The organism is Caballeronia sp. LP006 (assembly GCF_031450995.1).
In the GTDB taxonomy this organism is placed as follows: domain Bacteria; phylum Pseudomonadota; class Gammaproteobacteria; order Burkholderiales; family Burkholderiaceae; genus Caballeronia.
Genome location: NZ_JARTVW010000003.1, coordinates 806820 through 922162, shown reverse-complemented (window position 1 = coordinate 922162; position 115343 = coordinate 806820). Strand labels below are relative to the sequence as shown.

Here is a 115343-nt window from a genome sequence, read left to right as displayed (position 1 = left end):
TCGAGGAAAGCGCCTCGGTCCTCACGTCGGGTTCGGACGTGAAACCGGGCGACTTCATGGGTTTTCAGTGGACGCTGTTCGCGGAAGTGCCGGAAAAGTCGGCCGCTTATGCGCGTCACTTCTTCCAGATCGTTCGTGAGACGGAAGCCGACATCTTCAAGGAAGCGCGCAGCCAGTACGAGCAATACGGTTCCGGTATGAAGGGCGCGTTCGAATCGGCCATGCAGCAAGGCTCGTCGCAAGTGCAAAAGTCGATTGCTTCGATATCGGATGTGGCCTCGTCCGCGCATGCGGCAAGCGCTGCGCCCAAGCTCATTCTCGATGCAAGCGAGAGCACGGTGGATAGCGTGACTGGTGCGACCAACGCCAGCATCGAGCTATTGAACACCAGCCCCAAACATTCAGCGTGAAGTTTCCGGGAATGTGACATCCGTCGCCAACGCCCGCTTAAGCGGGCTTTTTATTGCGGCCACGCCTGGAGCACTCCGGTGATTTTGCTGGCTTAGAGAGGTCCCGCCATGACAGACAAGATTGCGACCGCCGACGAAGCGATCGGACTGATCCGCGACGGCGACGCCGTCTGCTGCTCGGGATTCGTCGGCATCGGTACACCCGATGAATTGCTGATCGCGCTGGAACGACGTTTCCGAAGCGCCGCCACGCCACGCGATCTGACGGTCGTTTTCGCCGCCGCACCGGGCGACGGCGGCGAGCGCGGACTCAACCGCATTGCGCTGCCGGGGCTCATCAGGCGCGCTATCGGCGGACACTGGTCGCTCGTGCCGAAGCTTGCACGCATGGCGACCGACGACCTGATCGAAGCCTACAACCTTCCGCTCGGCACGATGTCGCATCTGTTTCGCGATATCGCGGCGCATCGCGCCGGCACGATCACACAAGTCGGAATCGGTACGTTCGTCGACCCGCGGCTTGGCGGCGGAAAGATCAACGCGAGCACGACGGAAGAGCTCGTCAGCGTCATCGAGATCGATGACAAACCGTGGCTGCTCTACAAAGCCTTTCCGCTCGACGTGGCGCTGATTCGCGGCACCACGGCCGACACCGACGGCAACATCACCATGGAGCGCGAAGCGCTCGTGCTCGACGCGCAAGCTATCGCCATGGCCGCGCATAACGGCAAAGGTCTGGTGATTGCGCAAGTGGAGCGGATCGTTCCAAGCGGCACGCTCGATCCGCGCGCGGTGGTGGTGCCGGGCATTCTCGTCGATCGCATCGTGCTCGCGTCCGCCGGCGCGCAGCCGCAGACATACGGCACGGCCTATGACCCAGCGTTCTCCGCCGAAACGAAAGCCGTGGTCGGCGAGATGAAAAGCCCCGTGCTCGACGAGCGCAAGGTGATCGCACGCCGTTGCGCGTTCGAGTTGCCGCCGGGCGGCGTCGTGAATCTCGGGATCGGCGTGCCTGAAGTGGTGGCGGCTGTCGCGGGCGAGGAGCACTTGCTGAGTCATCTGACCTTGACCGCCGAGCCAGGCGTGATCGGCGGCATGCCGCTCGGCGGCCTCGATTTCGGCGCCGCCATCAATGTTGATGCGCTCCTGCATCAGAATCAGCAATTCGATTTCTACGATGGCGGTGGTCTCGATCTCGCCTGCCTGGGCATGGCCGAAGTGGACCGCGGCGGCAACGTCAATGTGAGCCGCTTCGGCGCGCGGCTCATCGGCGCGGGCGGCTTCATCAACATCAGTCAGAACGCGCGCTCCGTGGTGTTCGCGGGCACCTTCACGGCGGGCGGACTCACGGTGCAGATCGAAGGCGGGCGGCTCGCGATCATCGTGGAAGGCGCGAAGAAAAAGTTCGTGGAGCGCGTCGAACAGATCACTTTCAATGGCGAATTCGCGGCCGCGCGCGGTCAGCCCGTGCTGTATGTGACCGAACGCTGCGTGTTTCGTCGCGTGCCCGAGGGACTCGAACTCACGGAGATCGCACCGGGTATCGATCTCGAACGCGATATCCTCGCGCATATGGACTTTGCGCCCATCGTGCGTCAGGTCCGGCTAATGGACCCGCGCATCTTCCTTCCGCAGATCATGGACCTGTCGACCATTCTCACCGAGCGCGGCGCAATGACCCGCGAACTCGCGTTGCAAGGAGACTGCCAATGAAAGCATCCGACCTGTTTGTCAGGGCGCTCGAAAACGAAGGCGTCGATCGTATCTTCGCCGTGCCAGGCGAGGAAAACCTCGATGTCGTGGAATCGCTGCGCAAATCGAGCATTCAGCTCATCGTGACGCGCCATGAGCAGTCGGCGGCCTTCATGGCGGCCACGCACGGTCGTCTGACCGGTCAGCCGGGCGTGTGCATGGCGACGCTCGGTCCCGGCGCGCTGAACCTCGTCACCGGGGCGGCTTACGCGCAACTCGGCGCCATGCCGATGATCCTCATCACCGGCCAGAAGGCCATCATGACCTCGCGGCAGGCGCGCTTCCAGATCGTCGATATCGTGGCGACGATGAAGCCACTCACCAAGGCATCGCGGCAGATCGTGAGCGGCGCGAGTATTCCGACGGTCATACGCGATGCGTTCCGGCTCGCCGCCGAAGAGCGTCCCGGCCCCGTGCATCTCGAACTCCCGGAAGACGTGGCGGCCACCGAAGTGAGCGACGACGTGGGCATCGTTCCCAGGCATCCGGTCGAACTGCCCGTCGCGCACGACGCCGCGATCGAACGCGCCGCGAACTTGCTGATGCACGCCGAACGGCCGCTCGTCATGTTCGGCGCGGCGAGCAACCGGCCGCGGCTCGCGGGCCAGTTGACCGACTTCATTCGCCGCACCGGCATTCCGTTCTTCAATACGCAGATGGGCAAGGGCACGGTCGCGGCTATCGGCAACGACGAAGCCACCGAGCTGTGGATGGGCACGGCCGCGCTCAGCGAGCGCGACTATCTGCACGAAGCGATCGACCGCGCCGACCTGATCCTCGCAATCGGTCACGACACGGTCGAAAAGCCGCCGTTCTTCATGGGACCGAAGGGGCCGCAGGTGATCCATGTGGGCTACACGCCCGCCAATGTCGAGCAGGTGTTCTTTCCGCATGCGGAAGTCGTCGGCGATCTGGGCCTGAGCCTGTCGCGCCTCGCCGCGCGCGTCGAAGGCAGGTTGCCGTGCGCGGGTGCGCTGGCGCCGCTGCGCGAAGGCATTCTGAAGCGCACGCTCGACCGCGCCGACGAATCGCGCTTTCCGCTGACGCCGCAGCGGATCGTCCACGACGTGCGCGAAGTCATGCCCGCCGATGGCATCGTCGCGCTCGACAACGGCATGTACAAGATCTGGTTCGCGCGCTGTTACCGCACACGCAGCGCCAACACGCTGCTCCTCGACAACGCCCTGGCGACGATGGGCGCAGGCCTTCCATCCGCGATGATGGCGGCGCTTCTCTACCCCGAGCGGCGCGTGATGGCGGTGTGCGGCGACGGCGGATTCATGATGAATTCGCAGGAGCTGGAAACCGCGGTGCGGCTGAAGCTGAACCTCGTGGTGCTCATCATTCAGGACGACGCGTACGGCATGATTCGCTGGAAGCAGGCCGTCGACAAGTTCATCGACTGGGGCCTCACGTTCGGCAATCCGGACTTCCTCAAGTATGCCGATGCCTACGGCGCGAAAGGGCGGCGCGTAGAATCGGCCGAAGGGCTGGTTCCGGCGCTGGAGGGCGCGTTCGAGGACGGCGGCGTGCAGCTCGTGATCGTGCCGGTAGACTATTCGGAAAACATTCGCGTGCTTGTCGAGGAACTCGGCAACCGCGGCATCGAGGGGACGAAATGAAGATCAAGGCAGCAGTTCTGAACGCGATGGGTACGGCCACGCCTTACGCCGAATCGAAGCCGCTTCGCATCGAAGAGGTCGAGCTTGCGCCGCCCGGCCCGGGCGAAGTGCTGATCAAGGTCGCGGCGGCGGGGTTGTGTCATTCGGATCTGTCGGTCATCAATGGCGACCGGCCTCGTCCCATGCCGATGGCGCTTGGGCATGAAGCGTCCGGCATCGTCGAGGAACTCGGCGCGGGCGTGACCGATTTGAAAGTGGGCGATCACGTGGTCGTCGTGTTTGTGCCGAGTTGCGGACACTGCGCCCCGTGCGCCGAAGGGCGGCCGGCGTTGTGCGAGCCGGGCGCGGCCGCGAACGGCGCCGGCACGCTGCTGTCCGGCGAGCGGCGGCTTTCGCATGGGGGCGAGCCGCTCAACCATCATCTCGGCTGCTCCGTGTTCGCCGAGTACGCGACCGTGTCGCGCCGCTCGGTCGTGAAGATCGATCCCGCCGTGCCGCTCGGCGATGCCGCGCTCTTCGGCTGCGCGGTGCTCACGGGCGTGGGCGCTGTCGTCAATACGGCGCAGGTGCGAGTCGGTGCGTCGGTGGCGGTGATCGGGCTGGGCGGTGTCGGTCTCGCCGCGCTCATCGGTGCACACGCGGCGGGCGCGCGGCAGATCATCGCCATCGATCTGGCCGACGACAAGCTCGAACAGGCACGCGCGCTCGGGGCCACGCATACGGTCAACGCGGGTCAGGACAATGCGCTCGAACAGATTCGCTCGCTGAGTTCGGGCGGCGTCGAATTCGCATTCGAATTCGCAGGCTCGATTCGCGCGCTGGATCTCGCGTATCGCATCACGCGTCGTGGCGGAATGACGGTGACCGCCGGGCTGCCGCCATCTACCGCCAACTGGCCGCTGCCAGCGGTGAGTCTCGTTGCGGAGGAACGCACGTTGAAGGGCAGTTATATCGGCACGTGCGTGCCGCCACGCGATATTCCCCATTACGTCGATCTCTATTCGCAAGGCCGCTTGCCCGTGAACAAGCTGCTCACGGGACGCCTGAAGCTCGACGAGATCAACCATGGCTTCGACCTGCTGCATGAGGGAAAAGCGATTCGGCAGGTGGTCGTGTTCGATTGATTCGGCTTGACCACGTGTAGCCGCATGAAGTCGTTCGCGAAGGAAGGCAATCGCGCCTTGCCTTCGCGAACGATGTCTTTCGGTTCGCGAAGCTGCCTTGTGACCGCCGCAGTCCATCGAGAAACGCGCTTCGACGACCGCTTGACGAGAGCATCGCGCTTGTCTTCGCTGCGGCTCGTGCCGTGGAACGTGCGCCTTCAACGCCCTTTCCACGGCACGAGCCGCCGTTCCAGCGCGCGCATGCCGAAGTCGAAGATCCACGCAATCGCACCGATGAGCACGATGCCCATCACCACCACGTCGGTGCGCAGAAAGCTCGACGCGTTCAGCACCATCTGTCCGAGACCGGCGGTGGCCGCGACCATTTCCGCCGCGACGAGCGTGGTCCAGCCAAAGCCGACCGCTATGCGCAAGCCCGTCAGAATCTCGGGCAACGCGGCGGGCAGCACGACATGCCGCACCACTTGCCGAAAGCTCGCGCCGAGCGACCACGCCGCGTTCACTTGCTCGGTGGTCGCGCTGCGCACGCCCGCGCGCGCGGCCATGGCGATCGGCGCGAAACACGCGAGCCAGATGACGACGATCTTCGCGGTTTCATCGATACCGAACCAGATCACGACGAGCGGCAGATAAGCGAGCGGCGGCAGCGGCCGGTAAAACTCCAGAGGCGGATCGAGCACGCCGCGCGCAATCCGGCTCACGCCCATCAAAATGCCGACCGGCACCGCCGTCACGACCGCGAGCGCGAACGCGCCGAACACGCGAATCGCGCTCCACAGCAGATGCTCCGATAGCGGCAGACCGCCCTGAATGCGCCCGTGCACGGCATCGATGAAAGCACGCCACACGGCCTCGGGCGACGGCAGAAAAAGCGGTGGCAACCAGTGAAAATGCGTGATCGCCCACCACAGCACGGCGATCGCCACGACGCATAACGTGCTCGGCATCGCGGTAGGTCCTGCGCCCGGCATGCCGCGATAGCGCTTGCCACGCTTCGCGCGCCGGGCGCGAGGCACTGCCGCGCTTTCCGAGGGTGGAGCGAAGCGGGCCTCCTGAACGGGCTGCGTCACACGGCCTCCGTGACAGGACGATGCAATCGCCGCGTCAGACGCTCGCGCCACTCGATGAACGCGGGCGATGCCTTCACCGCGCGGGCATCGCGATTCGCGACGTACTCGCGCGAGAACGGCAGTTCGTGCACTTCCTCGATACGGCCCGGACCCGGCGTCATCAAGACGAGACGCGTGGCGAGAAAGAGAGCTTCCTCCACGCTATGCGTGATGAAAAACACCGTCTTTTGCGTGCGCGCCCAGACATCGAGCACGAGTTCCTGCACGGTTTCGCGCGTGAGCGCATCGAGTGCGCCCATCGGTTCGTCCATCAGCAGCACTTCGGGATCGCTGGCGAGCGCCCGCGCGATGCCCACGCGCTGCTGCATGCCGCCCGACAGCGCATAGACCTTCGCGTGCTCGTATTGCGCGAGGCCGACGAGGGCAAGCGTGCGGCGCGCGATCTCGCGACGCTTGTCGCGCTTGACGCCGCGAAAGCGTAAGCCGAGCGCGACGTTGTCGAGCACGTCGAGCCAGGGCATGAGCGCGTACTTCTGGAACACGACGCCGCGTTCCGCGCCCGGCCCGAGAATCGGCTCGCCGTTGAGCGACGCTTCGCCTTCGGTTGGATCGAGAAAGCCTGCAAGGCAATTGAGCAGCGTGGTCTTGCCGCATCCGGAAGCGCCGAGCGCGACGACGAACTCGCCGCTGCCGATTTGCAGATCGACGCCCTTGAGCGCGGGCGCGCTCGCGCCTTCATACGTGACGCCGAGATTGCGGATGGACAGCGAAGTCATTTCGCGGCCTGCTGCGCGAAGCGCGGATCGACGCCCGTCGAATAGTCAGCGAGGACGTTCTGGATCGTGCCCTGTTGCTTGAGGAACTGCGCGGTGGCCGTGAGCGACTTTGCAGCGCCGGATTGCTGACCGCCGCCGAGCCAGGTGGGCGACGCCTGTTCGCTCGCGCTTGGAAAGGCGTAGAGCGAGAGACTCGCGGGCACGTCGGCGGCGGTTGCACCGGACTCTCGCGCCACGGCCTCGACCTGTTTCGAACCGGCGGTCCAGTCGGCTTTGTGATCGCGGTATTGCGCGTCGGTATCGGCGAGCACCTTGGTGAGACCCGCCATGAACGCGGCGTTGTCCTGCGCGAACTTGCGCGAGGCGACGAAACCATCGAAGGTCGCCTTGCCGCTTTCCTTCGCAACTTCGCCCGATGTCACGAGCACCTTGCCGTTCTGCTTGACCTTGGCGAGCACCGGGTCCCAGATGTAGGTCGCGTCGATATTGCCGCGTTCCCACGCCGCCGCCACTTCAGGCGGCCGCAGGTTGACGATCTTCACCGATGAAGGATCGACGCCCGCCTGCTGCAACGCCACGAGCGCATGAAAATGCGAGGTCGATACGAACGGCAGGCCCAGCGTCTTGCCCTTCAGATCAGCGAGCTTCGTCACGCCGGAGCCGTTGCGCACGACGAGCGCTTCAGCGTCGTTGATGTTGTCGAGAATCCAGAAGAGCGAGAGATCGACGCCTTGCGACAGTCCGGCCGCGATCGGGCTCGACCCTGCTTCGCCCACTTGTATCGAGCCGGATGCCAGCGCGCGGATCACGTCCGCGCCGCTACCCAGCTTGCGGTACGTGACCTTGTAGCCGGTCGCCTTTTCGACCGCGCCGCTTGCCTGCGCATAGCGCCACGGCACGACCATGTCCTGATAGCCGATGACGACCTCGCGTGTCTCCGCGCGCGCGTGCATCGGTGCGAGAACGACGGTTCCAAGTGCAAAAGAGGCGAGGCTGGCGAGGAGTTGACGACGGGTCGTGTGTTTCATGGAGCAGGCGCTAAGGTCGTTGTAAAGCCTTCGACTATAGGCACTTCACGTGCCGCGGCTACCAATGTTTTATGCGTAGCAAATCACATCGCGACTGCTTTGGTCTTCATCGAAACCGCACCCTGATGCGCGGCGTAAAAAACGGCGCGACACTTGGCGCCGACGTTCGAAGATGCGCTCCGCATGCACGAGCCGATCGCACAGTTCGACAAGTCGGACCGTTTAGGCAAGCGCATCGGGTCGACATTCCGTAAGCTTGTCTGAACGCGTGGCGCGCGTGCATTGCTCGATCTCGCGAGCACTGTTTCATCGAAGGGTTCGAGTCCGGGTCGCCGCTTCTTCGAAACGCACTATAGTGGAGGATGTTTTCAACGAAGAGAGAGGGCTCGCATGATCTCACGCACTCGTTCCACCCTGGCCGCTACGATGTTCGCCGCGACGCTCGCGTATGTCCCCGCCGCGCATGCGCAGCTCGGCAATCTGCTCAATCAGGGGGGCAATAGCGGAGCCGGTGGCGGACTGAGCAGCCTCGGCAGTCTGGGCAGCGGGATGTCGTTGCAATCGCTGACATCGAACAGCACGGGCAACGTAGCCGGCGTGCTCCAGTATTGCATCAAGAACAACTACCTCGGCGGTGGCGCTTCATCGGTCAAGGACGGCTTGATGAGCAAGCTGCCGGGCGGTGCATCGACGAGCGATAGCGGATACACCGACGGCTCCAAGGGCATTCTCAATAGCGGCAGCGGCAAGGTCGATCTGAGTGGCGGCGGGCTCAAGGAGCAGATTACCAAGCAGGTCTGCGACAAGATACTGTCGCAAGGCAAGTCGTTGCTGGGTGGTTGACGGTTTGACGTCGGCAATGGAACGCTTCCGCGAGAGCGTCCTCGACGTTTGCGTCGAAGACGCTCCACGGCTTCTTAAGCGATCCAAAAGCGATGCGCAGCGCTCTCATGCCGAGGCGCCGCGCCGCGCGTTCAAGCGTTAAACATACCGCGCCTCGTCCAGATCGGCGATCAACGTCGGCCCGGTCGGATGCCAGTCGAGCCGCGCCTGCGTCAACGCGCTCGATGCGGGCATATCCAGACCGACGAACATGGCCATCCATCCGAAATGCGCGGCGGCTTCCTCCGGCGCGATGGAAACGGCCGGCAGCTTCAGGCCTCGTCCCAGCGACTCGGCGATCTCCCGGCTGCTGACGCCTTCTTCACCCACTGCGTGATATCGCGCGCCCCGTTCGCCCTTTTCCACGACCAGCCGATAAAGCCGCGCGACATCCGACAGATGACCCGCCGGCCAGCGGTTTTGGCCATCGCCGACATAAGCGGATACGCCTTTCTTCCGCGCGACCTCGACGAGCGGCGTAATGAGTCCCTGCTTGAACGGATTGTGGACTTGGGGCAGCCGCACGACCGAGACGTTGATGCCCGCGTCCAGCAACGCATGACCCGCGAGTTCCGACGCGATGCGCGGGTTCGGATGACTCGCGTTGAACACATCCTCGCTCGCCGCCTCGCCATGCGCGCCACCGCCCATCCCGGTTCCCGACGTGATGACGAGCGGCCGGTCCGAGCCTTCGAGCGCCGAGCCGAGCGCGGCAATGACGCGCTTGTCCTTCTCGCAGTTCTCGACGAACCTCGAGAAGTCGTGATCGAAAGCCGTGTGGATGACGGCGTCTGCTTGCGCCGCGCCAGCGACGAGACTGTCCGGCTCTTCCAGCGTGCCGCGATAAACCTCGGCGCCCGCTTTCTCGAGCGTTTGCACACCCGCATCGGAGCGCGTCAGGCCGAGCACCTGATGCCCGGCGCGAATGAGTTCGGTAACGAGGGCCGAGCCGATAAAACCGGTCGCGCCTGTCAGAAAAATACGCATGGTCAAAGCTCCCTGGTCGTGACCCGCTTACTATCCGATCGTTTCTTATCCCGTTAAAGTAGTGACTTCATCATGGTAAAGCGACTAACAGGGTCTTCATGTCAGTCAACACGGCACGATCGCTGGGCGATTTCCTGAGGAGCCGTCGCTCGCGGCTCGACCCGGCGAGCTTCGGGTATTCCGGGCGCAGACGAACGCCCGGCCTGCGCCGGGAAGAGGTCGCGCAGCGCGCGCATATCAGCCCGACCTGGTACACGTGGCTCGAACAAGGGCGGGGCGGCGCGCCATCGGCGGAAGTGCTCGACCGCATCTCCGGCGCATTGATGCTGACGGATACCGAACGCGAGCATCTCTTCATGCTGGGCCTCGGGCGGCCGCCCGAAGTGCGCTACAAATCGGTCGAAGGCGTTCACCCCCGCTTGCAACGCCTGCTCGATTCGCTCGAAGCGAGTCCGGCAATCATCAAGACCGCCATCTGGGATGTGGTCGCGTGGAACCGCGCCGCCGCTGTCGTGCTGACCGACTACGGCACGCTGCCGCCCGGCGAGCGCAATATCCTGCAGTTCCTGTTTCGCAATCCCACGGTCAGGGCCAAGCAGCACGATTGGGAAAGCGTCGCGCGCTTCGTCGTGGGCGCGTTCAGAGCGGATGTTGCGCGTGCCGGACTCGCTTCCGAGGTAAGCGAACTCGTGGACGAACTCTGCGGCGCGAGCCCGGAATTCGAGGCGTTATGGCGCGACAACGATGTGCTGAACCACGGCGACAGCAATGGCATCAAGCGCCTGCTTCATCCCGTGCTCGGTCAGATCGAGCTGGAGTATTCCGCATTCTCCGTCGATGGCCGGCCCGATCTCGGCATGATCGTCTACACGCCAATGGACCCGGAGATAGCCGCGCGCGTCAAGGTCCTCGCTGCCGCGAAGGCGTAACGATCCTATCCAAGTGAGCGCGTTGTTAATTTGCTAAGACCAAAGGCTTCGTTGGTGCGGCATGGCGCGCGTACTAGGATAAAAACGTCGCGGACGCTACGGTCCGCACGCGCATAAACGGAGACCTCCATGCGATACAAGGGATACGACGTGGCACCGTCTGCCCATGCCATGCCGAGCGGCCTGTTCGCGGCAAACCTGACTATCGAGAACAAGGTGTCGCCGCACGGCTCGTCGTTCACGTTCGATGCACTCGATTACTTCTTCGAGGCGGATCACGCGGTCGCGTATGCGTTGCGCTGGGCGCGGATGTGGATCGACCAGCGCAACAAGCGGTTTGCGGCGCTCAGGCGCTAGCAGCAATCTTCACCGCGGCGCCGCGCCGCGCCATCCGCACCATCTTCTATGCAAATGAATTTTGCTTGGTTCCACTTTCCCGTCATGTCTCTCATAGTCGGGATTGATGGCTATAGACGGTTGCCTTTTTGTCGGGCGACTGTCAGGTGACCAAGACGTCGAGCTTCAAACATAGAGGACTGCAACCGTGGCCGTATTCGATATCGATGACATCGTCCAGTCGCTTCAGACGGTGCGCCAGCAATGGCGGGAAGTGCAGCGGCGATCGCTCGAACCGGGCGGGCGCGAACTTCCGGCGCGCGAGGCGCTGACCGATATCGTCGGCGCGATGAAGGGCGCGCTCTTTCCAATGCGGCTCGGACCGCCCGATCTGCGTCAGGAAAGCGAGAACTTTTACGTGGGCCATGCGCTCGATTTCGCGCTGCAAGGGCTTCTCGTGCAAGCAAAGCTGGAACTGCAATACAAGGCGCGTCACGCACCGCGCGACGATGCGGCCATCGACGCACGCGCGAGCACCGCGGTAAAGGCCTTCGCGAAGACGTTGCCGCGCATTCGGAGCCTTCTGGACAGCGATATTCTCGCGGCCTATCAGGGTGATCCGGCGGCGGGCAGCGTCGATGAAGTGCTGCTCTGCTATCCCGGCATTCTCGTGATGATTCATCACCGGATCGCGCATGAGTTGTACCGGCTGGAGTTGCCTTTGCTCGCGCGCATCGTCGCGGAACTCGCGCATAGCGAGACGGGCATCGATATTCATCCGGGCGCGAAGATCGGCGCGGGATTCTTCATCGATCATGGCACGGGCGTGGTGATCGGCGAGACGACGGTGATCGGCGACCGCGTGCGCATCTATCAGGCGGTGACGCTCGGCGCCAAACGCTTTCCACGCGATGCCGCAGGCAATTTGGAGAAAGGACTCGCACGGCATCCCGTGGTGGAAGACGATGTCGTCATCTATGCGGGCGCGACCATTCTGGGCCGCGTCACGCTCGGTCAAGGCGCGGTGATCGGCGGCAACGTATGGCTCACGCACGATGTCGCGCCGGGAAGCTACGTGACGCAGGCGCTTTCGCAGAGCGCGGCGGTGTCGCATGCGCAGACGCCGACCCAAACGGTCGTGCAAACGCCCAAGCGCGCGCCGCAAGCCGAACAGGTCACGCCATGAGCACGGTGGTGCGTCACTTCGGCGCGACCGTGCGCGAGTTGCGCGAGTCGTTCGGCTGGACGCAGGAACAACTCGCCGAACATGCGGGGCTCAATCGCTCCTATGTCGGCGAGATAGAACGTGGGACGTGCATCGCTTCCATCGTGACGCTCGACAAGATCGCGCAAGCGTTCAATGTGCCGGCGGGGCGTCTTTTCGGCGCGTCGCGTGGAGATCTGGCGTCGCTGATATCGGAGTCCACGCCATCGGCGAAGTGACGCGGGCGCGTCGGGTTCATCGGCCGTATTGCGTGCGATGCATGCACAGACGCTTCTTTTGAAGTGTCTCGTAAGCCTGCGGCAGCATCGCGCTTGGCGGTCCCGGCGGGCCGCTCCTCACGACGATCTCAATTCGAAACAAAGGCCGCGCGTCGATGAATCCACCGATGCCGTCGCAGCATGCGTGGCCATCGGGGTAGGGTGGCCGGCTCGCCAACCCACCCGAATCGGGTGGGTGGTCGTAAGAGGCCTTCGGAATGCATCGACCGGGTTCTACAATCGGGACGAATCACGGCCCCGCTTGCAGAGTCCAGCATGTCCGATCTTGGCGAAACCGCAGTCGAATCCCCCGTGTCTGTCGTGCGTGTGGCGCACAAGTTCGTACCGCCACGCGGCGCACGTCAGTTGATGCCACGAAGCGCCTTGCTGGCCCGCCTGCTCGACGCACGGCGCCAGCGCTGCATCGTCATTCACGGGCCGGCCGGAAGCGCAAAGACCAGCACGCTCATGGCGTGGCGGCACTCCCTTCTGACGCTCGACTTCGACGTGGCATGGCTGTCGCTCGCGCCTGCGGACGACGAGGTGCGCATATTCTTCGCCGGTCTGCTCGCGAGTCTCGCCTTGGTGGACCGGTCGATCGTCGACATGGCGGAACGCCTCACCGCACGCGATGGCGACGAACTTGCCGTGGAACATTGGGTCATCGCTCTCGTGCGGGGTGTCGCCCGCCACAAACGCGAACTCGTGCTGATGCTCGACGACGTCCACCATCTCAGGGACGCGCGCATATTCGAGGCGTTGCGATGGCTGATCGACTACGCGCCGCCGCAACTGCATGTGGTACTGACTTCGCGGCGGCCGTTGCCGCTGTCGCTCGCGCGATTGCGCGCGCAAGGTCTGACCACGGAGTTCGATCAACAGGACTTGCGTTTCTCCGCCGAGGAATCGGAGCGTTTTCTTCGCGAGCAGTCCGGCCGGATCGGCAAGCGCGACGCACAGGTCGTGCACGAACTCACTGACGGCTGGGCGACCGGCCTCCATTTATTCGCGAACGACCTCAAAGCCAGACGCGGGGCTCCGCTTGCGCCAGCGAGCGTGTGCGAAGGCGCGGCGTTCGTGGGCTACTTCGAACGCGAGGTGCTGGCCCGCTTGCCCCGCGACGATGTGCTCCTGCTCACCCACGCGGCCCTCTGCGGCCGCTTCTGCGCGCCGCTCTGCGCTGATCTGCTGGACCAAGCCGGCGTTGTTGGTGTCGCCATCGACGATATCGCCGCGCAACTCATTCGCCTGGAGGCCGACAATCTGTTCGTCACGTCTGTCGCCCCCGAACAGGAGCGCGATGCGTGGTACCGCCTGCATCCGTTGTTGCGCAGCGTCCTGCTGAACCGCGTGGCAAGTCTGCCAGACGAAGCGCAACGTGGGCTTCATGCAGCGGCATGGCACTGGTTCGATGCGCACGGTCACATGGACGAGGCAGTTCAACATGCCGTGCTTGCTGGAAACAGCGAGGCAGCCGCCAATATGGTCGAGGGATTCGCTCACACGCTGCTCGCGCGCGGCGAATTGCGGCAGCTCGCGAGCCTCATGCGCCGCCTTCCGCCGGGACAAGTGGCGGCGCGCTTCGATCTCCTCGTGATGCAGGCGTATCTGCAGATGTATGCCGGCGAAACCGATGCGCTGCAGCAGGGCATTCGGCAGATTGCACGGCGCAGCGAGCGGTCCGGCCCGCGCGAGCGGTATGCGCTTGCCGTGTTGCGGGGTGGACTGGCGCTGCAGCGCGACGATACCGACTCCGTGGCCGCCTTGCTACCGGAATTGCAGCGCGTGCCGTCCGACGCCGACGCCTTCACCCGTGCCGGGCGCAGCAACATTCTCTCGTGGATGTTCATCCATCGCGGCGAGTACGCGGAGGCGCGCAAGGTGCTGGAAGAAGGTGCGTCGCGTGAAGGCGCGCCGCGCGGCATCCTGCTCGGCCGATGCATGGGCGGCATGACGCACGCCGCCGAAGGACAGGTGCTGCTCGCGGAGCGCGTTCTGCGCGAGGTGCTGAGCGAGGCAGACAAGCAAGGCGCGGCGTATATCGGTATTGCGTGCATGTCGGCGGCGCTGCTGGGCGAGGCGCTTTACGAACTGAACGATGTCGAGGCCGCGCTCGCGCTGCTGGAGAACCGCATCGACCTGCTCGAACGAGTGTCCATTCCCGACACAGTACTGCGCGCGCTGACCGTGCTGGCCGGCGCTCACTGGCTGGCGGGCAGACGCGGCGAAGCGCTCGATTATCTGACGCGTCTCGAAGATTACGCGGCGCGCCGCCAGGTCGACCGGCTGCTCGCCTGCGCGCTCCACTGGCGTTCGCGCTGGCTGCTGGACGACGGCCAGGTCGACGAAGCGGATGCCGCGCTGTCACGGCTGGAGGCGCTCGCCGTGCGTTACTCGGGCGCGGTGCGCAGCACGGCGTGGGAAATCAGCGTATGCGCCGGTCTTGCGCGTATCGCCATGTGTCTGCATCAGAACGATTTCGACGGCGCCGTCGCGCGTCTGAAGCCGCTCGCCGCGTTGTCCGAGGCGGGCGGGCGGTGGAGCCGCGTGGCGAGCGTGCGCCTGCAGCTGGCCATCGCGGAGCAAGGCCGTTGCAACGACAAACGCGCCCGCGAGCATCTGACCGAGGCGTTGCGCGTGGGCCATCGCCTCGGACTCATGCGCAGCGTGCTCGATGGCGCGGGCGACTCGCAGGCAATGCTCGACGTCGTCGTGTCGGACCCGCACTTCGATCCCGTGCTGGCGTTCTACGCGGAGCGTCTCGTGAATGCGGGGAAAGCACGCGCACGCGTCCCTGCCGGGGCGAGCGGTTCGCAGGCCTCGGGCGATCTGTTGAGCGAACGCGAGAGCGAGGTGCTGAGTCTGCTCGCGCTCGCGCTGCCGAACAAGAAAATAGCGCGCGTCATGGATGTGTCGCTCGACACCGTGAAATGGCATCTGAAAAATATCTATCGAAAGCTCGACGTAACCGGCCGCGATGGCGCTGTCGCCAGAATGCGCGATCTGAACGCCGGCTGACCATGCGCTCGCTGCCCGCTTTCCCGTGCTTTCCACCCTACGCGGGTGGGCTCGTTCCACCCGTTCCCGACGCAGAATGACCTTGTCGAAGCGGCACGCTCCCGCATGCGTGGGCCGCGACAATCCGTCATGAGGAGTGTTCGGTGGAAGTCAAGCGTAATGTCTATCGCGAGGACCATGAAATGCTGCGCGAAACCGCGCGGCGTTTTTTCGAGCGGGAATGCCTGCCCCGTCAGGCCAAATGGGACGAGGCCGGTTGCGTGGATCGTGAGACCTGGCTGAAAGCGGGCCGCGAAGGACTGCTGTGCGTGACCGTGCCGGAAGAATACGGCGGTGGCGGCGGCGACTTCGGGCACTCGTCCATCGTGGCGGAAGAACTGCATCGCGCTGGCGTGTCGGGCTTCAGCTATTCCGTGCATTCGGACATCACCGCGCCGTACATCGTGCGTCTCGGCACCGAGGCGCAGAAACGCAACTGGTTGCCGCCCATTTGTCGCGGCGAGAAGATTCTCGCCATTGCCATGACCGAGCCTGGCACGGGCTCCGACCTGAAGTCCATCCGCACCACGGCGGTCCGCGACGGCGACGAGTACATCATCAACGGCAGCAAGACCTTCATTTCCAACGGCCTGAATTGCGACATGGTGGTGGCGGTCTGCAAGACCGACCCGTCCGCGGGCGCAAAAGGCGTAAGCCTCATCATGGTCGAGACCGACCGCGCGGGCTTTCGGCGCGGTCGCAAGCTGGAGAAAGTCGGTCAGGCCGCCGCCGACACGGCCGAACTCTTTTTCGACGACGTTCGCGTGCCCGTCACCAATCTGATCGGTCAGGAAAACGGTGGATTCATCCACCTGATGGAAGAACTGCCGCAGGAGCGCCTGATCATCGCGATCTACAGTGCGGCGAAACTCGAACGCCAACTGGAGCTCACGCTGCAATACGTCAAGGATCGCCGCGCGTTCAATCAGACGGTGTGGGACTTCCAGAACACGAAATTCAAGCTGGCCGATGTCAAGGCGCAAGCAGTGGCCGTACGCACGCTGGTGGACTATTACCTCCGCGAGCATATGGAGCGCAGGCTCACCTTGCAGGAAGCCGCCATCGCCAAGCTGTTCGCGACCGAAACCATGTGGAAGTGCATCGACGAGATGGTGCAGTTGCACGGCGGCTACGGCTACATGCTCGAGTATCCGATCGCGCGCGCGTTCGCCGACATGCGGGTGACGCGCATCTTCGGCGGCACCAGCGAAGTGCTGCGCGACCTGATCTCCAGAAAACTGTAAGCATCCCTACTATTGACGGGAAACATCATGAGCGAAAAAGTGCTGGTGGCAGGCGTCGGAATGATTCAGTTCGCCAAGCCGGGCGCGAGCCAGAGTTACATCGAAATGGGAGCGGAGGCGACGCGCCGCGCACTCGCCGACGCCGGCATTCCCTACGACCTCGTGCAACAGGCCTTTACCGGTTACGTCTATGGCGATTCCACCTGCGGCCAGACCGCACTGTACGAAGTCGGCATGACGGGCATCCCGATCGTCAACGTCAACAACAACTGTTCGACGGGTTCGACGGCGCTTTATCTCGCGCGTCAGGCCATTGCCACGGGCGACGCCGAGTGCGTGCTGGCGCTCGGCTTCGAACAGATGCAGGCGGGCGCGCTGAAGTCGCACTGGGACGACCGCCCGGTCACGCGCGCACGGTTCGTGCCGATCATGCATGGCCTGACGGCGGATCTCGCGCATCTTCCACAGGCGTTGCGAACCTTCGGCGGCGCGGGACGTGAACACATGAAGCGTCACGGCACGACGATGGAAACGTTCGCCGCCGTGCGCGCCAAGGCGAGCCGTCACGCCGCCAATAATCCGCTTGCGCTGTTTCGCAAACAAGTCAGCACCGAAGACGTCATGAACGATACGGTGCTGATCCCCGGTGTGATGACGCGCCTGATGGCATGCCCGCCAACGTGCGGCGGCGCTGCCGCCATCCTCGTGTCGGAGCGTTTCGCGAAGAAGCACGGGCTGCGCAACGACGTGCGGATCGTCGCGCAGGCACTTACCACCGATCCGCCCGCTTCGTTCGATCCGCCGTCGATGCTCAATTACGTCGGCACGCATATGACGCGTTCGGCGGCCAACAAAGTGTACGAACACGCGGGTGTCGGACCGGAAGATATCGACGTATGCGAACTGCACGACTGTTTCGCGCACAACGAAGTCATCTGCTACGAGGCGCTTGGCTTCTGTCCGGAAGGTGGCGCGGAAAAATTCGTCAAGGACGGCGACAACACCTATGGCGGCAAGGTCGTGGTCAATCCGTCGGGCGGGCTGCTTTCGAAGGGACATCCGTTGGGCGCAACGGGGCTTGCGCAGTGTTACGAGCTCACGCATCAGTTGCGCGGCAGCGCGGACCGGCGTCAGGTCGAGGGCGCGCGGCATGCGTTGCAGCACAACCTCGGGTTGGGCGGTGCGTGCGTGGTCACGCTTTACGGCACGAACTGACGCGGCTTCGAGCGTGACCATGCATTCGACTTCGCACTTCGAACACGGGCGCCGTTCATCGGACGTCTGTCATGCAAACACGGGGAGCGAGACGTGAGTAATCTGCTGGATGCCCTTCATCTAACGGCGTTGCCCGCTGAGGCCGAAGCCTTCCGCGCGGAAGTGAAGGAGTTCATCGCGGAACATCTGCCGCCCGCCGCGGCCGACGTCCGCGCCCGTTCATGGATGGGCTTCGATGCCGCATTCAGCCGTCGGCTCGCCGCGCGCGGCTGGGTCGGGCTCACGCTGCCCACGCGTTACGGTGGCGCGGGAATGGATGCGTTTCGACGGTTCGTGCTGGTGGAAGAATTACTTGCCGTTGGCGCACCGGTGGCCGCGCACTGGATCGCGGACCGGCAAAGCGGTCCATTGATCCTGCGCTACGGAACGCAGGCGCAGAAGGACTTCTACCTGCCGCGCATTTGCACCGCGTCGGCGTTTTTCTGCATCGGGATGAGCGAACCCAACGCGGGCTCGGATCTCGCCAGCGTGCGAACCCGCGCGGTACGCAGTGAAGGCGGCTGGCGGCTGAACGGCCGCAAGATCTGGACGACCAATGCACAGCACTGTCAGTACATGATCGCGCTCGTGCGTTCGTCGGGAGCGCCGGAGGATCGCCAGAAGGGTTTGTCGCAGTTCATCGTGGATCTCGCGTTGCCGGGCGTGAATGTGCGGCCTATCGTGGACCTCACGGGCGACGCGCACTTCTCCGAAGTGACCTTCGACGATGTCTTCCTCAACGACGAAGCGCTGATCGGCGATGAAGGCGCAGGCTGGGAACAGGTGACCGCGGAACTCGCGTTCGAACGTAGCGGCCCGGAGCGGCTTTATTCGAGCGTCGTGCTGCTCGATAGCTGGGTCGCCCATTTGCGAAGAGAGAGCGCGAAACCCGCTGACCTTGCTTTGCTTGGCAGCCTCGTCGCGCAACTGGCGACATTGCGTTGCATGTCCATCGCGGTGACGGCGCGGCTCGTGCGCGGCGAGAGCCCCGTGGTCGAGGCCGCCCTGGTGAAGGACATCGGCACCGAGTTCGAGCAGACCATACCCGCGCTGCTGGAAGCCGCGATCACGGCCGATCCGGCACGGTCCATCGCACCCGAGCTGTATCGGACGCTGGCCTATCTCAGTCAAGTTTGCCCTGCATTCTCGTTGCGCGGCGGCACGCGCGAAGTGCTGCGCGGCATGATCGCGCGCGGCCTGGGCTTGCGCTAATTCTCATGCATCAGGAAAGACTCCGATGTTCACGGAAGCAATCGAGGCCATTCTGCGCGATTACGCAACTCCCGACGCCATCAGGGCCATCGAAAACGGTGGCTCGCCCTCGGCCATCTGGGCTGCACTGGAAGAAGCCGGCTTTCTGGAACTGCTGACGCCGGAAAGCGCGGGCGGTGCCGGGCTTGCGCTGTCCGCGCTCGCGCCTGTCTTCGTCACGCTGGGGCGGTTCGCCACGCCCGCGCCGGTGGCGCAGAGCATCGCGGCGCGGGCGTTGTTGCGCGAGAGCGGCATTGCGGCTCCAGCCGGCATGATCACGCTGGCGGGCCGCTGCCGACGCTTTGACGATGAGCACCAATCGTTGGAGGCGCCCGCCACGCCGTTCGGGACCATCTGTGAATATGTGCTCGCGAATCTCGATGGCGCTCTGCTTCTGCTCGACGCGAACCATGCCGCACGCGAGCCGGGCGGCGTGCGGGGCAGCCTGTGCGCAACCTTGACATGGCGCGGCGACCGCGTTTCCGCGCCGCTCGGTCGAAGCGGCGGGGAAGTGCCTCTGTTCAGCGCGGCCATTCACGCGGCAGCCATCTCCGGTGCGATGGATCGTGTATTCGGCATGACGCTTCGGTACTGCAACGACCGGTCTCAATTCGGCAAGTCCATCGGCAAGTTTCAGGCGGTGCAACATCAGTTGAGTGTGATGGCCCAGCACACGAGCGCGGCGGCAATTGCAGCCGAATTGGCGTTTTCCGGCGCCGGCCCTGTGCCGGCGCGGCTCGCGACGGCGATCGCCAAGGCGCGCACCAGCATGGCGGTGCCGCTGGTGGCATCCATCGCTCACGCGCTGCACGGGGCTATCGGCGTGACCGCGGAGTACGACCTGCAGCTCTATACGCGCAGACTGCACGAATGGCGCATGGCCGACGGTTCCGAGGCGTACTGGAATTGCGTGGTCGGCGAGGCGGCGCTCGCGCGGATGACCCCCACCATCGCCGACTTCGCACGAACCGCGCCGCTCGAAACAGCCTGAGTGACGGGCCTGAAACAAAACGGCCTGAAACAAAACGGCCGGAGACGACGGCTTCTAATAACGACCGGACATTCCATGAACGACTTTCTGAAGTACGAGCAGGACGGTCATATCGTCACGCTGACGATGAACGAGCCTGAGCGCCGCAATCCGCTGACCGGCAACACGGCGGTGGACGAATTCCTCGACGCGATCAGGCGGATCGAGACGGACCGCTCGGTGCGGGCCGTGATCCTGACCGGTGCCGGAACGGCCTTCTCTTCGGGCGGCAACGTCCATGACATGGAGCGGCATGCATCGGGGTCCATGTCAGGCATGGAGATCCGTCAGGAGTACCGGCGAGGCATTCAACAGTTGCCACTCGCGCTCTTCAATTTGGAAGTGCCTGTCATCGCGGCGGTGAATGGCGCGGCAATCGGCGCCGGACTGGATCTCACTTGCATGTGTGATATACGCATTGCGTCGGAACACGCAAAGTTCGCCGAAAGTTTTGTCCGGCTCGGCATCATTCCCGGCGATGGTGGCGCGTGGCTCCTGCCACGCATCATCGGGCTGTCGCGGGCGGCGGAACTGATCTTCACCGGCCGGGTGATCGGCGCCCAGCAGGCGCTCGAATGGAATCTCGTATCGCGCGTCGTTGCGCATGACACGCTGCTTGCGACCGCGCGCGCCCTCGCCGAGGACATCGCGGCCAATCCGCCGCATGCGGTGCGCCTTGCCAAACGGCTGCTGCGCGAAGGCATGCATTGCCGGCTCGACACGCTGCTGGAAATGTCGGCGGCTTATCAGGCGTTGGCTCATCAAACGGACGATCACCGCGAAGCTGTGTCCGCTTTCATCGACAAACGGCAGCCGTCGTTCAACGGATAACGCGCCGGCGGAGGGAAGACAGCATGCAGTTGACTCAGGGCCTTCATCGCTCGCTTCGGCAGAACCCGGACCGGACGGCGGTATCGTTCAAAGGGCGCAGGCGGACCTTTCGTGAGTTCGGCGATCGCGTCGCGCGGCTTGCGTCGGCTCTGGTCGAACTCGGCCTGACGGAGGGCGAGCGGGTCGGCATGCTGGCGCTGAATTCCGATCGCTACCTCGAGTATGCGATGGGCGTTTGGTGGGGCGGCGGCGTGCTCAATCCCGTCAATATTCGCTGGAGCGCCGCGGAGATCGCCTATTCGTTGAACGATTGCGACACGCGCATCCTGATCGTGGATGACCGGCACCTCGAGACCGCGCGCGACGTATGCCGCCTCGTGCGAACCGTTCCAATACTGATTCACGCAGGCGATGGCGCGGCGCCGGACGGCATGCTGTCGTTCGACGCGCTGATCGCGGCAGCCGCGCCGATGGAGGACATCGGTCGCAGCGGCGCCGACCTCGCTTGCATCATGTACACCGGCGGCACCACCGGTGTTCCGAAAGGGGTGATGCAGACGCATCTGAACATGTGGTCGTCGTGCATCATGCGAATTGCGGAATCGGCGCCGCTCGCCGGGACCGCGGTGCTGCACGCCGCGCCGTTTTTTCATGTCGCGGCTCTAGGGCGTGCGCTCGTGCAGTTCGTTGCAGGCGAGGCGCATGTGATCATTCCCGCCTTCGACGCGCGCGAAGTCTTGAAGGCAATCGATCAAGAGCACGTCAGCGAAACCCTGCTCGTGCCGACGATGATCCAGGCCGTCTTGAATCACCCAGATTTTGCCCAGGCCGATTTGTCGCGCTTGCGGCGTCTCACCTATGGCGCGTCGCCTATTCCCGAGCCGTTGCTGAATCGCGTGATCGAATGCCTGCCGGGTGTCGAACTGGCGCATTCGTACGGCATGACCGAGGCCTGTCCCAGCATCTCCGTCAATCCGCCCGCCAATCACGATGACGCGGCGAGAAGGAGCGGCCTTTATCGCTCCATCGGCCGTGGGCTGCCCGGACTGCTGGTGAAAGTGGTCGATGTGCAGGGCCAGGAAGTGCCGCGCGGCACGGTAGGGGAGCTCGTCGTGCGCGGACCGAACGTAATGGCGGGCTACTGGAACAAGCCGGAGGAAACCGCGCAGGCCCTACGTCGCGGCTGGCTGCATACTGGCGACGGCGCGTATATGGACGACCGAGGCTATCTGTACATCGTCGACCGGCTCAAGGACATGATCGTCAGCGGCGGCGAAAACGTCTATTCCGCCGAGGTCGAAAACGTGATCGCACTTCACGGCGCGGTCGCCGCGTGTGCGGTGATAGGCGTGCCGCATGACATGTGGGGCGAAGCGGTCCACGCCGTGATCGTGTGCAAGCCCGGCGAAACGACCAGCGAAGAAGAGATACGCAGGCATTGCCGCGCGTTCATCGCCGGCTATAAATGTCCCAGAACGATCGAGTTTCGGGAGCGGCTGCCCTTGTCGGGCGCGGGCAAGATCCTCAAGCGCGAACTCCGCGCGGCATACTGGGCGGGCAGGGCGCGCGCCGTCAACTAACGAAGTCAGGCAGCGAAGCCTTCCACCCGGCCAGGGGGGTGCAGCTTCTCCTGCATTCTGGCTTACTTCCACTGAATCGAGGCCGTCATCCGGAAGACGGAAAGCCGATCTACCGCGGTGCGCTGAACGCACCGTCATGCAAAATCGAAAAGGGAGGAACGATGGGTGTTTTGAGCGGTGTACGCGTGCTGGAATTCGAGGCAATCGGTCCGGGGCCGTTCAGCGCCATGTTGCTGGCCGACATGGGCGCGGATGTCTTGCGAGTCGACCGGCCCCGTCCGCACGCCGATCTGGGTCCGAAGACCAACGGCAACCGTGCGGATGTCACGGGGCGCGGTCGTCGTTCGGTCACGCTGGATCTGAAGCAACCCGAAGCGGCCGAAGCCGCGCTGGATCTTATTTCCCGCGCCGATGTGCTGATCGAAGGCTTTCGGCCCGGCACCATGGAACGCCTTGGGCTCGGCCCGCAAGCCGCACTGTCGCGCAACTCGCGACTCGTGTATGGACGCATGACCGGTTGGGGGCAAACGGGTCCGCTCGCCGCGCGCGCGGGGCACGATCTGAACTACATCGCGCTGTCCGGCGTGCTTTCCGGCATCGGCCGCGCCGACGGAGCGCCGGTGCCGCCGCTGAATCTTGTCGGCGACTACGGCGGTGGCGGCATGCTTCTCGCGCTGGGCGTGGTGGCGGCGCTCTTCGACGTTCAGCGTGGCGGCGAAGGTCAGGTAGTCGATGCCGCGATGATCGAAGGCGCGGCACAACTGGGTTCGATCTTTTGGGGCATGCTCGCTTCGGGCAACTGGCGCGAGGAGCGCGAGAGCAATCTGCTGGATGGCGGCACGCCCTGGTACGACAGCTACCGCACTCGCGATGGTCAATACATGACGGTCGGCGCGGTCGAGTCGCGGTTCTATGCCGAACTCCTCACGAAGCTCGGCCTCGCGGACGCGGAATTGCCGGAGCAGCACGATCGCAGCGGCTGGCCGGTTCTGCGCGAACGCTTTGCGGCGGCCTTTCTCGAACGCACGCGCGATGAATGGTGCGCCGTGTTCGAAGGTAGCGACGCGTGCGTCGCGCCAGTTTTGAGCTTTTCGGAAGCGCCGGCTCATCCGCAGCATCAGGCGCGCGGCAGTTTCGTCGAGGTGGCTGGCGTGGTTCAGCCTGCACCCGCACCGCGTTTTTCTCGCACGCCTTCGAAGGTCACGCGCGCCGCGCCGCAACGCGGTGAAGGGGGTCTGCCTGCGTTGCACGATTGGGGGTTCGACGACGCCGCCGTCGATCGCATGCGCCTTCACGGGGTCGGCTTTCAGGCAGAGGGCTGAGCCCGTCCGAGTCATACGCGGTAGCAAACAAAACGGTCCGGCTTCGAGCCGGACCGTTGCGCGTTCATGTCACTGCCCGCATCACTGCAGATTGCCGGCTACCGCCACCGTCTGCCCCGTGATGTAGTTCGACTCGGGCGAGCAAAACAGATAGACGCCGCCAGCCGCTTCTTCCGGCGTGCCCCCGCGTCCCAGCGGATTGCTCATCGCGTGCGCTTTCAGCCGCTCCGCATTCACGCCCACGCGAATATCGCGCCCTTCGATCCTGACCGTCGCGCCGGAATCCGCATCCGCCTTCGTCATGCGCGTGTGAATCAGCCCGAACGCCACGCAGTTGACATTGACGTTCAAGCGCCCCCACTCGCGGCTCAGCGCACGCGTCATGCCGATCACGCCCGCTTTCGCCGACGAATAGTTCATCTGCCCGGCATTGCCGGTGAGCGCCGATACCGACGAAATATTCACGACCTTGCGATATACGTCGCGGCCGGCTTCCTTGTCGGCGGCATGCAACGCCTTCACATGCGGATAGGCGGCGCGCAGAATGCGAAACGGCGCGGTCATGTGACAGTCGATGATCGCGTACCACTGTTCGTCGGTCATCTTCTGGACCACGTCGTCCCACGTATAGCCGGCATTGTTGACGATGATGTCGATGCCCTTGAACGTGTTCATCGCCGTGCCGATGAAGCGGTCGGCGAAGTCGGGCGCGCTTACGTTGCCGACGACCGCGACGGCCTGCGTGCCCATCTTCTTCAAAACCTCGACCGTTTCGTGCGCCGGCTCGGCGTCGAGGTCGTTGATCACGAGACGCGCGCCTTCGCTTGCCAGTTTCTCCGCGATCGCGCGGCCAATACCACGTCCGGAACCGGTGACGAGCGCTACCTTGCCGTCGAGCTTACCCATGTCTATCTCCTTGATGAAACGAAACTACAGTGCGATCGACGCGTCGCCCAGGACGCGCGGCTCGCCGTATTGACTGGTGGTCTGGATCTCGACCTTCACGAGACGTTCGCCATTCGCCTCGGATTTGTCGACGACCCGTCCGCTGCACGTGATCCGGTGTCCCAGTTGCGTGATGCCGACGAAGCGCACGCCGAAGTGCCGCAGATTGCGCTGGTCGGTCCACAGCGTCAGCAGGCGGCCGAGCCAGGCCATCGACAACATGCCGTGCGCAAAGACGTCGGGCATGCCGGCACGCCGTGCAAAATCGAGGTCGATGTGCACCGCGTTGTGATCGCCGGATGCGCCTGCGAAAAGCGCCAGCGTCGTGCGGTCGACGGGCGCCAGCGTGAGCGGCGGCAGTGTGTCGCCCACCTCGATGTCATCGAAACTCAATGGTGTCATTCGGGTTTCTCCTCAGCCGTTGCGATGCACGAGCACGCTGCGCAGATCCGCGACATGCTCGCCATGCTGGTTGGTCACACGCGTTTCGCGCACCACGAAATCGAGCGCGCCGCCTTTCTTGTCGTAGATGTCGGCGATGCGGCACTCGAAGCGCAGCACGTCGCCCGCATAGGCCAGACGGTGATAGGTGAACGACTGCTCGCCGTGCAGGATGCGCGCGACCTGAATGCCGATCTCGTCGCGCCAGCTTTTATCGGGCTGCTCGAGTTCCAGTGAAAACAGGAAGGTGGGCGGCAGTGGCAGGCCGGGGTGGCCGGCATCGCGCGCCGCCGATTCATCGAAATAGATCGGGTTGGTCTCGCCGATCGCCTTCGCGAAAAAGCGCAGTCGTCCCGCTTCGGCCACGGTACGAAAGGCCGGGATCACCAGGCCGATGTGCTTCTTATCGATCATGTCGGATACTCCATCGGAAGTCGCGGCATCAGGCGGCCTTGTACACGGTCGTGACGCACGCGCCGCCGAGCCCGAGGTTATGCGCCAGCGCGACCTTCGCGCCTTCCACCTGACGTTCGTCGGCCGTGCCGCGCATCTGATGGGTCAGCTCGTAGCACTGAGCAAGGCCGGTCGCGCCGAGCGGATGACCCTTGGACAAGAGCCCGCCCGAGGGATTGACCACCCACTTGCCGCCGTATGTGTTGTCGCCGTCGTTGACGAGTTTTTCCGCATCGCCTTCGGCACACAGACCAAGGCCCTCGTAGGTCAACAACTCGTTCTGCGCGAAGCAGTCGTGCAATTCGATCACGTCGATGTCTTCGGGACCGACGCCTGCCTGCTCGTACGCGAGCTTCGCGCCGGAGCGCGTCATGTCGAAGCCGACCACGCGGATCATGTCGCGGCTGTCATAAGTGCTCGGCTCGTCGGTGGTGAGAGACTGGCCGGCGATCAGCACGTCGGTGCGCAAGCCGTGCCGCCGCGCGAACGCCTCCGACACGACGATCGCCGCAGCCGCCCCGCAAGTCGGCGGACAGGCCATCAGGCGCGTCAGCACGCCTTCCCAGATCATCGGCGAGGCCAGCACGTCTTCCGGCGTCACGACATTGCGGAACACGGCGAGCGGATTGCGCGCCGCATGCTGGCTCGCCTTCGCGCGAATCCTGGCAAAGGTTTCGAGGCGGGTGCCGTACTTCTCCATGTGCGCCCGGCCCGCGCCGCTGAATTGGCGGATGGCCGACGGCAGATCGGTTCGGTCGACCAGTTCGTTGACCAGATCCAGCGCGCGTTCGAGCGCCGGTGCGCGGTCGCTCCACTTCGATGACAGCGCGCCCGGCTGCATGAATTCGAAGCCGACCGCAAGCGCGCAGTCCACCGCGCCGCTCTGGACGGCCTGACGGGCGAGGAACAACGCCGACGAACCAGTTGCACAGTTGTTGTTGACGTTGATGACCGGAATGCCGGTCATGCCCACGCGGTAGAGCGCTTTCTGACCGCAGGTCGAATCTCCGTAGACGTAACCGGCGTAGGCCTGCTGGACGTCGGCGTAGTCGAGCCCGGCATCGGCCAGTGCCTGGCGAACCGCGCCGGCGCCCATCACGTCGTAGGTGTCGCTGGTGCCGGGTTTCTTGAACGGGATCATGCCGACGCCGGCGACGAAGACGTTACGAGTCATATCACTGCTCCGTGGAAAAGAAGGTTCGACTTACAGCTTGCGGGAGATGAGGTCGCGCATGACCTCGCTCGTGCCGCCATAAATGCGGTTCACGCGCGCATCGGCGAAAGCGCGTGCGACGGGGTACTCGAGCATGTAGCCGTAGCCGCCGTGAAGCTGCACCATCTCGTCGAGCGCCTTGCCAAGTGTCTCGGTGGCGTAGAGCTTGGCGATGGCGGCTTCTTCGAGCGTCAGGCGACGGCGCACGTGCTCGGCCAGATAGTGATCGACCATCAGGCGCACGGCCGTGGCCTGGGCCTTGATGTCGGCAAGCTTGAACTTGGTGTTCTGGAAGTCCCATACGGTCTGATTGAAGGCGCGGCGGTCCTTCACATAGTTCAGCGTATGTTCGAGGCAGGCTTCGAGCTTCGCCGCCGCGCCGATGGCGATGGACAAGCGCTCCTGCGGCAGTTCACCCATCAGGTAGGCAAAGCCCTGACCTTCCTCGCCGAGACGGTTGGCGACCGGAACGCGCACGTCGTCGAAGAACAACTCGGCGGTGTCCTGCCCGTGCATGCCGACCTTGTCGAGCTTGCGGCCACGGCGAAATCCGGGACGAGTTGCCTCGACCACGATCAGGCTCACGCCCTTCGAACCCGCGCTCGGGTCTGTTTTGCAGATCACGATGATCAGGTCGGCATTCAGACCATTGCTGATGAAGGTCTTGCTGCCGTTGATGACGTACTCGTCGCCATCGCGCACGGCGCTCGTCCGCACGGACTTGAGGTCGCTGCCAGTACCCGGTTCGGTCATTGCGATGGCGAGAATTGCCTCGCCCGAGCAGACTTTGGGGAGCCACTTCTGCTTTTGCTCTTCGCTGCCGATGCGTGCGATATAAGGCGCGATGACGTCCGAGTGAACGCCGAAGCCCAGCCCGCTCAGGCCCGCGCGATTCACTTCTTCGTTAAGCACGGCCGCATGCCCGAAATCGCCGCCGCCGCCGCCGTATTCGGCTGGCAGCGTCAGGCACAGCAGTCCTTCACGGCCCGCCTTCAGCCAGGTTTCGCGATCGACGCGGCCGGTCTTGTCCCATTCGGCCTGTTTCGGAACGCATTCCCGTTCCAGAAAGCGGCGCACGCTGGTGCGCAGCATTTCGTGATCGTCGCGGAAGACGGTTCGAGTAATGTGCATGACTAAGTTCCTGAGAAAGGATCCGCCTGATCCGGGTGTGAGGCTTACCGTGCGCAGGCGATATGCGCGGCCGGCTCGGCGTGAAAGAGAGGCTCGATCAGATGAGCGCGCCGCGCGCGGGTGACGGCCTGATTGACGTAGCCTTTTTCGGCGATCTCGTTGGCGTCGATGGAAGGCGGTTCCGCCATCAGCATCACGCGTTCGATGGTGCGGCTGGCGCCACCGCCTCGCTGAGTGACGAGGCGTTCGCGCAGCGCGGCCACCACGAGCGGATGCCGGGCGAGCGCTTCCGCGTCCAGTTCGGCAAGCTCGGGGGCGAGCCGTTTGCAGGCGGCCACATTCGGCCATGCAAGCGCGGTGAGATAGTCGTGATCGTGACCGCAGATCACCGCGTCCGAAATGAGCGGGGCGCACAGTTCGAGCAGACCGAGACGGACGGCGCCCGTGCGTACCCAGGTGCCGTTGGTGAGCTTGAAGTCTTCGACCACGCGGCCGGCGAAGAGCAGGCCTTCGCCCGCGTCTTCCGGATTGGCCAGACGGACGGCGTCGCCGAGGCGGAAGAAGCCTTCTGAATCGAACGCGGCCGCGCTCAGTTCCGGATTGTCGAGATAGCCGCCGAAGACATTCGCGCCGCGCATGCGGATCTCGTAGCGTCCGTCGCCGCCGTCGAGCGGCACCAGCTTCACTTCGGAGCCGGGCACCGGGCCGCCGATGTTGCCGAGGTCCTTCGACGGCCAGCCACAATAGGTGCCCATGCCGCTCGTTTCCGTGCAGGCGAGACCGGTCGAAAAGACGATGCGCCGGCCGATGGTATCGACGGCGACGCGCTGGATGCGATTCCACACGTCGGCGGGAAGGCTGGCCCCGCCATAGCCGAAATACTGGACGTCGGCGAACAGGCTTCGCGCGAGCACGGGGTCACGTTCGAGTTCGCCCGCCAGTACGGCCCACGCCGAGGGAACGCTCGTGAACACGGTGGGCGAGACGTCGCGCAGATTGCGAACCGTGCGCTCGATCAGGCCCGGAAGCGGCCGGCCGTCGTCGATATAGTGGGTCGCGCCGAACTGGATCGAACGGCCGAGATTGAGCACGCCGCCCAGACCGTGGTGCCAGGGCAGCCAGTCGAGAAAGACCGGTGGCGATTCCAGCAGCCAGCCGAGGTTGTCGGCGTAGTAGGACGCGACTGCCCTGAAGTTGCCGTAGGTGAGCGGCACGCCCTTCGGAACACCGGTCGAGCCCGAGGTGAACAGCACGCGAACGGTGTGGGCGCCGTCGATCGATGCATGCGCTGCCGCGACGGCGGCGCTGCGCGCGTGCGTCAATCCGCTGGCGAGCAAGTCGGCCCAGGTGCGGTGGCCGGGCGCGGCGTTTCGCACGGTGATGATCGACGTGCCCGCGACGCCCGAAGCGGCGAGAGCGGCAAGCGCGCGCGCGAACTGCGCCGCATCCTGCACGAACACCGTGGCGGGCGGAACCATTCGCAGCACGCCTTTGAGACGCGCGAAGTCCCGGCTGACGAGCGAATAAGCAGGCGACACCGGCGCACTCGGAATGCCGACGTATTCGGCCGCGAGCAGCAATACTGCCTGCTCGATCGAATTGCCTGATAGCAGGATCACGGGACGCTGCTGACCCAGTCCCATTTCGAGCAGCGCGGCGGCAACCGTCTGGACTTGTACCCACAGTTCGCGCCAGCTAATGGTGCGCCATGCGCCCGTTGCATCGCGCTCGGCGAATGCCGTGTCGTCGCCGCGACGCTCGGCCCACGCGGGAATGAACGCGGAAAAGCTGCGCTCGGCAATGACCGGCGGCGCGCTCGCCGAACTGAGGATAAGCGTGCCGTCGGGACGGTGCTCGATGTGCGGCCGGCGCTCCGGGAAACGCACGGGACGATAAGGCGCTACTGCAGATACGTCATCCATCAGCGTACTCATTTACGCCTGTCTCCTTGGCTTCAGTGCGCACCGCGGCGCGCACCGGCGTTATTTCGTGGAGTTTTGTGTGCGCAATGATTACGCACTACCCCTTGAATCGAAGGATAGTGCGTTGCGGCTGCGACGGAACCACCCAAGGCGGGTGGCGTGGCTGCGCAAGAACGAATCAGGGCTCGTCAGCCTGCTCCACTGGCGGCACTGCCCAGCGTCGCGTTGCTCAGTTCGAGATCGCGCACGCGGGCGACCGCTTCGTCGCGGCTTGCCACGCCGAGCTTCCCGTAGATGTTTTTCAGATGCCACTTGACGGTTTCGGGCGAAATGCCGAGCGTGCGCGCGATTTTCTTATTCGGCAGCGCGTGCGCCAGCAATCCGACCACGCGGGTTTCGCGTTCGCTCAACGTGTCGATGCTCCCGCCCGCGTTGTTGAGCCGCGCGGCCGGCTTGGCACCGCTGCGCGGCGCGCCTTGTTGCGCGGCATGCAATCGGTCCACGTAAAAGGAAAGCACGGGATCGTGCGGTTCACTCTGCTCGACATGAGTGATGAGATCGAGGGCGCCGGGGTCCGTATCGAGCAAACTGCGTATGAGACCGAGCCGGTGTCCGCGCCGCAATGCGGCCAGCACGGCCACGCGCGCCGCGTCCGGTCGGCCGCGCCGCTCATCGACCAATGCCGACTGCATCTGCAGACAGGCAACGTGCCGCTGCCAGCCGTGCGCTTCGTAAAACGGAATGAGCGATTGCAGACGCAGTGCCGCGCTTTCCCAGTCTTCGTGCGCCATGCACCAGTCGATCTGCCCGCGTGCCGCCATCGCCCGAATCTCCGCGACGGTCGTGGAAGGGGCGGCGTCGCTGTGCGCGGCCATCGTGTCGAGGCGGGTCAGTCCCGCTTGCGCCGCGTCGAACTGTCCGCATGAAAGATGACGCCGCGTCTGTTCTGCCACGGCATGAGCGACGAGCCGCACGAGGCCGTGTTGCGTCGCGTATCGTTCAAGCCGTTCGAGGTATGCGAACGCGTTCAGCCGATGCCCGGTCGTCCAGTGCACCGCCGAAAGCACGGTGAACACGCGCAGCACGGAGTCGGGGATGGAGACACGCTCCAGCACGTCGATACGCTCTTCAAGCAGCTTGCGCGCGGCGCCGGGTTCGCCGAACTCGTAGAGCGCTTCGGCCAGCAACGCGGCGGCGAAACATGCGGCTTCGGCGGCCGCACTGCCGAGTCTGTCGGCCTTGCAGAGTACGTCGCGGGCAATGCGCTCGACCTGCACGAACCTGCCTTCCAGCGCATGGCTGAATCCGATCATGCAGCGGCCGTTCAATGCGCCCGCTGGCGTGCCGGAAAGCGGTGCGCCTTCGAAGAGCAGTTGCGCCGACTGCGTCTGCACGCGCCGCGCCTCTTCGTACGCGCCGTGGCGCATGTGGATCCACGAGAGCAGGTTGGTGCGCGCGCCCGTCGCGAGACTGTCCGCGTCGGAGGGAATGTCCAGCAGTTGCGGCAACATCGAGGCGGCGGCGTCGGGGTCGTCGCGTTGCACGGCAAGCGCCGTGCGCAAAAGAGCCAGGCGGTAGCGCGATTGAGCGTCGGCGAAAGGAATGTCGTCGTGCAGTCGCGCGATGGCCGCCGCGCAGGCGCCGAATTCGCGCGCATACAGATGCAGATGCGCCATCAGAAGCCGCAGACCGATGCGAGCCTGAACCTCGACGCATGGGAGCAGCCGCATGAGCCCGACGAGCTTGCGCAGTTTCCCGGCGACCTGCATGGTGCGGGCAACGCACTGGACGAGATCGGCTGCGGCGGCCGCTTCGCCCGCGAGCAATGCGTGGCGCACCGCCTCGTCGGGATGATCGTGATCGCGAAACCAGGTCCATGCCGCCCGATGCACGGCACGTCGATGCACTTCGCTGCGCGCCTGAAAGCGTTCCAGCAGGGTCTCGCGAAAGAGCGGGTTGAGCCGATACCACGTTTCGCTGCCCGCGCTTTCGATGGGCGCAATGAAGAGGTTGTCGCTTTCAAGTCTCGCCAGCCGCACGCGCACTTCGCCCGCTGTCTGTTCGTCTCCAAGCAACGCAATACACAGCGGCGCGCAAAACAGCGTGCAGGCGGAAATTCGAATCAACAACTCGACCTCGGGGAGCGCAAGGCGCGACAACACTTCCCGCTCGAAGTACTCGGCCAGGCCGCGCGCGTCCTGAAGCCTACCGTGCGTCGAGAGATCGGCTCCGGCGATATCCGCCGCGCCTGGTTTTCTCTTTTTCAAGCGCATCGCGCACAGTTGCAGGCCGGCGACCCAGCCATCCGTCTGCTCATGCGTGTAGCGGGCATCTCGCGGATTGATTTCACCGAGCTGCTCTCTCAGGAATTGTTCGGATTCCGCAGCGGTGAAGCGAAGATCGCGCATGTCCAGTTCGAGCACGAGTCCCTCGTCGCGCGTCCGGCCAAGCGAGAGTGGCACGCTGCCACGCGAAACGAGCACGAGGTGAAGGTTGGGCGGCGCGTAATCGAGGAGCCATTGCAACGCTTCGTGACTGCGTGCGTTGGCGAGATGATGCAGGTCGTCGAGCACCAGCACGACGTCTCCGGGATGACCGGCGATGCCGCGCACGAGCGCGATGACGGTGCGTTCGACGGCTTCGTCATCCAGTCCACGACCGCCCAGCAGCCCGGCTTCGCGGGAGATGGCGGGGTCGACGTGCGCGAGGCTGGCGACGAGGCAATCGAAAAAGTGGGCGAGGTCGTTGTCTTCCGGTGCGAGGGTGAGCCACGCGATGTCGAAACTGAGCGACAGCAAGGCCTCGCGCCACGCAATCACGACACTCGTTTTGCCGCAACCGGCGGGACCTTGAAGAATCACGCAACGACTGCGGCGCGCGTCGAGCAACCGGGCGAGCAAGCGCTCGCGCGCAACGATGCGTGCGGCGCCGCGCGGTGCGACCAGACGGGATTCGGTGTTGGGTTCGATCCTGCCGTTTTGCAGGCGGCGCGAGAGCGGACGGTCCTCGAAAGGAGAATTCTGCGGCATGCTGACCTGCGCCTTGCGCGTTCCGGTTAGGCGCCTGAGCGGCGCCCGCCAGAAGACAAAATGATGACCGGCTTATTGTAGCGCAGCGCTAGTGGCGGATTTTCACGCCGGGGCGGGGCGGTCGAGATCGTGCTACTACGATGTTTTACCGGCGCGTGAAGGAGCAATCCGAGAAGCTTCGCGCTCGCGCTTGCGCCGGGAGACGAAACGCACGACCTCGCCGTCCGCGCGCCACGCATGGCAGGTATCGAGCATTGGCATGTCGGCTTGGTCGGACTGCTCTTGACGGACCTTTCCGCTGGCGCGCAAGCCTATGAGCGTCTGGATAGCGGTCGTCGCAATTGGCCCGAGCAGTTCGCTCAGATGCGTGCAACCGCTTGCCCCGGCGAGGCGGCGTCTTACTTCCTTCATGAATCCCGCGCCGATTGCCACGCCCGCGAGGCACGCGTAGGCCGCGTTGATCTCCGCGCAATAGCGGCTTGGCGCGGCCTCGGTGCGAGCCTCTATGCGATGGATCACGAGCCTGCTGTCGACGGTCACGACGATACGCATGTCGTGAATTGGCGAGCCGGCCGGCACGACCTTGAAGATCAGATTGGCGTCGTCGGCCTTGGTGTCGATCATGTGGCCTTCAATATCGAACAGGCCGTCGCTTCTTTCATAACCCGCACACTCGATGCGTCGGGTATGCACAGGCCGCCGCGTGACGGGCATGGATCGGATCGCGGACATTGCCACCTCGCTCAAGGATAAGTGCAGCAGATCAACGCATGGGTCATGCAAGAACCAATGCCCGGGAGCATCGGCACGCTGATGACCGGTTCTGTCGAGCGTAACGGCGCGGCGCGCTTTTGCCGCCCCCTCTTTCGGGTAGGCGTCGAGTGCCGCTTGCCCTTGCCTCGCTCGGGGTATTCCCGTCCCCCCTCAGTTCGGGTAGTGGTTCCGTCCGGCGGTCCCCGCAATATTGACTCGCGACAACAGAGACGTCGATCTTGGGCCCCGCGCGCCGACGTGGCGATCGCGGCATCGGCTCGATGCGTGTTGGCTGGCCACGGTCGACACACCTTGGCATTGCTCATGTTCACCGGATTCAAAACAACAAAGGGAGACATGCATGCGTTTCAGGATCAGACCTGTATTCGGGGCTGTTTTGATGCTCGCCGCCGGGGCGGCTTCCGCGCAGTCGAGCGTGACCCTGTACGGCGTCGCGGACGTATTCGTACAGTATCTGGATAACGGTGGACGGCATTCATATGCCGAGCGAAGCGGCGGGTCGACAGGTTCGCTGGTCGGCCTGAAGGGTTCGGAAGACCTCGGCAACGGGCTGAAGGCGGTGTTCGATGTCGAGAGCGGGTACAACACGAATAACGGCACTTACTTCGCCGACAGCACCGCCATGTTCTACCGGCAGTCCTGGGTGGGATTGAAGCACGACACCTACGGCCAGTTGAGCTTCGGGCGTCAATATCAGCCCAGCTTCTGGGCGGTGTATTTCACGGACCCGTTCCGCGGCAACGAAGCGTTGTCGCCGCTGGCCGCAGCCGATCTGGCCGGCGCCACCGATCGCGCCACTCTCGCGACCCAGTATGTGTCCGGGCGAACCAGCAGTTCGATCGTCTATCTCTCGCCCGACCTGAGCGGCGTTCACCTCTATGCGATGTACGCGCTGGCGTCTGCCACGACCCAGCCAGTGGCCGTCACTTCAGGCAACATGCTCGACCTGGCCGCGAGCTATTCCGGTTACGGCTTTTACGCGGGCGTCGGCTATCAGTATCAGCACGGCTCGAACGAGACCGCGCCGCTGGTGCCTTCCGCGCCTTCCCTCTTGACATCGTTCCCATTGATGGCGACCGAGCATTTCACCGGGGCGCTGGCGTATCGGCTGGGCATCGTGAACTTCCAGTTCAACTATTCCTACAACCGCCCCAAGGATGTGCCCGATGGCGCGCTGGTGACGGTGACGCCCGCGGTGAGTCTGCCGCTCGAGATGCTGGTGCATTCGTACAGCATCATGGAGCTGGGCGCGACGATTCAAGCCACGCCTTTTGATACCGTTGAACTTGCGGGCATTCAACGCGTCGTGCGCGGCGTTCACGACAATAGCCTCGGTGTCGAGGTCGGCGTCGACCACAACATTTCGAAACGCACCAGTTTTTATATGCGCGCCGGGTACGTGAAGAACAACGGCAGCGCAAACATGAGCTGGCCCGGCGTGGCGGGAGTCGTCAGCGGCTCGAAACAAGTTCTGGGACTCGTTGGCATGACACATCGTTTCTGACGATGGGGTTCGTTCATGACAACCAAAGAGAGAAAGGAAATCCTGATGCAATCGATTAAAGCGATGCGGCTCGTCGGCGCTGCTTTCATGCTGGCGGCTTCCATAGGCGGGTCTTCCGGTGCGCACGCTCAGAGTAGTTATGCCGCGTCCTCCGTGCCGGCATCGGATGCGAAGGCAAGCAAAGCAGCCAGCAAGGCGGCCGACCGGGCGTTGCAAAAGAGCGTGCTCCGCGCACTCAGCAAGACTCGGGGGCTGCGGGTGGCCAGCATCACGGTTCGCGCGTCTGAAGGGGCGGTGATACTGGAAGGCACCGTACCGGAAGAGGCGCAGATCGGACTGGCCACTCAAGTGGCCGAAGGCGTGGAGGGCGTGAAGTCAGTGAAGAACGCGCTGACCTTGTCCACGATCTGAGGGCGCTTTGGCGGCGCCATGAGAAAGGCCTCGTGCTGCAGGCCTTTCTTTCCACCGATTCACGTGTTCCGTCAGGCAGTGACCGACTTGCATTCCAGAAACTCGGCCAGCCCTTCCGCTCCGCATTCGCGCCCGTTGCCGGAAGTTTTATAGCCGCCGAAGGGCACGGTGATGTCCATCATGGCGCCATTGATCCGCACCGATCCCACGCGCAGCCGCGTTGCGATGCGCCGGGCCCGTTGTGCATCGCCGGTGGCGATATAACCCGCAAGCCCGAAGTCCGTGTCGTTGGCGATAGCGATGGCTTCTTCCTCATCGTCGTAGGCGATCACCACCAGCACAGGGCCGAAAATCTCTTCACGCGCGATCTTCATGCCGTTGTGAACATCGGCAAAGACGGTGGGGCGCGCATAGAAACCTCGCGAGATGCCTTCCGGCCGGCCCACGCCGCCCGCCGCGAGCCGCGCGCCTTCTTCGAGCCCGGTGCGAATCATTCGCTGCACTTTGTCATACTGGGCGCGGTTGGAGATCGGTCCCATCTTCGTGGCCGGATCGGCCGGGTCGCCAACCGTCACTGCGTTGGCAACGGCGGCGGCAATCGTCACGGCCTCTTCGTAACGGTCGCGCGGCACCAGCATGCGGGTGGGCGCGACACACGTCTGCCCCGAGTTGGCCATGCATTGTGCGACGCCGCTCGTCACTGCGGCCTTGAGGTCGGCGTCGTCGAGAATCAGGAGCGGCGACTTGCCGCCAAGCTCCTGAGCGACTCGCTTGACTGTCGGCGCGGCGCTCATGGCGACTTCGATGCCGGCGCGCGTCGAACCGGTGATCGACACCATGTCCACGTCGCGATGCGCGGACAAATGCTCGCCCACGACCCGTCCTTCGCCGAAGATCATGTTGAAGACGCCTGCCGGCGCGCCCGCTTCATGCATGATTTCCGCGAAAATGACGGCGTCGAACGGGGCGATCTCGGAAGGCTTCAACACGATGGTGCAGCCCGCCGCGAGCGCAGGCGCGACCTTGGCGGTGATCTGGTTTAGAGGCCAGTTCCACGGGGTGATGAGCGCGGCAACGCCGATCGCTTCGCGGCGTACATCGCTCTTGCCGTGATTCGTCTCGAATTCGAAATGCCGCAGGGTTTCAAGGGCCGCCTGAAGCTGCGCGAGGCCGATCGGCGCCTGCAAGTGCCTGCACAGTGCGATGGGCGCGCCGATCTCGCGGCGCACGGCGTCGGCAAGATCGTCGAGACGGGCGCGATACCTTTCGATCACCCGTTCGAGCAAGGCGATGCGTTCCTCGCGGCTCGTCGCTGACCACGCCGGGAACGCAGCGCGTGCCGCGGCCACGGCGCGGTCGGCATCGGCTTTCGTGCCCATCGCGAGCTTGCCGGTTGGTTCCTCGGTGACGGGATCGACGATATCCATCAGCGTGCTGCCGGGGCACGGTTCGACCCACGCGCCGCCGATGTAGAACGTGTTCAAATTTGTCATGCCGTCTCCTCAGGCTATGCCGACCGGACGGTCGCCGATTACCGTGGCGCGCATCATATGGCGCGGCGCGGGGAAGTAGTCCTGCACGGCGTAGTGCTGACAGGCGCGGTTGTCCCAGAAGGCGATCGTGTTGGGCCTCCACTTCAGACGAACCTGGTATTCGGGCGCCTGAGCTTGACGGAACAGGTATTGCAGCAGATCCATCTCGGCGAGCTTGTAGTCGAAGCCGACGCGATAAGCCTGAGCCGTCACGTGCCCGTAGTTCGATAGATGCGTGGTAAAGGCCTCATTGACGTAGAGAACCTTCTCGCCGGTTTCCGGGTGCACGCGCACCACCGGATGCGTGACCGGCGGAAACTTCTGGCGCATGACGGGATGCTGGTCCTTCGGCAACGCCGTGCCGAACAGCGGCAGAATGTCGTGGACGGCTTCGAGATGAGCGATGCGTGCCTTGATCTCCTCGGGAAGGTTCGCATAGGCCGCGACCATGTTGATCCAGATCGTGTCGCCGCCCACGTCCGGGCATTGCACGCAGCGCAGCATCGAACCCATGGACGGAATGTCACGCCACGATACATCCGAGTGGTAGATGTTTTCGCGTCCACGGCGCGTTTCGTTGCGCCCGAGGATCACCAATTCGGGATGCTCCGGGTGATGCGGAAACGCCGGGTGGATCTCCAGTTCGCCGAAGCGCCGCGCCAGCGCCACATGTTGGGCCGGCGTGATGTCCTGATCGCGGAAAAACAGGACCTTGTATTCGAGCAGCGCGCGGCGCAAGGCGAGACAGGTGTCGTCGTCGAGCGGATCGCGCAGGTCGACGCCTTCGATCGTCGCTCCGATCGTCGGCGTGTGACGCTCCACCGCGAAGGGCCATCTCTCGGGTACGGCGTGCGTCGTGTTGAACGCGGGTGCGGTTTCGATTGCTTGCATGTGATGCTCCATTTGAAGCTGTCCGAATCTATCTGTGTGCGGCGCGGATCAAGTCCGCCGCCTTCTCGCCGATCATGATGGCCGGCGCGTTCGTGTTGCCGCCGATGAGCGTCGGCATGATCGACGCGTCCGCCACGCGCAGACCGTCGATGCCGCGCACGCGCAGGCTTGGATCGACGACCGCCTGCGTGTCGATGCCCATCTTGCAGGTGCCGACCGGGTGATAGACGCTGTCGGCCTGACTGCGCACGAACGCACGGATCGCGTCTTCGTTCGAGCCGTCGGGTCCGAAGTCGTCGGTGAGCATTTCTTTGCCGCCTGCATCGGCCAGAGCGGGTTGCGCATAGATGCGGCGCACGATTTTGACGCCCGCAACGAGCGCGTCCATGTCCGCTTCGGCGGAGAGAAAGCGCGGGTCGATCGACGGAGCATCGCGCATGTCGGCCGTGCGCAGACGAACATGACCGCGGCTCTCGGGCCGCAGGACGTATGCATGACAGGAATAGCCGTGTCCGAGCTTCGAGCGCTTGGTTTTGTTGCGATCGCCGAGCAGCGCCAGCACGAAGGCCAGTTGCACGTCGGGCACGGCAAGGTCGTGACGCGTCTTGACGAACGCACCCGCTTCGGCGAAGTTGGAGCTGACCATGCCCGTGCGGTTGCGCCGGTATCGCACGATCTCGGACATGAGACGCAGGAAGCCGCCGGCTGAATAGCCATAGAGGTCCGTCGACCTCACCTGCTTGTTGACGATGACGTCGAGATGGTCCTGCAGGTTTTCGCCGACGCCGGGCAGGTCGTGAATCACGTCGATGCCTACGCTGCGCAGATGTTGCGCCGGACCAATGCCGGAGGCCATCAGCAGTTGTGGCGAATTGAACGCGCCGCAAGCGAGCACGATCTCGCGGCGGGCCCGCAAGGTTTGCTCGACGCCCGCGCGCACGACGTGAATGCCACTTGCACGCTTGCCCTTGAAGACGAGACGAAGCGCTTGGGCGTCGGTGAGCACGGCAAGATTCGGCCGGCCTCCGCTGAAGCTCGGGTCGCGCTTGTCGCCACGATGCAGATACGCGCGCGCGGCATTCCACCGTTCGCCATTCCATTGCGTGACCTGGTAGAGCCCTGCGCCTTCCTGCTCCGCGCCGTTGAAATCGTCGTTTGGGCGATAGCCGGCTTGCAGCGCGGCCGCGACGAAACGCCGGGAGAACGGATTGGGCGTGCGCAGGTCGCTGACGTGCAGAGGGCCGGTGCCGCCGTGCCAGGGATCGCCGCTGTCGTCGAGGAAGCGCTGGTTGCATTCGCTGCGACGGAAATAGGGCAGTACGTCGTCGTAGCTCCAGCCGGTGCAGCCGAGCTTTGCCCACGCGTCGTAGTCGCTGCGGTGCCCGCGGATGTACACCATGCCGTTGATCGACGAACTGCCGCCGAGTCCCCGGCCACGCGGCTGGAAGGAGGGGCGACCGCCGAGACCGGGCTGCTTCTCGGAGTGGTAGGCGTAGTTGCGCGGACCGTGCTTGCGCACCGCGGCCGCAAGGCCGATAGGCGCCCATACGCTTAGGTGGTGGTCATGGGGACCGGCTTCGAGAAGCGCGACGCTCACCGACGGATCTTCGGCCAGTCTGGCCGCCACCGCACAACCGGCCGATCCCGCGCCCACGACGATGTAGTCATACTCCGCAGCGCTCGTATCGGGCTGCTGGTTTCTCTCAGGTCTATTCATGGCTCGGTTTGCGGTTCAGATGAGCACGGTGTTTCGCTGCTTGTTCGCCGGAAGGCAGTGGGGAGGCCTCGGGGCAAGGTCCATCAGGCGGGGGCGCGGGCGGCCACGTGCTGCAACGTCTTCACGGACTGCTCGGGACGAAGCCAGCGCAGCGCGGCGAGCGCGGCGGCAAGCAGCAAAACGGCACTCACGACGAAGCCGAGTTCATACGCATGGCTAGTGCCGCCGCCGTGGGTCTGCACGATCCGCCCCATCACCGCCGGTGCAATGGCGGCGCCGAGGCTTGCGAGCGCGGTGTGGATCGCGACCAGCGCACCGCGTTGACTATCCGGCACTATCTCCGCGAGCAGGGCGGGCGCGAGCGTGAAGCTCAGTGTCGGCAGCGCGCAGGCGATGGCTAGCAGCGCGACTTTCTGAATGGGCGGCGCATTCAGCAGGATCAGCAAGACGAACACCAGCGCGCCGGCCATGGCGCTCAGGCAGATTGGATGCACCCGCGCCCGGCGGCTCGATGCGCCGCCTGCCAGCATGCGCTGCGAGATCCAGCTGAGGCCAAGGTTCACGGGCGCCGCCGTGGCGACCACTGCCGCGAAGCAGCGGCCTGCCTCGACGCCGGAGAAACCAAGCCCTTTCTCGAGATAAGTGGGCAGCCAGGTCAGGCTGAGTCCGAGTGTCCAGTAGGCCGTGAAGCCGAGCGCGAACACGGAGAGGACCGAACGGTCCGTCAGGATGCGGCGATACGAAAGCCGTTGCGACGAGGCAAGCGCGGATTGATTAACGGTACGCTGGTTGCCGCGCGCTGATCGTCTCTCGTCGATCGGTCCTTCGCGGCCGAAGCATAGCCAAAGCACGCACCAGATCATGCCTATTGCGCCGAGCAGCACGAAGTTCATGCGCCAGCCCCATTGCTTCGTCACGAGCGGAATCAGCATGCCGGCCAGCAACATGCCAGCGGCGGCTCCCTGATTGATTACAGCCACCGGCAGATTGCGTCTGCGATCGGGAAACCATTTGTACAGCGCGTGCACGGAGACCGGAAACGACGGTCCTTCCGCCGCGCCCAAAATCACCCGGCAAGCCAGCAGCCCGAGTGCGCTCGTGGTCAGCGCCTGCGGCACTTGCAGCACCGCCCAGGCCAGCCCCATGGCGAGCAGAATCCAGCGCGTCGCAATGCGGTTGGAGAGAAAGCCGACGACGACGGTCGAAGCCGAAAACAGCCAGAAGAAGCTGCCGGCGACGAGGCCGTACTGCTGCGGCGACAGATGAAGTTCCGCCGTCAGCGGCACGGCCACCAGACCCAGCACGATCTTGTCGAGAAAATTGATGAGGGAGAGGGCCGTCAGCATGACGGTCATGGTCCATGCCGGGCGCGACTGGAATTCGGGCGGAGACATCATGCTCAGTCCCGCCGGAAGACGCTGTCGCCGGCGCCTGAAGCGGCCGCGAGGAACCTGGGTTGCATTGTTGTCTCCTTGGTATTTTTCTGGCCTCGCCGCATGCGGCGGCAGGCCAATGACGGTCTCGTAACGTCACGGTAATACCTAGGAGTGGGAGGCAACCCACCCGGAACAGGTAGGGGAGGGAAAACCTTGTTGATGGCCGGGGATGAGCAGGGGGCAGAAGGCCGCGCGTGGGTTTGCGGCTTCTGCAAAAGGACGTGACCTTGCACCGGTGTCCTCCGCGAATCTTCAAAGAGCGGCCAATGGCTGGCGTGTATGCAAGAAAGTATCAGTCTGCGGTCTCGTCGTTCGGATACGCGGCTGAGTTCCTTGCTCGACCCTCACGCTCTGAACGTCTTTCCGAGTTCGTGATCGGCGAGTCTGAAGTAGTGGCGGAAGTTATAGACCAGCGGTGACCATTTTTTGGCGTCGATATGGTGCATGTTCTTGACGAAGGCTTCGTCTGCATGCACGCGCACGATCTCGACTTCTGCGGCGACGCCACCGCCAAGCGCTTGAAGTTTCTCGCCGCCCATTCGGTGAATGTGACGCACGCGAGCCTCCAGATGCATGGGACACTCGGCAACGCGATAAGGCTTCACGCAATCACTGGCGAGCTGAGTGAACCCCGCTTCCTCGAACTTGCACTTCTCGAAGCGAAATTGCTTTTTCTTCAACTCGGGGACGGGGTTCTTTCCAGTCAGAGGCGCGAGTTTTTCGACCTGCTTCCACATTTCCGGCGACGGAAGATTGATCACACATTCCGCATGCCGTTCGAGATTTTCAGCCGTCTTTGTCTCGTCCAGCAAGCCGAGCATGAGCGTCCAGCCGAGCGCCCAGAACGACGACATCGGCGCGAGATTGGTCGTGCCGTCCTCGTTGAGCGAGCTGATCAGAGCGACCGGTGTGCCGAAGTAAAGAATCTTCGGTTCGATTGTCTGGAAGATGCGTTGAGCCATCGTGTCCTCCTTCGGGTCAAGGGACAAGCAGTTGATGCTCATGTCATCTTGCGACAGTCGACTGCGGCATGTTTCAGCGTCATGTGAAATGTCGACCGTCAACTCGGCACAGGCGTTCGCGTCATCAAGACGATCCCTGTCGCCGCCACGACGGTTCCGGCAAGCATCGACCAGGAAAGTGGTTCACCGAACATGGCCCATGCCCATACGAGCGTGACCGATGGGCTCAAGAAAAGGACGCTCGATACTCTCGCCGCTGACGAACGCTTCAGACATAACCAGTACAGACCATATCCGCCAAGCGTGGAGAGGAGCGCTGTCCAGAGCACGCTGGCGGCGAATCCCGTGGTGGCAACCGGCGCGATGCTTCCTTGAAATGTCTGCAGGCCGAGAAAAACCACGCACGTCACGCTGCAATGGAGCCAAAGGGTGGCCAATAGACTTAGCGAGCCAAGACGACCGGACGCGCGTTGCTGCCACACCGTAGCCACGGCCAAGGACGCCATGCCTGCCACCGGCAGGCCGTACGCCCACACAGGAGCAGAACCAAGTGTAAAAGCATCGCGACTGACGAATAGCACGCCTGCCACGCCCAGCGCCATGCCAAGCCACGTCCGGCGTGAACTACGCTCGCTGAAAAACACGGACGAAATCACCACCGTACCGACAGGCAGAAGGTTTGCGATCAGCGCAGAAAGTCCCGCCGATACCCCGAGTTCAATGCCCTTTCCGATGCCAGCGATATAGCCCGCCATCGCGAATAAGCCGATCACGCCGTGCCGCAGTAACACGGCGGGCGGCGTGCGCATGATTTCGCGCGCCACGAACGGAAGCAGGCAAAGCGAGACCGCCGCGCAACGCCATAACACCACGAGGAAAACTGGTGCGTAGTCGGCGGAAAAGCGCATGCCGACGAAGCCGGAGCTCCACGCGACGATCATCAACGCTTCCAATGCCGGTAAAGGCAAGCGCAGCGGCCGCGTTGCGAGCGGGCGGGATGTCGGGCAAGGTGTCGAGAGCTTGGTCATGCACCTAGCGTAGACAGTGCACGACGATTCGAAAATCAAAATATACTGACCATCTCGTTCAATTCGGTTAAACCACCATGGAAGCGGTCCTCGACATCGAACTGTTGCGCACGTTTCACGCGGTAGCGCGACTCGGCAAATTTCGCTCGGCAGCGGAGTTCGTGCACAAGAGCCCGGCCGCGATCAGCATTCACATTCAGCGCCTCGAAGCGATTGCTGGCGGCCGCTTGCTCGATCGGGACAATCAGGCGGTGACGCTCACCGTGCTCGGCAAGCGGTTACTTTCCAGTACGAGTGAGCTACTAAACGCGCACGACCGTGTTTTGCAGGATTTTCATGGGAAAGCGCTGGCGGGGAGGGTCGTGCTGGGTGTGCCGGATGAATATGCATCGCATGTGATTCGCGACATTCTCCCCGGCTTTTCGACAACGTGGCCCAACGTCGTGCTCGAAGTGAGGACCGCACCGAGTCTCAAACTGCGTGACCAGGTGGGCCGGGGCAAGCTCGATGTGGCGCTATTGGTTCAGCCTATCAAGGCAAGCAGGCCCGCTGAGGTGCTGACAGTGACTACGCCGGTATGGGTCGGAAGCGCGGCATTCACGCTGGACGAGAGCCGTCCGCTTCCGTTGGCTCTTTATGCCGAGCCTTGCCCGTATCGTGCAGCGATGACCGATGCGCTGGAACGCGCCGGGCGAACTTGGCGGGTAATACTCGATAGCGCTTCGAGCCAGGCCATCAAGGCATGCGTCGAATCCGGGCTTGCGGTCACGCTGTTGGACCGCGCGCGCGTGAGCGAAGAGATGAGAGTGTTGGACAAGCTGCCGCGCGTCGTGGACCACGAAGTGGTTTTGATGCGGGATGCCGGCGGCCGTGGTAGCGAAGCGATCGACTTGCTCATTGCCACCATCCGGGATAATTTCCGGCTCTAAGGAATGGGATGGCTTCGAGGCGTGGGCGTTGTCGGTTTCGCCTCAAGTACTTGGACATGCGCTCGACTTCTCAAAGAGGCTTGAGCGGCGAACGGGCACGCGCCAACAGGAGCATGCCCGCCTGATTCTCGATGCGCGATTGAATCCGCGACTAAATTGCCTTACTGCGGCGCGGCGTTCGTCGTCGTGCTGCTGCTCTTCTTGGCCTTCGAGTGCTTCTTGGGAAACGTCGAGTGCTTGCCGGTCGGGCCCGAAGGCGAGCCGGTTTCGCCGTCGCCGTTGGGCGTACCGACGCCGACGCCACCCCGACCCGCGCCGTTGCTGCCCGGCTCGCCCGCGCCATTCCCTTGCGCGAATGCGCCGCACGACAAGCCAAGCGTCAGTGCCGAGACAAGAATGCCTTTAGTTACGATCTTCATATTGTCCTCTTGATGTTGATAGTCGGCCGCGAGCAGATCCCGCGGCATGGAAGCGTCTAAGGCAATCCGCGTGCCGAGAAATCCGGCGTCGAATTGAGACGAACGCTTGTGCGTCAACGAGTACGGGACTTGATGCTTTCAAGCCACCGTCGGGGAGATTAACACTCTTGTTCGAACCATTGACGTTTGCGTGACGTCGGCAGGGCGAGGTCATCCGCGTGCCGCGAATAATCGAACAAACAACATGTCGTGGCGCGAGAACAACTCGACGCTTTCTTCGTTTTCAACGTGAACATTTGGGCCGCATCGCCGCTCGGCCCTTGCTGGCGGCCTATCTAACCGCGTGCCGCTGGTACGTTGCGAACACTCCTGGTGCGCTAACGAACCCAGCGACATCGTTTTCAGCGAAGCAACAAAACAACCCGGTTATTGTTCTTACGATTGCTGAAGGAGGCGGCGCCGTAATTCTTTAGACCGCGCCTCGATCCATCCAGACCTTAGAAAACGAATCCATTCAAACAACGAGAATGCCCGCCGAGACGGGCCTTGCTGGCGAACGGCGCGCGGAATCCGCCGTCCGCACGGCGTTCCGCTACGACATCAATGGCCTGCGCGCGTGGGCAGTGCTTCCCGTCGTCCTCTTTCACTTCGGCATTCCGGGTTTTTCCGGCGGCTTCGCCGGCGTCGATGTGTTCTTCGTCATTTCTGGCTTTCTGATGACTGGAATCGTCGTCGCGGCGCTCGAGCGCGGCCGCTTCTCGCTGGTCGATTTCTATCTGTCGCGCGCGGTGCGTATCGTGCCGCCGCTTATCGCGTTGTGCGTAGTCTTGCTCGGAGTCGGTTGGTTCTGGCTCGTGCATGTCGATTATCGGGAGCTCTCCCTCAACGCGGCCTCCGCGCTCACGTTCGTTTCCAATGTCCTTTTCTGGAGACGCTCAGGCTATTTCGATTCGGCGTCGCATGAGAAGTGGCTCCTGCACACGTGGTCGTTGTCCGTGGAATGGCAGTTCTATCTGTTGCTGCCGCTCGCAGCCGCATTCGCATGGCGCTGGCGGCGCAGAGCCGGGGTCATTGCGCTGTTGTCCGCTGCAGGCGTGGCGTCGCTGAGTTGGTCGATTTATGCCACGTCGCGCTGGCCCGACGCCGCGTTCTATCTCCTGCCAAGCCGCGCGTGGGAAATGCTCGCCGGAGGCATGGTCTGGCTTTACGCCGGACAGCGCAAGTTGCCCGCCGCGCTCACGCGTGTGCTCGAAGGCGTCGGACTTGCGTTGATCGCGCTGGCGGTCGTGCGCTTCGATTCCAGCCTCAGTTGGCCCGGCGGCTTTGCAATCGTGCCCGTGCTCGGCGCGGCGTTGGTCATCGCGGCATCGAGACAGCGCTCCATGTTCACGGGCAACGGCATCGTGCAATGGCTCGGCACGCGTTCGTATTCGTGCTACCTTTGGCACTGGCCGGTCGCGGTGTTGCTGGTCTACTCCGATCGTCTGCACGATCCCATGAGTATCGCGGGCGGTATCGTTGCGGCCGTGCTGCTTGGCGAGGCGTCTTATCAACTCATCGAACGGCCGACGCGCGCATATCTCGCTCGCGCGACGAAGCCCGCACGCTTGCTGTATCTGGGCACGGCGATGGTAGGCGTGACCCTCGTCGCCATTGGCGCGCGATATCAGCACGTCCCCAACCGCGTGCCGGAGTTGTGGGACATGGCCGCGAACGAGCAACTCGATTTCAGCCCGATGCGCGACCAATGCCTCGCGTCGTCCGGAGGTAAATCGCCGGCTTGTACGTTCGGCAGTGGTCCACTTCGGGCGATCGTGCTCGGCGACAGCCACGCCGATGCAATGGTGAGCGCCGTCCAGAAAGCACTGCCCAACGGCTCGATCATGGAGCTGAGTTACTCGGGCTGTCCGACGATCTACGGTGAGCATGCGGTCCCGGGTTCGCGCGATGCCGACGAGCAATGCGCCAACTTCAACGCTTGGGCCTTGCGCAAGCTGGCATCGATAGACTCGGCCATCCCCGTGTTGATCGTCAATCGCACGTCGGACTATGCGTTGGGTCCGATCGATGGCAGCGCACTCAGTCACCATCCGCTGGTCTATTTCTCGCGCCCGTACGATTCGCCGACGCCCGCGTTCCTCGCGGAGTATGCGCAGCATCTCGTGGCATCGGCTTGTCTGATCGCGAAGTCGCATCCGGTCTATCTCGTGCAGCCGGTGCCGGAGATGCCATTCGAGGTGCCGCAAGCCGTGTCGCGTCAGTTGATGTTCAAGCGGGGCACCAACGACCTGTCCATTCCGCTCGACGACTACGACAGGCGTAACCATGTCGTGCGGATGGCGCAGGAAGCGGCGGCGTCGCAATGCGGCATCAAACTTCTCGATCCCAAGCCGCGCCTTTGCGATCACGGGCGATGCTGGGCGAGTCAGCAACTGAGACCGCTGTACTACGACGCGGATCACCTGAGCGAATTCGGCAACAAGCGCCTGGTTCCGATGTTCCGTGAAGCCTTTGCGCAATCCATTGCTACGCGTTAGAAGAGACGAGCTAAGCCTCGACCGCAGATAATTACAAATAGATTCGGTAAATTAGAAAATCGTAAGATTATGTTCTGCACGAGTATCGGGACACCGTACTCCACCGCACTTTTCAAAATTTTCACGATTGGTAAATTCGCGCAAACCTAACAAAAAAGGCAGCGGGGGATTAATGGCAGAGACCAACAATAGATATGAGGCGCTGGACGGCCTCAGGGGCGTGGCCGCGCTCACGGTCATGATTTCCCACCTCAGTCAGGAAATGCTTTTCAGGAACGCTTATGAAGCGGTCGATTTATTTTTCGTGCTGAGCGGTTTTGTCATCGCGCATTCTTACGGCGCTCGGTTGCAGAACGGCATGACCAACGCGGAATATATAAAGAGACGCATTATCCGGCTTTATCCGATGCTCATATTTTCGCTGCTGATCGGGCTACCCGTTTTCATCGAGGCGGGGCGCGAGGGGCTCACGAATTTTTCGTCGGGGAACATCATTTCTTCGACGCTCTATAACTCGTTTCTCGCGCCGTATATCGGCGAGCTGGGCGGTCCCATTTTCCCCAGTAATCCGCCCGCGTGGTCGCTCTTCTTCGAAATAGTGGCCAGCCTTTCGTTCGTGTTGATCGTCAGGCTGGAAATGCGCTCGATATTCAAGATGATCCTTCTGAGCGCGGCGGCATTCCTGACGACGAGCGCGCTGACGACCATCGACCTGCATGGCCACGGTCTGTTCGATTTCGAGCAGGGCTGGTCCGGCAGCCGGTTCGACGGCGGATTTTTCCGCGTGGCCTTCGGTTTCCTGGTGGGTGTATTTCTCTACAACAAGAAAGATTCGATCACGAGAATCGCGACCGCGATCGTACCTCGCGCGTTCGCCAATATTTACTTTCTATTCACGCTCGTACTCGTTCTGTTTTTCTTTCCCATGTCGCTGCACGGGATTTACCCGATGTTCATTATCTTCGGCGTCGCGCCGTGGCTGGTGGCGTTCGGATCGACTGTACGTTGCACATCGGCGGTGGATATCAATATCGCGCGTTTTCTTGGCTGGATTTCCTACCCGATTTATCTGATCCACTATCCGATCGGGCAGGCGGTCTTTATGTACTTCGGAAAAGCGAACCAGTATGCGGTAGCGCCCATGCTGGCGACTTGCGCGATTACCATCGTGTGCGCGGTGCTCCTGACGAAGTTCGTGGAAGAGCCGATTCGCGCGTTTCTCGCCAAACGGTTTATTCGCTCTTCCAAAACTCAGGAGAGCGTAACCGAGCTCGGCATGCGAACGGATCAGCATCCGGTTTGAGGCCGCGCGCGAACGCATACCGTTCGCGCGTCGGGAAACTACGTAGAAAAGAGATGCTTCGCGGAAAGCATTCAGAAGGGCGCGGTTTCTTATACTCCTCGACATCACGACGCCTGCGACGACAGGCGCCCAGATAACAAGGAGACTTCGATGCCGCGTCGTGCAGGACCGCTTGGCCGCGCACTCATTTGCCTGATCGCGTCATGCGTGGCTCAGGTGAGCCTCGCGCAGCCGATCCGGCTCATGACCGGCGGCGCGGCCAAGCTCATCTATCTGCCTGTCGTGCTCGCGGATCGGCTTGGCTACTTCCGCAGGGAAGGGCTCGACGTGCGCGTGCTGTCCGTGCCGGCCGGCATCGATACTTCCACCGAACTGGTCGCGGGCGCAATCGAAGGCGCGGTGGGCTTCTACGATCACACCATCGGTCTGCAAAGCCGCGGCATGGACGTGCAGTCCGTCATCGTTCTCGGGCAGTCGGCCGGACTCATCGAGCTTGGCACGAACGGCATGCGCAACATGGCCGATGCCAAAGGCCGGCGCCTCGGCGTCACGGGCTTCGGTTCATCGACTTACTTTCTCACGCGCTACCTCGCCACGCGCGCCGGCCTCGCGCCCGACGCCTACACCATCGTTCCGCTGGCCAATGAAGCCGCCTTCGACAAAGCGCTTTCGAGCGGCGATGTCGATGCCGTCATGACCGAGGAGCCCACCGCCACGCGCCTCTTGTCGCGCGGCGCGGCAAAGCCGCTCGTCGACTTACGCAGTGTCGCCGATACGCAAAGGCAACTGGGCGGCCCATACGTCGGTGCCTGTCTTTACATGCGGCGCGACTGGATCGACGCGCATCCGGTTGAAACCGGCCGGCTCGCGCACGCGTTGCTCGACGCGCTGCGCTTCATCGGCACACACAGCGAGGCCGATATCGAGGCCGCCATGCCGGCATCGCTCAAGGGCAACGACCCGGCAATCTACCGCCAAGCCTTGTCCGTGATGAAGCCGGCGTTCTCCTCGACAGGCCGGATGCCCGCCGGTGCGCCATCGACCGTGCTCGCGACCCTTGCGGACATCGATACCGAGGTATCGGCGCGTCACGTCGATCTCACGCGAACCTGGACCGACCGTTTCGTCGCCGACGCGCACTGACGCGCCGCGACCTTCATTTCAACGGAGACATGCCGATGCGAGCCATTCAAATTCACGAGTACGGCGGACCCGAAGTGCTGCGGCGCGTCGACATCGAGATTCCGAAGCCGCGTGCGGGAGAAGTGCTGGTGCGCGTCGTCGCGGCCGGCATCAACTTCATGGACGTTCACACGCGACAAGGCAAGTATCGCGATTCGCGGACCTATCCCGTGAGCATTCCATGCACGCTCGGCATGGAAGGCGCGGGCGAAGTGGTTGCCGTGGGCGCGGGCGTGACCTCGTGCGGCAAGGGCGACCGAGTCGCGTGGTGCATCTCGTGGGGCGCCTACGCCGACTATGCGATCGTGCCCGCTGCGCGGCTTGCACGCATTCCGGACGCGATTGCTTATGACGTCGCGGCTGCGTCGATCTTCCAGGGTTCGACCGCGCACTATCTGCTCGACGACGTGGCAAGGCTCGAAGCGGGAATGACTTGCCTCGTGCATGCGGCGTCGGGCGGCATCGGCCAGTTGCTCGTGCAGTTGGCAAAACGGCGCGGCGTGGAAGTATTCGCGACGACGAGCACCCCGGACAAGGCGGCCATCGCAAAGGCGCGCGGCGCCGATCACGTGCTGCTCTACGAGAACGGCGGCTTCGCGGATCGCATCCGCGAGTTGACCAACGGCCGTGGCGTCGACGTCGTGTTCGACGCGGTCGGCAAGACTACCCTGCGCGACAGCTTCCGGGCAGCGCGTGTGCGCGGACTCATCGTGAACTACGGCTCCGTCACCGGCCCCATGCGTGACCTCGATCCGTACGAACTCGGCGAGGCCGGTTCGCTCTTTCTCACGCGCCCGCGCCTGGCCGACCATCTCGCCGATGCGACCACCGTGCAGCGACGCGCCGACGACATCTTCGCCGCCATCGTCGAAGGCGCGTTGCGCGTGGAGATCAACGGGCGCTACACGATGGATAACGTCGAGGCGGCGCATGCCGCGCTCGAAGAACGTCGTCAGTCCGGTAAGGCGGTCATGGAAATCGGCTGACCGCTTCACTCACAGGCATCGCATGACTTTTTTCTTCCGGCGCTCGCCGTGCCGCGCCGGTGACGCAACTCGTCCTTTTGCAGAAGGGGACCTCATGGCATCCGTTATTCAAGGCCGTACCGAATCGCCGTTTCGATCAGTGTTCCGCGTGGTCAGCGGCAACTTTCTCGAGATGTTCGACTTCACCGTCTACGCTTATTACGCGAGCGCGATTGCGCACACGTTCTTTCCCTCGGATAACGAGTTCGTCTCGCTGCTTCTCTCGCTCTCGGTGTTCGGCGCGGGCTTCGTCATGCGTCCGGTCGGCGCGCTCGTGCTCGGCGCGTATGTCGATCGCCACGGGCGTCGTCGCGGCCTGATCCTCTCGCTATGGCTCATGGCCGTGGGCACCGCGTGCGTGGCGTTCGTTCCCGGCTACGCGTCGATTGGCGTGGCGGCACCCATCGTCGTGCTGATCGGGCGGTTGCTGCAGGGCTTTTCGGCCGGTGTCGAACTGGGCGGCGTGTCGGTTTATCTCGCCGAGATCGCGACGCCGGGCAAGCGCGGCTTCTTCTGCTCGTGGCAATCCGGCAGCCAGCAAGTGGCGGTGATCTTCGCGGCTTCGCTCGGCGTGCTGCTGAATCAGTTGATGCCGGTCGCCGACGTCAACGCATGGGGCTGGCGTATCCCGTTTCTGATCGGCTGCCTGATCGTGCCGTTCCTGTTCATGATTCGCCGCACGCTGCGCGAGACCGACGAGTTCGCCGCGCGGAAGCATCATCCGAGCATGGGCGAGATCATGATGTCGATGGTCGAGAACGCCGGGCTGATTGTGGCGGGCATGGGGCTCGTCATCATGACGACCGCGTCGTTCTATCTGATCACGACCTACACGCCCACTTTCGGCCGATCGGTGCTGCATCTTTCGTCGCTCGATTCGCTTATCGTCACCGTCTGCGTGGGCGTGTCGAACCTCGTGTGGCTGCCCATTTCCGGCGCCGTGTCCGACCGCGTCGGCAGGCGGCCCATCCTGCTCATCTTTACCGCGCTGACCATCCTAACCTCGTATCCGGCGATGCAATGGCTCGTCGCGGCGCCGTCGTTCGAGCGCCTGCTCGCGGTGGAACTGTGGCTCTCGGTGCTCTATGCGTGGTACAACGGGGCGATGGTGGTCGCGCTCACCGAGCTGATGCCGGCGAACGTGCGCACGACCGGTTTTTCGATGGCGTACAGCCTCGCCACGATGGTGGGAGGCTTCACGCCGGCCATATCGACGTCGCTGATCCACTTCACCGGCGACAAGGCGGCGCCCGGCGCATGGATGGCCGTGGCCGCGCTGTGCGGCGCAATCGCGACGCTCGTCCTTTACCGGTCGCGCGAAGCCCGCAATGGATACCGGTGGCAAAGCGTTCCGGAGCAATGAAACTTCTGCTGATCGAAGACAACCGCCAGCTGGCGCACTGGCTGAGCAAGACGCTGACCGACGAGGGCTTCCTCGTCGAGCATGTGCCCGATGGCGAAACCGCCGGCGCGGCGCTCGCCGGCACGCGCTATGACGTCGTGCTGCTCGACCTCAACCTGCCCGGCATGTCGGGCAAGGCGGTCCTGCGGCGCATGCGCGACCAGGCCAACGACACGCCCGTGCTGGTTCTGACGGCCACGGGCGACATCGGCGAAAAGGTGATTTGCCTAGCCGATGGCGCCGACGATTACGTCGTCAAGCCGTTCGACGAACGCGAACTGATCGCGCGTATCAAGGCGCTTGCGCGGCGGCACGCGCCGGTGCGCTCGAACCGCTTGCGCTGCGGCACCTTGCTCTACGACATGGACCGGCGGCAATTCTTCGTCGGCGATGACGCGCTGTCGCTCACGCCGCGCGAACACGCGGTACTCGAAGCGCTCATTCTGCAAACCGGGCGGACGGTCTCGAAGGCCGTGCTCGCCGAAGCCTTGAACGACCGCGACGCGCCACCGAGCGGCGACGCCATCGAGATCTACGTCTCGCGGGTCAGGAAGAAAATCGAAAAGAGCACGGCTGCGATCATTACGTTGCGCGGGCTCGGCTATCTGCTGGAACATGAAGAGCCGCAAGCATAGCCTGCGCGCGCGGCTCCTGATCTGGCTGATCGTTCCGACGACGATCTTCGGGATCGTCGCGGGATGGGCCACGCACTTGAACGCGCGGCGCACGGCCGACCTGCTGCAGGACGCGGCGTTGCTTGCCGCAGCACGCGTGATGGCCGCCGATGTGCGCTGGAACGACAACGATCTGGTGGCTTCGGTATCGCCGAGCACGATTCAGATCGTCGGCACGCCCGAAGGCGATCAAGTGTTCTATCGCATCGAGATCGCGGGCGGCGCGGTGATCGCGGGAACATCCGACTTTCCGCGGACGCGTCTGAGCGCCTCTCCGCAGTGGTACGACGCGCAGGTGGCAGGCTCGCCCATTCGCGCCGTATCGCTTAAGCGCGCCATGTTCGACAATGGCAAGACCATCGAACTGGTCGTCTCCATAGGCCGCACGCTCGTTGCCCGCGACGCGCTGGTTGCATCGCTCTGGACGCCGCAGATTGCTTATATTCTCGGCAGCATCGCGGTTGCCATGATCCTGATCTGCACCGGGCTCGCACTCGAGTTGCGACCACTCGAGAAGCTCGCGAGCGGCTTGGCCGTTCATCCGCTCAAGAGCAAGGAGCGAATCGACGCGACAGGTCTCCCGGTGGAACTGCATCCACTCGTCACGGCGTTCAATGCATCGCTCGATGTCATCGAACGGCAAACGGCGACGCAGCGCCGGTTCATCGCCGATGCCGCGCATCAGATACGCACGCCGCTTACGTTGCTCGGGTCGCAGCTTCAGTACGCGCGCCGCCAGCACGGTCTAGACGAAGTAAGGGAAACGCTCACTGCCATGCATCAAAGCAACCGCGCAATGGTGACGCTGATCAATCAGCTTCTCATGCTCGCCCAGGCCGAAGCCGCCGACTACACCGCTTACGAAGGCGAGGCGGTGGACTTACGCGCGGTCATCACGCTGGCCGTCGAGAAGCTCGCGCTCGTGGCGCGGCGGCGCGATATCGAACTGGCTGTAGCGTTCGAAGGTGCGCTCGTCGTGACCGGAAGCGAGCCGCTCTTGTCGGCCGTGTTTTCCAATCTCATCGATAACGCCATACGCTACTCGCCGCGCGGCACGCGCGTCACGGTCGATGCCAAGGAAACGCACGTTAGCGTGACCGTCAGCGTCGTGGATGAAGGGCCGGGCATTCCGGCGACGTTGCGCGAGCGCGTTTTCGAGCCGTTCTTCCGGGCATCGGCAGAAGAAGGCAGCGGACTTGGACTCGCGATTGCCAAGGAGATCGTGCGGGCGCACGGCGGCGTGGTTGCGATCCACGACGCGCCAGGAGGCGTGGGAGCAATGGTGGAGGTGGTTCTGGCGCGCGAACAGGAGCCGAGGCGGCCGTCCGCGCGCACGCCCGTATAATTCGGCATGAATCGCACAATCTGCCCTTTGGCTGCGCCGCTCTTTTCCATGGCGTCGGTCCGTCAGTCTTCCGCTCGCGGAACGTTACGCATCTCGAACGCTCGCGCCACGAGCCCCATCCGAGGCTCGCATGAAAACGCCTAAACGCCTCATACCGCTTCTCGAAGAAGGACTCATCGACGAGGTCATCAGCCAGCTCATGAGCGGCAAGGAAGCTACCGTCTACGTTGTGCGCTGCCAAGACGCGACGCGTTGCGCCAAGGTCTACAAAGACGCGAAGCAGCGCAGCTTCCGGCAGGCATCGTCGTATCGGGATGGCCGCAAGGTCAAGAACAGCCGGCAAGCGCGCGCGATGGAAAAAGGCACGCGTTACGGCCGCGAAATGCAGGAAGCGTTGTGGCAGAACGCCGAGGTCGATGCGCTGTTTCGCCTGGCCAATGCGGGCGTGCGCGTGCCTCAACCCTTCATCTGCACCGACGGCGTGTTACTGATGGAACTCGTCGTCGATGAATCGGGAAACGTGGCGCCGCGCCTCAACGACGTTCACCTGACCGAAGCACGCGCGCTGGAACTGCACGCAATGCTGCTCAAGCAAGTTGTGCGCATGCTGTGCGCGGGCGTGATTCACGGCGACTTGTCGGAATACAACATTTTGCTGGCGGCCGAAGGTCCGGTGATCATCGACTTGCCTCAGGCCGTCGATGCGGCGGGCAACAACGAAGCCGCGCCCATGCTCAAGCGCGACGTCGACAACCTCGCGAGTTACTTCGGTCAGTTCGCGCCAAAACTTCTGCGCACCGACTACGGAACGGAGATATGGTCGCTGTTCGAAGCGGGCGGCCTGCATGTCGATGTCGCATTGACCGGTCACGTCGAAGCGCCCACTGGCCCTGTCGATCTCGATAGCGTGTTGCAAGAGATCGAAGACACGCGCCTGGAAGAAGACGCGCGCGTGCGGCGAGAGCAGGACTGAGCGCAGATCGGGTTCGGCTATCGCTTACCGCTTACCGCTTGACGCTGAGGTAAGCGCGGCTCACCAACGGCCGGCTATGCACCCACATACGCGAACGAAGCCACGATGCCGGGCGATCTCTCACCTCGAGACGTCGGATCGATCCACGCGCTTCGTTCGATGCCTCTTGTCCGCGCGAATTGGTCCCGGGATGACAGGTATAAAAGTGGCTAAAGCCCGCGTCCAGTGCGACTTCGCGATAGTCCTCGTCGTAATAGCCTTGCGGCCAGCATAGATGGTCCGATACCTGGCCCAGCCGCGCGTTCAAGGTCGCGCGCGAAGTCTTCAAATCTTCACTGAGGCGCTGCCGCTTCTCATCGGCCGATGCGGTCTTCTGGTCCCAACGAACATGCGTATGCGTATGGCTATGAAATTCGAACGTGCCGGCATGGCGCATCGCATCGATTTCGGACCAGCGCAGGATCGTATCGTCGGCGCGTCCTTCTTCGATAGCACGTTCGCCCGCGTGATGGTCGAGCACTGCGGGCAACGCATGGGCTGGCGCGTTGGCTGCATTGGGCCGCACGTTGCCATCGCCCGGCCAGCTGCTGACGAGAAAGCACAGTGCGGTAAAGCCATGACGCTGCAGCACCGGATGTGCATGGACCCAGTTATCCAGATAGCCATCGTCGAAGGTAATGACGAACGAGCGCTCCGGCATCTCTTCGCCGCGTAGAAACGCCGCGAGTTGCACGGCGCCGATCGTGCGATACCCCGCGCTCGCGAGATACGCCATTTGCTCCGCAAAATGCTCGGGCTTGACGGTAATCATGCCCGGCGACGGACTGACGTGGTGATACATCAACACGGGAATGGCGCGCGCTTGTTGTTTCATCGGCGAGATTCCCTTTCTTTCAATGCGCGCCGGTAGAAGAGCGCGGTTTCGTATGCCATGTTTGCAATGGTGAAGCCGCGCTCGGTGATACGCATGCCATTGGTGCGCAGACGTTCACGCAAGCCGGGTTCGTCGATCATGCGAGCGATAGCCGCGCGCAATGCCGGCGGATTGCGCGGCGGTACCAGCAGACCATTTACATCGTCTTCGATCAATTCGGGCACGCCATCCACACTCGTGCCGATGACGGGCAGGCCCGCGGCCATCGCTTCGATGAACGCTTGGCCGAGCGCTTCCTGATGCGTCGGCAGCACGAAGAAATCACTGCCTCGCAAAATGTTGGGGACGTCGGTACGAAAACCGAGCAGATGGATGCGACTCGCAAGACCCAGACGCGTCACGATGCCTTCTATGCGTTCGAAAGCGGGACCGTCCCCGGCCATCACGATATGCAGGTGTGGATGCGTGTCGAATAAAGGCCGTACCGCGTCGATCAGATCTTCGTGTCCCTTCTCGTCGCGCATGATCGCCACCATGCATGCGATGGTTGCATCCGGCCCGAGTTTGAGTTCGTCTCGCAGCGACGAATGCGTGGCGCGCTCAGTCGCGATGCCGTCGTGGATAGTCTCCACGCGCTTCTCGGAGACCCCAGCCGAGATCAGATAGCGGCGCACGAAATGACTGACCGCGATGACGCGATGAGGAATCCACGTATAAGTTGCGAGGGAACTGATAGGCAATGCGAGATGCCGCGTACGCACGACGAGAGGCGTTCCCGCCAATCGGGCGGCCGTGCCGGCAACCAGACTGTCGTGACCGCTGTGCGTGTTGAGCACATCGTAGGCACGGCGTTGCAGCAGCGCCTTGATTCTCATCATGGAGCGCACGTCGCCGCCGCTACGCATGCGCGCGTGGTGCACGGCGAAGCCAAGCTCGGTTGAACGAATGCCGAGACGTGCATCGCTCGGACACAGCAGTTCCACGCTATGGCCGCACTCACGCAGCGCGACCATCTCCTTGAGCGTACGGATTTCCTGACCGCCCCATCCCTTCGAGGACTCGCTATGTAGGATCTTCAACGCACTAATCTCCAAGGCCTTTGCGTCATTAAAAAAACGCTTAGGAAATTTTTGGTAATAATTCGATTGGCTTTCTGCCTTCATGTTTTTAGTAAAGGAAATGAAGGGGAGAAAAGAAAAAGTCTTTGAGGATTTTTCTAGCGGAGGGATGAGACAGGCCGCTTCAAACGAAGCAGGTCTGGATCCTCTGCAGAGAATTCGGCTCGATGTCCATCACGGCAAGCGAAGAGGTCGCTACCATGCGGATGCCTGGCATCGATAGCTAACGGGGATGTCTTACTTGCGGTTGACCAACAGCATGCAAATTTTTTGCTATACCAGAAATAGCTTAACGTGCTTCTAAAGAGGTCGTTAATTTTTTAAGGCGACTATAGGTCGACATTCGCCGCTGAGACGGTGGCAAACGTATGCGAGTAGCTTTTGGCTAAGAAAGTCGTGGTGCCGAAGCTCGTAGGCTTAGTACCTTGCAATTTTCCGCTACCTAAGCGTGAGAGTCTCATTCGCTTGCAATGGACAATGCCGCAAAGAACGATGCGTCGTTAAGCAAAAGCTAAAAAAGATGCGTCTATCATTTAATAACAAACGACTTCATTTGGTTTCGGCTGCGACAGCGGCGCAATCGTTTGCTCATCGACAGGGCGCTTATCGCTTATGCGCTCGGAACACGTCGATGCCGATCAGCCGGACGGGCCGTCCTCTGCCCGTGACGTCATTGAAGACGGTCAGTGCGGAATATTCTCGACTCCGCTTGCGCTTAGATCGCTCGGGAAGCAGTGAGGCTGTTCGAATCCCATCGGCGAGGCTCCGGTCGAGTATTTGATATTGTCCGTGTTGTTCGGTCCTTCGCCAGCAGGCACGGAGCCAAGTCCTGCAAGCTTGCGCATGCGATAGGCAATCGCATGGTCCGCGCACGAACTGTCACCGCTCACGCCAAGGCCGCCAATTACTTTTCCACCGGCGTAGAGCGCCACGCCGCCGCCGAAAGTGATCACGCCGCCTACGCTATGGTTGATCCCGCTGCCTTGTTCCAGGAAGCGCGCGTCGAAGGGATTGGAATTGTTCAACCCATAAAGCGATCCGCCCGGCTGCGTGGCGGCATAGAGATTTGCGGTGGAAAGCGCAAGCGCATCGTTGCTAAAACTGTTTGCGGTGTACGCCTTGGCTATTGCTATGGCGCGACTGCCAGGCCATGCATCGCCGGTCTTGGTGACCGAACATAGATGACCCTCGCGGTCGACGATGGCGGCCCACATCCGGTTGGGCTTGAAAATTCCGCCGTTCGAGTCGGATAGATTGACGACGGTGTAAAGCTGTCGTTCGACGAGAGAAATCGTTCCTTGTGGAAGCGTGCACCGGCCGGTAGGGACATCGTCGTAATCGTGTGCGTAGATAAATGAGGAAGCCGAAATAAGCACACCCACGGCCAAGCACTTCGCGACTTTTTCAAGCATGGCGATTCTCCCGACAAGAGACGTTTAAGGAAGGAACAAGAAGGGGTTATGAATTTTTATTTTGGTAAACCGTAGTAGGCCGAATGGAATAGAACGAGCGTTTAATCGCTAAGGAATATGGGCTTTCGAACATTCAAGAATGCGCCATTAATTTATGTGTAATGGATTCGTATGTGTGAGCTTGGGCCGTGTCGGGAAGGGTATATAGGAGACGGAAGCGTCGGCTGAAGAATGAATCGCTTGGCACGAGCCGCGCGGCTCGTATCAATACGCTCTGGAAGTGCCTCGTTAAATTGCCTATGCTTTTTCTCGGATTCCGCGCGTTTCGCGACGCGCATCTCGAATCCAGCCCACAGGCGCAGAAGAAAATGAATAAGGAGACCGTCATGGCAGGCTATCCCCGTGCTTTGCTTGGTTCAGTCGCGGCTCTTGTCGGCGCTTTCGGAATGATTACAGCGCCTGCGGCTTACTCTGCCGACGAGATCCAGAACGCCAACACTACGGCCACAGCGCCGGTTCCCACGTCATTGCGGCCGATATCGCAGGCGCAACTCGATGCCGCCGCGAACGACAGCGCCTCATGGCTGCATTCGAACGGATCGTATGCCGAGACGCGTTATGCGCCGGCAGCGCAGATCAATCGTTCAAACGTAGCCAAGCTGAAGCCGGCATTCATCTTCCAGACGGCGGTGATGGAGTCGATGGAAACCGCGCCGATCGTATCCAACGGCGTCATGTTTCTCACGACCTCCTACAACCACGTCTATGCAATCGACGCGGTCACCGGCAAGGAGTTCTGGCATTACAAGCACAAGATGGGACCGGTTACGACCTTTTGCTGCGGACCGAATAATCGCGGCGTCGCCATAGCCGGCGACCGCCTGTATATGGGCACGCTCGACGCCAAGCTCGTGGCGCTCGATGCAAAGACCGGCAGCGTCGTGTGGACCTCGCAGATCGCGGACCCGGAGGACGGCTATTCCGAAACGATGGCGCCGGTCGTCGTCGATGGCAAGGTGTTGATCGGCACGAACGGCGGCGAGTACGGCATACGTGGTTTCGTCAAGGCATTCGACGCGAACTCAGGTCAATTGCTCTGGACCTTCTACACCATTCCCGACTCCGGCAGCGAAGGCGTGTGGGCCGAAAACGACGCCGTGGGCCGCAACATGAAGCGCGATATCGAGGCGGAGAAAAAGACGCTCGCGGAAAAAGGCCACGACTTCGAGAAGACGCTTGGCGGCGGTGTGTGGATGGCGCCTGCGGTCGATCGCGCGACACGTACGGTGTATTTCGTAGTGGGCAATCCCTCGCCGGACCTTCATGGAGCCATTCGTCCTGGCGACAATCTCTACACCGATTCGCTCGTCGCCATCGATCTCGATACCGGCAAGTACAAATGGCATTACCAATACATCGCGCACGACGTGTGGGATCTGGATGCAGTGAGCCCACCAATCCTCATCGACGTAAAGGACAAGAGCGGACAGATGGTTCCGGCCATCATTCATGGCGGCAAGACCGGATTCGTCTATGTGCATGATCGCCGCGACGGTCACATCATCCGCATTTCCGAAGCGATGATTCCTCAAGAAGGCGTCTGGACCTTGCCGACAGCGACCGGCGCGCGCATGCTGCCGGGCGCGAACGGTGGCGTCGAATGGTCGCCCATGGCATTCAATCCGAAGACGCGCATGGCGTATGCGGCAAACTTGCATCAACCGATGACGTATCAGGTTGAAGACGCCGCTTATCCCGGCGGAAAACTATGGCTCGGCGGGGCATTCAAGACTATTCCAGCCGAGCAACAGTGGGGCAAGCTGGTTGCGGTGAATGTCGATACCGGCAAGATCGCATGGGGTTACAAGACGGATCAGCCCTTGATTGGCGGCGTGCTCGCGACTGCGGGAGGACTTGTCTTCAACGGTGAGGGTAATGGCCTCTTTCGCGCCTTCGATGCGAGTACCGGCCGCAAGTTGTGGGAGTTCCAATGCGGTGCGGGCGTGAACGCACCGGCCGTGTCGTACATGGTGAACGGCAAGCAATACGTCGCGGTCGCGGCGGGCGGCAACACGCAGCTGGACTTCAAGCGTGGCAATAGCCTTCTCGTGTTTGCGCTGCCTTGAGGTGACGATGCGTCCATCGAAACGCAAGAGAGACGAACGCATTCGTGTAGCGGGAATGGTCGCTTGCCTGTTGTTTTTAATGCCAGCGTTCGCGCGCGCCGATGCGCAGGCCGGCGCCGCGAAAGCCGTCGTATGCGTTGCATGCCACGGGCAGAACGGCAATTCGACGAGCGGCGATTATCCATCGCTCGCGGGTCAGACATCGCGCTATCTGTTCCTTGAGTTACGCGATTTCAAGGCAGGCCGTCGAAGCGATCCACGCATGTCGCCGATGGCCGCCAATCTGTCGTCGGAAGACATGCACGATCTCGCCGATTACTTCGCGGCGCAGACACTCGTGTCGACCGATTTCAAGGCCGACCCGGTCAAGGTGGAGGCGGGCAAAAAGAAGTCCGATGAAGTGCTCTGCACGATGTGCCATCTCGGCGGCATGAAAGGGCAGAACGAAATACCGCGGGTCGCGGGTCAGCAGTATCCGTATATCGTGAAGCAACTGCAGGACTTCCGCGCGAAGAAGCGCATGAACGATGCGGGCAACATGACGAGCGTGACGAAGAACCTGACCGACGCGGACATCGAGAATCTTGCGAACTACGTCGCTAACTTGCAATGACGCTTTCCATACCGATTAGCAAAGCGCTCGTGTTCGCATGCATGACGCTTGCGTTGCTCGACTCCGTTCATGCCGATGACGATGCCTATGCGCTCAACGAACGCTTGCTTAACGCGACTCGCAATGGTGACACGCATGCTGTAGTCGAGCTACTCGATCAAGGCGCGAAGATCGATTCGCGTAACCGTATAGGCGACACGCCGCTCATCAGCGCATGCAAGCGCGGCATGACGCCGATGGCGCGCTTGTTGATCGAGCGCGGCGCTAATGTGAGCCAGGCTGACGTGCAGGGCATTACACCATTGATGGCTGCCGCGTTCGACGGCAACGATGAAATCGTGGCGTTGCTTATTGCGCGACACGCGGATGCGGCGGCGACGGATCGCGTAGGCAAGACAGCGATGGAATATGCGGCTGGACTCGGGCAAACCGCGATCGTGCAGCGTCTATTAGACTCGGGTGTCGACGTGAACGCCGCGTATCACAATCATCTGACGGCGCTCATGTGGGCGGCGGGATACGATCGAGCGCAGACTGCGTCGATACTGCTTGCTCGTGGCGCGAATCGGGATTTGAAGGATGACCGCGGCAAGACTGCGCGGGAAATTGCCGATGAGACGCGCTCGGCTCATGTGGCGAGCTTGCTTAGCGCGCCATGATTGCTTTCGCTCGTGAGCGTGCAGTGCGATTCAATCGTTAGGCGATTGCCGCAGTGCGTCGTTGCGCGGATGCATGTCCAATTTCGTTGCGTCCAAGTCGCCGTGTGAATCGTCTCTTTTGCTCTCAAGCTTGATATGCACCGCTTTGCGAGAAGGCGTCGAGTGCTCTTCCAACACGCGCGGGTCTTGTCTCGAGAGTGGCATTCGCAAGATATTGCTCAATGTGGACCGTATGAATTCTCGGTTATTCGGACGGTTATGCTGGACGGTGTCTGTTCGATCAGTGAAGGAACTGGACCATAGCGTTGTTTGTTTAGTCGGTTGACCATGGCGTCCAGATCAGTTCACCTGCGTTCCTGCCTGCCGAGCGTCCGTTCTCTTGTTCTCGGCACCTTCGTTTCCATAGCAAAAGCCTTTACTACTTCCGGCAAAAAAAAGCCGCCCGCAAAGCGGGGCGGCCAGAATGAACATGTCTTTAACCCGAGGACCATGTTCTTTGAGAGAAACTCAGTTAACGGATGCCCGTCTTGGTTCTTAAGCGTCAATTTAACGATACTTGCCTTTTTTTTTGGAACATGATTGGGCATTTGTTGGACAACAACCTTGCTTTTGTGTTGGGCGGCGAAACGGTGTTTCATCTTGACGCTAGAAGGGAGCGCAGGAGTGGTCCACCAGCAGCGTAGCGCGACAGACAAGTGCGTGACCGGTGTCCGCCGATATAGCGCTCGCGGATGAGCGCTTCTGCCAGGCAAACCCTCGCACTCGAGTTGACAACCAAGACAGTCGTCTTTCGGTAATCGCCACTCGAAACGAAGCGAAACCGACGTTTCGGCCACGCTAGGAAAGAGTCAAGGAATTTACGTTTGTTCGGCCGGCTAAGGACGCAACGGCTGTCGCAAGTAACGGACGCCTTTTTTTTTTCGCCGTATAGAGCGAATAGCTTCAGTTCGAAGAGACAGTGTAGGACTGTTCGGAGAGTCATCAGCTTCCAACTCAATACCGTGCGACAGCCAACGAAAAAAAGCCCGCTAAAGAGCGGGCCAAAAAAAGCAGTTCACCCAGAGGGCCGCAAGGAGATACGGTCCTCTCGTTGAGGCTCGGACGTTATCGGCAAGAATCAACGAGAGAAGAAGGCACGTGGTCCTTCCCTCTCTGAGCCTGCGAGGCCTCAGACCTTCATGCCGACGAACATGCTGCCGAGCGCATCGACCGACTTGGTGATGCTCTTGACGTCCACGTTCGTGTGTTGCGAGGCATCGACCTGCGTGACCGGTGCGACGTTGATTTGCGGGCTCGCGAAAGACACGCCGCCTGCCTGATAGTTCGAGTTGACGCCGGTGTTCGAGAAGATCGAGAAGCCGCCCGCGATGGAGCCCATTGCAGCGCGATCGAGTTCTTTCTCAGCAGCAAGGTTCTTGATAGTCAGCATGATAAATCCCCTAAGAAATGTGTTTGGATGGTGTGAATTAAAGTGCCAAGCCGCCGAGCAGGCTGCCCACAGCGGTGATCGACTTGTTGACGGTCTTGAGATCGACGTTGGTGGTGGTCGATGCATCGACTTGCGAAACAGGCGCAACGTTCGCTTGCGGCGAAGCGAACGACACGCCGCCTGCTTGAACGTTGCTGTTGAAACCGGCGTTCGAGAAGAGCGAATTACCGCCCGTGATGGCGCTCATTTCAGCGCGGTCGAGTTCCTTGGAAGCAACGAGGTTCTTGATGGTCAGCATGATGAATCTCCTAAACAATGTGATTGGATGGTGTGAATTAAAGCGCCATGCCACCGAGCATGCTGCCCACGGCGGTAATCGACTTGTTGACGGTCTTGAGATCGACGTTGGTGGTGGTCGATGCATCGACTTGCGTGACAGGTGCGATGTTCGCTTGCGGCGAAGCGAAGGACACGCCGCCTGCTTGAACGTTGCTGTTGATACCGGCATTCGAGAAGAACGAGCTACCGCCCGTGATGGCGCCCATCTCAGCACGGCCGAGTTCTTTGGAAGCGGCGAGGTCTTTGATCGTCAGCATGGTGAATCTCCTAAGTGGTTGGTTGGTCGAGCGTTGATTTGTTGCGCTCGCAGCTACTTATGCGAGAGGCATGCCAAGCAAGCCGTCAAGGCGTTTACTATTTTCTAAGTGAATGAATTTAAACGTTAAAAATTCTTAAAACGGCTTTAAGGGCAAGCGCTCATTACGCATTCGAAATTGGGGGTGTATTAGAGCGGCAGACAGCGCTCCAGAAAGTGAACGTCACAAACAGACACCCTTGGAACTCGTCTCCGACTCACGATCTCCAAGGCAGACGCGGCTGCGCTCTGAAGGTCTGTTGTCGAGTGCCGAGAGCACATGGCAAGGAGAGCCCGCACGCAATGGCGTCAATCGAATGATGGTTCGAACCCGCTAAGCCACAATACACTCGTGTCGGCACCGCAGACGAATCCGTCGACGCGCCGAAGGCAACGAATCAAGCGGAGACCGTGCAATTGTTCTGAGTGCCTTTCACACCGAAAAAGATCGTCACGCCGCGACTTTCTTAACGTATGTTCCACGCGCCGCGGGTGCGATACCGCTAGCCGTACGCAACGTCAGCTTAGCCACCGGCTTACCGCTCGCGCGATCGATTAGCTGCGAATGCTTTTCGCCGCGTGCAAAAAGGTTGGCTTCACCCCATTGCCGCAACGTGACAATCACAGGGAACAGCGCTTCGCCCTTCGGCGTTAGCGCATATTCCTGATAAGCGGAGCCGTCCGACGCAGGGACCACTTCGAGCACGGCCGCATCGACGAGGAGTCGCAAGCGGTCGGCGAGAATATTGCGCGCGATCCCGAGACTTTCCTGAAACTCGCCGAAGCGACGCACGCCGTCGAACGCATCGCGCACGATAAGCAGCGCCCATCGCTCGCCCACGATATCGAGTGCCCGTGCGACGGGACACGATGAATCCGCAAGACTTTTGCGCTGCGCCATTTGCATTTCTCCAGTCAAATCCGAACCGATATCTGTCTTAGCGACCCACCTCAACCAGTTGCATTTTAAAACAAGTTTGTCTAGACTGGATTCTAGTTGCATTGTGAAACTAGTTAAAGATATAAGGGCAGGGCGATCCATGAATGCCGGAAGCACACCGTGCGACGCGACAGAACAAAACGACAATCCCGCAGAAGATGCGCCTCGCTCACTGCCGTCCGTCCTCGTTTTGCTGCTCGCAGTGTGCTGCGCGGTGAGTGTCGCGAACGTCTACTACGCGCAGCCCCTGCTCGACGCCATTGCCGAAGACTTCCGCATTACGCAGGCAGCCGTTGGTGGCGTCATCACGGCAACGCAAGTTGGCTGCGCGCTGGCTTTGTTGCTGGTCGTACCGCTTGGCGATCTGCTTAACCGCAAGGTCTTGATGTGCATTCAGCTCGTCTTTCTCACGGCTGCTCTGGCCATGGTCGGCTTCGCGCATTCGCCGGCGATATTGCTCATCGGCATGGTCGGCGTCGGGATGCTCGGCACCGCGATGACGCAAGGATTGATCGCGTACGCGGCGACACTTGCGCATCAATCGGAACGCGGTCGCGTAGTTGGCGCCGCGCAAAGCGGCGTGGTAGTCGGGTTGCTAATGGCGCGTTGCTTCGCTGGCGTCATCACCGACCTTGCAGGATGGCGCTCGGTGTATCTCATATCGGGTCTATTGGCGGCCGTCATGCTGCTCGTGCTTTGGAACGCAGTGCCGACGCCGCGCATGAGCCCGCTCAAGCTGACCTACGCTCAACTGCTAAGGTCGATGTTCATGCTGCTTGCATCCGAGCGCGTGTTGCGGGTTCGTGGCGTGATCGGCCTTTTCATGTTCGCGGCGTTCAGTATTTTCTGGAGCGCGCTGGTCTTGCCGCTCAGCGCGCCGCCGCACTCGCTGTCGCATACACAGATCGGCGCGTTCGGGCTGGTCGGCGCAATCGGGGCGCTGGCCGCAGCGAGGGCGGGCTATCTGGCCGACCGAGGTCTCGGTCAGTGGACCACTGGCATCGCGCTGATCTGTCTTGTGACTTCGTGGATACCCATAAGCCTCATGTCGCAGAGCATGATCGCGTTGATGGTGGGAATCGCGTTGCTCGACCTCGGCGGCCAGGCAGTGCACGTGGTCAATCAAAGCATGATTTTGAGCGGCCAGACTGCGTCGCACGGGCGTCTCGTGGGCTGCTACATGCTTTTCTATTCGGCGGGGAGCGGTATCGGCGCGGCGGCGTCCACTTACGTGTATGCGCAAGCGGGCTGGATGGGTGTCTGCGTCCTCGGGTTCGCCGTAAGTGTGGCTGCGCTCGTTTTCTGGGCCGTTACGTTGCGTTCGCAAAATCGCTAAGCGACGACTCATGCAAAGCCGCTTCGCGAGAAAGGCGAAGCGGCAAATGACGCTTGTCCAGGCGATGTCGACGGGAGACGAATACACCGCACCGAAGAGCAAAATTTTCGATGCTAAGAAGCCGTTAGGAAGGCTATAATTCGCCGCGCAAGGCAGAAACCGCACTACGTAGGCTCTGGATCAACAAGGAGAACCGCCGTGCTTCCATCTGACCGCAATAACGACAAACCTTCCAGCTCGGGACGCCGGCAGTTCCTCGGTTTCACCGGCGCAGGCATGCTAGCGACACTGCTGCCCGGTTGCGGCGGCGACGACAACCACGCCGCCTCTTACCCGCAGACCATTGCGATGGGCCAGCAGGCTATCCAGCAAGCCATCGGCAATACGGCGCAGCCCGTGGCCGCCATCTCGGTTGCCATGCTCAAGGGCAACGACGTCGTGTGGCAGCAGGCGTTCGGCGCATCGTCGGTGCCGAGCCAGACCCAGGCCACGACAGCGACGCGCTTCAATATCGGATCGGTCAGCAAGCTCTTTGCAGGGCTTGCCGCAACGATCCTCCAGGACCGTGGACTGATTACGCTCGATACCCCCATCGTCCGCTATCTGCCCACGTTCTCGATGCTTTCCCCCGAGTACACGCGAATCACGACACGCCATCTGCTGTCGCATTCGTCGGGTTTTCCCGGTACCAATTCGCGCAATCTATTCACGTTCTCGCCGGTTCCCGGCTATGCGGCCGACACGCAGGCCGAGCTCGCCAACACTCATCTGAAGCATTTGCCGGGCGAGCTTGCGGTGTATTGCAACGACGGCTTCACGATGGTGGAGCAACTCGTCCTGGCAATGACCGGGCAAAGCTTCGCGAGCTTCGTCGAGGCGAACATTCTCGCGCCGCTGAAGATGACCAATTCGAGTTATCTGACGAGTGTGCCGACCGATGGCTCGTTCTCGTATCCCTATGTGAACGGCACGCAATATCAGGAGTTCGTCAACGCTTACGCGACGGGCGGGCTGAGTTCGACGCCCGGCGACATGATGAATCTCGCGCGGATGTTCCTCGGCGGCGGCGCGTTCGAGGGCAAGCAGATTGTGTCCGCGGCGGGCATCGCGCAGATGGGTACGGACCAGACAGCGGGGCTCCTGATCAATCCATCGCCGGAATGGCGTTGGGGTCTCGCATGGGATTCAGTCGTGCAACCGGGGCTAGCCGCTGCCGGCGTTCTCGGATGGGAAAAGGACGGCGGCACGGCCTTCTTCACGAGCGAATTCTTCATCGTGCCGAAGGCGCAACTGGCGTTGATGGTGACCGGCAATACGGGCTACGACGCGCGCAAGCTTGCGGAGAGCATCGTGCTTTCGGCATTGAAAGAGGACGGCACCATCGCCGCGCTGCCGCCCACGGTCGGCGGCACGGCGCCTTCAGCGGCGACGGGTCCTGTTATCGCGGCCACGGCCGGCATCTACGGCAACTCGGACTCGCCGCTTCAGGTGATCGCCAACGGCGACGGCAGTGTGCAACTCAACCAGTGGAATGGTGCGACGCGCACGTGGGGGCAGCTTGGCGCGGGCGCCTATCAGTACCGCAGCGACGGATGGTACTGGAGCAATAGCGATACGGCCTCGTACCGTTTCGCGGTCGTCACCGGAACCGACGAGGACGGCACCCCATTCAGCTATCGTTATCTGATGAAACGCGTCGTCCCTGGCGCGGGCTATGCCTTCCTTACGTTACCCATCGGCCAGCAACTCGCCGCGCTCGCGCCACTCGACGCCGCGTGGCAGCAACGCCTCGGCACGCAATGGCGCGTGACGAACGACTCGCCGACAGCGGTGCCAATAGTGGTCGACGGCAACGAGCCCGCGTATCTCACCAGCCTGCCCGAATTGCCGGGCTACGTGCTGTACGGCAATAGCGACCTTCGCTATCAACTCTTCGTGCCGCTTGCAGATGACCGCGGCGGCATGTCGGTTAAGGTGCCGGGCAACTTCGGCCGCGATCTCTACGAGATTCGCTTTGCATCGGCGAGCAACGCCACCACGCTGACCTTGGGCAGTTCGATTTACGCGCAGGTGTAACGCCCTCACGACGAAAGCCGTGTCGACGCCTCGCGCGTCGACACTCATCGGCACGTCTAGCAAAACCCTCACGTCCACGTCAAAAGAACCACACGTCTGGTGCCTTGTCGCCATGCGTATGCGTATGCGTATGCGTAATGTAATCGATCACGCGAAACGGCTTGCTAAGGGTCGCCTAAGTATCTAAAGCTTAGTATGGCCGTAATCATCGCGATCTCAGTCAAGGCTCATCGAAGCGAAAGATGGTGCGCGTCGCGGCTGGCATGTGGTGTGGTTTGTCGGACGGCGAAGCGCGCAACGGGTGCGCATGAATGACGTATTCAGACGCCGAGACGCACCATCGAAACCTCCGTGGAGTACGAGTGTTAAACAACGCAAGGAGCTGGGCGCCCAGAGGCGCCTGGCGCTATGGAGTGGCACTGGTCGCCGCGCTCGCGGCCTTCGGTGCGCGAGAGTTGATGCACCCCGTGCTGGAAGCGCACATGCCTGCACTTTTCTTCACGGTCGCGGCGGTCCTCGTGGGGTTCTTTCTCGGTATTGGTCCAGCCATACTCGTGGTGGCCATTGGCGTGCCTATCGCCGACTATTTTTTCGTACCACCGTATGCCAACTTCGGATACTTCGACAAAGAGGACGTGATTCTTTTCGTTGCTTTCCCAACGGCTACGCTTCTTTTCCTCTGCATGATCGAGTGGCTTAGACGCACTCAACACGAAGCCAGACTTTTTGCTGAAGTCGCGCGGTCCCGACATCAAATGCTTTTACGGTCCGACAAGCGTAGAAGAAGCGCGGAGGCGTCGCATTTGATTTCAGACCGATTGGTTCGTCAGTTCACGGACGAAAGCGCCGATATCCTATACATAGGGAAGGTTGGGTCGTCCTATGAGTACGTCAACGAATCGTTCGAAAAAGAACTTGCGCCGTTGGAAGGAGAATCGGCTTCATCGCGACTAATGGCGACATTTTCCGAAAGCGACGCGTCTACGTTTGCCTCGGCCTTCGAACAATCGAGCGACGAGGTCACGAGAAGCTGGGTTGTCAGATTGCCTCGCCGTGATGTCATTGGTTCCGATTTGACATGTCGCTTGGAGCGCTTTCCTACCTCGCACGGCGCGTATCTGATTTTGAAAGTTCCGCCCGAGTCTGTTGAATGAGCGCTCAAAACCTATTGATGCAGGATATCGTCCACGCCGCAAGCAGCCGAAATCATGCTGTCTTATTGCTTCATGGCTTGAGAAGCACGCCGCAGGAAATGGGTTATGTGGCCCGGGCGCTCGTCAAACAAGGCTTTGCCGTGCATGTCCCATACCTGCCCGGGTATGGACTTGGAACCGAATGCGGCACGTCCGTCGAGTGGCGCGAGCAGGTCAGGGCGCATTATCGAAAACTCGCGGGCGCGTATGGCAGCGTGTCGGTAGGCGGTCTTTGCATTGGCGCCACATTGGCGCTTGCGCTCGCCATAGAGGAGCCTGAAATTCTTGCGCTGTCGTTACTCTCCGTCACGCTCGACTACGACGGCTGGACCATTCCCTGGTATCACTGGATGCTAGGTCTCGCCTATAAAACACCGATCCGGAATTTCTACAGCTTGCGTGAGCGCTCGCCCTTCGGTTTGAAGAACGAGGCGCTAAGGGCAAAAGTGGCAAAGAGCATGCAGCGTCGAGGGGATTCCGAAATCGGCGCCGCCACTTTATCGATGCACCATATCTTCGAAGCCAAAGCCCTGGCGAAATACGTAACCAAAAACATCGCAAAGATCAAAGCAGATTGCCTGCTGATTCACGCAATAGACGACGACATTTCCACCACCGCGAACGCCGATCTCGTGTATCGCGGTATCGGTTCGACACGTCGACGCAAGATTTTCCTCGACGACTGCTATCACATCATCACGATGGACAATGAACGCGATCTGGTTGCTCGCGAAACGCATTATTTTTTTGAAGAGGCGGCCAAGCTGAAGAACGATGGCTTGAATGCAGTCTCTGTCGCGCGAGCGCAAGGAACGCGGCGTCAGGCTACCCACTCGCTCGCGGAATCTGGCGTCTTCGCGAAGTGGTTTCGCCGCGACCTTTGACGTGACGGTAATGTCGAGCTTTTGCTTCCATCAAGACACCGCCACTCCCAGTGCGTGCCCGATGCCGAACGTGAACGCGGCAGTAGCCAGTCCCACGACAACCTGGCGCATCGCCGAGAAGCTTGCGCTGCGGCCATTGAAGAGCGACGTGAACATGCCGATAGCCACCAGCGCCAGCACACTGAAGCCGATGCACTGAACAATGGCGGTCGTGCCGGATGTCCACAGAAACGGCATCGTGGGAAAAATAGCGCCGGCGGCGAACAGACAAAACGACACGGCCGCCGCGGACCAAGGGTTGCCACCGAGTTCAGCCGGGTCCAGACCCAGTTCCTCGCGCACGAGCACATCTAGCGCCTTGTCCTTGTCTTGCATGATCTGCGCGGCCACGCGCCTCGCTTCTTCCGCGCTCAGTCCTTTCGCCTTGTAGATGAGCGTCAACTCGTGTTCTTCCGATTCCGGGCTGTGCTCGAGTTCGTTCTCTTCCTTCGATACCTGCGCCTGCGCAAGCTCGCGTGCATTGGTCACCGAAAGCCATTCGCCCAGTGCCATCGAACAGGCGCCGGCAATCAATCCGGCAAGCGCGGTCAGCAGGATGGCCTTGTTGCCCGTGCCAGCGCCCGCCACGCCCATGATCAGGCAGAAGTTCGAGACAAGGCCGTCGTTGGCGCCGAGCACGGCGGCGCGCAAGTCGTTGCCGGATGAAACGCCGCGATGCCACGACTCGCCTTGCGCGATGTCCGCGCCTTGCGACGCCGCGGGCATGCCCGAGTTCGCCATTGCCTGCACGACGCTCGCATGTCGTTGCTCGTCTTCCGACATGCGTGCGGTGTCCGGATTGCCCGCGTACTTGTTGCGGTCGGCAAACTCCGCAGCCGCAATCGACGGAAGCACGAAGCGCGGTCCGAGCAAATGGACGAGCGCTTGCATGAGAAAAGTCTTGGCATTGAAACCGGAAGGCGCCTTTTTTCCGTTTGCCCTGAGTTTATCGGCCCACACGCGTGCATGCATTCGTTCGGATGCGGCGAGTTCGCTGAAGACTTCGCTCCGAGAGCGGTCTTGTTCCACGCGTGACAGCGTCTCGTAGATCGCGGCGCTGTGAAGTTCATCGGCGAGGTTTGCCCGAAATTTTCTGAGTTCTTGTGCGGAAGCCATGTCGTTTCCCATCGCGCGCACTTCTTGCCTTTCGCATCGCAGGCGCGCGAAAAAAATTCAAGCGACTCTCATCTCAGATGAGAATAAAAACACTTCTAACTCTGCTCACGGTTTTGCGAGCCCAAATGCACAAACGGGCGACCAGCCTCTAAAGGATGGTCGCCCGAATGGGAAATCAAACTGCATGATCGATGGAACAAAGATGCGGTAAGCCCGTTGCGTCAACGCTGCGTCATGCCTCGACGAGACACGTGCTGCGCTACCGTATCACGAAGTTGGGAGGAGCGATTCACTGCACCACACAAATATGCCGCAAAAACGAAAGCATTCGACATCGTCATCCAATGCTTGAACAATCGCTTCCCGATCCAAGCTAGGCGAGATACTTGCTTACAAGAGCGCCAACCCATTCAGCCTCCCTATCTTGATGCCGCGACCGTCGTTCTCCGCTCAGCTCTTTGCGCTCTGGATACTCGTGGCGGTCCTCTGCGGGCTGCTCACGGCCGCCGTGTGGCTCATGCTTTCCTCGGCGCTCGGCGAGCGCGTCACCGCCGCGAAAAGCCAGGCAACCGCAGCCTGCACGGCGGTCGCATCGCGCTATGACTTGTCGATGCAACGTCCCGGCGAAACCAACCTCGATCTCATGCACGCGGTCCTCGACCTCGTGCTGATCCGCACCGATGGCATCGAAGGCGGCTTCTGGACCGCGGCTCCTGCAAAGGGCGCACCGAACGGCTTTCTCGCGTACGCCTTTCCCACGTACGAAGGCAGCGGCGTGAAGCGCGATGTCCCCGAGGCCGAAACGCCGCTCATTCTGCGAACGCTAAAAAACGCGGCGAGCGCGAGCCAGATGCAAGAGGATGTCGTGTCGAGCGGCGGCGATGCCGTGGTCGCCGTCGCGTGTCCCGTGCCGCGCCATACAGGCCTCTTTGCGTGGATGCTGACGCGCGCGCATCCACCGCTCGGGCCGTATGGAGAGCGCGCCGCGAGCATTCTCGCGGGCGTGCTTACCATCATCGTCGTGCTTGCGCTCTTTCTTGCGCTGGCCCTCAGGCGCTGGAAACGCAACCTCACGCGGCTCGAACGGGCGCTTGCGCCAGCGGGCGCGTTCGAGCAAGGCAAGCGGCTGGAACGGCTCGGCGAGCAGGATCTGGATCAGATCGTCGCGGCGCTCAATCGATACGTCGAACGCGCCGAGCGCCTGCAGCGCGAAGCGAACGCACTGAGCACACAACTCGCGCAGGCGGAGCGGTTCAGCACGCTGGGCAAGATGGCCGCGCAGATCGCGCACGAAATACGCAACCCCGCAGGCGCCATGCGTCTGAAAGCGGAAAACGCGCTTGCTGGCGACGCCACGCGCCGCGAAGCCGCGTTGAAGACGATCATCGAGCAGGTGGGCCGCATCGAATCACAGGTGACGAGCCTGCTTGCCCTGACGCAGCCCGTGACCATCGACGCGCGCGCGGTCGACCCGCACGTCTGGCTCGCGGAGATCGTGCAGTCGCATGAGTCGCGCGCGCAATGCCGGGACGTCTCCCTGCACGCGGAGGTCGAGACAGGCTCGACCCAGCCCGTCTTCGATCCCGCGCAACTGGCGCGCGCGCTCGACAACCTGGTGGTCAACGCGTTGCGGCATGCGCCGCCGGGCGGACACGTAACGGTGCGCGTGCATGGCGCACAATGTGCGCAGGGCAAACGTCTGCGAATCGAAGTCATCGACGATGGTTCCGGCGTGAACGTGGCCGAACGAGAGCGCATTTTCGAGCCGTTCGTGACGGGGCGCCCCGACGGCTCGGGGCTCGGTCTTGCCGTGGTTCGTGAGATTGCATCGGCGCATGGCGGGCGCGCCTATCTTGCGGAAGATTCCAACGTGACGCGCTTTGTGATCGATTTGCCATGGCGACCATACTGATCATCGACGACGACGATGCCTTCCGCGAAGGCCTCGCCGAAACCGTTCAGGACTTGGGTCATACGCCGCTCGAAGCGCGCTCCGGCGAGGCGGCGTTCGAGCGGCTGCGTGAGCACGACACCCCCGACTGCATCTTTCTCGACTTCCGGCTGCCCGGTGCGGACGGTCTCTCGGTTCTGGAATCGCTGCGCGAGAACGCAGACCTTCGACGCGTGCCTGTGGCAATGCTCACGGCGCACGCGACGAGCGACAACACCATCGGCGCAATGCGGCTCGGCGCGTTCGAGCATTTAACCAAGCCCGTCGGCCGCGACGAGATCGCCGCGTTGCTCGAACGCATGCTCGCCGCGCACGCCGATGCGCCTGCCGCCGCGCCGCCAGCCTTCGCCGACGAAGCGCCGTCGCGCGAGCCGCAATTGCTCGGCATCAGCGAAACCATGCGCGACGTGCAAAAGCGTCTTGGCCGCGCGGCGGGCACGAGTTCGACCGTGCTCATCACCGGAGAAACGGGCACGGGCAAGGAGGTGGCGGCGCACGTGCTGCATCGCGCGTCGGCGCGCGCCGGGGGACCGTTCGTCGCCGTGAACTGTGCGGCGATTCCAGCGGATTTGCTCGAGAGCGAGCTCTTCGGGCATGGCAAGGGCGCGTTCACTGGCGCGCATGCACAACGGCGCGGGCGCTTCGAAGAGGCGCACGGCGGCACGCTGTTCCTCGATGAAGTGGGCGACATGCCACTTGCCATGCAGGCGAAGCTCTTGCGCGTGCTTCAGGAGCGCCAGGTCACGCCGCTCGGCGCGAATCAAACCATAGCCGTCGATGTGCGCATCGTGGCCGCGACGCATCGTGACCTTCCGGCCATGGTCGCGGCAGGAACGTTCCGTCAGGATTTGCTGTACCGGCTCGACGTGATTCCGCTGCATATGCCGCCTTTGCGTGAACGCGTTGCGGACATCTTGCCGCTCGCGGAGCACTTCCTCTCGACGCTCGCGGCATCGCCGGAAACGCGCAAGCATCTGTCATCCGATGCACAACGTCTGCTCGTCACCTTCGGCTGGCGCGGCAACGTCCGTGAACTCGCCAACGCCATGGAAAGGGCGAGTGCGCTTGCGCCCGGCGCGCTGCTCACGCGCGATGACTTCGCCTTTCTCTTCGATACCGCCGCCAGCGTCAACGACGCCATTCCCGCCAGTCTCGCCGAACTGCCGCTCAACGACGCGCTCGCGCAACTCGAACGGGCGCTGATCGTCCGCGCACTCGCACTCGCCGATGGCAATCGCGCAGAAGCCGCGCGCAGGCTCGGCATCAGCCGCCAGTCGCTCTATACGCGTCTGGCGAACGTCGACTCTTCCAATTCCGGCGACTGAGCAAACGGCGAGTGTCAAGCAACCGGACTGCGTGTGTCCGATTCCTTGACACCGTGATCGCGTGACATGGCGTCGCCCATAGGCTGCAAGGGGTCGAGGCTCATGGCATAGGGCTTGCAAAAGACTGCGCACCTAGTGGAGGAGTGAGTCATGCAATCGATCTCGAAGTATCCCATTCAACTCAACGCTGTTCGCGTGTTCGGCGCGGCGGCTTGTGCCGCTTTGCTCGTGACCAGCACAGGCTGCGTCGCTCAGACGCAAGCCGCGGCAACACCCGTTGCGCCACCGGCAGCGGCGCCCGTCGTACCGCCGCCGGTTGCCGCCGCGCCCGCACCGACTGCCATGCCCGCGCCGCCGCCTGGTCAGGCTCCGCTCGAATCAACTGACGCCGGCACGGCAGTGGACACACGGGCCACGGTGGCCCGCTTCCTCACCAACCCGGATGGCGACGTCGACGGCTTTCTGACCGACGACGGCGCGCTCGTGCGCTTTCCGCCGCATATGAGCGCGCAGCTTGTCTCCGCGATGCGTCCCGGCGACAGCGTGCAAATCAGCGGCTTGCGCGATGCGGGCGGCAATCTCAAGGCACAACGCATCGCGGATTCGAGAAGCGGCCAGCAACTCGTCGATACGCCGCCGCTTCCGGGCGCGCAACCCATGCCGCGTGAATTGCGTGGCGCGGGGCTCGCGCATCTGAGCGCACAGGGGCAAGTGGCCCATGTCACGACCGCTCCGCGCGGCGAACCGGACGGCGTGATTCTCGCGGATGGCACCGTCATCAAGCTCACGCCTCCGGTCGCGCAGCAGTTTCCGAGTCTTGTCCACACGGGCGCGAAGGTATCCGCGCAAGGCTACGGCACGCGCAATCAGTACGGCACCGCGCTTCAGGCAACGGCATTCGGCGCACCGGGAAAACTCACGCGGCTTTATGACCGCGCTCCGGCCAACCCTTGAAGCTGCCGGTTACAAGCGAACTTTCATCGACATCTGAACGAGGAATCAAAACATGCATTGGATCGACCCTGACAGCCTTCCCGAAACGCGTGGCACCGTGACGCGCTTCCTTCTGAATCCGCACGGCGAACTGGATGGCTTCGTGCTCGGCGCCCGTCATGCGCGGCAGGTTCATTTTCCGCCTCATCTGTCGCGCCAGATCGCGCGGCAAATCGCCGTGGGCGATGAAGTCGGCGTGCGTGGCGTGAAGCCGCGCGGCGCGGACATGATTGCGGCGGTCGCGCTCGTGACGAAGACGGGCAAGGTCATTCTCGACGAAGGCCCGCATCACGATGGCAAGCCGCATGAGAAGCCGCACGTCGAGCGCGAGCCGATCGACGCGAGCGGTGAAGTCGTGCTCTCGCTCTTCGGTCCGAAGGGCGAGTTGCGCGGCGCATTGCTCGACGATGGCACGTCGCTGCGCATGCCGCCGCATGCCGCCGCCGAACTGGTCGCGTATCTGACTCCGGGCGCGCATGTCCAGGCGTGGGGGCATGGCGTCAAGAATCGTCATGGCTGCACGATCGAAGTGGACGAGATCGCCGAACTGATCGACGCGTAAAGCAAGCACGACGAGGAGAGCGACATGCTGAGTTGGGTGCATTTCGGGGATCTGCACGCTTCATTCGACGATGATTACCAAAGCCTGAACCACCTGAAGAGGTGATCGCCCAATGAATCCTCTCTACGCGCTGGAAGGCCTGAACTTCTTCATGGCCGATGTGCAAGCCGGCATCGGACCATTTCTCGGGGTCTTTTTGCAGGCTCAGGGCTGGCATACGGATGCTATCGGAACCGTGATGACGCTCGGCGGCATTGCGGGGATGCTCGCGACCTCGCCAGCGGGCGCACTCGTCGATGCCACGCGTTACAAGCGCGGCCTGATCGTCGTGGCAGGCGTGATGACGACGCTCGCCTCGCTCGTGCTTTGGGTATCGCACGATTACTGGATGGTCGCCGCCTCGCAGATCCTCACGGCGGTGACAGGCGCGGCGCTCGGTCCGGCGGTGGCTGGCGTCACGCTCGGCATGGTGCGCGAACGCGGTTTCGACCGCCAGTTCGGGCGCAATCAGGTGGCCAATCACGCAGGCAATGTCGTGGCCGCAGCGCTTTCGGGGTGGCTCGGCTGGCGTTTCGGCTTCGGCGCGGTGTTCGTGCTCGCCGGCTTGTTCGGCGCGATGACCGTGATCTCCACGCTTCTGATCCGGCGAGATTCGATCGATCACGATAGTGCGCGCGGGCTCGGCGCTTCGTCCTCGAAGGAGCGCGAGCGCGAGCACGCAAGCGGCTTTCGCATGCTGCTCACGTGCAAGCCGTTGCTGCTGCTTGCCGCTTCACTCGCGATGTTCCACCTCGGCAATGCGGCGATGTTGCCGCTCTATGGCCTTGCCGTCGTCGCCGCACACAAGGGCGATCCGAGCGCCTTTACCGCGCAAACCATCGTCATCGCGCAACTCGTGATGGTGGCCGCCGCGTTTTTCGCAAGCCGGATCATTCAACGTTTAGGTTACTGGGGCGTGATTCTCATCACCTTTCTTGCACTGCCGCTGCGCGGTCTGGTCGCGGCGATGTTCATCAACGCCTGGGGCGTGTGGCCCGTGCAGGCGCTGGACGGCATTGGCGCGGGGCTGCAAAGCGTGGCCGTTCCCGCGCTCGTCGTGCGCTTGCTGCAAGGCACGGGGCGCGTGAATGTCGGGCAGGGCGTGGTGATGACCGTGCAGGGAATCGGCGCGGCGCTCAGTCCGGCGCTCGGCGGCATGCTCGCCCAGCACTTCGGTTATAAGGTTGCGTTTCTCGTACTCGGAGCCGTGTCCATCGGCTCGCTCTTGTTGTGGCTATTCTTTGGCAGCGCGCTCAAGAAGGCATGCGGCATCCATCGCGATTCTGCCAACGAACCCTCTCTCGCTACATGAATCCGATTTTTCTCTCCTGGGGCATCGGGCTTGCCGCGACTGCCGGCGTCATACTGCGTCCCTTCAAATGGCCCGAGGCGATCTGGGCGGTCACGGGCGCCGTGTTGCTCGTCGCGCTCGGGTTGCTACCGCTGAATCTCGCGTGGCAGGCGATAGGCAAGGGAAGCGACGTCTACCTGTTTCTCATCGGCATGATGCTGCTGTCGGAACTCGGCAGGCGCGAAGGCCTGTTCGACTGGATCGCGGTGCTTGCCGTGAACCATGCCAGGGGCTCGCCCCGAAAGCTCCTTTTGCTCGTGTATCTCGTCGGTGTCGTGGTGACGACGTTCCTTTCGAACGATGCCGCCGCCGTCGTGCTCACGCCCGCTGTTTTCGCTGCGGCGAGGAAGGCGCATACGAAGCCGTTGCCGCTCTTGTACGTGTGCGCGTTCATCGCCAACGCGGCGAGCTTCGTGTTGCCGATTTCGAACCCGGCGAATCTCGTGCTTTACGCGAATCACACGCCCGCGCTGGGCTCGTGGATTGCGCGATTTGCCTTGCCTTCGGTGTTGTCGATCGTTGCGACGTATTTCATGCTGCGCTGGACGCAGCGCGACGAACTCGCTGGCTCGTGCGCTCGCGATCTGAACGTCGAACCGCTCAGCGCGAACGGCAAAGTGACGCTCGCGGGCATCGGCGTCACGGCGGTGGCTCTGCTCACCGTCTCCGCGTTCGACATGCAACTCGGCCTGCCCACCGCGATCCTCGGCATCGGCACCGCTTTGGTGGTGCTCGTGAAAGAACGTCAATCTCCGGTCGAGCTGATGAGCGAGATATCGTGGAGCGTGCTGCCGCTCGTGGCTGGCCTCTTCGTGCTCGTGGAGATGCTGGCGCATACGGGCGTCGTCACGGCGCTTTCGCATTTGCTGGCGCTCGCGTCGCAGCAGAATCAGGCGGTAACGGCGGCGGTGTCGGGCGTGGTCATCGCGCTCGGCAGCAACGCCATCAACAACTTGCCAGCGGGTCTCATTGCAAGCGCGACCGTGCTGCAAGCACATAGCCCCGAACGCGTGATCGATGCGTTGCTGATCGGCGTGGATCTCGGTCCCAATTTCTCGATCACCGGTTCGCTGGCGACCATTCTCTGGCTCTCGTCCATCCGGCGCGAAGGCGAGGAAGTGAGCTTCATGCAGTTCCTGAAGGTCGGTGCGATTGTCATGCTGCCCGCGCTCTTATTAAGCCTCGGCGCGCGGCTCTTAGTCGGAAATTGAGCTCAGGCATTCGAAGACAAACAATGAGCAGCGCGTGGCTAGTCACGCTCCGCACGAGCAGCCGCTCAACCTCGACTGACCGAGTTCGGGCACACGGGTCGCCGCGAACCTATACGCCGCGACGCAGCGCATCGGCAACGACGACGAACGCAGGAGTCGGCTGACGTCGGCTGGGATAGTAAAGATGAAAACCTGAAAACGACGGGCACCAGTCAGGCAGCACCCGCAAGAGCGCACCGCTTTCGATCTGCGATAAGACCCGCTGTTCGGGCACGAAGGCGAGGCCCACTCCCGCAAGCGCGGCTTTCACGGCCATCGTCGCGCTATTGAAGACGAGTTGTCCCTCCACGCGCACGTTCAACTCGCGTCCGCCTTTCTTGAACTCCCACGCATAAATGCCGCCGGCCGTCGGCAGCCGGATGTTGATGCAGTTATGCGCCGTCAGGTCTCGCGGCGTCTTCGGCTTCGGATGCGCGGCGAAATAGTCGCGCGTGCCGACCACGGCCATGCGCACGTCGGGACCGATGCGCACCGCAACCATGTCCTTGGCCACTTGCTCGCCGAGCCGCACGCCCGCATCGAGCCTCTGTTCGACGACATCCGTGAGTCCGTTGTCGATGAAGAGCTCGATCGTGATGTCCGGATAGTCGGGCAAAAGCCGTTCTATCACCGGCCATAGCAGCATTTCCGCCGCGTGTTCTCCAGCAGCGATGCGCACGGTGCCCGCCGGCGTATCCCGCAATGCGGTGAGCGCGCTTAGTTCGGCCTCGATCTCATCGAGCCTGGGGCCGACCGACTGGATCAGCCGTTCGCCAGCTTGAGTCGGCGATATATTGCGTGTCGTTCTGGTCAGGAGGCGAAGGCCCAGCCGTGCTTCGAGATTGCGCACCGTCTGACTCAGCGCAGACTGCGAAACGCCAAGCTTCGCGGCCGCCTTCGTGAAGCTGCCCTCGCGGGCGACAGCGAGAAACGCGGTGATATCGGACAGATCGGAACGTGCCATGATGATTTATAAGCCTGGCTTCTAACTTCATGCCGATTTTAGCTCTTTATCGCAGGAAGTCGCGTTGCTACATTGAACGTCGAGACAACTATTGCAAGGAACGCACATGCGGATCATCGAATGCGGCTCGCAGTCCTCGGCGACGGGCCCAGCTGAATATTTCACCGGAACGGTGAGGATCGACGCGCCGTTTGCGGGCGACGAACCCGCGCGCATCGGCGGCGCAACGGTGACGTTCGAACCAGGCGCGCGCACCGCGTGGCACACGCATCCGCTGGGTCAGACGCTGATCGTGATCGCGGGCCGCGGTTGGGTGCAGCGCGATGGCGGACCATTGGAGGACATCAGAGCGGGCGACATCGTCTGGATTGCGCCCGGAGAGAAGCACTGGCACGGCGCGACCGCCACCACGGCAATGACGCATATCGCCATTGCCGAGAAGCTCGACGGCAGTCCCGTCGACTGGATGGAAAAGGTCACGGACGAGCAGTATCGCGGCGGCGTGCCGGCAAACGACGAAGGAGTCGCATGATGAACCAACGTATTCTCGGGAAGAGTGGACTCGAAGTATCGGCAATCGGCCTTGGCTGCATGGGACTGAGCTTTGCCTACGGCCCTGCAACGGAGAAGGCCGATGCGATCGAACTCATCCGCTCTGCCTTCGAGCAAGGCGTGACTTTCTTCGATACAGCCGAAGCCTATGCGCAAGGCGCGAACGAAACACTGCTCGGCGAGGCACTTGCGCCGTTCCGCGATCAAGTCGTGATCGCAACGAAGTTCGGTTTCGAGGGCGGCGACGTGCAGAAGGGCGTCAACAGCAAGCCGGACAACATTCGCGCGGTGACGGACGCGGCGCTCAAGCGGTTGCGCACGGATCGCATCGACTTGCTTTATCAGCATCGCGTCGACCCCGAGGTGCCAATGGAAGACGTCGCGGGCGCCGTGAAGGAGCTGATTCAGGAAGGCAAGGTCAGACATTTCGGCATGTCGGAAGCGGGCGTCGAGTCCATTCGCCGTGCGCACGCCGTGCAACCGGTTGCGGCTTTGCAAAGCGAATATTCGCTATGGTGGCGTGAGCCCGAGAAAGAAATCCTGCCGCTGCTCGAAGAACTCGGAATTGGCTTCGTGCCGTTCAGTCCGCTCGGCAAGGGTTTTTTGACGGGCGCAATCGACGCGAGCACTGGTTTCGATCAAACCGATTTTCGCAATGTCGTCCCGCGTTTCTCGGAAGAAAATCGCAAGGCAAATCAGGCGCTGGTCGACGTGGTCAAGCAGATCGCCACGAGTCTGAACGCGACGCCCGCGCAAGTCGCGCTCGCGTGGCTGCTCGCGCAAAAGCCGTGGATCGTGCCGATTCCCGGCACGACGAAGCTGCATCGACTGAAGGAAAACATCGGTGGTGCTTCCATTGAGTTGACGGCGGACAATCTGCGCGATATCGATACGCGGCTCGCGAATATCATCGTACAGGGTGAACGCTATCCCGCACATTTGCAGGCGCGTGTCGGCAAATGAATCGCCTGCCGATCAGCCAAGCCGATGCCATCGACCCGTCTCCGGGCACACATCGGCTGGCGCGCCGTCGAACCACACTTGCTCGTCATCCAGTTGCGACGAGCTCGCGCCATCCACATCGAACTCCACTTGCAGTGCTTGTGCCACGCAGGCGTTTTCGATCGGAAGTTCCCAGCTCAGGAACACTTGAACGTAGTCCTCGTCGGGCGCGAAGTCGGACACGTTGAAGCTTTCGCTATCGCGTTGAATGACGCCATGAGGCTGGCCCGTATCGAAGATCATGGCGGTTCCACGGGTCAACGGAATGCGATGACTCGCAGCGGGGAAATGCACGTCCAGACCCTTGTCTTCGCTCAGAAAGAGATTGCAAAAAGCCGCGCCGCCATATTGCGCTCCGTCATGATGGTATCTCGCGCCACGACAGGCCATGAGCGCTATGTCGCTGGCGGCGAGCACGCCGGGTAGTCCGAGCGCGTTCGTCCAGTCGACGATAGCTCGCACGCAGTGCTTGTAGTCCGTCCAGCGCGCGCGAGTTCGCGCCAATGGTATGACCTCGACATCGCCGGGTTCGAGAACGAGCCGCGACATCGCTTCTCTTTGCCAATCGGCGATGAGACTTGCAGGCGGCTCGGGCAAGTCGAGTGTGGTCGACAAAACGATGTCGCTCACGCGTCGGCTGCGGATGGCATCGCCGCTATGAAAAAAGGAAGTCAGCATGTCTCGAACGGGAAGGCGACATCCTCGCGCATCGACTCGCGCACGCACGTTGCAAACTCCAGCGCGGCAGGCTGGATCGATTGCGGCAATTGCAGACAGATGGCGAATGGCGGAAGGGCAGGCAAGCCGGACTCATGAGGCGCAAGCCTTTCGAGGTCGGTGGGTACGGTAAAGGCAAGCCATGCGGTGATCGCAAGGCCCGCCCGCACGGTGGCTGCGGTCGCCTCGATGTTGCCGCTCTCGAACACCGTGCGCCAGGCGATGCCTTCGTCCGCGAGCGCGCGCAGCACCATCGGACGGAAGGCGCAGCGTTCGTCGACCATCGACAGCGGCAATGGGCGCTTGCGCCACGCTTCACTGCCGCGGCCCGTCACCCACACGAGCGGCTCGATGCGGATCACTTCGCCTTCGGCCTCGCTCGCAACGTATTCGACGAGCGACACATCCACCAGACCGCTGTTCAACGCGTTGCGCAGTTCGCGTGATGCGCCGCATACCAGCGAAATTTCCACGTGCGGATGAGCATCGGCGAACGATTTCATCGCGGGCGCGAGCGCGGTGACGAGGTCGTAGGGCACGCCAACGCGAAGGCTGCCGCTTAACGACTGCCCGGTCATGTCGGACCAAATATCGTCGTTGAGCCGCATCAACTGGCGCGCCTTCACGAGGAACTGTTCACCCTTGCGTGAGAGTTCGAGCTTGCGCGTCTTGCGCACGAACAAGAGGCAGTCGAGCAAGTCTTCAAGCCGTTTGACTTGCTGGCTGATGGCGCCTTGCGTCATGTGCAGCCGATTCGCGGCAACGGTCATGCTGCCGCTGTCGGCCACGGTGACGAAGGTGCGGATGAGATCGAGATCGAAGTTTCGAGGCATCGACGCATTATGCATCGTAATGCGTGCCATCAAGATTTTTGGTTTTGCTGATGCGTGGGCGATCAGTAGAGTGCAAGTCTCGATACCCGCACGCATGTTCATGGCCTCCCTCAACCTCCCGCTTTTTCTCTTCGCAGTCGTCGCGACCATCACGCCCGGCGGCGCCACTACACTTGCCACCGCGTCTGGCGCGCGCTTCGGCTTCATGCGCTCGATCCCGTTGATGCTCGGCATCGCCATCGGTCTTGCCGTGCTCGGCGCGTTCGCCGCACTCGGGCTTGCCGGTATCTTGCTGGCGATGCCCGCGCTGCAAACCGCCGTGAAAGCGCTTGGTTCCGCGTACTTGTTGTGGCTGGCATGGCGCGTCGCCCGAAGCGGACCGCCGAATGAGAACAGCGGTCCCGCGCGGCCGGTCACGTTGATCAACGGCATGCTGCTCTTGTGGCTCAACCCGAAAAGCTGGGCGATGACCGTCGGCGCCGCGGCGTCCTTCGCGCTAGCAGCGGACAGTCCCAACCGGCTTGCGATTCTCCTCGGCGCGGCCTTCGGCGTTGCGGCATGCGGGTCGCTCGTATTGTGGTGCGCGCTCGGTGCATTGCTTGCACGGTTGCTTAGAACGCCGCGTCATTGGCGCGTGGTCAATCTTGCGATGGGTTTGCTGCTGGCCGCATCCGTCTTGTCGATCTGGAGATGACGATGCAGCGCCTTCGGCCAGCAGCAGAGCCCATCATCAATGCATGGTGGCGTCGCGCAACACCGGCGCTGCGTTCCCCCGGCCGCGGCCTTGGACATACGCAGCGACGATGGCGATTGCAATCGGCACCGTCAAGAAGAGGAACAACTGCCCGAAGTTCCACTTGAAGCTCAGAAGCACCGCACCGACCGACGCACCGGAGATGGCACCGAAGCGGCCGATGCCCGTCATCCAGCTCGTGCCTGTCGCTCGAATCTCCGTTGGGTAGTAGCTCGCGGCCATCGCCGTCCAGCCGGTGTTCGTGGAGTTCGTGCAATAACCGAGCAGGAACACGAGCGTGATGAGACCGGCTAGCCCGACGTTCATCTGCGACACCGCCACCGTGAAGACGAGCGCCCCGAATAGTGTCGCGATCATGACCTTGCGCGAATCGAAGCGATCCATCTCCCAGCCGATGACGATGTTCCCGAGCGTGCCGCCCACTTGCATCATCGCGCCGACGAGCGCCGCGTCAGCCAGCGAGAAGTTGTTGTCCTTGACGATAATCGGCAGCCAGCTGTTCAGGAAGTAGACCGTCATCAAGTTCATGAAGAGCCCGACCCAGAGCGCGAGCGTGACCGTGGTATGCGGTTTCGACACGATGAGGCGAATCACGCCCTTGCCGGCGTGTTCGCGTTCGGGCGTCACGAAGCCGGTCGAACCGTTTACCGTGCCGGGCTGAATTTCGTTGATGATCTTCGCAAGCGCCGTGCGTCCCTCGTGCTTCAGAGCTAAAAACTTCGCGGATTCCGGCAAAACGAAGAACAGCAGAACCGCGAAGAGAAGCGGCACGATGCCGCCGACGACCAGTATGGAATGCCAGCCGTGAGTCGGCACGAGATAGCTTGAGAGGAAGCCGCCGCCCGCCGCGCCAAGCGTGAAGCCGCAATAGATGACCGTTACCATGACCGAACGATGCTTCTCCGGCGCATATTCGCAAGCAAGCGTCGCGGCGTTCGGCTGCGATGCGCCGAGGCCGAGTCCAGTCAGAAAACGCATCACCGAAAGCACTTCGATGTTCGGCGACCAGGCCGAGGCGAGACTCATCACGCCGAAGAAGATGACTGCGGCGATGATGACCTTGCGACGGCCGAAGCGGTCGGCCAACGGACCCCCCGTCAGCGCGCCGATCGCGAGGCCGAATAATCCCATGCTCAACACTGGCCCGAGCGCGGCCCGGCTGATCTTCCAGTCGGCGATGAGCGCGGGTGCGATGAATCCCATCGCGACTACATCGAAGCCATCGAGAATCAGGACGACGAGTCCCAGCAAAAGGATCTTCCAATGAAAGCCGCTGAATGGCCTCGTATCCAGGAACCGCTGGACGTTCAATTGCTTTACCGCACTGCTCATCGCTGTCTCCTAGTGTCGTGATTGTTGCGACGCTGCCTCAGGCAGACGACGCATGTATTCGATGCAGTCGACGATGACCTTCTCATCGTCCTCATGAAACGCGAATGAGCACATGTCGAGGCTGCGTCTTTATCGAAGCGATCCTCTCTGTTTAAAGTTTCAGCAATTGGAAGTCAACGATTTTTATCCATGAGTTCTTGTATGGAAACAAACGAGGGTTTTTCCCGAAGTGCCTGCTGTCCAATTGGTTTGCGCTTCACGTGATTTTTTCTGGAGAAAAGACGCCAAATCTCATGGACAGCAAGTTAGACTGCTTGTTCCTTTAAGGAAACACGTTCACAATTGAGTTCATTGCAACTTCGGCTTGAGGAAGGCATGCAAAAACTCGCGCGATCCTTTGGAGGCAGCACCTTCTCATTCATGTGGGAAGAGACGGCGCTTGGCGCCATGCGAAAGATGCAGGAGATCGGCCTGAACGACTTCGATGCGTTGGTCGTACCCGGTCATCTTTGGCCGGATGAACTATCCGCTGCCGATAGATCGAGTCTTGCCGGTACGCTGCGAAGCGAAGGCCTTCGGATCGAATCTTTGAACCTGCCTGCGCTCGATCTGAATCTGGTAAGCCGGGTCGAGCCGTTCAGGCAATACTCCGTCGATCTCTACATCGACACGATGCAACTCGCTTCGGACTTGGGCTGCGGGGCAATCGTCGTCGTGCCGGGCAGGGTGTCTTCGCTCTTTCCTCCGCCGAAAAAGGACACCGAGCTTCTGCTGTGCGATAGCCTGGAGCAGCTTCTGCGCGTGGCGGAACGTCTCGATCAGAAGCTTTACGTCGAGCTTCATCCGCAAACGCCTGTTCCCACGACCGCCGCGATGCTCGCCTTTTTCGATGCTCTGCCGCACGAGAGGCTCCTGATCGCCTATGACGTGTCCAACGCCGAGTTCGTTGGAGAAGATCAGGCCGATGCAGTCAGGCAATGCGCGGCACGCCTTGGCCAGTTGCACTTGTCCGACGGCACACGCAGTCAATGGCGCCACGACCGCGTGGGTTTGGGCTCGGTGCGCTTCGACGAGATCCTCAAGGCTCTGAACGACGTGGACTTCTCCGGTGTCCCGGTTCTGGAGATCATCTCTTCGACGCCACTGGACGATCTGCGCGCGTCCGCGCAGGGCCTGAGCGGTACGCAGGAGCCTCACCATGACCGATGACAACACGTCGCTGCGCTCCCATCGCCTGCATGATGCTCGGCTGGCTTACCGGCGTAGCGGAACGCCCGACGGCAGGCCGACGCTGCTCTTGCTGCACGGATGGCCGCAAACCTCATGGGCATGGCGGCGCGTCATGCCGCTGTTGAGCCGTGACTTCGATGTCATCGCGCCGGATCTTCCGGGCTTCGGCGATTCCTCGAAGCCCGAGTCCGGTTTCGACAAGAAGACCATCGCTCGCAGATTGCATGATCTGGTCGAAGCGCTCGGCGTGAAGCAAGTGGCTATCGTCGGGCACGATCTCGGCGGGCACGTGGCCTATGCATATGCCGCTCAGTGGCCGGATGCGGTCAGTCACTTCGTCTTCGTCGAGAGCAGTCTTCCGGCATTCGGGCAAGAAGAGGCCATGGACGTTTCGCGCGGCGGTAGCTGGCATTTTGGCTTCAACATGGCCGGGGATATTTCAGAGTCGCTCGTGAGCGGCCGCGAGTTCCTGTTCGTCGATCACTTCGTGCATCGGGAGACGGTCGGCGTGTTCGATGCCGACTCGATCAGCCGCGACGACATTGAAGTTTATGCGCGCGCATTGGCGCGACCCGGCGCTTTGCGCTGTTCCTTCAGCTATTACCGCACGCTACCGCTCGATAGAAAGGACAACGCGGTCTGGGGACGTTCGCCGCTTCAGACGCCGTGCCTCGCCATCGGCGCGCAATGGGGATACGGACCGGCATCGGCCCACACGTTGCGTCGCGTGGCATCGAACGTGACGGAGAGGCTTATCGACGATTGCGGTCATTACGTGCCGGAAGAAAGACCTGCGGAATTCGCCGATGCCGTGCGGCAGTTCGTTCTTCAAAGATAGCGCACTGTCCGTTGCGCGCCTATCGATGGATTGGATAAGGCTTATCAAGCTGGCTTTATGGACACCACTTCACTATCTGCCGATACTCGACTCAAGGTTACGATGACGTCGAGTCTTCGAGAAAGAGATCTGCCACGACGGAACGCAGCCATCGATGCCCCGAGTCGTGATGGTTACGCGAATGCCAATGCTGTTTCACCACATAAGCCGAAAGATCGAACGGCAACGCGAACGATCGAATCGATTTTTCCTTGAGCATGAGTACGGCAAGTCGTGATGGGATCATTGCGACGAGATCGGTGCGAGCCGCAATTTCAGCAACGCCGAGGTAACTGGGTACTTCGAGCATGACCCTTCGCGTGAGACGCATCTCTCGCAAGACACGGTTGAGAATGGAGTGACCCGTGCCCGATGGCGTAACCGCGATGTGTCCTTCCGCCAGGAACTCGGCGACACTCGGCCGGCTGCTAAGTCTTGGATGATCCGCGGCGATGATGCCGATATACGTTTCTTCCATCAGCCGTTGTTGATAGAAGCCTTCGTTGAGTTGAGGCATGTAGCCGATAGCAAGTTCGACTTCGCCAGTCTGCATCAAGCCAGCCGTTTCGTCGGCGATATGACTTATCGTCAGTTTGACCTCGGGCGCAATCGAACGTAGCCGGTTGAGCCAGCGAGGCAGCAACACGTTCTGTGCAACGTCGGTCAATGCCACATGAAAGTCGCGATTGGCCAGTGCGGGGTCGAATTGGGTCTGGTACTTCGAGACGACCTCGAACGACGCAAGCAGGTCGAGCACTCGTCCGTAGAGGTCGGTGGCAAATGGCGTGGGTTCCATCCCATGAGGGAAACGCACGAAGAGTGGATCGCGATAGTGCTCGCGCAGCTTTGAAAGATTGAACGAGATGGTCGGTTGCGAGAGACCGAGGTTGACTGCCGTCTGCGAGACGCTGCCCGTCTTGTAGGTCTCCGCGAAGACGGTGAGCAGCTTGACGTCGATGTCTGACATTGTCTTTATCCGATCGATAGGTTCGAAGCACCGGACGAGATTAGCATTCGAAACCGATGGTCGACGAACAACATGAACCAGCCAGGGAGATTGCATGAAGCGTAACGCGCCAGTCGCGATGGTCACAGGCGGTCGAAGAGGCATCGGCCGAGGCATTGTCTGGCATCTCGCGGATGCCGGATTCGACATCGTCATCAACGATCTGTGCGATGACGACGCCATGCGGGAAACCATCGCGGGAGTCGAAGCAAGAGGCCGCAAATGGGCGATGGCGCTAGGCGATATCGCCGAGCTGAACGAGCAGGACGACCTCGCTGAGCGCGCGTGGTCCGCGTTCGGACGCATCGACACGCTCGTCAATAATGCTGGCGTGTCCGTGCTTTCGCGCGGTGACCTGCTCGATGTCTCGGTCGAAAGCTACGATCGCAATCTCGACATCAACCTGCGCGGCCCCTTCTTTCTGACGCAGCGGATTGCGCGTCGAATGCTGAATGAGCCTGATTCGAGTTTGTATCGATCCATCGTGTGCATTTCATCGACGAGCGCGGAAACCGTCAGCATCAACCGTGGCGAATATTGCATCTCCAAAGCGGGCGTCTCGATGATGGTCAAGCTCTTCGCCACGCGTCTTGCCGAGCATGGCATCGCGGTTCACGAGATTCGTCCCGGCATCATTCGCACCGACATGACGTCGGTTTCGGCGGCCAGTTTCGACGAACGCATACGTGATGGACTTACGCCGATTCGCCGATGGGGCACGCCCGACGACATCGGACGCGCGGTCGCGACGCTTGCCATCGGAACGTTCGCCTTCTCGACGGGAAGTGCCTTCGAGCTCGACGCCGGGATGCATATGAATCGTTTGTAGACCAGCGTGCATCGACATCACTCGCGATTAAACACATTCCCAGGAGCGCTCATATGAAGCAAACCATCGTGTTGATACACGGCGCATGGCATTGGGGCGGTTGTTTTCAGAAGGTGGCCACGTTGCTTGCAGCGCGCGGACACTGCGTCATCCACCCGGACTTGAAATCGCACGGATTCGATCCCGCAACCTACGATCAAGTCGAAGACATGGCCGACTACACGGCGTCCGTTGCCGCGTTGCTCGAAAGCGCGCACGAGCCTTTCGTGTTGCTCGGACATAGCATGGGAGGCGTGTCGCTCACTTACCTTGCCGAGAAATATCCGGAAAAGATCAGCAAGCTCATCTACCTTGCTGCGTTCATGACGCCGCCGGGCACATCGGCGAACGATTACCTTCTATCCGACGGCTATACGAACGATCCTTCGGTCAAAGCGCTCTTCGAGATTGTGAATGCAACGCCGGATGGCAAGGGCGTCGCGTTGAACGTCGATGACGTCCGCAAAGTGCGGTCGTCGTTCTATGGTGATTGCAGCGATCGGGACGTGGCCGTGGCCGCGGCCAACGTTGCCCGCATCAATGCCACGGCGCCTTACGCTGCGCGGATCGACACGACGAAGGAGCGTTATGGATCGATTCCGCGAGTCTTCATCGAATGCACGAAGGACCTCGCTCTTCCAATCGCGCAACAACGGCGTATGCAAGCCGATGTGCCGGGCGCCGAGGTCGTGACCATCGAGACGAGCCACTCACCATTCTTCTCGCAACCCGCGCAGCTTGCGGAAATCATCGGCGCGGCGATCAGCTAAGCCTTGAGCGTTCGCTTCTCAATTGATGCAATAACTCGATCCGGAGTATGCAGATGTTTTCAGAAGGACAATTTTCCCCAGACGTTCTCCCCGACGGGTTCCGGCATGACGCAGACATTGTCGGAGACGTGAAACTGCACTACGTGACCGGCGGAAGGCCCGTTGGTACAGCGCCAATCATGCTTCTGATTCATGGCTTCCCGCAGAACTGGTGGGAATGGAGCCGCGTGCTCCTGCCGCTCGGCGAAGACTTTACTTTGATCGTCCCTGATCTTCGAGGCGTGGGCTTCTCCGACAAGACGGAAGCGGGCTACACGAAAAAGCAACTCGCGGCAGACCTCTTCGGTCTGGTGAGGAAGTTCGGCGACGAGCCGCCCCATGTCGTCGGTCACGATATCGGCGCGATGGTCGCTTACGCCTTCGCATGGCAGTTTCCCGTGCGTTCGCTCACCGTGCTCGACGCGTCCATTCCGGGCATCGGCGATTGGGATGAGATCGCATCGAGCCCTTTGCTCTTTCACTTCTCGTTTCATCAGAAGCCATTCCTGCCGGAAGCCCTGATTTGCGGTGGTCGTGAGCGCATTTATATCAGCGCATTCATCAACGATCGAACCGATAACCCCGCTGCCATATCGGCACGCGACATGGACGAATATGTGCGTGCCTATATGCATCCCGGCGCGTTCCGGGCGGCGATGGAGATGTATCGGCAATTCCCTCAGGATGTCATAGATAACCGCGCGGCGGCGCGGTTGCCGGCAAGCGTCCCGGTTCTCGCGTTGGGCGGCGAGAAGCGTTGGGGCCCGCACATGGTCAGCCGAATGAGCGCCGTCGCCGACAACGTGCGCGGCGGTTCGCTGCCCAAGTGCGGACATTTTCTCGCCGAGGAACAACCCGAATTGCTCGTCGCGGCGCTGAGACAATTTTGCGAGCACTGACGAGCGCTGCGCGCTCGCAGCCGCTGAGCGAGTAGCGCCATCGCGCTAGCTCATTGCGCACTCATTCCCGAGCGCGTGAGACCTGCAACGCTTTTCCCCGGCAGCGAGGACGGAAACTTTGCCATGTCGGCATCGGCTGGCTGAACCGATCCTTGCGCCTCGCTGCCATTCGCTCGCGACGCCTTCCACTCGGCCAGCTTCTTCAAGCAATCTTTCGCAAGGAAAGCGACTCGTCCCCACGGGGAGAGCGCGAGTTCGAAACTCGTGTTGTGAAGAACGTTGCCGCGACTCCAGTAAGCCTTGAAGGGTTCCGATCCGACGCCGAAATCGAGATCCATCTGGTTCTCCCATGCCCACTTGACGCAGCGCTCCATCATGATGGCGCCGGGCGAGAACTTGGCGAAGCTCGGATCGAAGCCCGCGATCAGACCACTTGCGCAAGTCAGCGCCAGTCCGACCATGTTGGCGCACACCGGTGCATTGTCGAGGGTCATCACGAACATCAATGCCGACGACTTCCCACGGCTTCCATCGAGCAGATCGACCAGATAGTCGCGGTATCCCTCCGATTGCAGCCACGGGCCATCCTTGCCGTTTCGTTCGGCCCATTGCCGCTTTTGCGCGAGCATCCAATCGACCCATTTGCGATGCTCGCTCACATCCCGAGCGTCGAGCACCTTGATTTCAAGCGCACCCTCTTTCATGAAGCGGCGCTCCAGCGCGCCGGGCTTTTTCTTCGATAGCGTGGAGAGCGTTTTGCAATACGCCGTCCAGTCGGGTTCCTGGCGCAGGAGCGCCAGAGCCGAGATGTCCTGTCTGGCTACGACGAGACCGCCGTGCCCCGACGCAAGACGGTCGAGCCGCGTGCCTTTGCTCACGTAGGGAATCGAGAACAGATCGATGCGGCTTCCCTTGCTGGCGGCCTGCCACGCAGCTTCGATAGCCGCTTCCGATCCGGTCGATGCGAGGATGCTCGTATGGTCGGCCGTTCCCGATGCCAGCGGCTCGAGGATCGTCCAGAGCGAGCGTCGGCGGCGCACCAGAGGCCAGACGAGCACGAGTTCTCCGCGCTCCCGATATACGATGCAATGCAAGCTACCGCCACGCGGCTTGGCTACTCGCGTCCAGCAGAGCCAGCAAACGTCGAATGACTGGTAATGATGTCCGCCTATACGGGACCATAGCGAGCTCCATTCGTCGCGGAGTGCAAGAAAGTTTTCCGGATCGCTGATGATGCTGATGCCAGTCTGCTGGCGTGTTGCATTGCCGTTCAGTCGCTGCATAACGTTGGCCGATTTGTTATTTTGGATTTACCGCTGCCATGTGCTTCCTTGCGGAAGACACAGACCCCGTTCTCTATGAAATGCTCGAGCGCACCCCTGGCGTTCAATCAAACCGTCGAGACGAACCAGTCCGATTTTCTCGGGCGAATCAGACGGCGGCCTGCCTTGGCCATCGACCAGACGGGACTATGCCGCTCGATCACGATGCGTGGCTTGAGCACGGGTTTGAACCCGCTAAGAAAGCGGAACGTGCTTGCGTTGGGAATGCCGTCGAAGTCGAAGGTCAACTGTCGTTTCATGGCGTCTTCGATAGCCTGCCAGACGAGCACGCTGATCGCACCGCCATGAGCATCCCGCGTGCGCGAAGACAGCATGTAATACGCGGCATGATTGTCGAAGGTGACGCCTATCGCGGCGACGAGCGCGCCGGTCGCGTCGAAGGCGCCAAGCAGATATCCCGCGCCGCGCTCGACGAAAGCATCGACGAGTCGTTGCATCACGCTCGATCCATAGACATTCGAACGACTGCGTGCTTCGAGGTTGTTTTCGTAGAACCGGTTGAATTGCGCAGGTTCGAGTGGCTTCACGGTCACGAACTTCTGACCGGTACGAATCATATTGCGAGTCTTGTAATGCAGACCTTTCCAGAGTTCCTCGATGGAGCGATCGGCGGAGAACTGCAGCGTATATCGCGTCGCCACGGTAAAGCCATTCAGGCCGAACGCAAGGGCATCTTCCACGCGCGGGTCGAAGATCTGATAGAAGCTGTGGACGTCGGGAATCTGCCCGATCAGTTCTTCCGTGATGCTGATGCGATCCAGCATCGCGCGCGTCTTATCGGTTTCATTGATCTTGAAAGCCGGTCCGAGCGTCCGTGTGAGCGGTGGCATTTGCGAGGTGCGCCAGAGTCCTTTGCGGCTTAGCGAGTACGGCATCTCGCCGACAATTTCGTCGCCGCGCCGGACTTTGGCTGACCGCCAATTGCCATCGGTTGCAATATCGAGCCACCACGGTTCATGAAAGACTGATCGAGGAGCGAGGGCGGCGCTTTCTGATTTCGCTTTTCTTTCTGGCAAAGCGGACGGCTTGGAGCTTTGTCGATCTTTACCTGCCAATCCACGGAGTGTCGATTCGTTAATGGACTTATCTGGCGCAGAAAGTCTTGTCTCGTCCGCGTTGGGAGGCTTGGCAAGAATTGACGATTGCATTTGGTCAGAATGAGTTCTTTTAGTTTAGTGACGTGTCATGAAACAGCGACACCCCCGGTGAAATCTTTATACGCGCACGTACACTCACAGTCGGTGGACCGCGGGCATGCTCGCTTTGTTTTATTGAATCTCGACGCGCGTAGTGGACCGAATCCGCAATACGGCATTCGTCCAATCGGCTCCGCGCTAAATAGATGCTTACGGAATATTACGCGTGCGGATTCAGGACTCTGTGCGCGACCAAACAATGCACGTCAGGAAAGCTCGGACAATTGCGTTGTCATGGCATGCAAGCTAGCAGGTCCGGGACCACGGCGCTGCTGCGAGCGTCGTTGGCGGCGCGCTGATGTAGCATCCCGCGTTCGCTGTGACAATCGACGGCCGATGAGGAATTTCACACCATCGTTAAGAGCAACGTTGCGCTCTCGATCCGTCGCTGGCCTGTCGCCCATCACCTCTTGGTGAACGTTACAACCAGTCGACTAAACGAAACCGACCTGTCGACCCGGACGCTGCCTCCAGACGCGCCACTGAACCGCTGAATCAAGCGCATTCCGAGACCGGTCCCGCTAGGCGTAGGAAAATTCTCCGGAAAGCCGTTGCCTTCATCCTCGACCACTAACATCAGATTACCCGTCTCGTCCGTCAGACCCACATGAATATGCCCACGACCGTACTTCAACGCGTTCATCGTCATTTCAGCCACGACGAGTCCCAATGTGGTCATCTGCGTCTCGCTCAACGAGACGCCTCTCGCATCGACCGAGATCGATCTGCCTGGGTCTAATTCGGCTATGTGATCGACCACGCCGCTTAGATAATCCTGCGCATCGGTTTTCAAGGCGTTATCCGTCGAATACAAACGCTCATGTACCGATCCAATGCAATCCACTCGCGTGGCCGCTGCCTGGAGTTGATGCTTGACGGTTGCGTCTGCTGCCAAACTTGCCTGCAGCGAGAGAAGAGTCTGCACCAACTGGAGACTATTGCGGACGCGATGATGCACTTCCTTGATTGCCAGAGCCGAGTCTTCCAGCCTGGCTTCCTGCGATGAGACCATCTTGACGAGCGCGTCTTCATGCGAGCGCCATTCCGTGATGTTCCGCAGCACCATCAACGCGCCGGTAATGGCGCCGTGCTCATTGAGCACGGGGGAAATGGATACATCCCACGACTGCTCGTCGCCGATGATGGCAGACGCGCTGCGCCCATCGACGCGCGTGGACTTCCCTGCAATGGCTGCGCGAACGGCCTGTGCAATGCGTGCTTGGTCATCGTCGTGCCATAACGCGGTGTGAGCAGCCCCGACGAGGTTGGAGCCTTCCTCGAATGCAAATGCGGATTGGCAGGCTTCGTTGGCAAATTCGATTTTTCCGTCCGTCGTCACCAGCAACACGCAGTCGGAACTCGCACCCACGAGTTGAGGTGAAAAGCGTTGTGCCGCGCCGAGTCCGTCCTCGGCCAGGCTCTGTTCCCGGCAGAAGGAAATGATGTTGGCGATAGCCGAAATGAACACCGCGTCGACATCGGCAAAAGCATGGCTATGCGTGCTATCCACCTCGAGAATGCCGAACGGCTCTCCCATACCTTGAATCGGGACATTGATCGCGCTTTTGAGTCCATGCCGGGCCATGATTGGAGGAACGTTGAATCGCTTGTCCACGTCGATGTCGCCGCTTACGACGATGCGGCGCGTGAGGAACGCCGCCCCAGCAGGATTACTCGCTTCCGCTTCCACTGGAATGAGCCAATCCTCGTCGTCCCATCCAATACCCGCCGTCATGATGAGCGTGTGATTTGAGGCGACGTAGCGCAGCACTTTTGTATGCTGCGCATTCATTCCCTCGGACAGGACCCGGCATGCCTCGTCGAGAACCTTAGGGAAGTGAAGCAACCCGAAAGCCGTGGCGCCAAACGCAACTGCCAGCTCCTGTTGCTTGCGCAGACGTTGTGCAACCAGCTTCGACGATACCGACGCCGGCGTTCGCTGCGAATTCGGGGCCATGTCATTCCTCGACGAGATCAGTCTGCTCGAACAGTCTTTTTGAAGGCGGTATGCCGGACGCTATCGCGGCAGTGTGTATTCTGGGGTCAAACCTCGATCTCCTGAATAACTTTTCGATCGACGGCCCGGACACGTCCCGAACGAGTGGCTTGGTGATTGTCAGTGAAAGCGACCGTCATGCGCAACCTCAAGGCGAATGAATGCCGCATTTTTAGCGGCGCACCAAGCAAATCGGAGTGGATAGCAGTTGTGACACACGCCCAGGCATCCATCGTGCGCAGCGTTAGGGAAGACCCCTGGCAAGCGTGAGCCTTTGGGGTTGGACCTAAGGATGCCGAACATCTAGCATCCGGGAAAACGGCTCAACTCACACTTCGACGCTAGTCAACATCGGCAAACTGCAAGCGCCCGCGCGCGTGCGCGGGTCATGTCGGATCTCGACAGGGAGGAAAGAGAGGCGCAGCCCGTCACGCGTTCGCATCTCCAAGTAGCTTTTCAGTCAACCGGCATGCTTCAGGAATACACGATGAAAACGGCCTTTATCTTCGATCTCGATGGAACGCTCGTCGACAGCGTCTACCAACACGTCTCCGCCTGGACCGAAGCGCTTGCGAGCGAGGGCCTTGCGCTGCCTGGATCGAGAATCCATCGAAAAATCGGGATGAGTAGCGAACTGTTCGCAGCGCAGATTTTTCGGGAGATCGCTGGCGAAACGTCGGCGGACTGCATTGATCGCGTAAAGCGTCGGCAGGGCGAACTGTTGAAGGAACTGTCGCCGCAGATATTGCCTCTGCCGGGCGCGCAGGCGTTGCTTGCTGCCTTGACCAAGGCCGATATACCGTGGGCCATCGCAACCAGCGGAAGCCCGGAAGCAACTGCGGCAAACCTCGAAAAGCTGGGCATCGATGCCAAAACGGCCGTGGTTGCAACCAGCAGCGAAGTCGAGCATGGCAAGCCGGAGCCGGATGTGTTCATGGCCGCAGCCAAGCAGCTAGGTGTTGCAATCGAATACAGCTATGTCGTCGGAGACAGCACTTGGGACTTGCTTGGCGCGCGCCGTTGCCATGCCTACGGAATAGGGCTGCAGTCGGGCGGTGTGGGCGAGGCCGAGCTGCAGCGGGCAGGGGCCTTGCACGTATTCGTCGACCCCGCCGATATGCTGGCTCACATGAGCGAGCTTGCAACCCATCCGGATAAGTGAGCGAAGCCAGGGGGAAACAGGCTAACGGTCGCGTCCATGCCCTGCGCACCGTGCGTCGGCACGTGCGACCGTGCTTTTCCCTGGGAATTCAGCGCGTATGACGAGTCGTTTCGAAGAGAAACCACACCCGTTCTTCGGTCTGATCGATCCAGTTCTCGAGCAGGCTTGCCGTTGCCACGTCATCCTTGTCGTCGCAAAGTTCGTGGAGTTCACGCATGAATTTGATCAGCAGTTCGTTATCTTGGCGCAATTCATCCAGCATCGCTTCGGGCGCGACGAACGCCTCATCGTTGTCACCTAGTCGTTTGAGCGAGGCGATTTGCCCAATCGAGCGCAAGGTCGTTCCGCCCAGCTTACGAGCGCGTTCTCCGACCGGATCGATCATTGCGAAGACCAAGGCGGCTTGATCGTCGAGCAAAAGGTGGTAATCGCGAAAGTGCGGGCCGCTCACATGCCAATGGAAGTTCTTCGTTTTGACGAACAAGGAGAAGACGTCCGCGAGAAGTTGGGTCAATCCTGCGGATACCTCCGTGCGGGCGTCGTTGCCGAGGTCGGTCGGGGTGGTCAGGTTCTTTTCGCCAGCGCGATTCGAGTCCGTCGTTGCCATCTTTAACTCCAGGAAAGTGTTTAGTGTCGTCTTGCAGGAGCCATGGCGCAAACGACGTACCCAACCGGCTGCCAATCTCCCGAACATAAGAAGCGTGGCGACTCGATTTCGAGGAGTCGGCATGGAACGCGTATGCCGTGAGACGGTTAATCACCAAAATCAGAGCGGGCCATTGTCGCCGCTGCTTGAGGCGTTCAATCCAAAGAAGACGACGAGTTATTGATACCGTGTTCATCCGGCGCGACGAATATTCCGATTACATCATCAAGAAGTTAAAACGAGGTTGCATTAGCCACTTGAAGTACCGCCGCAGACGGAGTGCATTAGCCGCGCTTTTACGTCAGTATTAGAACCTCCGTAAATCACGCAGAAGTTCATGGACCGTCCCGCGCTGCTGCCTTCTCTGAATTCGATACGCGCTTTCGAAGCTACCGGACGTCTTCTGAGCGTCTCGAAAGCGGCGAACGAACTCGCCGTGACACCGGCGGCCGTCAGCCGGCAAGTAAAAGCGCTGGAAGGGTTTCTTGGCGTGGAAATGTTCGAGCGCGTCAGGGGCAGGCTCGAACTGACTTCGGCGGGCGCGCGCTATCTCGCCGAACTCATGCCGTTTTTCGAAGGACTGCGCCAGGCAACCGACAGCATTCGCGGGGCAGGGCGGCGCTCGCAGGTGCTCAAGATTCGATGCCCCGCGACGTTCGCGGTGCGCTGGCTCATTCCGCGGCTCGCCAGTTTTCATCGCCAGCATGAGGACGTCGATGTCCAACTCACCACGTCGTCGGCACCGCTCAATTTCGAGCGTGAGGATATAGACGGCGGCATCCAGCTCGGCGACGGCAAGTGGCCCGGTCTTTCCGCACAAAGGCTCATTCCCAATGAACTCGTGCCCGTCGCCGCGCCATCGCGCAAGACCCGTGCGCGCGGCAGGTTGCAAGGCGAGACGCTCCTGCATTCGCTCGCGCGCGCCGACGACTGGGCGCTGTGGATGAAGGCGGCGGGCTTCCCGCTCGATGGGCGCCGTCGCGAAATGCGCTATGAAACCTCACTGCTGGCGTATCAGGCCGCAATCGAAGGTCATGGCGTGGCAATCGCGCAAAAAGCGCTGGTCCGGGCCGAACTCGACAGCGGCCAGTTGGTCGCGCCATTTCGCTTCGAGCTCGACCGTGGCGCGTATACCTATTACTTCGCGTGGGCCGCCACGCGCCGTCCTTCCGCAGCCTTGACGACCTTCCGCGACTGGTTGATCTCGCTCGTCCAGACTAGCGGCACCTCTTAACAAAAACTCAAAGCCTCGTTTCGAAAATGTCGATTGTTCCGGTGATGGCGCGGCTCTAATCTGCGCCATGGTTCGACGCAACGTCGGACCCGGAGACAGGACCACGACAATGATTCGAGATAGCTTGAAAGGCGTGCGCGTCCTCGACTTTTCGCATGTGCTGGCGGGACCGGTCTGTTCGATGACGCTCGCCGACCTCGGCGCGCACGTCGTCAAGATCGAGCCGCCTGGCGGCGAAATCGGCAGGCAGATAGGGCCGCCATGGCAGAACGGCGTGAGCCCGACGTTCATGAGCGTCAATCGCGGCAAGTTCAGCCTTGCCATCGATCTCAAGACCGACGCCGGGCGGCGGACCGTCGCGACCATGGCGCGCCGCGCGGACGTGCTCGTCGAGAATTTTCGGCCGGGCGTCATGGCGTCGCTGGGCCTCGACTACGAGGCGCTGCGCGCCGCCAATCCGAAACTCGTCTATTGCTCGATCTCGGCATTCGGTCAACGCGGCGAGAACACGAAGCGGCCCGGCGTCGATGGCGTGATACAGGCCGTGAGCGGACTCATGAGCACGCTCGGGACGGCGCACGGCGATCCGCTGAAAGTGCCGGTGCCGGTAGCCGACATGATGGGCGGCTATCTCGCCACGATCGCCGTGCTGGGCGCGTTGCACACGGCGCGCTTGAACGGAACGGGGCAACACCTGGACGTGAGCCTCTACAACGCAACGCTGATGCTGCAGCAGATCAGCTTCGCGGCGTTCTTTGCGTCAGGAGCGGACCCGGAGAAAGTCGGCAGCGCGGCGCCGTATGCGTGCCCAAACGAAGCCTTCCGCACCCGCGACGGATGGATGATGGTCGTGGCCTACCATCCCGGCCGCTGGAGTGCGTTGTGCGAGTTGCTCGATGCGCCCGGCCTCGAAGCGGATGCGCGTTTCGCCACCAACGACGCCCGCGTGCGTCACCGTGCCGAACTTCACACGATTCTGGACGCGCATTTCGCCCGGCGGAGCACGGGCGAGTGGATCGACCTGCTCTCGGCTAGAGATATTCTCTGCGCGCCCGTCACCACGTATCGCGAGGTCATCGAGACGACGGAGTATCGCGAGAGCTGCATTGCCCGCACGGTCGAGCATCCGGTCGCGGGCCGTATGCAGAGCCACGGCTTCGCGCTCGGGCCATCCGATTCAGCCCCGCCCGACGAGACGCCCGCTCCGACGACGGGTCAGCATACGCTCGACATGCTGGGGTTTTACGGCATCGAGGAAGAGGAAATCGCCGCGTTGCTGAGCGCCGGCGTGATACGCGCGAGCGCGGCGCATGCCGGTACGACGTAGGCGCGCGGCGTCGGACAAGAACGCATTTACCTCAGGAGACAGACCATGCAGGACATGGAACGCGGCGATGCGCCGCTCGTGCGCTACACAGTCGACGAAGGCGTGATGACCGTCACGCTCGATGGCGCCGCGAATGGCAACGCCCTCACGGTGGCAATGACCGAAGCGTTATCGGACGTGCTCGAAACCGTCGATCGCAGGGCCGATGTGCACTGCCTGCTGCTGCGATCGTCGTCGAAGCATTTCTGCACGGGCGGAAACGTCAAGGACATGCACAGCGGCAAGGATCTAATGGACGGCGGCGTCGAGCAAGTGCGTGAACGCCTGCGTACGAGTCTGCACCGGATCACGCGCGCGCTCGGCGAAATGGAGGTGCCGTCGATCTGTGCGGTGAACGGCGCGGCGGTCGGCGCAGGCTGCGACCTGGCGCTGATGTGCGATATCCGGGTCGCCGGCGCGCGCGCGGTCTTCGCCGAGAGCTTCCTTCGACTCGGCCTGGTTTCCGGTATCGGCGGCGCGTGGTTTCTGTCACGCATCGTGGGACCTGCGAAGGCGCTCGAACTGACGCTGACCAGCGAATTCATCGATGCCGACGAGGCCAGGCGGCTCGGTATCGTCGCGAACGTCTATCCCGACGACATGCTGGATAGCGAAGCGCTCGCGCTTGCGCGGCGCATTGCCGGCAGTCCGCCGCTCGCGCTGCGTATGTCGAAGAAGCTGGTGCGCGAGTCGTCGCACTGTACGTTGCCCGCCGCGCTCGAATTGGCGGCGAACATGCAGGCCATCTTGCTGTGCGGGAACGAGCACAAGCAGGCGGTGTCGGCATTCATCGAGCAGCAGGCCCGACGAAAGGCGCCGCGCGGCGAAGGCGGCGCCGCCTGACATGACCAACTGGAGGAGAGACACATGAACAAAGAATCAGGCAAGGTGCATGGTCGGCCCGGCATGTTGCGCATAATCGTGACGTCCAGTCTCGGAACGATGCTCGAGTATTACGACTTCTTCGTCTACGTCGCGCTGACGGCGACGCTCACGCATCTGTTCCTCCCTTCCACGGACAAGTCCGTCGCGGCGCTGGCAGGCGTTGCCACGTTCGGCATCGCGTATGTGGCCCGCCCGCTGGGCACCGTGATCTTCAGTCCGATGGCCGACCGCATTGGCCGCAAGAAGACCTTCGTCATCACGCTCGCGATCATGGGAATTGCCACCGTCGGCATCGGTTGTTTGCCTACCTATGCATCTGCTGGCATTGCCGCGCCCATCGCGCTGCTCACATTGCGCATCGTGCAGGGCGTCGCGCTCGGCGGCGAGTATGGTTCGGCTGTCGTGTACGTCATGGAGCATGCGCCGGAAGGACGCAAGGGCATGGCGACCAGCGTCTTGCAGAGCACGGCGAGCATCGGTTTGCTACTTGCGCTCGTCGTTGTCTCGGCCCTGAAGCTTTCGCTCGATACGGCCAGCTTCGAATCGTGGGGATGGCGGGCGCCGTTTTTGATCTCCGCGCCGATCGTGGCCGTCGCCACGTGGATACGGCTCGGCATGACGGAGACGCCGGTATTCACGGAGATGCGCGACGCAGGCCGGCTGTCGAAGCGGCCCTTGCAGGAGACACTGTCGAGCAGAACGTCCTGGAAAGCCATTCTGGTGGCGATGTTCGGCGCGCAAGGCGGCACCTCGGTGTCGCTGTACACCTCGATCGTCTACATGCTTTATTTCTTGCAGAACGTCCTCAAAGTCGAACCGACACAGGCCAACGTGTGTCTCGGCGCCGGCATCTTGATCGCCGCGCCGCTCTATCCGGTGTTCGGCCGATTGTCGGATCTCGTCGGGCGCGCGCGCGTGATGCTGATCGGCATCGTCATGTGGATCGCGGCTGTCTATCCGGCGTTTGCGGGCATCAGGGCCAGCGCGGCGTCGTCGCAGTGGATCTCCGTCTCGCTGCTGATCGCCGTACTCGCCGTGCTGACCGCGATGATCATGGCGCCACTGCCTGCGTTCGTCGCCGAGTGTTTTCCTCCGCAGAGCCGCACGACCGGGTTCGGCCTTGCACAACAACTCGGCAACGTGGTGTTCGGCGGGTTTCTGCCTTTGATCAGCCTCGCGCTCGTCAATCTGACCGGCAACCCGCTTGCGGGCGTCGGCTATTCGATCGCTTCGCTCCTGCCCTGTCTCGCTGTGACATGGATCTGGGGCCTAAGGCAGGACGCGCGGATGAGAGCCGTGCGCGGCAACGACATGCCGGCGCATGCCAATGCGAAGACGCTGACCACGCGCTGAGCCGGACACGGCGGTGGCTCACATCGGCGCGGTTTCGAAGTGCTTCGGCGCCTGTGCGCTCGATTCGCCAACCGCGGGCAAATTTCTCGACGCGAGCTGGCAGCGCAACGGAACGCGTCGCCAAGCTTCGCGCCGGTAGCTGGCCCGGAATCTGCGCTGCCTTTTCGGTGTCGCGAACTTGAGCGGCCAAGTCGAACCAACCGTTGAGACAATCCATGACCGATCCCCGTAACGTCGCGCACGACAAAAAAGTGCAGCAGGAAAAGAAACATCACGGCGAAGACATCGCGCCGGACGCGGAACACGCGCCGCAGCCCGGAAAGAAGCCGCATATGAAGCACGAGGAAACGAAGGACGAGGCCTCATCCACGGACGATGCTGGCAATTAAGTGGTACCGCACGTCCTTGACGTGCGGTACCACTAGGTTCAGATCAACCGAAGCACGATTCGCTGAAGGAGCGCTTGCAGATCGCGTCGCGTGTCGCAGACGAGATGGATGTACAGAACGCCTTCGCGCACCTGATAGACAATTCGGTTCTTGCCGGAAATGACTTGCCGGAAAGTGTCGTCGACGAAACCTTCGAGTTCAACCGGAATATGGCCGCTCTCGGGGAACTGGCGGATTTGCCTGATCGTCTCCTGCAAGTGCGCAGAGGTCTGGCGCCACGTTTCCCAGCCGAAAGTACGGACGATATAACTTCTCAGTTCCTCGATGCCGATTCGGGCTGTCGGCAACACCCGGTACTTCAACAGCACCGGCATCAACGAAGCCTTTCCTCGCGGTCCAATCCGTCGAGTTCCGAAAAGAATGCATCGCCTTCGACATAATCCTCGCGTTCGATCTGCTTTTGACCGATTGCCAGAATCTTCAACATGGCGAGTGTCTGCTGGGCGGCTTCGTAAGTTCGCACATCCTGCACAACGAGCTTTGCTTCGCCGTTCTGCGTGATGATTAGCGGCTCGCCCGACTCGGCGAGGTCCTTGACGATTTGTGCCGCTTCGCTCTTTAAATAGCTGATCGGCTTCACATGATCGGCAATGTGCATCGAATACTCCGTTCTACAGGTTGAACGAGACTAAATATAGACCAATTTCAGTCTGGTGACAACGGCCGTTGCTGCTACAACTACGGCGAGTGCGCGCGGTAACCTTGTGGCGGCTGCCGTTTCATGCACGCCTCGATCCAAGGCAGAACGCGGGTTTTCCCCGGGCCACATCACGCGCAAATTGATTGGATTTCTAATTAAGGCGGAGCTATCGTGCGTCAGTCCAATGCAGTATTGCTCGCGTTCGGATCTAAAAAACGGCTTCGCTGATAAAACCAAACATCCAGGAGACAAATACATGGAGCAATCCACCACGGCGCCGCATGTCCCGGAATCCGACCTTGGCGATGCTGAGAGCATGGCATCGAATGACCAGGCTTCACCGAGAGTGCGGCGAATTCAGCGTACCGCCCTTGCTTTGCTGCTCCTGAGCGGAGTCATCAATTACATCGACCGCGCGACGCTGTCCATTGCGAATCCGCTCATCCGGCAGGATCTCGGCCTTTCGGTCGGGGAAATGGGTTTGTTGCTGTCGGCGTTTCTATGGGCTTATGCCTTTGCGCAACTCCCGGCGGGTGCGCTGGTCGATCGCTTCGGTGCGCGTGTCATGCTTTCTGTAAGCCTTGCGATGTGGTCGATAGCGCAAGCGTTCGGCGGCGTCGTGACCAGTTTCGCTCAGTTCTTCACGGCGCGCATGGTGCTCGGCATAGGCGAGGCGCCGCAGTTTCCGACGAGCGCCAAAGTCGTTCGTGACTGGTTCGGCAAGAAAGAGCGCGGTGCCGCCACCGGCATCTGGAACAGCTCGTCGACGCTCGGCACCGCCATATCGGCGCCCTTGCTCACGGTCGTCATGTTGACTGTCGGATGGCGATGGATGTTCGGCATCATGGGTATCGCGGGCCTCGTCGTGGCGCTGTGCTTCTACCTCGTGCATCGCGACCCGCGTCAGGTCGACCTGACGCATCGGGAGCGCGCCTATCTGACCGATGTCGATGGCGAAGTGCAGACCCGCCCGACGTGGCGCGAGTGGCGCCGTCTGTTGGAGTTCGGAACGACGTGGGGCATGCTGCTGGGTTTCTTCGGCACGATCTACGTCTTGTGGCTTTACAACGCATGGCTGCCGACGTACCTGCAAATGGAATTTCATCTCACCATCTCAAAGTCGGGATGGGTGGCGGCCGTTCCGTATCTCTTCGGCGTGGTGGGTAGTTTGTCCGGCGGAAAGATCTGCGACGTGCTCGCGCGGCGCGGCGTATCGGCGGTCAACAGCCGGAAATACCCGATGGCCGCATCGCTTTTCGGTGTCTGCGTCTTCACGATTCTAACGGGCCTCACGCACAGCGCGACGCTGGCCGTCGTGTTCATCTCCATCTCGATGTTGCTTCTGTATGTATCGAGCAGTGCAGCCTGGGCGACGGCGTCCGTTGCCGCGCCCGCCAACTGCACCGCGTCGATCGGCGCGATGCAGAACTTCGGCGGCTACTTCGGCGGGGCGCTGGCGCCGGTGGTCACGGGCTTCATCGTGCAAAAGACGCATTCGTTCCAGCCCGCGCTGTTCGTGGGAGCGGGCGTTGCCGCTGTTGCGGTGATCGGCTATTGGTTGCTCGTACGCGGCCCGATTCCGCCTGCCGCGCTCAGTCACGAAGCGTAAAAGCGTAGAAGCAGGACAACGATAGCGAGGGCCCGGGCCGCTCGCTATCGTTCGTTCAGTCATGCGGCCGCCAGCGAACGTATGAACGTGGCTTGCGTGCCGCCAGCGTCACACTCGTTGCCTCATCCAGCACGCGATGCTCATGCGATCGCGCGTCGCGGGCAGTACCTCGTGTTCGAAGTGTGCCGAGAGAAACAACAGCAGCGTCCCGGCGCGTGGAAAGACGTCGTGATGTGTCTGATCGGCAAGGTAGAGCCGCAGTGCGCCGCCTTCGACGTCCTGCCACGCTTCGTTGAGATAGAACACGGCGGAAATCACGCGGCTATCGTTATTGCGCAGGCAATCGAGATGGCGTGTGTAGCCTGTACCTGGCCGATACACCGCGTAGTGTGATTCGCTATCGACCAGGCCTAGAAACAGTTCGCGGTTGAGCGCCATTTGCAGCGCTTCGATGCGATCGGCGAACGTCTGCTGCCGCGGACTCAACGCATCGGGCTGGAACCAGCGCGTACTGTCGCCGCGCAAGAGCGTGGCCGCGCGTTTGGCACCCACACGGGCGGGTGTCAGCAACTGAGCTGCATACATCGCCATGCATTCGGTCGCCAATGCCTGTGTCTGGGGCTGTGTCAGAAAATCTGGCACGACACACCAGCCATTGACGGCGAGGGCGCTTGTCGCAGTATCGAATTCGCCGGATCGGGAATTCGTCGAGACGTCGGTTACGTTGTCACATGCGGCTTCGCATATCCAATCACTATTCGAAGATTGGATTTGCGCTTCAGTCAGGGGGTGTTCCAGAGATGCCCTTTTTTATTTGTTCTTGCGCTGGCGGCTCGAAAGAGCAATCGCTCCGGCTTGCTACCGGTTGTTCGAGACCATCTAGCGTCGATGGTCGCGTCGAACGCGGACATCGACACACGCCGGACCCAGCGGAACAAGCCGCGTCGAGGCAGCCGATCTGTCGAGATCACGGCGCAGTCTACACGAGTGAGACCGATTCGACCGTTGCTGCACGAGCGAAGTTCTTGCGGACGTCCTATACGTAGCGTCGACATTTTGAGTGGGACACATTCGGCACTAAGCGCGCGACGGACGATGGTTGCGGCGGTCACGTCGCGCTTTGCGGTATCTGCCCGCTTACTACGTCTTCGATCGCACGAGCGAGCGATCGAGAAAATCGATCAAGAGTGGCGCCATCTCGTCGAGCTTGTCTTCCAGCGCGAAGTGTCCCGTGTCGAGAATGTGTATTTGCGCATCCGGAAGATCCCGCAGATAAGGATGCGCGCCTTCTTCCGGGAAGATCTTGTCGTTCTTGCCCCACACGATGATGGTCGGCGGCCGACGCTCACGGAAGAACGCCTGAAACTCAGGATAGAGCGGCACGTTCGTCCCATAGTCCAGAAAGAGGTCCATCTGGATTTCGCGGTTGCCGGGCCGGTCGAGCAGCGCCTGATCGTGAATCCAGTTATCCGGGCTGATTCTCGATACATCCGAAACGCCGTCCGTGTATTGAAAAATCGTCGTGTCCAGCGTCACGAGACTGTGCAGCGCTTCGCGATTCTTGACCGAATTGTCTGCCCAATACGCTTTGATCGGGTTCCAGAATTCACGCAGCCCTTCGACATACGCGTTGCCGTTCTGAACGATGAGCCCCGTCACCCGCGCCGGGTCCATGAGCGCGAGGCGGTATCCCACCGGCGCGCCATAGTCCATCACGTACATTGCAAAGCGGTCGATGCCAAGACGCTTGAGCAACGCATCGACGATTTCAGCGTAATGCTGAAAGCCGTACTTGAAGACGGTGTGATCGGGCGCATCGCTCTGACCGAAGCCCGGGTAATCGGGCGCGACTACGTGATACTTTTCGGCCAGGATGGGAATGAGATTGCGGAACATATGCGAGGACGTGGGAAAGCCGTGCAACAGCAGCACCACGGGGGCTTCCGAAGGCCCCGCTTCTCTGTAGAACACGTTGAGCCCATCGATATTCTCGGACTGGTATCGAATGACAGGAATCGCGGTCATGGTGTATCCCGAACAAGGAGTGGTTATGGCGCCGCGTCCCGGCGAGCACTTGTTTGGCTCGGAACCGGTCTGCAGCGGCTTGAAGCCATACTGCAGCGTTTGCGCTTCTTGCGGAATCACCCCGGCGCAGAATGCACTGTTCGGGTTAGGAGAAGAATAAACGGGGCGGCTGAAGGCGGACGCCGGCGGCCGCCGCGCCACGACCACCATCACGGATGTGCCGTGTGCTTTGTCGCACGGCGTATTCGGTTACACCAAGCGTAACGGCTGGCTTCCGACTGTTCAGCGCGGCGCGAAGGGATTGATAGGCCGAACGCTGTCGACGTTCTTCACACGTTCGAGCATTTGTACTCTTTCCCAACCGGAAACCAGTGCCTCCAGCCCTCGCACGACATCGGCTTCCATGGCCTGCAGTCCCACGTCGCCTCTAAAACTGGCGCTGAAGGCGGCATGCCACCGGTATTGGAAGTACCCCGAGACTTCTTCGATGCGCTCGGGCGTCCCTGACTCCGTAAAAATCACGGATTCAGGCGAAAACACGTCGTAGAAGACCATGTGCGGTTGGTCGGACTGCACCGCGACGCTGGGTTCATCGCAAACGAGCAATGACGCGAGCAACTGAATAGAGCCCTTCAAACCTCTTGGCGTCTTGAAGACCCAGATCCGCTTGGGCAGCCGCTGGGAGAGCGTGACCAGTTTGGCGCTGCTGGAGCCAATCGAACCAACCAGCCCGTTCTTGACGTTCTGCTCGAAACTTGGCGCGTGATAAAAGATATCCATGTGCTGCTAATAGCCTCTTTGTTTGCGACTTCCAATGCTGTTTCGTCCCGACGATTCGTGCGACGCAGGCGCGCAAGAACGACGATCGAAGCCAGTTACTCAGATGCACGCGCGGGAGCGCGCCTATTCGATTTCTTTGTCGCAAGGAACACTCACCGGCCTCGAGTATTCGATGCTCTTGCAAGACGTGCGGTTCACGAAAGTCGACACGGGTCGGATGACATCCGACCAACCACGCCCGACCACGCGGCTCGCTAGTGAGTTAACAAGGGCGCAGCGCGCCGCGTCCCACGACGTGCCGCCAAGAACGCGAGCCAACACACTACCGCGCCAAGCACGGCGACCGCTGCGCCGAACATTCCGATCCAGGCTAGCCCGACATCGCGCGCGACGAACTTTCCGACCAGCGCGCCGGCTCCGATGCCTATATTGTACAGAGCGGAAAACATCGAGATGGCTATGTCCGCCGCATCCGGAGCCAGTCGCAGCACGTGTGCCTGCATGGCAAGCCCGAAGCAGATGATCGCCACGCCCCAGAACAGCAAGAGCATCGACAGCGTGCCGACGTACTGTCCGCAAGGCCAAAGCAACAGCAAGCAAGCGGCAAGGGCACACAAGGTCCACAACAGGAACCGGCGCGGGCGGTTGGCGTAAAAGCGGCTGAAGCAGACCGCGGCCGGAACGCCCGCGGCACCGAACAGCATCAGCAGAAATGTCACTTCGATATTGCTCGCGCCTGTCACGGCGCGAGCAAACGGTTCGAGATAAGTGTAGGAAGTGAAGTGCGCGCAGACCGTAAGAACCGTCACCGCGAAGAGCGCAACCAGCACGGGTGTCTTGAGGAGCTTTGGCAGACTGTTCAACGAACCTGAACCCTGGCTATCGAGTTTTGGCAACGTCAACCATAACGCGCCCATGCCGAGCACCGCTGCGCCTGCGATGATCTGGAAGGTCGCGCGCCATCCGAAGGTATCGCCTATCGCTCGTCCGATGGGGACACCGGCCACCATGGCGACCGATGTTCCGATCGATATCATCGCGAGTGCACGGCGCTCTCCGTCCGGTGGAACCAGGCGCACGACGAGCGGGATGGAGATCGACCAAAAGACGGCATGCGCAAACGCAATGCCGATTCTACCCAGTACGAATATCTCGAAGTTCGGCGCTAGTCCAGTCACGATATGACTGAGTATGAACACGATAAAGACGCGCATCAGCAGGGTGCGGCGTTCTACTTCGCGGACGAACAAGGTCAACGGTAATGACGCGACGGACACCGTCCATGCGTAAATGGTCATCACCACGCCGACGTCGGTCGGACGCATGTCCAGGCTGTTACCGATTGCGGTAAGCAAACCGACGGGCACGAATTCGGTGGTATTGAAGATGAACGCCGCGAAAGTCAGCGCCATGACACCCCACCAAGGGCGCTTGAAAAACGATAGATGGTGCGTGAGCATCAGGGAACTCGAGGACGAGGGGCGTCGTCGCGTAACGTTGCCTCGCGACGACGCAATCATAACAACACCGTTGCTCGCGGTATGACACGACGTGCCGTGCCATGCGGGAATGTTCCCTCGATGTGCTCGCGTTGCTGCACTTGCCTTGCAAACGCTAAGCGGCCTAAAACCGCTCCGCCCGGAACGGATGCGGGTCCACGAACGGATCTTCGCCCGTCATCAACTCGGCGATGAGCCGTCCGGTAACGGGGCCGAGTGTCAACCCGTGATGAGCGTGCCCGAAGGCGAACCAGAGCTTCTCATGATTCGGTGCGCGGCCGATGACAGGCATCATGTCGGGCGTGCAAGGCCGGTGTCCGATCCAGGGCGCCTCGTCGAGACGTTCGCCGATTGGAAACGTCTGACGGGCGAAGGGTTCCACGGCCTCGAGTTGCACAGGCGTTTTCGGTGAGTCACGAAGGCCTAGCTCGACGCCGGTCGTCAATCTGATGCCACGAACCATCGGCGTGATGACGTAACCGATTTCCGCATCGAGAACGGGCTGATTCAACGTTGCTCCAGGCTTCGCCGCATAGTGCATGTGGTAGCCGCGCTTTACTTCGAGCGGCAACGCGTAACCCAGCTTCGTCGTGACGTCATTGGCCCACGGTCCCAAGGCAACGACGACCTGGTCCGCGGTGACCACACCCGACTCGGTGGTGACCCGCCACCCGGACTCGAGTGTCGACGCGTCGCCAATGAAGAAAGTGCCGCCGAGCTTTTCGAATAATTTCGCGTAAGCGCCGACGAGCCCCGATGGATCGCTCACGGACTCTGCCGACGAGTACCGGATTGCATATCTGAGCGCGGGACCAAGAGAGGGTTCCGCTGCCTGTAAAGCGCCGTCGGCGAGAACGTCGAACGGGATGCCATAGGCGTCCTGCCAATGCGACGCCTCCGCCATGGCCGCTTCGAACGCTTTTGAAGTTCGGAAAGCGTTTATCCAGCCTTGCGTTCGCACTAAAGATTGCGCTCCGGCCGCTTCGATCAACTCGCGATGCTCCGAGACGCTGTGCTCGATGAGGGTCGAGTAAGCCTTCGCAATCTTTGCGTGACGGTCGGCGCGCGAATGATGCCAATAACGATAAAGAAACGGCACCAGCTTAGGCATTGCCGCCGCATGAAATCGAACGTCCGTGGCGCGATTGCTCGCATACCTGGCAATCTTGGCGAGGTCACGAGGGAAAGCATAGGGATAAACGCCCTCGCGCTGAATTATTCCTGCATTGCCGAGTGAGGTTTCATTGCCTGGAGGCTTGCGATCGATCAGTGCAACGGCGAGTCCACGGCGCTGCAAATGAATCGCTATCGACGTTCCGACAATACCCCCGCCCAATACGACTGCATCGAAGTCCATGCGTCTTCCTTGTGGTCAATCCATCTTGCCGTCCGGACGCCGGCCATACCCGCGTGCTGAACTGCCGGACTGTATTCTATTTCCAAGGCTCCCAGCCATTGCAGCTCCAGATTTCCGCACGTCCGGAAGCGAAGCAGCGGATGCCGTTGGTGGGAGTTCCCGGAGAAGCGTGTTTTCTTACCGACCGCTCATACGGTCTGCGCACGTCTGTTCATGCAGTCTTGCCATTCGTTGTGAGGTAAGCTCGTCTCGCGGACAACGGGACCGTCTACGTTGGCGGGCTCGCCACGTGCGACCAGGCATCCACTGCATATTCCGGATCATCTCTCATTCTAATGTCGCCTAGCAGAACCATGAAAATGCTGCGTCAGGTCGGCGAGTTTCTCAAGCGAGCTACGCAAGCGTTCATGCTCGTCTGGAGCACGTCACCGCTATTTCTCAGTGGGCTTCTCGTCGCGACCATCGTTGCCGGCGTGCTTCCCGCGGCGGCCGCGGTCATTGGGCAGCGTATCGTCGACGCGGTCGTCACGGCCTCTCATGAACCAGCGCATCGCTTAAATTGGCCGGTCGTTCGCTATCTTCTCCTCGAAGCATTGGTGCTCATCGCGCTTGCGGCGAGTCAGCGGTCGTTGTCCTTGCTGCAGGCGCTACTCCGCGCGCAACTCGGGCAGAAGGTCAACCTGCTTATATTGGAGAAGGCTCAAAAATTGAGTCTCGTTCAATTCGAGGATTCAGAGTTCTACGACCGCCTTGTAAGAGTACGGCGAGACGCGTCTTCGCGGCCGTTGTCGCTCGTGATGAAGTCGCTCGGTCTGGTACAAAACCTTATCTCCGTCACGACTTTCGCGGTGTTGCTCGTGAGGTTTTCGCCATGGGCGCTTGTCATTCTGGTCGTCGGTGCCATTCCGAGCTTTATTTCCGAAGCGCGATTCTCGGGTAGCGCCTTCCGGCTCTTTGGGCGAAGGACGCCCGAAAGCAGACAGCAGAATTACATCGAGTCTCTGCTCTCGAGTGAAGCGAACATCAAGGAAGTCAAGCTGTTTGGCTTTGCCCCGCTTCTTCTGCAGCGCTATCGCGACACCTTCGAGAAGCTCTATGCCGAAGACCGCGCACTCACGCTGCGACGAGACGGTTGGGGCTTTCTGCTCGGCGTGGTCGGCACCATCGCGTTCTATGCGGCTTATGGATGGATTGTCCTTGAGACGGTGAGCGGGGCCATCTCGCTGGGGCAGATGACGATGTACCTCGTGCTGTTCAGGCAAGGTCAGAGTGCGGTGAGCAGCAGCCTGTCCTCGATTGGCGGGCTTTACGAGGATGGTCTCTACCTGAGCGACTTGTTCGAGTTCCTCGCGCAGCCCGAAAACGTGAGCTCCGGTCATCTGACTCAAGGAACGCATCCGGGACAAGGTCTGCAGTTCGAGCGGGTGTCGTTCGCTTATCCGGGTGCCGAGCGCCCGGCACTGACCGACATCAGCTTCGATTTGAAGCCCGGGCAGACACTTGCTTTGGTAGGCGAGAACGGCTCGGGCAAGACCACGCTCATCAAGCTTCTCACGCGCCTTTACACGCCGTCCGCCGGTCGTATCCTTCTCGATGGTTCGGACCTCCAGGAGTGGGACGAATACACACTGCGCCGCCGGATCGGTGTCATTTTCCAGGACTTCATTCGTTACCAGTTTAAGGCTGGCGAGAACTTGGGCGTCGGCGATATCGAAGCCTTCTCGGACAGGACCCGATGGAGCGAAGCGGCACAGAAGGGCATGGCTGCCGCGTTCATCGAGCAGATGGAGAACGGATACGAGACTCAACTCGGACGCTGGTTTGCGGGTGGTCGAGAACTCTCGGGCGGGCAGTGGCAGAAGATTGCGCTGTCAAGGGCCTATATGCGGGAAAGCGCGGATATCCTGATTCTCGACGAGCCGACCGCCGCCCTCGACCCCGAAGCCGAGGCTGGGGTGTTCGAGCAGTTTCAGGCGCAGTCAGGGCAGCGGATGTCCATTCTGATTTCACATCGTTTTTCGAGCGTGCGAGGAGCCGACCAAATCATCGTGCTGGACCAGGGGCGGATACTGGAAAGCGGAAGCCATCGACAACTACTCGCGCTGAATGGACGTTATGCGCACCTGTTCGGCCTACAGGCGCAGGGGTACAAATAAAGGTGCCCATACATCGCGGTCGTTGTACGGGCGTTCTTCGCTGCAACCCATCTCGGCGCGCTCGATTGCTCAGACCGTGCTCGCGCGATGGCGCCGAAATTGCGCAGCCGATAACCACAAGGCCGAGATAAGGAAGTAGGCCGCACCGACGCCCGCGTAACCGGCTATCTTCGAAATTGCAAGCGTAAGAGGTGCGGGTGTAAGCGCCAGAAAGAAGCATCCTGCAAGTGCCGATTGCGCGCCGCTAAGAACCATGGCCCATTGCGCGCCGAAGCGCTTCCATCGACGTAACGCGGTGGCGAGTTGAAGCAGCCCGGACAAGATGGCCCAGACGCCGACGACGCCGAGGACCCATGCCGTATTCGTTTTGAGCGCAATGATCACGGCGGCGGTCGTGGCCGCGCTGATCGCAACGTTGATCGCCTGCGTGCGATTGCCGGTCTTCCCGCCGCTTCGCGACATGTCGATATAGTTCGCGAGCGCATCCCATGCCGGGTAGATGACCAGCAAAACCGCCGCGCCGGCCACGGAGTGCAATCCGACCACGAAGGCCAGCGCCACCCATACGATCGAAACCGCCGCGCGGGTGAAATAGTAGTTCTTGAGCCAGCGCTCTGCGTTGGCGAGCGTTTTTTCTGGCAGTGAGTAGTCGGACATGGTGACTCCTTGCAATGACTGGTTGGCGCTTCACGATGACCGAGATCTTTGCACCTCGCGCGTGCACTGTGCATCGGTCAAATGACCGAGGCTATGGGAAATCGATGTCGCGTATAGTGGGCGCATTTCCGTGCAAAACTCCCGTGGTCATCCCATGACTGATCAGGAAGCCAGCCAGTCTCCCTTGCTCGTGTTCGATTGTGTGAAGGCGCTCGCCTTCATCGGTGACTTGAGCATGGGGCAGCCAACCGACCACTCGCCTCGTACGGCGTGGCTCGCCTCGCGTCTGGCGAGTGCGGCCGGTCTTGCGATCACGAATGCCGACGTAGTGCGCGAGGCGGCGTTGCTGCGCTGGTCCGGTTGCACGGCAAATGCGTCGGGCTTCGCGCAGGTTTTCGGTGACGATGTAGCGTTTCGCCAGGCCATGCTCGAGGATCATCCGGATTGGGTGGAACCGCTCGAAGCGCTCGGCGACGCTGGCGCGGCGCTCACGCCGCTTGCCGTGACCCATTGCGAGGTCGCGGGAGAAGTGGCGCGCATGCTCGGACTCGCGCGCGCGACCGAAACGGCGTTGCGGCACATCTTCGAGACGTGGGACGGTCGCGGCTTGCCTTCGCATCTCACGCACGAAGCGGTTCCCGTGCCTGTGTCCATCGTCTCGCTAGCGGGCGATCTGGAAATCTACAGCCGCGTGTATGGCGTGGACGGGGCGCTCGCTAAAATCGCGAAGCGCGCCGACATGCGCTATCCGGCAGTGCTTGTAGGATATGCGAAGCGCCATGCGGTGCATTGGCTGAAGGAGTTGGATTGCCTGACGCCCGCCGAAGTCGATGCGGTTCTTTCAACCGCGCACATGCGGCAGACCACTTCGCCGGAGTTGATTGCAGACGTCATCGACCTCAAACTTCCGTGGATGACGGGCTTCTCGCGCGCGGTTGCATCGACGGCACTGGCGGCGTGCGCCCGGCTCACCTCGAGCGATGAATCGCGCGCCCGGGTCTATCACGCCGGGTTGATCCACGGCATTGGCCGCGCGTCGGTGCCTAACGCGGTGTGGAATCAACCGGAGCGTTTGAGCGAAAGCGCGTGGGAAAAGGTGCGTCTGGTGCCGTACTGGACGTCGCGTGCGGGACGTCTGGCGGGCGCGATAGGTGAAGCGGCGGAGGTCGCATCGTATGCCTATGAACGCCTCGACGGCTCGGGCTATTTTCGCGGCGTGCGCGATCAGGCGCTTGGGTTGGAAGCGCGCGTGCTGGCCGCGTCTGTTGCGTGGGTGGCGCTTCGTTCCCTGCGTCCGTGGCGAGCGGCGCTTTCACCCAACGAGGCCGCACAGAGAATGCTCAACGAAGTCGCTAAAGGCCGCTTCGATGCCAATGCGGTCGATGCGCTGCTCACCGACGCCGACGCTCCCGTAAGACATCAGGTAAGCGATGCTCCGTCGCGTGCGCTGCTCTCCGTGCGAGAGATCGACGTCTTGAAAGCGATCTCACGCGGCGCGAGTAACAAGGAAGCCGCACGCGAACTCGTCTTGAGTCCAAGCACGGTGCGCACACACGTAGAGAATATTTTTCGCAAACTAGAATGCTCGACACGCGCGGCGGCAACGCTCAAGGCATCGGCAATGGGCTGGCTTTGAAGCGCGCATGTCTGGCGAGCGTGCACGCTTCGTATCGAAATCAGTTCTGGATTGCCTGAACCGAGCCGCCATCCACCCGAACGTTGCTGCCGTTGATGAACGACGCACGATCCGAAACCAGCAAAGCGATGGCCGCCGCGACTTCCTCGGGCTGACCTCGTCTCTTTTGAACGATTCCCGGCCGTTCCTCGTCGAGAAAACTCTTGACCGCCTCGTCGAAGGACACGCCCATTTGCTTGGCGCGTTTTTCCATCATGCCGTTCGTCATGCCGGTTTCGATGAATGCAGGCGAGACGGTATTGCACAGCACGCCTTGTGCAGCCTCTTTGTAGGACAGATTTTTGATGAATGCAGCAAGCGCGGCCTTGGCAACGTTGTACACCGCCTCTTCCCAGTAAGGCTGCACCGCGTTCTCGGACGTGATGCAAACGAAGCGCCCCCAGCCT

The 115343-nt window shown here is 61.7% G+C and carries 104 protein-coding genes (2 of these 104 cut by a window edge); 58 read left to right on the top strand and 46 right to left on the bottom strand.

Annotation, left to right across the window (positions count from 1 at the left end):
- The 4 genes from phaP to P9250_RS08785 all read left to right on the top strand — a co-directional run.
- Positions 1-410, top strand: the 3' portion of a protein-coding gene (phaP, locus tag P9250_RS08800; protein ID WP_310392447.1) for a TIGR01841 family phasin. 133 nt of this gene lie to the left of the window's left edge; the window shows 410 of its 543 coding nt (coding positions 134-543); the start codon falls outside the window, past its left edge; the stop codon is at positions 408-410.
- Positions 411-518: 108 nt separating this feature from the next.
- Entirely contained in the window at positions 519-2123 is a 1605-nt protein-coding gene (locus tag P9250_RS08795; protein WP_310392445.1) for a CoA-transferase, read from the top strand.
- A complete protein-coding gene (locus tag P9250_RS08790) occupies positions 2120-3784 on the top strand; it encodes an acetolactate synthase large subunit (protein ID WP_250494306.1) in 1665 nt (554 codons plus the stop codon). Before P9250_RS08795 ends, P9250_RS08790 begins: the two co-directional genes overlap by 4 nt.
- Positions 3781-4908 (top strand): zinc-dependent alcohol dehydrogenase family protein, encoded by a 1128-nt coding sequence (locus P9250_RS08785; protein WP_310392443.1) that lies wholly within the window; start codon positions 3781-3783, stop codon positions 4906-4908. The genes P9250_RS08790 and P9250_RS08785 overlap by 4 nt, the downstream gene beginning before the upstream one ends.
- Positions 4909-5105: 197 nt before the next feature.
- Here P9250_RS08785 and P9250_RS08780 read toward each other — a convergent pair whose 3' ends face one another.
- Genes P9250_RS08780 through tauA form a run of 3 tightly spaced genes read right to left on the bottom strand, consistent with a single transcriptional unit; the run spans position 5106 to position 7782 of the window.
- Positions 5106-5924: an ABC transporter permease subunit gene (locus P9250_RS08780; RefSeq protein ID WP_310392441.1), complete on the bottom strand. Its 819-nt coding sequence runs from the start codon at positions 5922-5924 to the stop codon at positions 5106-5108.
- Between the two features lie 50 nt (positions 5925-5974).
- Entirely contained in the window at positions 5975-6754 is a 780-nt protein-coding gene (locus P9250_RS08775; RefSeq protein ID WP_250468175.1) for a taurine ABC transporter ATP-binding protein, read from the bottom strand.
- Entirely contained in the window at positions 6751-7782 is a 1032-nt protein-coding gene (gene tauA, locus P9250_RS08770; protein WP_309958446.1) for a taurine ABC transporter substrate-binding protein, read from the bottom strand. Before tauA ends, P9250_RS08775 begins: the two co-directional genes overlap by 4 nt.
- 390 nt (positions 7783-8172) lie before the next feature.
- Between tauA and P9250_RS08765 the strand changes: the two genes are divergently transcribed.
- A complete protein-coding gene (locus P9250_RS08765; protein WP_284507869.1) occupies positions 8173-8625 on the top strand; it encodes a DUF2501 domain-containing protein in 453 nt (150 codons plus the stop codon).
- Between the two features lie 138 nt (positions 8626-8763).
- Here the strand turns inward: P9250_RS08765 and P9250_RS08760 are convergent, their stop codons facing one another.
- Entirely contained in the window at positions 8764-9651 is an 888-nt protein-coding gene (locus tag P9250_RS08760; RefSeq protein WP_310392438.1) for an SDR family oxidoreductase, read from the bottom strand.
- Positions 9652-9749: 98 nt separating this feature from the next.
- Here P9250_RS08760 and P9250_RS08755 point away from each other — a divergent pair, with 98 nt between their 5' ends.
- From P9250_RS08755 to P9250_RS08700, 12 genes are all read left to right on the top strand, one after another.
- Positions 9750-10580 (top strand): helix-turn-helix transcriptional regulator, encoded by an 831-nt coding sequence (locus P9250_RS08755; protein WP_250494312.1) that lies wholly within the window; start codon positions 9750-9752, stop codon positions 10578-10580.
- Positions 10581-10709: 129 nt separating this feature from the next.
- On the top strand, positions 10710-10937 hold the full coding sequence (locus P9250_RS08750; protein ID WP_244830270.1) for a hypothetical protein: 228 nt from the start codon (positions 10710-10712) through the stop codon (positions 10935-10937).
- A 187-nt stretch (positions 10938-11124) separates the two neighbouring features.
- A complete protein-coding gene (gene epsC / locus P9250_RS08745; protein ID WP_244830271.1) occupies positions 11125-12102 on the top strand; it encodes a serine O-acetyltransferase EpsC in 978 nt (325 codons plus the stop codon).
- Positions 12099-12359 (top strand): helix-turn-helix transcriptional regulator, encoded by a 261-nt coding sequence (locus P9250_RS08740; protein WP_310392434.1) that lies wholly within the window; start codon positions 12099-12101, stop codon positions 12357-12359. The genes epsC and P9250_RS08740 overlap by 4 nt, the downstream gene beginning before the upstream one ends.
- A gap of 315 nt (positions 12360-12674) precedes the next feature.
- A complete protein-coding gene (locus P9250_RS08735; RefSeq protein ID WP_310392432.1) occupies positions 12675-15416 on the top strand; it encodes a LuxR C-terminal-related transcriptional regulator in 2742 nt (913 codons plus the stop codon).
- Between the two features lie 143 nt (positions 15417-15559).
- Positions 15560-16699: an acyl-CoA dehydrogenase family protein gene (locus P9250_RS08730; RefSeq protein ID WP_310392430.1), complete on the top strand. Its 1140-nt coding sequence runs from the start codon at positions 15560-15562 to the stop codon at positions 16697-16699.
- 27 nt (positions 16700-16726) lie between these two features.
- Positions 16727-17914 carry a lipid-transfer protein gene (locus P9250_RS08725; RefSeq protein WP_309958450.1) on the top strand — a complete coding sequence of 396 codons (1188 nt, stop codon included), beginning with the start codon at positions 16727-16729 and terminating at the stop codon, positions 17912-17914.
- A 93-nt stretch (positions 17915-18007) separates the two neighbouring features.
- Complete coding sequence (locus P9250_RS08720) at positions 18008-19165, top strand: acyl-CoA dehydrogenase family protein (RefSeq protein ID WP_310392427.1); 1158 nt, start codon at positions 18008-18010, stop codon at positions 19163-19165.
- Positions 19166-19190: 25 nt separating this feature from the next.
- Entirely contained in the window at positions 19191-20195 is a 1005-nt protein-coding gene (locus P9250_RS08715; protein ID WP_310392425.1) for an acyl-CoA dehydrogenase family protein, read from the top strand.
- A 75-nt stretch (positions 20196-20270) separates the two neighbouring features.
- Positions 20271-21065 carry a crotonase/enoyl-CoA hydratase family protein gene (locus P9250_RS08710; protein ID WP_309958750.1) on the top strand — a complete coding sequence of 265 codons (795 nt, stop codon included), beginning with the start codon at positions 20271-20273 and terminating at the stop codon, positions 21063-21065.
- Positions 21066-21088: 23 nt separating this feature from the next.
- Positions 21089-22645 (top strand): long-chain-fatty-acid--CoA ligase, encoded by a 1557-nt coding sequence (locus P9250_RS08705; RefSeq protein WP_310392422.1) that lies wholly within the window; start codon positions 21089-21091, stop codon positions 22643-22645.
- A 161-nt stretch (positions 22646-22806) separates the two neighbouring features.
- Positions 22807-23967 (top strand): CaiB/BaiF CoA-transferase family protein, encoded by a 1161-nt coding sequence (locus tag P9250_RS08700; RefSeq protein ID WP_310392420.1) that lies wholly within the window; start codon positions 22807-22809, stop codon positions 23965-23967.
- Positions 23968-24048: 81 nt separating this feature from the next.
- Here the strand turns inward: P9250_RS08700 and P9250_RS08695 are convergent, their stop codons facing one another.
- From P9250_RS08695 to P9250_RS08660, 8 genes are all read right to left on the bottom strand, one after another.
- The gene (locus P9250_RS08695; protein ID WP_244830292.1) at positions 24049-24873 is read right to left on the bottom strand and encodes an SDR family NAD(P)-dependent oxidoreductase; all 825 of its coding nucleotides are present in this window, start codon (positions 24871-24873) and stop codon (positions 24049-24051) included.
- 24 nt (positions 24874-24897) lie between these two features.
- Complete coding sequence (locus P9250_RS08690) at positions 24898-25314, bottom strand: MaoC family dehydratase (protein ID WP_310392418.1); 417 nt, start codon at positions 25312-25314, stop codon at positions 24898-24900.
- A 12-nt stretch (positions 25315-25326) separates the two neighbouring features.
- Positions 25327-25767, bottom strand: coding sequence for a MaoC family dehydratase N-terminal domain-containing protein (locus tag P9250_RS08685; protein ID WP_244830295.1), 441 nt, complete (start codon positions 25765-25767; stop codon positions 25327-25329).
- 28 nt (positions 25768-25795) lie between these two features.
- Complete coding sequence (locus P9250_RS08680) at positions 25796-26980, bottom strand: lipid-transfer protein (protein WP_309847925.1); 1185 nt, start codon at positions 26978-26980, stop codon at positions 25796-25798.
- 30 nt (positions 26981-27010) lie between these two features.
- A complete protein-coding gene (locus P9250_RS08675; protein ID WP_244830299.1) occupies positions 27011-28150 on the bottom strand; it encodes an acyl-CoA dehydrogenase family protein in 1140 nt (379 codons plus the stop codon).
- 44 nt (positions 28151-28194) lie between these two features.
- Positions 28195-30084, bottom strand: coding sequence for a feruloyl-CoA synthase (locus P9250_RS08670; protein WP_310392414.1), 1890 nt, complete (start codon positions 30082-30084; stop codon positions 28195-28197).
- Between the two features lie 176 nt (positions 30085-30260).
- Complete coding sequence (locus P9250_RS08665; protein ID WP_250511159.1) at positions 30261-33101, bottom strand: LuxR C-terminal-related transcriptional regulator; 2841 nt, start codon at positions 33099-33101, stop codon at positions 30261-30263.
- A 135-nt stretch (positions 33102-33236) separates the two neighbouring features.
- The gene (locus P9250_RS08660; RefSeq protein ID WP_310392412.1) at positions 33237-33833 is read right to left on the bottom strand and encodes a DUF2889 domain-containing protein; all 597 of its coding nucleotides are present in this window, start codon (positions 33831-33833) and stop codon (positions 33237-33239) included.
- Positions 33834-34215: 382 nt separating this feature from the next.
- Between P9250_RS08660 and P9250_RS08655 the strand changes: the two genes are divergently transcribed.
- Both P9250_RS08655 and P9250_RS08650 read left to right on the top strand, forming a co-directional pair.
- Complete coding sequence (locus P9250_RS08655) at positions 34216-35379, top strand: porin (RefSeq protein ID WP_250511161.1); 1164 nt, start codon at positions 34216-34218, stop codon at positions 35377-35379.
- Between the two features lie 15 nt (positions 35380-35394).
- Positions 35395-35790, top strand: coding sequence for a BON domain-containing protein (locus P9250_RS08650; protein ID WP_409014832.1), 396 nt, complete (start codon positions 35395-35397; stop codon positions 35788-35790).
- A gap of 71 nt (positions 35791-35861) precedes the next feature.
- On the opposite strand, the gene P9250_RS08645 is transcribed toward P9250_RS08650, so the two are convergent.
- The 6 genes from P9250_RS08645 to P9250_RS08620 all read right to left on the bottom strand — a co-directional run bounded on the left by P9250_RS08645 (position 35862) and on the right by P9250_RS08620 (position 43269).
- Positions 35862-37283 carry an aldehyde dehydrogenase family protein gene (locus P9250_RS08645; RefSeq protein ID WP_310392409.1) on the bottom strand — a complete coding sequence of 474 codons (1422 nt, stop codon included), beginning with the start codon at positions 37281-37283 and terminating at the stop codon, positions 35862-35864.
- A gap of 9 nt (positions 37284-37292) precedes the next feature.
- Positions 37293-38213, bottom strand: coding sequence for a TauD/TfdA family dioxygenase (locus P9250_RS08640; RefSeq protein ID WP_310392407.1), 921 nt, complete (start codon positions 38211-38213; stop codon positions 37293-37295).
- Between the two features lie 28 nt (positions 38214-38241).
- Positions 38242-39930: a GMC family oxidoreductase N-terminal domain-containing protein gene (locus P9250_RS08635; RefSeq protein ID WP_310392405.1), complete on the bottom strand. Its 1689-nt coding sequence runs from the start codon at positions 39928-39930 to the stop codon at positions 38242-38244.
- 83 nt (positions 39931-40013) lie between these two features.
- Positions 40014-41327: an MFS transporter gene (locus tag P9250_RS08630; RefSeq protein ID WP_310392403.1), complete on the bottom strand. Its 1314-nt coding sequence runs from the start codon at positions 41325-41327 to the stop codon at positions 40014-40016.
- Positions 41328-41710: 383 nt separating this feature from the next.
- The gene (locus P9250_RS08625) at positions 41711-42328 is read right to left on the bottom strand and encodes a flavin reductase family protein (protein WP_250527553.1); all 618 of its coding nucleotides are present in this window, start codon (positions 42326-42328) and stop codon (positions 41711-41713) included.
- 98 nt (positions 42329-42426) lie between these two features.
- A complete protein-coding gene (locus tag P9250_RS08620) occupies positions 42427-43269 on the bottom strand; it encodes a DMT family transporter (protein ID WP_310392771.1) in 843 nt (280 codons plus the stop codon).
- A 164-nt stretch (positions 43270-43433) separates the two neighbouring features.
- Here P9250_RS08620 and P9250_RS08615 point away from each other — a divergent pair, with 164 nt between their 5' ends.
- Positions 43434-44285, top strand: a complete 852-nt coding sequence (locus tag P9250_RS08615; protein WP_310392399.1) for a LysR substrate-binding domain-containing protein — start codon at positions 43434-43436, stop codon at positions 44283-44285.
- Positions 44286-44446: 161 nt separating this feature from the next.
- Here P9250_RS08615 and P9250_RS08610 read toward each other — a convergent pair whose 3' ends face one another.
- On the bottom strand, positions 44447-44704 hold the full coding sequence (locus P9250_RS08610) for a hypothetical protein (RefSeq protein WP_244830318.1): 258 nt from the start codon (positions 44702-44704) through the stop codon (positions 44447-44449).
- 527 nt (positions 44705-45231) lie between these two features.
- On the opposite strand from P9250_RS08610, the gene P9250_RS08605 reads away from it, so the two are divergent.
- The 8 genes from P9250_RS08605 (at position 45232) to P9250_RS08570 (ending at position 55145) form a co-directional block, all read left to right on the top strand.
- The gene (locus P9250_RS08605) at positions 45232-47241 is read left to right on the top strand and encodes an acyltransferase family protein (RefSeq protein WP_310392398.1); all 2010 of its coding nucleotides are present in this window, start codon (positions 45232-45234) and stop codon (positions 47239-47241) included.
- A 172-nt stretch (positions 47242-47413) separates the two neighbouring features.
- Positions 47414-48544 (top strand): acyltransferase, encoded by a 1131-nt coding sequence (locus tag P9250_RS08600; RefSeq protein WP_310392396.1) that lies wholly within the window; start codon positions 47414-47416, stop codon positions 48542-48544.
- 150 nt (positions 48545-48694) lie between these two features.
- A complete protein-coding gene (locus P9250_RS08595; RefSeq protein WP_310392394.1) occupies positions 48695-49687 on the top strand; it encodes an ABC transporter substrate-binding protein in 993 nt (330 codons plus the stop codon).
- A 35-nt stretch (positions 49688-49722) separates the two neighbouring features.
- Positions 49723-50712 (top strand): quinone oxidoreductase, encoded by a 990-nt coding sequence (locus tag P9250_RS08590; protein WP_250494333.1) that lies wholly within the window; start codon positions 49723-49725, stop codon positions 50710-50712.
- 94 nt (positions 50713-50806) lie between these two features.
- Complete coding sequence (locus P9250_RS08585) at positions 50807-52114, top strand: MFS transporter (protein WP_250468206.1); 1308 nt, start codon at positions 50807-50809, stop codon at positions 52112-52114.
- Positions 52111-52788: a response regulator transcription factor gene (locus tag P9250_RS08580; protein ID WP_244830328.1), complete on the top strand. Its 678-nt coding sequence runs from the start codon at positions 52111-52113 to the stop codon at positions 52786-52788. Before P9250_RS08585 ends, P9250_RS08580 begins: the two co-directional genes overlap by 4 nt.
- Positions 52769-54172 carry a sensor histidine kinase gene (locus tag P9250_RS08575; RefSeq protein ID WP_310392389.1) on the top strand — a complete coding sequence of 468 codons (1404 nt, stop codon included), beginning with the start codon at positions 52769-52771 and terminating at the stop codon, positions 54170-54172. The genes P9250_RS08580 and P9250_RS08575 overlap by 20 nt, the downstream gene beginning before the upstream one ends.
- Positions 54173-54302: 130 nt before the next feature.
- On the top strand, positions 54303-55145 hold the full coding sequence (locus P9250_RS08570) for a PA4780 family RIO1-like protein kinase (RefSeq protein ID WP_250468208.1): 843 nt from the start codon (positions 54303-54305) through the stop codon (positions 55143-55145).
- Positions 55146-55176: 31 nt separating this feature from the next.
- Here the strand turns inward: P9250_RS08570 and P9250_RS08565 are convergent, their stop codons facing one another.
- The 3 genes from P9250_RS08565 to P9250_RS08555 all read right to left on the bottom strand — a co-directional run bounded on the left by P9250_RS08565 (position 55177) and on the right by P9250_RS08555 (position 58549).
- Positions 55177-56019 carry a polysaccharide deacetylase family protein gene (locus tag P9250_RS08565; protein WP_250468209.1) on the bottom strand — a complete coding sequence of 281 codons (843 nt, stop codon included), beginning with the start codon at positions 56017-56019 and terminating at the stop codon, positions 55177-55179.
- Positions 56016-57098 (bottom strand): glycosyltransferase family 4 protein, encoded by a 1083-nt coding sequence (locus P9250_RS08560; RefSeq protein WP_250468210.1) that lies wholly within the window; start codon positions 57096-57098, stop codon positions 56016-56018. The genes P9250_RS08565 and P9250_RS08560 overlap by 4 nt, the downstream gene beginning before the upstream one ends.
- Positions 57099-57820: 722 nt before the next feature.
- The gene (locus P9250_RS08555) at positions 57821-58549 is read right to left on the bottom strand and encodes a heme-binding protein (protein WP_250468211.1); all 729 of its coding nucleotides are present in this window, start codon (positions 58547-58549) and stop codon (positions 57821-57823) included.
- A gap of 386 nt (positions 58550-58935) precedes the next feature.
- Between P9250_RS08555 and P9250_RS08550 the strand changes: the two genes are divergently transcribed.
- From P9250_RS08550 to P9250_RS08540, 3 genes are read left to right on the top strand one after another with little or no spacing between them, the layout of a single operon-like run.
- Positions 58936-60675, top strand: a complete 1740-nt coding sequence (locus P9250_RS08550) for a PQQ-binding-like beta-propeller repeat protein (RefSeq protein ID WP_250468212.1) — start codon at positions 58936-58938, stop codon at positions 60673-60675.
- Between the two features lie 55 nt (positions 60676-60730).
- Positions 60731-61288 (top strand): cytochrome c, encoded by a 558-nt coding sequence (locus P9250_RS08545; protein WP_250468359.1) that lies wholly within the window; start codon positions 60731-60733, stop codon positions 61286-61288.
- On the top strand, positions 61285-61947 hold the full coding sequence (locus P9250_RS08540; protein ID WP_409014828.1) for an ankyrin repeat domain-containing protein: 663 nt from the start codon (positions 61285-61287) through the stop codon (positions 61945-61947). Before P9250_RS08545 ends, P9250_RS08540 begins: the two co-directional genes overlap by 4 nt.
- Positions 61948-62291: 344 nt before the next feature.
- Here P9250_RS08540 and P9250_RS08535 read toward each other — a convergent pair whose 3' ends face one another.
- The 5 genes from P9250_RS08535 to P9250_RS08515 form a co-directional block, all read right to left on the bottom strand.
- Positions 62292-62585 (bottom strand): hypothetical protein, encoded by a 294-nt coding sequence (locus tag P9250_RS08535; RefSeq protein ID WP_310392383.1) that lies wholly within the window; start codon positions 62583-62585, stop codon positions 62292-62294.
- Between the two features lie 530 nt (positions 62586-63115).
- Positions 63116-63376 (bottom strand): hypothetical protein, encoded by a 261-nt coding sequence (locus tag P9250_RS08530; RefSeq protein WP_250468213.1) that lies wholly within the window; start codon positions 63374-63376, stop codon positions 63116-63118.
- 37 nt (positions 63377-63413) lie between these two features.
- Positions 63414-63674: a hypothetical protein gene (locus P9250_RS08525; protein ID WP_250468214.1), complete on the bottom strand. Its 261-nt coding sequence runs from the start codon at positions 63672-63674 to the stop codon at positions 63414-63416.
- A 37-nt stretch (positions 63675-63711) separates the two neighbouring features.
- The gene (locus P9250_RS08520) at positions 63712-63972 is read right to left on the bottom strand and encodes a hypothetical protein (RefSeq protein WP_250468215.1); all 261 of its coding nucleotides are present in this window, start codon (positions 63970-63972) and stop codon (positions 63712-63714) included.
- A 489-nt stretch (positions 63973-64461) separates the two neighbouring features.
- The gene (locus P9250_RS08515; protein WP_310392379.1) at positions 64462-64911 is read right to left on the bottom strand and encodes a helix-turn-helix domain-containing protein; all 450 of its coding nucleotides are present in this window, start codon (positions 64909-64911) and stop codon (positions 64462-64464) included.
- A 139-nt stretch (positions 64912-65050) separates the two neighbouring features.
- Between P9250_RS08515 and P9250_RS08510 the strand changes: the two genes are divergently transcribed.
- The 4 genes from P9250_RS08510 to P9250_RS08495 all read left to right on the top strand — a co-directional run bounded on the left by P9250_RS08510 (position 65051) and on the right by P9250_RS08495 (position 70439).
- Positions 65051-66286 (top strand): MFS transporter, encoded by a 1236-nt coding sequence (locus P9250_RS08510; protein ID WP_250468217.1) that lies wholly within the window; start codon positions 65051-65053, stop codon positions 66284-66286.
- A gap of 276 nt (positions 66287-66562) precedes the next feature.
- Positions 66563-68362 carry a serine hydrolase domain-containing protein gene (locus tag P9250_RS08505; protein ID WP_310392768.1) on the top strand — a complete coding sequence of 600 codons (1800 nt, stop codon included), beginning with the start codon at positions 66563-66565 and terminating at the stop codon, positions 68360-68362.
- A gap of 413 nt (positions 68363-68775) precedes the next feature.
- Entirely contained in the window at positions 68776-69516 is a 741-nt protein-coding gene (locus P9250_RS08500) for a DUF4118 domain-containing protein (RefSeq protein ID WP_310392376.1), read from the top strand.
- A complete protein-coding gene (locus tag P9250_RS08495) occupies positions 69513-70439 on the top strand; it encodes an alpha/beta fold hydrolase (protein WP_310392373.1) in 927 nt (308 codons plus the stop codon). Before P9250_RS08500 ends, P9250_RS08495 begins: the two co-directional genes overlap by 4 nt.
- Positions 70440-70469: 30 nt before the next feature.
- Here the strand turns inward: P9250_RS08495 and P9250_RS08490 are convergent, their stop codons facing one another.
- Entirely contained in the window at positions 70470-71594 is a 1125-nt protein-coding gene (locus P9250_RS08490) for a VIT1/CCC1 transporter family protein (protein ID WP_310392371.1), read from the bottom strand.
- Positions 71595-72021: 427 nt separating this feature from the next.
- Between P9250_RS08490 and P9250_RS08485 the strand changes: the two genes are divergently transcribed.
- The 6 genes from P9250_RS08485 to P9250_RS08460 all read left to right on the top strand — a co-directional run bounded on the left by P9250_RS08485 (position 72022) and on the right by P9250_RS08460 (position 79026).
- Positions 72022-73506 (top strand): HAMP domain-containing sensor histidine kinase, encoded by a 1485-nt coding sequence (locus tag P9250_RS08485; RefSeq protein ID WP_310392766.1) that lies wholly within the window; start codon positions 72022-72024, stop codon positions 73504-73506.
- Positions 73491-74870, top strand: coding sequence for a sigma-54 dependent transcriptional regulator (locus tag P9250_RS08480; RefSeq protein ID WP_309845390.1), 1380 nt, complete (start codon positions 73491-73493; stop codon positions 74868-74870). Before P9250_RS08485 ends, P9250_RS08480 begins: the two co-directional genes overlap by 16 nt.
- 150 nt (positions 74871-75020) lie before the next feature.
- Entirely contained in the window at positions 75021-75824 is an 804-nt protein-coding gene (locus P9250_RS08475) for a hypothetical protein (RefSeq protein ID WP_250468222.1), read from the top strand.
- 52 nt (positions 75825-75876) lie between these two features.
- The gene (locus P9250_RS08470; protein ID WP_250494695.1) at positions 75877-76425 is read left to right on the top strand and encodes a hypothetical protein; all 549 of its coding nucleotides are present in this window, start codon (positions 75877-75879) and stop codon (positions 76423-76425) included.
- Between the two features lie 112 nt (positions 76426-76537).
- A complete protein-coding gene (locus P9250_RS08465) occupies positions 76538-77776 on the top strand; it encodes an MFS transporter (RefSeq protein ID WP_310392368.1) in 1239 nt (412 codons plus the stop codon).
- Entirely contained in the window at positions 77773-79026 is a 1254-nt protein-coding gene (locus tag P9250_RS08460) for an arsenic transporter (protein ID WP_310392367.1), read from the top strand. The genes P9250_RS08465 and P9250_RS08460 overlap by 4 nt, the downstream gene beginning before the upstream one ends.
- Positions 79027-79135: 109 nt before the next feature.
- On the opposite strand, the gene P9250_RS08455 is transcribed toward P9250_RS08460, so the two are convergent.
- Positions 79136-80029: a LysR family transcriptional regulator gene (locus P9250_RS08455; RefSeq protein ID WP_309845405.1), complete on the bottom strand. Its 894-nt coding sequence runs from the start codon at positions 80027-80029 to the stop codon at positions 79136-79138.
- 106 nt (positions 80030-80135) lie between these two features.
- Here P9250_RS08455 and P9250_RS08450 point away from each other — a divergent pair, with 106 nt between their 5' ends.
- Both P9250_RS08450 and P9250_RS08445 read left to right on the top strand, forming a co-directional pair.
- On the top strand, positions 80136-80561 hold the full coding sequence (locus P9250_RS08450; protein ID WP_244830502.1) for a cupin domain-containing protein: 426 nt from the start codon (positions 80136-80138) through the stop codon (positions 80559-80561).
- Positions 80561-81544: an aldo/keto reductase gene (locus P9250_RS08445; protein ID WP_310392764.1), complete on the top strand. Its 984-nt coding sequence runs from the start codon at positions 80561-80563 to the stop codon at positions 81542-81544. Before P9250_RS08450 ends, P9250_RS08445 begins: the two co-directional genes overlap by 1 nt.
- A gap of 12 nt (positions 81545-81556) precedes the next feature.
- On the opposite strand, the gene P9250_RS08440 is transcribed toward P9250_RS08445, so the two are convergent.
- Positions 81557-82261, bottom strand: coding sequence for a hypothetical protein (locus P9250_RS08440; protein ID WP_310392364.1), 705 nt, complete (start codon positions 82259-82261; stop codon positions 81557-81559).
- The gene (locus tag P9250_RS08435) at positions 82255-83133 is read right to left on the bottom strand and encodes a LysR substrate-binding domain-containing protein (protein ID WP_250468229.1); all 879 of its coding nucleotides are present in this window, start codon (positions 83131-83133) and stop codon (positions 82255-82257) included. The genes P9250_RS08440 and P9250_RS08435 overlap by 7 nt, the downstream gene beginning before the upstream one ends.
- Before the next feature lie 100 nt (positions 83134-83233).
- On the opposite strand from P9250_RS08435, the gene P9250_RS08430 reads away from it, so the two are divergent.
- A complete protein-coding gene (locus tag P9250_RS08430; RefSeq protein WP_310392361.1) occupies positions 83234-83827 on the top strand; it encodes a LysE family translocator in 594 nt (197 codons plus the stop codon).
- 36 nt (positions 83828-83863) lie between these two features.
- Here P9250_RS08430 and P9250_RS08425 read toward each other — a convergent pair whose 3' ends face one another.
- Positions 83864-85219, bottom strand: coding sequence for an aromatic acid/H+ symport family MFS transporter (locus P9250_RS08425; RefSeq protein ID WP_310392359.1), 1356 nt, complete (start codon positions 85217-85219; stop codon positions 83864-83866).
- Between the two features lie 447 nt (positions 85220-85666).
- Here P9250_RS08425 and P9250_RS08420 point away from each other — a divergent pair, with 447 nt between their 5' ends.
- Both P9250_RS08420 and P9250_RS08415 read left to right on the top strand, forming a co-directional pair.
- Complete coding sequence (locus tag P9250_RS08420) at positions 85667-86428, top strand: sugar phosphate isomerase/epimerase family protein (protein ID WP_310392357.1); 762 nt, start codon at positions 85667-85669, stop codon at positions 86426-86428.
- On the top strand, positions 86418-87287 hold the full coding sequence (locus tag P9250_RS08415) for an alpha/beta hydrolase (RefSeq protein WP_310392355.1): 870 nt from the start codon (positions 86418-86420) through the stop codon (positions 87285-87287). The genes P9250_RS08420 and P9250_RS08415 overlap by 11 nt, the downstream gene beginning before the upstream one ends.
- Before the next feature lie 97 nt (positions 87288-87384).
- On the opposite strand, the gene P9250_RS08410 is transcribed toward P9250_RS08415, so the two are convergent.
- The gene (locus P9250_RS08410; RefSeq protein WP_310392353.1) at positions 87385-88293 is read right to left on the bottom strand and encodes a LysR family transcriptional regulator; all 909 of its coding nucleotides are present in this window, start codon (positions 88291-88293) and stop codon (positions 87385-87387) included.
- A 94-nt stretch (positions 88294-88387) separates the two neighbouring features.
- Here P9250_RS08410 and P9250_RS08405 point away from each other — a divergent pair, with 94 nt between their 5' ends.
- From P9250_RS08405 to P9250_RS08395, 3 genes are all read left to right on the top strand, one after another.
- On the top strand, positions 88388-89161 hold the full coding sequence (locus tag P9250_RS08405) for a 3-ketoacyl-ACP reductase (RefSeq protein WP_250468234.1): 774 nt from the start codon (positions 88388-88390) through the stop codon (positions 89159-89161).
- A gap of 53 nt (positions 89162-89214) precedes the next feature.
- Positions 89215-89970 carry an alpha/beta fold hydrolase gene (locus tag P9250_RS08400; RefSeq protein WP_310392351.1) on the top strand — a complete coding sequence of 252 codons (756 nt, stop codon included), beginning with the start codon at positions 89215-89217 and terminating at the stop codon, positions 89968-89970.
- Positions 89971-90149: 179 nt separating this feature from the next.
- Positions 90150-90908: an alpha/beta hydrolase gene (locus tag P9250_RS08395; RefSeq protein WP_310392349.1), complete on the top strand. Its 759-nt coding sequence runs from the start codon at positions 90150-90152 to the stop codon at positions 90906-90908.
- Between the two features lie 50 nt (positions 90909-90958).
- Here P9250_RS08395 and P9250_RS08390 read toward each other — a convergent pair whose 3' ends face one another.
- The 3 genes from P9250_RS08390 to P9250_RS08380 all read right to left on the bottom strand — a co-directional run bounded on the left by P9250_RS08390 (position 90959) and on the right by P9250_RS08380 (position 95404).
- The gene (locus P9250_RS08390) at positions 90959-91966 is read right to left on the bottom strand and encodes a GNAT family N-acetyltransferase (RefSeq protein WP_310392347.1); all 1008 of its coding nucleotides are present in this window, start codon (positions 91964-91966) and stop codon (positions 90959-90961) included.
- A 332-nt stretch (positions 91967-92298) separates the two neighbouring features.
- Complete coding sequence (locus P9250_RS08385) at positions 92299-93081, bottom strand: GNAT family N-acetyltransferase (RefSeq protein WP_310392346.1); 783 nt, start codon at positions 93079-93081, stop codon at positions 92299-92301.
- Between the two features lie 769 nt (positions 93082-93850).
- Positions 93851-95404 (bottom strand): histidine kinase dimerization/phosphoacceptor domain -containing protein, encoded by a 1554-nt coding sequence (locus P9250_RS08380; RefSeq protein ID WP_310392343.1) that lies wholly within the window; start codon positions 95402-95404, stop codon positions 93851-93853.
- A 526-nt stretch (positions 95405-95930) separates the two neighbouring features.
- Between P9250_RS08380 and P9250_RS08375 the strand changes: the two genes are divergently transcribed.
- A complete protein-coding gene (locus P9250_RS08375; protein ID WP_250494711.1) occupies positions 95931-96605 on the top strand; it encodes an HAD family hydrolase in 675 nt (224 codons plus the stop codon).
- 88 nt (positions 96606-96693) lie between these two features.
- On the opposite strand, the gene P9250_RS08370 is transcribed toward P9250_RS08375, so the two are convergent.
- Entirely contained in the window at positions 96694-97212 is a 519-nt protein-coding gene (locus tag P9250_RS08370; protein WP_244830484.1) for a Dps family protein, read from the bottom strand.
- Between the two features lie 376 nt (positions 97213-97588).
- Between P9250_RS08370 and P9250_RS08365 the strand changes: the two genes are divergently transcribed.
- The 5 genes from P9250_RS08365 (at position 97589) to P9250_RS08345 (ending at position 102478) form a co-directional block, all read left to right on the top strand.
- Positions 97589-98485, top strand: a complete 897-nt coding sequence (locus P9250_RS08365; protein WP_250527779.1) for a LysR substrate-binding domain-containing protein — start codon at positions 97589-97591, stop codon at positions 98483-98485.
- A 109-nt stretch (positions 98486-98594) separates the two neighbouring features.
- Positions 98595-99812, top strand: coding sequence for a CoA transferase (locus tag P9250_RS08360; RefSeq protein WP_310392341.1), 1218 nt, complete (start codon positions 98595-98597; stop codon positions 99810-99812).
- A 45-nt stretch (positions 99813-99857) separates the two neighbouring features.
- A complete protein-coding gene (locus tag P9250_RS08355; RefSeq protein WP_310392338.1) occupies positions 99858-100694 on the top strand; it encodes an enoyl-CoA hydratase-related protein in 837 nt (278 codons plus the stop codon).
- 24 nt (positions 100695-100718) lie between these two features.
- A complete protein-coding gene (locus P9250_RS08350; protein WP_310392336.1) occupies positions 100719-102089 on the top strand; it encodes an MFS transporter in 1371 nt (456 codons plus the stop codon).
- Positions 102090-102304: 215 nt separating this feature from the next.
- Entirely contained in the window at positions 102305-102478 is a 174-nt protein-coding gene (locus tag P9250_RS08345) for a hypothetical protein (RefSeq protein ID WP_250494715.1), read from the top strand.
- A 38-nt stretch (positions 102479-102516) separates the two neighbouring features.
- Here P9250_RS08345 and P9250_RS08340 read toward each other — a convergent pair whose 3' ends face one another.
- Both P9250_RS08340 and P9250_RS08335 read right to left on the bottom strand, forming a co-directional pair.
- Positions 102517-102852, bottom strand: a complete 336-nt coding sequence (locus P9250_RS08340) for a type II toxin-antitoxin system RelE/ParE family toxin (RefSeq protein WP_310392333.1) — start codon at positions 102850-102852, stop codon at positions 102517-102519.
- Positions 102852-103136, bottom strand: coding sequence for a type II toxin-antitoxin system Phd/YefM family antitoxin (locus P9250_RS08335; protein WP_244830477.1), 285 nt, complete (start codon positions 103134-103136; stop codon positions 102852-102854). Before P9250_RS08335 ends, P9250_RS08340 begins: the two co-directional genes overlap by 1 nt.
- Before the next feature lie 298 nt (positions 103137-103434).
- Between P9250_RS08335 and P9250_RS08330 the strand changes: the two genes are divergently transcribed.
- Positions 103435-104787 carry an MFS transporter gene (locus tag P9250_RS08330; RefSeq protein WP_250468246.1) on the top strand — a complete coding sequence of 451 codons (1353 nt, stop codon included), beginning with the start codon at positions 103435-103437 and terminating at the stop codon, positions 104785-104787.
- 108 nt (positions 104788-104895) lie between these two features.
- On the opposite strand, the gene P9250_RS08325 is transcribed toward P9250_RS08330, so the two are convergent.
- The 5 genes from P9250_RS08325 to P9250_RS08305 form a co-directional block, all read right to left on the bottom strand.
- Positions 104896-105378 carry a 2OG-Fe(II) oxygenase gene (locus P9250_RS08325; protein WP_310392330.1) on the bottom strand — a complete coding sequence of 161 codons (483 nt, stop codon included), beginning with the start codon at positions 105376-105378 and terminating at the stop codon, positions 104896-104898.
- Between the two features lie 549 nt (positions 105379-105927).
- Positions 105928-106812 carry an alpha/beta hydrolase gene (locus P9250_RS08320; RefSeq protein WP_310392328.1) on the bottom strand — a complete coding sequence of 295 codons (885 nt, stop codon included), beginning with the start codon at positions 106810-106812 and terminating at the stop codon, positions 105928-105930.
- A 282-nt stretch (positions 106813-107094) separates the two neighbouring features.
- Positions 107095-107592: a hypothetical protein gene (locus tag P9250_RS08315; protein WP_250494719.1), complete on the bottom strand. Its 498-nt coding sequence runs from the start codon at positions 107590-107592 to the stop codon at positions 107095-107097.
- Between the two features lie 254 nt (positions 107593-107846).
- Positions 107847-109052, bottom strand: coding sequence for a sugar transporter (locus tag P9250_RS08310; RefSeq protein WP_310392326.1), 1206 nt, complete (start codon positions 109050-109052; stop codon positions 107847-107849).
- Positions 109053-109215: 163 nt separating this feature from the next.
- Entirely contained in the window at positions 109216-110448 is a 1233-nt protein-coding gene (locus tag P9250_RS08305; protein ID WP_310392323.1) for an FAD-binding oxidoreductase, read from the bottom strand.
- Positions 110449-110801: 353 nt separating this feature from the next.
- On the opposite strand from P9250_RS08305, the gene P9250_RS08300 reads away from it, so the two are divergent.
- Positions 110802-112604 (top strand): ABC transporter ATP-binding protein, encoded by a 1803-nt coding sequence (locus tag P9250_RS08300; RefSeq protein ID WP_310392322.1) that lies wholly within the window; start codon positions 110802-110804, stop codon positions 112602-112604.
- 69 nt (positions 112605-112673) lie between these two features.
- On the opposite strand, the gene P9250_RS08295 is transcribed toward P9250_RS08300, so the two are convergent.
- The gene (locus tag P9250_RS08295) at positions 112674-113261 is read right to left on the bottom strand and encodes a DUF308 domain-containing protein (protein ID WP_244830465.1); all 588 of its coding nucleotides are present in this window, start codon (positions 113259-113261) and stop codon (positions 112674-112676) included.
- Between the two features lie 154 nt (positions 113262-113415).
- On the opposite strand from P9250_RS08295, the gene P9250_RS08290 reads away from it, so the two are divergent.
- Complete coding sequence (locus tag P9250_RS08290) at positions 113416-114897, top strand: HD domain-containing phosphohydrolase (protein WP_310392318.1); 1482 nt, start codon at positions 113416-113418, stop codon at positions 114895-114897.
- Between the two features lie 40 nt (positions 114898-114937).
- On the opposite strand, the gene P9250_RS08285 is transcribed toward P9250_RS08290, so the two are convergent.
- Positions 114938-115343, bottom strand: partial view of an SDR family oxidoreductase gene (locus tag P9250_RS08285; protein WP_310392316.1) — the 3' portion only. It continues 392 nt past the right edge of the window; 406 of the gene's 798 nt are visible here — the last part of the coding sequence; the start codon falls outside the window, past its right edge — the gene reads right to left on this strand; it ends in the stop codon at positions 114938-114940.

What these genes read in the sequence shown, in the direction of transcription:
- P9250_RS08410 (WP_310392353.1), bottom strand. Translation starts at nt 88,293, where the DNA reads ATGTCAGACATCGACGTCAAGCTGCTCACCGTCTTCGCGGAGACCTAC.
- P9250_RS08605 (WP_310392398.1), top strand. Translation starts at nt 45,232, where the DNA reads ATGCCCGCCGAGACGGGCCTTGCTGGCGAACGGCGCGCGGAATCCGCC.
- P9250_RS08465 (WP_310392368.1), top strand. Translation starts at nt 76,538, where the DNA reads ATGAATCCTCTCTACGCGCTGGAAGGCCTGAACTTCTTCATGGCCGAT.
- P9250_RS08475 (WP_250468222.1), top strand. Translation starts at nt 75,021, where the DNA reads ATGCAATCGATCTCGAAGTATCCCATTCAACTCAACGCTGTTCGCGTG.
- P9250_RS08330 (WP_250468246.1), top strand. Translation starts at nt 103,435, where the DNA reads ATGGAGCAATCCACCACGGCGCCGCATGTCCCGGAATCCGACCTTGGC.
- P9250_RS08365 (WP_250527779.1), top strand. Translation starts at nt 97,589, where the DNA reads ATGGACCGTCCCGCGCTGCTGCCTTCTCTGAATTCGATACGCGCTTTC.
- P9250_RS08490 (WP_310392371.1), bottom strand. Translation starts at nt 71,594, where the DNA reads ATGGCTTCCGCACAAGAACTCAGAAAATTTCGGGCAAACCTCGCCGAT.
- P9250_RS08565 (WP_250468209.1), bottom strand. Translation starts at nt 56,019, where the DNA reads ATGAAACAACAAGCGCGCGCCATTCCCGTGTTGATGTATCACCACGTC.
- P9250_RS08700 (WP_310392420.1), top strand. Translation starts at nt 22,807, where the DNA reads ATGGGTGTTTTGAGCGGTGTACGCGTGCTGGAATTCGAGGCAATCGGT.
- P9250_RS08765 (WP_284507869.1), top strand. Translation starts at nt 8,173, where the DNA reads ATGATCTCACGCACTCGTTCCACCCTGGCCGCTACGATGTTCGCCGCG.
- P9250_RS08660 (WP_310392412.1), bottom strand. Translation starts at nt 33,833, where the DNA reads ATGTCCGCGATCCGATCCATGCCCGTCACGCGGCGGCCTGTGCATACC.
- P9250_RS08580 (WP_244830328.1), top strand. Translation starts at nt 52,111, where the DNA reads ATGAAACTTCTGCTGATCGAAGACAACCGCCAGCTGGCGCACTGGCTG.
- P9250_RS08585 (WP_250468206.1), top strand. Translation starts at nt 50,807, where the DNA reads ATGGCATCCGTTATTCAAGGCCGTACCGAATCGCCGTTTCGATCAGTG.
- P9250_RS08350 (WP_310392336.1), top strand. Translation starts at nt 100,719, where the DNA reads ATGAACAAAGAATCAGGCAAGGTGCATGGTCGGCCCGGCATGTTGCGC.
- P9250_RS08600 (WP_310392396.1), top strand. Translation starts at nt 47,414, where the DNA reads ATGGCAGAGACCAACAATAGATATGAGGCGCTGGACGGCCTCAGGGGC.
- P9250_RS08625 (WP_250527553.1), bottom strand. Translation starts at nt 42,328, where the DNA reads ATGGCTCAACGCATCTTCCAGACAATCGAACCGAAGATTCTTTACTTC.
- P9250_RS08455 (WP_309845405.1), bottom strand. Translation starts at nt 80,029, where the DNA reads ATGGCACGTTCCGATCTGTCCGATATCACCGCGTTTCTCGCTGTCGCC.
- P9250_RS08320 (WP_310392328.1), bottom strand. Translation starts at nt 106,812, where the DNA reads ATGACCGCGATTCCTGTCATTCGATACCAGTCCGAGAATATCGATGGG.
- P9250_RS08385 (WP_310392346.1), bottom strand. Translation starts at nt 93,081, where the DNA reads ATGCCACCGCTCACACGGACGCTCGGACCGGCTTTCAAGATCAATGAA.
- P9250_RS08375 (WP_250494711.1), top strand. Translation starts at nt 95,931, where the DNA reads ATGAAAACGGCCTTTATCTTCGATCTCGATGGAACGCTCGTCGACAGC.
- P9250_RS08380 (WP_310392343.1), bottom strand. Translation starts at nt 95,404, where the DNA reads ATGGCCCCGAATTCGCAGCGAACGCCGGCGTCGGTATCGTCGAAGCTG.
- P9250_RS08755 (WP_250494312.1), top strand. Translation starts at nt 9,750, where the DNA reads ATGTCAGTCAACACGGCACGATCGCTGGGCGATTTCCTGAGGAGCCGT.
- P9250_RS08450 (WP_244830502.1), top strand. Translation starts at nt 80,136, where the DNA reads ATGCGGATCATCGAATGCGGCTCGCAGTCCTCGGCGACGGGCCCAGCT.
- P9250_RS08570 (WP_250468208.1), top strand. Translation starts at nt 54,303, where the DNA reads ATGAAAACGCCTAAACGCCTCATACCGCTTCTCGAAGAAGGACTCATC.
- P9250_RS08295 (WP_244830465.1), bottom strand. Translation starts at nt 113,261, where the DNA reads ATGTCCGACTACTCACTGCCAGAAAAAACGCTCGCCAACGCAGAGCGC.
- P9250_RS08470 (WP_250494695.1), top strand. Translation starts at nt 75,877, where the DNA reads ATGCATTGGATCGACCCTGACAGCCTTCCCGAAACGCGTGGCACCGTG.
- P9250_RS08445 (WP_310392764.1), top strand. Translation starts at nt 80,561, where the DNA reads ATGAACCAACGTATTCTCGGGAAGAGTGGACTCGAAGTATCGGCAATC.
- P9250_RS08440 (WP_310392364.1), bottom strand. Translation starts at nt 82,261, where the DNA reads ATGCTGACTTCCTTTTTTCATAGCGGCGATGCCATCCGCAGCCGACGC.
- P9250_RS08460 (WP_310392367.1), top strand. Translation starts at nt 77,773, where the DNA reads ATGAATCCGATTTTTCTCTCCTGGGGCATCGGGCTTGCCGCGACTGCC.
- P9250_RS08775 (WP_250468175.1), bottom strand. Translation starts at nt 6,754, where the DNA reads ATGACTTCGCTGTCCATCCGCAATCTCGGCGTCACGTATGAAGGCGCG.
- P9250_RS08655 (WP_250511161.1), top strand. Translation starts at nt 34,216, where the DNA reads ATGCGTTTCAGGATCAGACCTGTATTCGGGGCTGTTTTGATGCTCGCC.
- P9250_RS08360 (WP_310392341.1), top strand. Translation starts at nt 98,595, where the DNA reads ATGATTCGAGATAGCTTGAAAGGCGTGCGCGTCCTCGACTTTTCGCAT.
- P9250_RS08735 (WP_310392432.1), top strand. Translation starts at nt 12,675, where the DNA reads ATGTCCGATCTTGGCGAAACCGCAGTCGAATCCCCCGTGTCTGTCGTG.
- P9250_RS08630 (WP_310392403.1), bottom strand. Translation starts at nt 41,327, where the DNA reads ATGATGTCTCCGCCCGAATTCCAGTCGCGCCCGGCATGGACCATGACC.
- P9250_RS08705 (WP_310392422.1), top strand. Translation starts at nt 21,089, where the DNA reads ATGCAGTTGACTCAGGGCCTTCATCGCTCGCTTCGGCAGAACCCGGAC.
- P9250_RS08315 (WP_250494719.1), bottom strand. Translation starts at nt 107,592, where the DNA reads ATGGATATCTTTTATCACGCGCCAAGTTTCGAGCAGAACGTCAAGAAC.
- P9250_RS08725 (WP_309958450.1), top strand. Translation starts at nt 16,727, where the DNA reads ATGAGCGAAAAAGTGCTGGTGGCAGGCGTCGGAATGATTCAGTTCGCC.
- P9250_RS08530 (WP_250468213.1), bottom strand. Translation starts at nt 63,376, where the DNA reads ATGCTGACTATCAAGAACCTTGCTGCTGAGAAAGAACTCGATCGCGCT.
- P9250_RS08435 (WP_250468229.1), bottom strand. Translation starts at nt 83,133, where the DNA reads ATGCCTCGAAACTTCGATCTCGATCTCATCCGCACCTTCGTCACCGTG.
- P9250_RS08790 (WP_250494306.1), top strand. Translation starts at nt 2,120, where the DNA reads ATGAAAGCATCCGACCTGTTTGTCAGGGCGCTCGAAAACGAAGGCGTC.
- P9250_RS08620 (WP_310392771.1), bottom strand. Translation starts at nt 43,269, where the DNA reads ATGATCGTCGCGTGGAGCTCCGGCTTCGTCGGCATGCGCTTTTCCGCC.
- P9250_RS08645 (WP_310392409.1), bottom strand. Translation starts at nt 37,283, where the DNA reads ATGACAAATTTGAACACGTTCTACATCGGCGGCGCGTGGGTCGAACCG.
- P9250_RS08540 (WP_409014828.1), top strand. Translation starts at nt 61,285, where the DNA reads ATGACGCTTTCCATACCGATTAGCAAAGCGCTCGTGTTCGCATGCATG.
- P9250_RS08685 (WP_244830295.1), bottom strand. Translation starts at nt 25,767, where the DNA reads ATGATCGATAAGAAGCACATCGGCCTGGTGATCCCGGCCTTTCGTACC.
- P9250_RS08355 (WP_310392338.1), top strand. Translation starts at nt 99,858, where the DNA reads ATGCAGGACATGGAACGCGGCGATGCGCCGCTCGTGCGCTACACAGTC.
- P9250_RS08715 (WP_310392425.1), top strand. Translation starts at nt 19,191, where the DNA reads ATGTTCACGGAAGCAATCGAGGCCATTCTGCGCGATTACGCAACTCCC.
- P9250_RS08710 (WP_309958750.1), top strand. Translation starts at nt 20,271, where the DNA reads ATGAACGACTTTCTGAAGTACGAGCAGGACGGTCATATCGTCACGCTG.
- P9250_RS08310 (WP_310392326.1), bottom strand. Translation starts at nt 109,052, where the DNA reads ATGCTCACGCACCATCTATCGTTTTTCAAGCGCCCTTGGTGGGGTGTC.
- P9250_RS08590 (WP_250494333.1), top strand. Translation starts at nt 49,723, where the DNA reads ATGCGAGCCATTCAAATTCACGAGTACGGCGGACCCGAAGTGCTGCGG.
- P9250_RS08325 (WP_310392330.1), bottom strand. Translation starts at nt 105,378, where the DNA reads ATGGCGATGTATGCAGCTCAGTTGCTGACACCCGCCCGTGTGGGTGCC.
- P9250_RS08305 (WP_310392323.1), bottom strand. Translation starts at nt 110,448, where the DNA reads ATGGACTTCGATGCAGTCGTATTGGGCGGGGGTATTGTCGGAACGTCG.
- P9250_RS08610 (WP_244830318.1), bottom strand. Translation starts at nt 44,704, where the DNA reads ATGAAGATCGTAACTAAAGGCATTCTTGTCTCGGCACTGACGCTTGGC.
- P9250_RS08300 (WP_310392322.1), top strand. Translation starts at nt 110,802, where the DNA reads ATGAAAATGCTGCGTCAGGTCGGCGAGTTTCTCAAGCGAGCTACGCAA.
- P9250_RS08650 (WP_409014832.1), top strand. Translation starts at nt 35,395, where the DNA reads ATGACAACCAAAGAGAGAAAGGAAATCCTGATGCAATCGATTAAAGCG.
- P9250_RS08290 (WP_310392318.1), top strand. Translation starts at nt 113,416, where the DNA reads ATGACTGATCAGGAAGCCAGCCAGTCTCCCTTGCTCGTGTTCGATTGT.
- P9250_RS08695 (WP_244830292.1), bottom strand. Translation starts at nt 24,873, where the DNA reads ATGGGTAAGCTCGACGGCAAGGTAGCGCTCGTCACCGGTTCCGGACGT.
- P9250_RS08425 (WP_310392359.1), bottom strand. Translation starts at nt 85,219, where the DNA reads ATGAGCAGTGCGGTAAAGCAATTGAACGTCCAGCGGTTCCTGGATACG.
- P9250_RS08420 (WP_310392357.1), top strand. Translation starts at nt 85,667, where the DNA reads ATGCGAAAGATGCAGGAGATCGGCCTGAACGACTTCGATGCGTTGGTC.
- P9250_RS08575 (WP_310392389.1), top strand. Translation starts at nt 52,769, where the DNA reads ATGAAGAGCCGCAAGCATAGCCTGCGCGCGCGGCTCCTGATCTGGCTG.
- P9250_RS08675 (WP_244830299.1), bottom strand. Translation starts at nt 28,150, where the DNA reads ATGCACATTACTCGAACCGTCTTCCGCGACGATCACGAAATGCTGCGC.
- P9250_RS08760 (WP_310392438.1), bottom strand. Translation starts at nt 9,651, where the DNA reads ATGCGTATTTTTCTGACAGGCGCGACCGGTTTTATCGGCTCGGCCCTC.
- P9250_RS08395 (WP_310392349.1), top strand. Translation starts at nt 90,150, where the DNA reads ATGCTTCTGATTCATGGCTTCCCGCAGAACTGGTGGGAATGGAGCCGC.
- P9250_RS08510 (WP_250468217.1), top strand. Translation starts at nt 65,051, where the DNA reads ATGAATGCCGGAAGCACACCGTGCGACGCGACAGAACAAAACGACAAT.
- P9250_RS08335 (WP_244830477.1), bottom strand. Translation starts at nt 103,136, where the DNA reads ATGCACATTGCCGATCATGTGAAGCCGATCAGCTATTTAAAGAGCGAA.
- P9250_RS08415 (WP_310392355.1), top strand. Translation starts at nt 86,418, where the DNA reads ATGACCGATGACAACACGTCGCTGCGCTCCCATCGCCTGCATGATGCT.
- P9250_RS08400 (WP_310392351.1), top strand. Translation starts at nt 89,215, where the DNA reads ATGAAGCAAACCATCGTGTTGATACACGGCGCATGGCATTGGGGCGGT.
- P9250_RS08595 (WP_310392394.1), top strand. Translation starts at nt 48,695, where the DNA reads ATGCCGCGTCGTGCAGGACCGCTTGGCCGCGCACTCATTTGCCTGATC.
- P9250_RS08555 (WP_250468211.1), bottom strand. Translation starts at nt 58,549, where the DNA reads ATGCTTGAAAAAGTCGCGAAGTGCTTGGCCGTGGGTGTGCTTATTTCG.
- P9250_RS08525 (WP_250468214.1), bottom strand. Translation starts at nt 63,674, where the DNA reads ATGCTGACCATCAAGAACCTCGTTGCTTCCAAGGAACTCGACCGCGCT.
- P9250_RS08405 (WP_250468234.1), top strand. Translation starts at nt 88,388, where the DNA reads ATGAAGCGTAACGCGCCAGTCGCGATGGTCACAGGCGGTCGAAGAGGC.
- P9250_RS08485 (WP_310392766.1), top strand. Translation starts at nt 72,022, where the DNA reads ATGCCGCGACCGTCGTTCTCCGCTCAGCTCTTTGCGCTCTGGATACTC.
- P9250_RS08550 (WP_250468212.1), top strand. Translation starts at nt 58,936, where the DNA reads ATGGCAGGCTATCCCCGTGCTTTGCTTGGTTCAGTCGCGGCTCTTGTC.
- P9250_RS08640 (WP_310392407.1), bottom strand. Translation starts at nt 38,213, where the DNA reads ATGCAAGCAATCGAAACCGCACCCGCGTTCAACACGACGCACGCCGTA.
- P9250_RS08665 (WP_250511159.1), bottom strand. Translation starts at nt 33,101, where the DNA reads ATGCCGCAGAATTCTCCTTTCGAGGACCGTCCGCTCTCGCGCCGCCTG.
- P9250_RS08750 (WP_244830270.1), top strand. Translation starts at nt 10,710, where the DNA reads ATGCGATACAAGGGATACGACGTGGCACCGTCTGCCCATGCCATGCCG.
- P9250_RS08740 (WP_310392434.1), top strand. Translation starts at nt 12,099, where the DNA reads ATGAGCACGGTGGTGCGTCACTTCGGCGCGACCGTGCGCGAGTTGCGC.
- P9250_RS08635 (WP_310392405.1), bottom strand. Translation starts at nt 39,930, where the DNA reads ATGAATAGACCTGAGAGAAACCAGCAGCCCGATACGAGCGCTGCGGAG.
- P9250_RS08680 (WP_309847925.1), bottom strand. Translation starts at nt 26,980, where the DNA reads ATGACTCGTAACGTCTTCGTCGCCGGCGTCGGCATGATCCCGTTCAAG.
- P9250_RS08370 (WP_244830484.1), bottom strand. Translation starts at nt 97,212, where the DNA reads ATGGCAACGACGGACTCGAATCGCGCTGGCGAAAAGAACCTGACCACC.
- P9250_RS08430 (WP_310392361.1), top strand. Translation starts at nt 83,234, where the DNA reads ATGGCCTCCCTCAACCTCCCGCTTTTTCTCTTCGCAGTCGTCGCGACC.
- P9250_RS08545 (WP_250468359.1), top strand. Translation starts at nt 60,731, where the DNA reads ATGGTCGCTTGCCTGTTGTTTTTAATGCCAGCGTTCGCGCGCGCCGAT.
- P9250_RS08505 (WP_310392768.1), top strand. Translation starts at nt 66,563, where the DNA reads ATGCTAGCGACACTGCTGCCCGGTTGCGGCGGCGACGACAACCACGCC.
- P9250_RS08515 (WP_310392379.1), bottom strand. Translation starts at nt 64,911, where the DNA reads ATGGCGCAGCGCAAAAGTCTTGCGGATTCATCGTGTCCCGTCGCACGG.
- P9250_RS08795 (WP_310392445.1), top strand. Translation starts at nt 519, where the DNA reads ATGACAGACAAGATTGCGACCGCCGACGAAGCGATCGGACTGATCCGC.
- tauA (WP_309958446.1), bottom strand. Translation starts at nt 7,782, where the DNA reads ATGAAACACACGACCCGTCGTCAACTCCTCGCCAGCCTCGCCTCTTTT.
- P9250_RS08615 (WP_310392399.1), top strand. Translation starts at nt 43,434, where the DNA reads ATGGAAGCGGTCCTCGACATCGAACTGTTGCGCACGTTTCACGCGGTA.
- P9250_RS08785 (WP_310392443.1), top strand. Translation starts at nt 3,781, where the DNA reads ATGAAGATCAAGGCAGCAGTTCTGAACGCGATGGGTACGGCCACGCCT.
- P9250_RS08480 (WP_309845390.1), top strand. Translation starts at nt 73,491, where the DNA reads ATGGCGACCATACTGATCATCGACGACGACGATGCCTTCCGCGAAGGC.
- P9250_RS08345 (WP_250494715.1), top strand. Translation starts at nt 102,305, where the DNA reads ATGACCGATCCCCGTAACGTCGCGCACGACAAAAAAGTGCAGCAGGAA.
- P9250_RS08495 (WP_310392373.1), top strand. Translation starts at nt 69,513, where the DNA reads ATGAGCGCTCAAAACCTATTGATGCAGGATATCGTCCACGCCGCAAGC.
- P9250_RS08340 (WP_310392333.1), bottom strand. Translation starts at nt 102,852, where the DNA reads ATGCCGGTGCTGTTGAAGTACCGGGTGTTGCCGACAGCCCGAATCGGC.
- P9250_RS08535 (WP_310392383.1), bottom strand. Translation starts at nt 62,585, where the DNA reads ATGAAACACCGTTTCGCCGCCCAACACAAAAGCAAGGTTGTTGTCCAA.
- P9250_RS08690 (WP_310392418.1), bottom strand. Translation starts at nt 25,314, where the DNA reads ATGACACCATTGAGTTTCGATGACATCGAGGTGGGCGACACACTGCCG.
- P9250_RS08520 (WP_250468215.1), bottom strand. Translation starts at nt 63,972, where the DNA reads ATGCTGACGATCAAAGACCTCGCCGCTTCCAAAGAACTCGGCCGTGCT.
- P9250_RS08670 (WP_310392414.1), bottom strand. Translation starts at nt 30,084, where the DNA reads ATGAGTACGCTGATGGATGACGTATCTGCAGTAGCGCCTTATCGTCCC.